The organism is Sphingobacterium humi, from assembly GCF_009768885.1.
Taxonomy (GTDB): domain Bacteria; phylum Bacteroidota; class Bacteroidia; order Sphingobacteriales; family Sphingobacteriaceae; genus Sphingobacterium; species Sphingobacterium humi.
In genome coordinates, this window is record NZ_WSQA01000002.1 from 230,687 (window position 1) to 346,029 (window position 115,343).

General features: G+C 41.7%; 92 protein-coding genes, 2 tRNA genes and 1 pseudogene (2 of these 95 running past the window's edge). 33 read left to right on the forward strand and 62 right to left on the reverse strand.

What is annotated here, in order from left to right:
* The 9 genes from GQF63_RS03355 to GQF63_RS03395 all read right to left on the reverse strand — a co-directional run.
* Positions 1-2,039, reverse strand: partial view of a SusC/RagA family TonB-linked outer membrane protein gene (locus tag GQF63_RS03355; protein ID WP_212592453.1) — the 5' portion only. The gene continues 1,297 nt to the left of window position 1, outside the view; the window shows 2,039 of its 3,336 coding nt (coding positions 1-2,039); its start codon is at positions 2,037-2,039; its stop codon lies beyond the left edge, outside the window.
* 46 nt (positions 2,040-2,085) lie between these two features.
* The gene (locus tag GQF63_RS03360) at positions 2,086-3,165 is read right to left on the reverse strand and encodes a FecR family protein (protein WP_160367700.1); all 1,080 of its coding nucleotides are present in this window, start codon (positions 3,163-3,165) and stop codon (positions 2,086-2,088) included.
* 89 nt (positions 3,166-3,254) lie between these two features.
* Positions 3,255-3,848: an RNA polymerase sigma factor gene (locus GQF63_RS03365; RefSeq protein ID WP_160367701.1), complete on the reverse strand. Its 594-nt coding sequence runs from the start codon at positions 3,846-3,848 to the stop codon at positions 3,255-3,257.
* Between the two features lie 187 nt (positions 3,849-4,035).
* The gene (locus GQF63_RS03370) at positions 4,036-5,241 is read right to left on the reverse strand and encodes a TlpA family protein disulfide reductase (protein WP_160367702.1); all 1,206 of its coding nucleotides are present in this window, start codon (positions 5,239-5,241) and stop codon (positions 4,036-4,038) included.
* On the reverse strand, positions 5,241-6,680 hold the full coding sequence (locus GQF63_RS03375) for a PKD-like family lipoprotein (RefSeq protein WP_160367703.1): 1,440 nt from the start codon (positions 6,678-6,680) through the stop codon (positions 5,241-5,243). Before GQF63_RS03375 ends, GQF63_RS03370 begins: the two co-directional genes overlap by 1 nt.
* 16 nt (positions 6,681-6,696) lie before the next feature.
* Positions 6,697-7,386 (reverse strand): DUF4843 domain-containing protein, encoded by a 690-nt coding sequence (locus tag GQF63_RS03380; protein ID WP_160367704.1) that lies wholly within the window; start codon positions 7,384-7,386, stop codon positions 6,697-6,699.
* A 7-nt stretch (positions 7,387-7,393) separates the two neighbouring features.
* A complete protein-coding gene (locus tag GQF63_RS03385) occupies positions 7,394-8,794 on the reverse strand; it encodes a RagB/SusD family nutrient uptake outer membrane protein (protein ID WP_160367705.1) in 1,401 nt (466 codons plus the stop codon).
* 8 nt (positions 8,795-8,802) lie between these two features.
* Positions 8,803-12,165 carry a SusC/RagA family TonB-linked outer membrane protein gene (locus GQF63_RS03390; RefSeq protein WP_160367706.1) on the reverse strand — a complete coding sequence of 1,121 codons (3,363 nt, stop codon included), beginning with the start codon at positions 12,163-12,165 and terminating at the stop codon, positions 8,803-8,805.
* 74 nt (positions 12,166-12,239) lie between these two features.
* A complete protein-coding gene (locus GQF63_RS03395) occupies positions 12,240-13,442 on the reverse strand; it encodes a FecR family protein (RefSeq protein ID WP_160367707.1) in 1,203 nt (400 codons plus the stop codon).
* Between the two features lie 221 nt (positions 13,443-13,663).
* On the opposite strand from GQF63_RS03395, the gene GQF63_RS03400 reads away from it, so the two are divergent.
* Positions 13,664-14,320, forward strand: coding sequence for a metal-dependent transcriptional regulator (locus tag GQF63_RS03400; RefSeq protein WP_160367708.1), 657 nt, complete (start codon positions 13,664-13,666; stop codon positions 14,318-14,320).
* Between the two features lie 21 nt (positions 14,321-14,341).
* On the opposite strand, the gene GQF63_RS03405 is transcribed toward GQF63_RS03400, so the two are convergent.
* From GQF63_RS03405 to GQF63_RS03420, 4 genes are all read right to left on the reverse strand, one after another.
* Positions 14,342-14,980, reverse strand: coding sequence for a 2,3-bisphosphoglycerate-dependent phosphoglycerate mutase (locus GQF63_RS03405; protein ID WP_160367709.1), 639 nt, complete (start codon positions 14,978-14,980; stop codon positions 14,342-14,344).
* 47 nt (positions 14,981-15,027) lie between these two features.
* Positions 15,028-15,198 (reverse strand): hypothetical protein, encoded by a 171-nt coding sequence (locus GQF63_RS03410; RefSeq protein WP_160367710.1) that lies wholly within the window; start codon positions 15,196-15,198, stop codon positions 15,028-15,030.
* A 141-nt stretch (positions 15,199-15,339) separates the two neighbouring features.
* Entirely contained in the window at positions 15,340-15,912 is a 573-nt protein-coding gene (locus GQF63_RS03415; protein WP_160367711.1) for an RNA polymerase sigma-70 factor, read from the reverse strand.
* A gap of 144 nt (positions 15,913-16,056) precedes the next feature.
* The gene (locus GQF63_RS03420; RefSeq protein WP_160367712.1) at positions 16,057-17,970 is read right to left on the reverse strand and encodes an FG-GAP-like repeat-containing protein; all 1,914 of its coding nucleotides are present in this window, start codon (positions 17,968-17,970) and stop codon (positions 16,057-16,059) included.
* Positions 17,971-18,170: 200 nt separating this feature from the next.
* Between GQF63_RS03420 and GQF63_RS03425 the strand changes: the two genes are divergently transcribed.
* On the forward strand, positions 18,171-18,617 hold the full coding sequence (locus GQF63_RS03425) for a hypothetical protein (protein WP_160367713.1): 447 nt from the start codon (positions 18,171-18,173) through the stop codon (positions 18,615-18,617).
* 241 nt (positions 18,618-18,858) lie between these two features.
* On the opposite strand, the gene GQF63_RS03430 is transcribed toward GQF63_RS03425, so the two are convergent.
* From GQF63_RS03430 to GQF63_RS03445, 4 genes are all read right to left on the reverse strand, one after another.
* Positions 18,859-19,932, reverse strand: a complete 1,074-nt coding sequence (locus GQF63_RS03430; protein WP_160367714.1) for a DUF4855 domain-containing protein — start codon at positions 19,930-19,932, stop codon at positions 18,859-18,861.
* A gap of 11 nt (positions 19,933-19,943) precedes the next feature.
* A complete protein-coding gene (locus GQF63_RS03435) occupies positions 19,944-21,917 on the reverse strand; it encodes a RagB/SusD family nutrient uptake outer membrane protein (protein ID WP_160367715.1) in 1,974 nt (657 codons plus the stop codon).
* Positions 21,918-21,927: 10 nt separating this feature from the next.
* Positions 21,928-25,071, reverse strand: a complete 3,144-nt coding sequence (locus GQF63_RS03440) for a SusC/RagA family TonB-linked outer membrane protein (RefSeq protein WP_160367716.1) — start codon at positions 25,069-25,071, stop codon at positions 21,928-21,930.
* Between the two features lie 309 nt (positions 25,072-25,380).
* Complete coding sequence (locus GQF63_RS03445; RefSeq protein WP_160367717.1) at positions 25,381-26,592, reverse strand: ROK family transcriptional regulator; 1,212 nt, start codon at positions 26,590-26,592, stop codon at positions 25,381-25,383.
* Between the two features lie 253 nt (positions 26,593-26,845).
* Between GQF63_RS03445 and GQF63_RS03450 the strand changes: the two genes are divergently transcribed.
* Together GQF63_RS03450 and GQF63_RS03455 are read left to right on the forward strand one after the other, a co-directional pair.
* Positions 26,846-28,030: a n-acyl-d-glucosamine 2-epimerase gene (locus GQF63_RS03450; RefSeq protein WP_160367718.1), complete on the forward strand. Its 1,185-nt coding sequence runs from the start codon at positions 26,846-26,848 to the stop codon at positions 28,028-28,030.
* 3 nt (positions 28,031-28,033) lie between these two features.
* Complete coding sequence (locus GQF63_RS03455; RefSeq protein WP_160367719.1) at positions 28,034-29,281, forward strand: sugar MFS transporter; 1,248 nt, start codon at positions 28,034-28,036, stop codon at positions 29,279-29,281.
* Between the two features lie 635 nt (positions 29,282-29,916).
* Here GQF63_RS03455 and GQF63_RS03460 read toward each other — a convergent pair.
* The 5 genes from GQF63_RS03460 to GQF63_RS03480 form a co-directional block, all read right to left on the reverse strand.
* Positions 29,917-31,044: a TlpA disulfide reductase family protein gene (locus tag GQF63_RS03460; RefSeq protein ID WP_160367720.1), complete on the reverse strand. Its 1,128-nt coding sequence runs from the start codon at positions 31,042-31,044 to the stop codon at positions 29,917-29,919.
* A 23-nt stretch (positions 31,045-31,067) separates the two neighbouring features.
* Positions 31,068-32,612: a RagB/SusD family nutrient uptake outer membrane protein gene (locus GQF63_RS03465; RefSeq protein WP_160367721.1), complete on the reverse strand. Its 1,545-nt coding sequence runs from the start codon at positions 32,610-32,612 to the stop codon at positions 31,068-31,070.
* A 12-nt stretch (positions 32,613-32,624) separates the two neighbouring features.
* Positions 32,625-36,272, reverse strand: coding sequence for a SusC/RagA family TonB-linked outer membrane protein (locus GQF63_RS03470; protein WP_160367722.1), 3,648 nt, complete (start codon positions 36,270-36,272; stop codon positions 32,625-32,627).
* A gap of 36 nt (positions 36,273-36,308) precedes the next feature.
* The gene (locus GQF63_RS03475; RefSeq protein WP_160367723.1) at positions 36,309-37,460 is read right to left on the reverse strand and encodes a FecR family protein; all 1,152 of its coding nucleotides are present in this window, start codon (positions 37,458-37,460) and stop codon (positions 36,309-36,311) included.
* Positions 37,461-37,552: 92 nt separating this feature from the next.
* Entirely contained in the window at positions 37,553-38,158 is a 606-nt protein-coding gene (locus GQF63_RS03480) for a sigma-70 family RNA polymerase sigma factor (protein WP_343031029.1), read from the reverse strand.
* 206 nt (positions 38,159-38,364) lie between these two features.
* Between GQF63_RS03480 and GQF63_RS03485 the strand changes: the two genes are divergently transcribed.
* Entirely contained in the window at positions 38,365-39,261 is an 897-nt protein-coding gene (locus tag GQF63_RS03485; protein WP_160367725.1) for a 3-hydroxyacyl-CoA dehydrogenase, read from the forward strand.
* Positions 39,262-39,282: 21 nt separating this feature from the next.
* Here GQF63_RS03485 and GQF63_RS03490 read toward each other — a convergent pair whose 3' ends face one another.
* The 9 genes from GQF63_RS03490 to GQF63_RS03530 form a co-directional block, all read right to left on the reverse strand.
* On the reverse strand, positions 39,283-40,449 hold the full coding sequence (locus GQF63_RS03490; RefSeq protein ID WP_160367726.1) for a sialidase family protein: 1,167 nt from the start codon (positions 40,447-40,449) through the stop codon (positions 39,283-39,285).
* 103 nt (positions 40,450-40,552) lie between these two features.
* Positions 40,553-40,975, reverse strand: a complete 423-nt coding sequence (locus GQF63_RS03495) for an SH3 domain-containing protein (protein WP_160367727.1) — start codon at positions 40,973-40,975, stop codon at positions 40,553-40,555.
* 7 nt (positions 40,976-40,982) lie between these two features.
* Entirely contained in the window at positions 40,983-41,480 is a 498-nt protein-coding gene (locus tag GQF63_RS03500; RefSeq protein ID WP_160367728.1) for a BON domain-containing protein, read from the reverse strand.
* Between the two features lie 229 nt (positions 41,481-41,709).
* Complete coding sequence (locus tag GQF63_RS03505) at positions 41,710-42,162, reverse strand: hypothetical protein (protein ID WP_160367729.1); 453 nt, start codon at positions 42,160-42,162, stop codon at positions 41,710-41,712.
* Positions 42,163-42,247: 85 nt separating this feature from the next.
* The gene (locus GQF63_RS03510) at positions 42,248-42,754 is read right to left on the reverse strand and encodes a hypothetical protein (RefSeq protein ID WP_160367730.1); all 507 of its coding nucleotides are present in this window, start codon (positions 42,752-42,754) and stop codon (positions 42,248-42,250) included.
* Positions 42,755-42,817: 63 nt separating this feature from the next.
* Positions 42,818-43,702 carry a bifunctional 5,10-methylenetetrahydrofolate dehydrogenase/5,10-methenyltetrahydrofolate cyclohydrolase gene (locus GQF63_RS03515; protein WP_160367731.1) on the reverse strand — a complete coding sequence of 295 codons (885 nt, stop codon included), beginning with the start codon at positions 43,700-43,702 and terminating at the stop codon, positions 42,818-42,820.
* A 20-nt stretch (positions 43,703-43,722) separates the two neighbouring features.
* Positions 43,723-45,513 (reverse strand): translation elongation factor 4, encoded by a 1,791-nt coding sequence (gene lepA / locus GQF63_RS03520; RefSeq protein ID WP_160367732.1) that lies wholly within the window; start codon positions 45,511-45,513, stop codon positions 43,723-43,725.
* Between the two features lie 128 nt (positions 45,514-45,641).
* A complete protein-coding gene (locus GQF63_RS03525; RefSeq protein WP_160367733.1) occupies positions 45,642-46,919 on the reverse strand; it encodes a hypothetical protein in 1,278 nt (425 codons plus the stop codon).
* The gene (locus GQF63_RS03530) at positions 46,912-47,529 is read right to left on the reverse strand and encodes a Crp/Fnr family transcriptional regulator (protein WP_160367734.1); all 618 of its coding nucleotides are present in this window, start codon (positions 47,527-47,529) and stop codon (positions 46,912-46,914) included. Before GQF63_RS03530 ends, GQF63_RS03525 begins: the two co-directional genes overlap by 8 nt.
* 260 nt (positions 47,530-47,789) lie before the next feature.
* Here GQF63_RS03530 and GQF63_RS03535 point away from each other — a divergent pair, with 260 nt between their 5' ends.
* From GQF63_RS03535 to GQF63_RS03600, 15 genes are read left to right on the forward strand one after another with little or no spacing between them, the layout of a single operon-like run.
* Positions 47,790-48,269: a c-type cytochrome gene (locus GQF63_RS03535; RefSeq protein ID WP_160367735.1), complete on the forward strand. Its 480-nt coding sequence runs from the start codon at positions 47,790-47,792 to the stop codon at positions 48,267-48,269.
* 33 nt (positions 48,270-48,302) lie between these two features.
* Entirely contained in the window at positions 48,303-50,291 is a 1,989-nt protein-coding gene (nosZ, locus tag GQF63_RS03540; RefSeq protein WP_160367736.1) for a Sec-dependent nitrous-oxide reductase, read from the forward strand.
* A 12-nt stretch (positions 50,292-50,303) separates the two neighbouring features.
* Positions 50,304-50,900, forward strand: coding sequence for a hypothetical protein (locus GQF63_RS19625; protein ID WP_212592454.1), 597 nt, complete (start codon positions 50,304-50,306; stop codon positions 50,898-50,900).
* A gap of 1 nt (position 50,901) precedes the next feature.
* Entirely contained in the window at positions 50,902-51,351 is a 450-nt protein-coding gene (locus tag GQF63_RS19630) for a nitrous oxide reductase accessory protein NosL (protein WP_212592455.1), read from the forward strand.
* A 5-nt stretch (positions 51,352-51,356) separates the two neighbouring features.
* On the forward strand, positions 51,357-52,607 hold the full coding sequence (locus GQF63_RS03550) for a nitrous oxide reductase family maturation protein NosD (RefSeq protein WP_160367737.1): 1,251 nt from the start codon (positions 51,357-51,359) through the stop codon (positions 52,605-52,607).
* Positions 52,604-53,329 carry an ABC transporter ATP-binding protein gene (locus tag GQF63_RS03555; RefSeq protein ID WP_160367738.1) on the forward strand — a complete coding sequence of 242 codons (726 nt, stop codon included), beginning with the start codon at positions 52,604-52,606 and terminating at the stop codon, positions 53,327-53,329. The genes GQF63_RS03550 and GQF63_RS03555 overlap by 4 nt, the downstream gene beginning before the upstream one ends.
* Before the next feature lie 3 nt (positions 53,330-53,332).
* A complete protein-coding gene (locus tag GQF63_RS03560) occupies positions 53,333-54,100 on the forward strand; it encodes an ABC transporter permease subunit (RefSeq protein ID WP_160367739.1) in 768 nt (255 codons plus the stop codon).
* 44 nt (positions 54,101-54,144) lie between these two features.
* Complete coding sequence (locus GQF63_RS03565; protein WP_160367740.1) at positions 54,145-54,966, forward strand: DUF2249 domain-containing protein; 822 nt, start codon at positions 54,145-54,147, stop codon at positions 54,964-54,966.
* Between the two features lie 2 nt (positions 54,967-54,968).
* Positions 54,969-56,249 carry a hypothetical protein gene (locus GQF63_RS03570; RefSeq protein WP_160367741.1) on the forward strand — a complete coding sequence of 427 codons (1,281 nt, stop codon included), beginning with the start codon at positions 54,969-54,971 and terminating at the stop codon, positions 56,247-56,249.
* A complete protein-coding gene (locus tag GQF63_RS03575; RefSeq protein ID WP_160367742.1) occupies positions 56,230-56,559 on the forward strand; it encodes a metal-sulfur cluster assembly factor in 330 nt (109 codons plus the stop codon). The genes GQF63_RS03570 and GQF63_RS03575 overlap by 20 nt, the downstream gene beginning before the upstream one ends.
* Positions 56,560-56,572: 13 nt before the next feature.
* Entirely contained in the window at positions 56,573-57,364 is a 792-nt protein-coding gene (locus tag GQF63_RS03580; RefSeq protein ID WP_160367743.1) for a FixH family protein, read from the forward strand.
* Between the two features lie 38 nt (positions 57,365-57,402).
* Complete coding sequence (locus GQF63_RS03585; protein ID WP_160367744.1) at positions 57,403-59,427, forward strand: TonB-dependent receptor domain-containing protein; 2,025 nt, start codon at positions 57,403-57,405, stop codon at positions 59,425-59,427.
* A gap of 55 nt (positions 59,428-59,482) precedes the next feature.
* Positions 59,483-61,600 (forward strand): ribonucleoside triphosphate reductase, encoded by a 2,118-nt coding sequence (locus GQF63_RS03590; protein ID WP_160367745.1) that lies wholly within the window; start codon positions 59,483-59,485, stop codon positions 61,598-61,600.
* Positions 61,581-61,766, forward strand: coding sequence for an anaerobic ribonucleoside-triphosphate reductase (gene nrdD, locus GQF63_RS19845; protein WP_160367746.1), 186 nt, complete (start codon positions 61,581-61,583; stop codon positions 61,764-61,766). The genes GQF63_RS03590 and nrdD overlap by 20 nt, the downstream gene beginning before the upstream one ends.
* Positions 61,747-62,427, forward strand: a complete 681-nt coding sequence (locus tag GQF63_RS03600) for an anaerobic ribonucleoside-triphosphate reductase activating protein (RefSeq protein ID WP_160367747.1) — start codon at positions 61,747-61,749, stop codon at positions 62,425-62,427. The genes nrdD and GQF63_RS03600 overlap by 20 nt, the downstream gene beginning before the upstream one ends.
* A gap of 20 nt (positions 62,428-62,447) precedes the next feature.
* Here the strand turns inward: GQF63_RS03600 and GQF63_RS03605 are convergent, their stop codons facing one another.
* The 5 genes from GQF63_RS03605 to GQF63_RS03625 all read right to left on the reverse strand — a co-directional run bounded on the left by GQF63_RS03605 (position 62,448) and on the right by GQF63_RS03625 (position 69,099).
* Complete coding sequence (locus GQF63_RS03605) at positions 62,448-64,649, reverse strand: ATP-binding protein (RefSeq protein WP_160367748.1); 2,202 nt, start codon at positions 64,647-64,649, stop codon at positions 62,448-62,450.
* Between the two features lie 538 nt (positions 64,650-65,187).
* Positions 65,188-66,384, reverse strand: a complete 1,197-nt coding sequence (gene fabV / locus GQF63_RS03610) for an enoyl-ACP reductase FabV (RefSeq protein ID WP_160367749.1) — start codon at positions 66,382-66,384, stop codon at positions 65,188-65,190.
* A 152-nt stretch (positions 66,385-66,536) separates the two neighbouring features.
* On the reverse strand, positions 66,537-67,679 hold the full coding sequence (locus tag GQF63_RS03615; protein WP_246163262.1) for a serine hydrolase domain-containing protein: 1,143 nt from the start codon (positions 67,677-67,679) through the stop codon (positions 66,537-66,539).
* Between the two features lie 18 nt (positions 67,680-67,697).
* Complete coding sequence (locus GQF63_RS03620) at positions 67,698-68,429, reverse strand: DUF3307 domain-containing protein (protein WP_160367750.1); 732 nt, start codon at positions 68,427-68,429, stop codon at positions 67,698-67,700.
* Positions 68,410-69,099, reverse strand: coding sequence for a hypothetical protein (locus GQF63_RS03625; protein ID WP_160367751.1), 690 nt, complete (start codon positions 69,097-69,099; stop codon positions 68,410-68,412). The genes GQF63_RS03620 and GQF63_RS03625 overlap by 20 nt, the downstream gene beginning before the upstream one ends.
* A 321-nt stretch (positions 69,100-69,420) precedes the next feature.
* Here GQF63_RS03625 and GQF63_RS03630 point away from each other — a divergent pair, with 321 nt between their 5' ends.
* A complete protein-coding gene (locus tag GQF63_RS03630; protein ID WP_160367752.1) occupies positions 69,421-70,296 on the forward strand; it encodes a PPK2 family polyphosphate kinase in 876 nt (291 codons plus the stop codon).
* A 54-nt stretch (positions 70,297-70,350) separates the two neighbouring features.
* On the opposite strand, the gene GQF63_RS03635 is transcribed toward GQF63_RS03630, so the two are convergent.
* Positions 70,351-71,139 carry an SDR family oxidoreductase gene (locus tag GQF63_RS03635; protein WP_160367753.1) on the reverse strand — a complete coding sequence of 263 codons (789 nt, stop codon included), beginning with the start codon at positions 71,137-71,139 and terminating at the stop codon, positions 70,351-70,353.
* Positions 71,140-71,207: 68 nt separating this feature from the next.
* Positions 71,208-71,597: a hypothetical protein gene (locus tag GQF63_RS03640; RefSeq protein WP_160367754.1), complete on the reverse strand. Its 390-nt coding sequence runs from the start codon at positions 71,595-71,597 to the stop codon at positions 71,208-71,210.
* Positions 71,598-71,741: 144 nt separating this feature from the next.
* Here GQF63_RS03640 and GQF63_RS03645 point away from each other — a divergent pair, with 144 nt between their 5' ends.
* From GQF63_RS03645 to kdsB, 4 genes are all read left to right on the forward strand, one after another.
* The gene (locus tag GQF63_RS03645) at positions 71,742-72,122 is read left to right on the forward strand and encodes a hypothetical protein (protein WP_160367755.1); all 381 of its coding nucleotides are present in this window, start codon (positions 71,742-71,744) and stop codon (positions 72,120-72,122) included.
* A 108-nt stretch (positions 72,123-72,230) separates the two neighbouring features.
* Complete coding sequence (gene trpS, locus GQF63_RS03650; RefSeq protein WP_160367756.1) at positions 72,231-73,229, forward strand: tryptophan--tRNA ligase; 999 nt, start codon at positions 72,231-72,233, stop codon at positions 73,227-73,229.
* Positions 73,230-73,237: 8 nt separating this feature from the next.
* Positions 73,238-73,852, forward strand: coding sequence for a deoxynucleoside kinase (locus GQF63_RS03655; protein WP_160367757.1), 615 nt, complete (start codon positions 73,238-73,240; stop codon positions 73,850-73,852).
* A 45-nt stretch (positions 73,853-73,897) separates the two neighbouring features.
* Positions 73,898-74,641, forward strand: coding sequence for a 3-deoxy-manno-octulosonate cytidylyltransferase (gene kdsB / locus GQF63_RS03660; protein ID WP_160367758.1), 744 nt, complete (start codon positions 73,898-73,900; stop codon positions 74,639-74,641).
* Between the two features lie 3 nt (positions 74,642-74,644).
* Here the strand turns inward: kdsB and GQF63_RS03665 are convergent, their stop codons facing one another.
* From GQF63_RS03665 to GQF63_RS03675, 3 genes are read right to left on the reverse strand one after another with little or no spacing between them, the layout of a single operon-like run.
* A complete protein-coding gene (locus tag GQF63_RS03665) occupies positions 74,645-75,547 on the reverse strand; it encodes an aldo/keto reductase (RefSeq protein WP_160367759.1) in 903 nt (300 codons plus the stop codon).
* Complete coding sequence (locus GQF63_RS03670; RefSeq protein WP_160367760.1) at positions 75,534-76,211, reverse strand: FKBP-type peptidyl-prolyl cis-trans isomerase; 678 nt, start codon at positions 76,209-76,211, stop codon at positions 75,534-75,536. The genes GQF63_RS03665 and GQF63_RS03670 overlap by 14 nt, the downstream gene beginning before the upstream one ends.
* A 1-nt stretch (position 76,212) precedes the next feature.
* Positions 76,213-77,199, reverse strand: coding sequence for a glycosyltransferase family protein (locus GQF63_RS03675; RefSeq protein WP_160367761.1), 987 nt, complete (start codon positions 77,197-77,199; stop codon positions 76,213-76,215).
* A 111-nt stretch (positions 77,200-77,310) separates the two neighbouring features.
* Between GQF63_RS03675 and GQF63_RS03680 the strand changes: the two genes are divergently transcribed.
* Positions 77,311-78,222: a zinc dependent phospholipase C family protein gene (locus GQF63_RS03680; protein WP_160367762.1), complete on the forward strand. Its 912-nt coding sequence runs from the start codon at positions 77,311-77,313 to the stop codon at positions 78,220-78,222.
* Positions 78,223-78,292: 70 nt separating this feature from the next.
* Entirely contained in the window at positions 78,293-80,158 is a 1,866-nt protein-coding gene (locus GQF63_RS03685; protein ID WP_160367763.1) for a TonB-dependent receptor plug domain-containing protein, read from the forward strand.
* 54 nt (positions 80,159-80,212) lie between these two features.
* Here the strand turns inward: GQF63_RS03685 and trxA are convergent, their stop codons facing one another.
* The 5 genes from trxA to GQF63_RS03710 all read right to left on the reverse strand — a co-directional run bounded on the left by trxA (position 80,213) and on the right by GQF63_RS03710 (position 88,445).
* Positions 80,213-80,530 (reverse strand): thioredoxin, encoded by a 318-nt coding sequence (trxA, locus tag GQF63_RS03690; protein WP_160367764.1) that lies wholly within the window; start codon positions 80,528-80,530, stop codon positions 80,213-80,215.
* A 100-nt stretch (positions 80,531-80,630) separates the two neighbouring features.
* Entirely contained in the window at positions 80,631-85,052 is a 4,422-nt protein-coding gene (dnaE, locus tag GQF63_RS03695; protein ID WP_160367765.1) for a DNA polymerase III subunit alpha, read from the reverse strand.
* A 66-nt stretch (positions 85,053-85,118) separates the two neighbouring features.
* Positions 85,119-85,619, reverse strand: a complete 501-nt coding sequence (locus GQF63_RS03700; RefSeq protein WP_160367766.1) for a MepB family protein — start codon at positions 85,617-85,619, stop codon at positions 85,119-85,121.
* Positions 85,620-85,702: 83 nt separating this feature from the next.
* Complete coding sequence (locus GQF63_RS03705) at positions 85,703-86,149, reverse strand: OmpA family protein (RefSeq protein ID WP_246163264.1); 447 nt, start codon at positions 86,147-86,149, stop codon at positions 85,703-85,705.
* Between the two features lie 124 nt (positions 86,150-86,273).
* Positions 86,274-88,445 (reverse strand): glucoamylase family protein, encoded by a 2,172-nt coding sequence (locus tag GQF63_RS03710; protein WP_160367768.1) that lies wholly within the window; start codon positions 88,443-88,445, stop codon positions 86,274-86,276.
* Positions 88,446-88,616: 171 nt separating this feature from the next.
* On the opposite strand from GQF63_RS03710, the gene GQF63_RS03715 reads away from it, so the two are divergent.
* A tRNA-Gly gene (locus tag GQF63_RS03715) sits at positions 88,617-88,689 on the forward strand.
* A gap of 5 nt (positions 88,690-88,694) precedes the next feature.
* Positions 88,695-88,779, forward strand: a tRNA-Leu gene (locus GQF63_RS03720).
* Positions 88,780-88,878: 99 nt separating this feature from the next.
* Here GQF63_RS03720 and GQF63_RS03725 read toward each other — a convergent pair.
* The 10 genes and pseudogenes from GQF63_RS03725 to GQF63_RS03770 form a co-directional block, all read right to left on the reverse strand.
* Positions 88,879-89,841, reverse strand: a pseudogene (locus GQF63_RS03725) (ISAon1 family transposase).
* 1 nt (position 89,842) lies between these two features.
* Positions 89,843-90,208: an ISAon1 family transposase N-terminal region protein gene (locus GQF63_RS03730; RefSeq protein ID WP_212592406.1), complete on the reverse strand. Its 366-nt coding sequence runs from the start codon at positions 90,206-90,208 to the stop codon at positions 89,843-89,845.
* A gap of 92 nt (positions 90,209-90,300) precedes the next feature.
* The gene (locus tag GQF63_RS03735; protein ID WP_160367769.1) at positions 90,301-90,870 is read right to left on the reverse strand and encodes a hypothetical protein; all 570 of its coding nucleotides are present in this window, start codon (positions 90,868-90,870) and stop codon (positions 90,301-90,303) included.
* 209 nt (positions 90,871-91,079) lie between these two features.
* Positions 91,080-92,768 (reverse strand): RagB/SusD family nutrient uptake outer membrane protein, encoded by a 1,689-nt coding sequence (locus GQF63_RS03740; protein ID WP_246163266.1) that lies wholly within the window; start codon positions 92,766-92,768, stop codon positions 91,080-91,082.
* An 88-nt stretch (positions 92,769-92,856) separates the two neighbouring features.
* Positions 92,857-96,363 (reverse strand): SusC/RagA family TonB-linked outer membrane protein, encoded by a 3,507-nt coding sequence (locus GQF63_RS03745; RefSeq protein ID WP_246163268.1) that lies wholly within the window; start codon positions 96,361-96,363, stop codon positions 92,857-92,859.
* A 165-nt stretch (positions 96,364-96,528) separates the two neighbouring features.
* A complete protein-coding gene (locus GQF63_RS19920; RefSeq protein ID WP_160367771.1) occupies positions 96,529-97,689 on the reverse strand; it encodes a FecR domain-containing protein in 1,161 nt (386 codons plus the stop codon).
* Between the two features lie 46 nt (positions 97,690-97,735).
* The gene (locus tag GQF63_RS03755; protein WP_160367772.1) at positions 97,736-98,296 is read right to left on the reverse strand and encodes an RNA polymerase sigma factor; all 561 of its coding nucleotides are present in this window, start codon (positions 98,294-98,296) and stop codon (positions 97,736-97,738) included.
* Between the two features lie 153 nt (positions 98,297-98,449).
* Positions 98,450-98,701: a sigma factor-like helix-turn-helix DNA-binding protein gene (locus GQF63_RS03760; RefSeq protein ID WP_160367773.1), complete on the reverse strand. Its 252-nt coding sequence runs from the start codon at positions 98,699-98,701 to the stop codon at positions 98,450-98,452.
* Positions 98,702-98,760: 59 nt separating this feature from the next.
* A complete protein-coding gene (locus tag GQF63_RS03765) occupies positions 98,761-100,200 on the reverse strand; it encodes a TlpA family protein disulfide reductase (protein ID WP_160367774.1) in 1,440 nt (479 codons plus the stop codon).
* A gap of 159 nt (positions 100,201-100,359) precedes the next feature.
* Positions 100,360-100,932, reverse strand: a complete 573-nt coding sequence (locus tag GQF63_RS03770; RefSeq protein ID WP_160367775.1) for an RNA polymerase sigma factor — start codon at positions 100,930-100,932, stop codon at positions 100,360-100,362.
* A 284-nt stretch (positions 100,933-101,216) separates the two neighbouring features.
* Between GQF63_RS03770 and GQF63_RS03775 the strand changes: the two genes are divergently transcribed.
* The 4 genes from GQF63_RS03775 to katG all read left to right on the forward strand — a co-directional run bounded on the left by GQF63_RS03775 (position 101,217) and on the right by katG (position 106,365).
* Positions 101,217-101,393, forward strand: a complete 177-nt coding sequence (locus tag GQF63_RS03775; RefSeq protein ID WP_160367776.1) for a hypothetical protein — start codon at positions 101,217-101,219, stop codon at positions 101,391-101,393.
* A gap of 17 nt (positions 101,394-101,410) precedes the next feature.
* The gene (locus GQF63_RS03780; RefSeq protein ID WP_160367777.1) at positions 101,411-102,997 is read left to right on the forward strand and encodes a hypothetical protein; all 1,587 of its coding nucleotides are present in this window, start codon (positions 101,411-101,413) and stop codon (positions 102,995-102,997) included.
* Between the two features lie 444 nt (positions 102,998-103,441).
* Positions 103,442-103,834, forward strand: a complete 393-nt coding sequence (locus tag GQF63_RS03785; RefSeq protein ID WP_160367778.1) for a barstar family protein — start codon at positions 103,442-103,444, stop codon at positions 103,832-103,834.
* Between the two features lie 248 nt (positions 103,835-104,082).
* Positions 104,083-106,365: a catalase/peroxidase HPI gene (gene katG, locus GQF63_RS03790; protein WP_160367779.1), complete on the forward strand. Its 2,283-nt coding sequence runs from the start codon at positions 104,083-104,085 to the stop codon at positions 106,363-106,365.
* A gap of 84 nt (positions 106,366-106,449) precedes the next feature.
* On the opposite strand, the gene GQF63_RS03795 is transcribed toward katG, so the two are convergent.
* The 6 genes from GQF63_RS03795 to GQF63_RS03820 form a co-directional block, all read right to left on the reverse strand.
* Positions 106,450-106,839, reverse strand: a complete 390-nt coding sequence (locus GQF63_RS03795; RefSeq protein WP_160367780.1) for a DUF1398 domain-containing protein — start codon at positions 106,837-106,839, stop codon at positions 106,450-106,452.
* Positions 106,840-106,859: 20 nt separating this feature from the next.
* Positions 106,860-108,701, reverse strand: coding sequence for a carbon starvation CstA family protein (locus tag GQF63_RS03800; RefSeq protein WP_212592456.1), 1,842 nt, complete (start codon positions 108,699-108,701; stop codon positions 106,860-106,862).
* Positions 108,702-108,790: 89 nt separating this feature from the next.
* The gene (locus GQF63_RS03805) at positions 108,791-110,695 is read right to left on the reverse strand and encodes an FAD-dependent oxidoreductase (protein WP_160367781.1); all 1,905 of its coding nucleotides are present in this window, start codon (positions 110,693-110,695) and stop codon (positions 108,791-108,793) included.
* Positions 110,685-111,638, reverse strand: coding sequence for a hypothetical protein (locus GQF63_RS03810; RefSeq protein WP_160367782.1), 954 nt, complete (start codon positions 111,636-111,638; stop codon positions 110,685-110,687). Before GQF63_RS03810 ends, GQF63_RS03805 begins: the two co-directional genes overlap by 11 nt.
* Positions 111,639-111,685: 47 nt before the next feature.
* Positions 111,686-113,368, reverse strand: a complete 1,683-nt coding sequence (locus GQF63_RS03815) for a RagB/SusD family nutrient uptake outer membrane protein (RefSeq protein WP_160367783.1) — start codon at positions 113,366-113,368, stop codon at positions 111,686-111,688.
* 11 nt (positions 113,369-113,379) lie between these two features.
* On the reverse strand, positions 113,380-115,343 hold the 3' portion of the coding sequence (locus GQF63_RS03820) for a SusC/RagA family TonB-linked outer membrane protein (RefSeq protein ID WP_246163271.1). Its footprint extends 1,177 nt past the window's final position; only the last 1,964 of its 3,141 coding nucleotides appear in the window; its start codon lies off the right edge, out of view; the stop codon is at positions 113,380-113,382.

Consider the following 115,343-nt stretch of genomic DNA (forward strand, 5'->3'; position numbering starts at 1 on the left):
GAGAATGTTCCGCGGCCAAAGTAAGATTCCAAGGCATATTCGCCGATAGATCCACTAGCATCAAAAATCTCGGAAGCGACAGAGACTACCTGCATCGATGGTGTCGGAAAACCACGGCCATCAATCATCGAAGACCGAGACATCTGCTTCTGAAAGGAATGCCCTAATAAGGCACTAACCGTCAAGTCTCCAAACTTGTTATTATAGTTCAATACATTATCAAACACCAAATTTTGGATCAAACGGTTATAATCGATCAAACGCCCTACCCCTGTACCATAAGGGTGCTTATTGTTGTAGTATGTATAATCGTAAGTGTAACCGATATCAGCCGAGAAGGAACTGCGGAAGGAGAAATGATCTAAGAAGTTCGCTTGTCCATAGTAAGTTCCCAAATAGCGGTAGTTATCGACATAGGCATCCTGCTCATTCAAGATCTGTAAGGGATTATGACGGGTTAACTCATCTGTTCCTCCCACGTAATAATCGCCATTTGGTTTAAATGGGCGGTCAAACGGACGCTGTTCAATCGCACGTGCGATGATGGTCGACCCCATATTGGCACCCGGAACCTGGTTATTCTTGATGAAATTACCCATATTATTAGCGCCGATTTCCAACCAGTCATTAAACTTATGGCTGATCTTGGAGTTCAGGTTGTACTTGCGGATGGAGTTATTCTTCATCACCCCTGCTTGATCTGTCAAGCCCAATCCGAAGTAGTAATTCGTACGGGTATTACCGCCGGAGAAGGAAGCATCGTAGTTCTGGAAGTATCCCTTCTGTACCACAAGGCCTAACCAATCGGTATCTGGTAAGCCCAAATAAGGATTACTGATATGAATTTTATAGTCTGATTGCCCTACAGCTAAACCATATTGCTTGTTGTAATTATCAGCACCTGCGTTATAGATATCCACATATTGCTCGGAAGTGGCTAACTTGATTTTATCACGATTAGCGAATTCGCTAAATCCTGTTGTAATATTTACCCGCACATCATTTCTTCCGGCCTTTCCTGATTTCGTGGTAATCAAAACCACCCCATTACTGGCTCTAGAACCATAAATGGCAGCCGAAGCCGCATCTTTTAAGATTTCAATGGATTCAATATCGGCATGATTGAAGGCAGCCAATGGGCTATAGGATTCCCCAAAAGAGAATAAAGACATATCGGAGGTGTTGATAGGCACCCCATCTACCACATACAGCGGGTTATTACCAGCACTAATGGAGGAGGTTCCGCGGATGGAAATACGTTCGCCAGAGGCTAAATTACCCGATCCCATCGATACATTCACCCCGGCAATACGGCCTTCCAATAGCCTGGTCGGACTTGACACTTGGCGCATATTCGAATCATCGACTTTCAAACTTCCTACAGCACTGGTTACTAAGGCCTTCTTCTGCACCCCATAACCAACCACAACGGTTTCATCCAATACATTTTCCTTCGCATTTAAAATAATGCGCGGAGCTTCCTGTTGCTTTAAAATGATGGTTTTGGTTTCATATCCGGTATATGTAATGCGCACCGTTACTTGCTCTTCGGAGGTCGCAATATTGAAATAACCTTTGCTGTCGGTCATCACAGATTTACTGCCGTCCAACAATTGCACGGTAGCACCAGCAAGGCCTTGTCCGGTTTCTGTCACTACAAATCCCGACACAAACTGCTGTACCGCATTCACCTGCGTTATCACAGGTCTTGTATTCGTTCGTTCTTTCACCACGATTACACCTTTTTCATAGGCATAATCAAAAGGTTGATCCTTAAAGATAATCGGTAAGATTTCCTTCAGATCTACATCTTTCGCTTTGAGGGTAATGGCATTTGCTTGCGGACTAAAGCGTCCATCAAACAAATAAGACACATTTGTTTGCCTTTTGATTTGCTTGAACACATCGATCAATTTCTCGTTTCGAACATCAAGGCTGATCTTCTGATACGAGAATGCCTGTGCCGGTTGATGGAGATTAATTAATCCCATGCCAGCAATAAGCAGCAAATTCAAGTTTTTAAATTTGAAAAGATTCATGAATTTAGTGGGGTTGATAATTATTAATAGATTGAACTAGATTCGTTTAGGGCTGTACTTTCAACTTCCCATCTTTTACGGTGATGGTGATTTTTGAGGTTGTTTCCAATAGGTTTAGTATGTCTTTCAATGGTACGTTTCGAGGTATTAAACCGTTTATCCGGTTATCGGGCACATGTTGGGTATCCACGTCTAGGTTATACCAGCGCCCTAACATGTGGAGTACCTGCTTAAGTGGGGTATTGTCGAAGTAGAAATCACCACTGCGCCAGGCGGCAAAGTCTGCGGCATGATCGACCTTGGCATAGGCGATTCTTTGTCCTATTTTAGCCTGATAACCCGGCTTCATCAGCACTTTTTCCTGGGTTAAGCTCGTTGCTTCCACAGATCCTTCAATTAAAGTCACCCAATCTTCTTCCACATCTGCATAAGCATTGATGTTGAATTTAGTACCCAGTACGCGCGTGGTTTGCTTTGCGGTCTTCACTGAAAATGGTGCTTCCGGATGGTGGGTAACATCGAAATAGCCTTCCCCTTCCAGATAAACCTCACGCTTGTTAGCGGCAAAGCGCGAAGGAAAGCGAATGGTACTCGCGGCATTTAGCCATACTTTACTGCTATCGGGAAGAATTAATTGATAATAACCGCCTTTGGGAGTTTGAATTTCATGCATCAGCACCGGCTGTTCAGTATCCGTTTGTCCTTGGTAGATGCCCTGTTGCTGTAATTTCTGCAAATCATCAATCGATGCTAAGCTGTATGTTTTACCTTCCGGTGTAACCAGATTGGCGGTAAAGGATCCGGGCTGTGCAAGCAATAAGCTTTCATCAGTCGGTTTGTTCTCTTTCATGAGGAAAAGCCCTGCCATAAGCAAGGGAATGGCGATAACTGCGGCCCATTTGTAGTAATTTGGTTTCGGACGTTGAATTTCCCTGCTATCCTTTGCAAGTTGGATCTTCTGCCAGATGGCCTTCTCCAATGCTGTTTTCTCCTCCTCATTAAAATCATTAAGGTCATGACCTTCCGACGGCAAGTAGTGGTAAAATTCATCTACCTGATTATCTTCTAAAGCGTTGGTTTTTCCCTTTAGATATTTCTTTATGAGCTTGCGGAGATTCATTTTCATTTGGCTAATCATCAATCAGCAGGATGCGATTCAGTGTGTTGCGATCCTCGCTGCTGTACTAATGACAAGTCAGGAATCCAAAAGCCCAGTTAGATCAGAAAAAAAAGTAAAATTATTTTGAAAACGGTTTTTAAGCTCGATAAAGCTTTGCCCAAATGGTTGCGAACTGTTTTTACAGATAGCCCTAATTCGCTGGCTATCTCATCGGTGCTTCGATGCTCAACATAGCGAAGTTGAAAAACAGAGCGTTGTTGGGAAGGTAATTGCAGGATGCTTTTTTGCAGTTTGGCTTCGGCTTCTTTGAATAATAAGGGGTATGCGGCGGTACTTTCGCCCATAATATCCATTTCATAGTCCTCCAATAAGGTTGGTTTTTTCTTGAGGATATAGTTTAGGGTTTTATGTTTAGTCAAGGTCAATAGATAACCTTGCATATTCTTGATCAGTGCCTTTTCGCGTTGTTCCCAGAGGCTGATAAATACGTCTTGTGTAATGTTTTCAGCGTCTTCCTTATTTTTCAATCGGCTATAGGAAGCGGAGAAAACCTGCGGCCAATACAGTTTGTAGATGCTTTCGAAAGCATCCTCCTGTCCGTTGTACAGTGCTTGTGCTAAGTTGTATTCAGATAGGCTACGAGTCGTATTTAATTCCCCTAGATTCACGACACAAAATTGGTTAGACATTATGTAGGTTACATTAGGTAACTATTAATTATATATTAATTTCACCTAGGACAAATATAGGGAAAATAGCAGCGAAATATCAAAATTTAGCGAATTACAGCCTATAAATCCCTGAAAACAAAAAAGTTGAAAACCTTGGCTTCCAACTTCCTAATCAAAACAACAATTGTAAACACAATTATAACCTTTATTGCAGCGACTCGATCATCAGCTTTATTTCCTGGATCAATCCATCGGAACTTCCATCGAATCCGTTTAATTTATAGCGCACCTTCCCTTTCTTATCGATCATAAATTGAGCAGGAATTCCCTTCACCCCATAGGCGGAAAGTGCCGCATAGCCATTCCCTTTCTTCTCATCCAACAGCACAGGCAACTCTACGCCTCTTTTCTTTAAGGTTTCCTGAATAAGAGCAACGCGTTTGCTTGTATCCATATCTTTTTCACCTGTATTGATGAACAGCAATACCACATCAGGATTATCCTGATAAATCTTCAGCAGTTTATGCATGGTTGGGAAGGAAGCTAGACAAGGACCACACCAGGTAGCCCAAAAATCTAGGATAACGATTTTCCCGGCTAAATCAGCTAGGGATACCGATTTCCCGTTTAAATCAACCAGTTGAAAATCAGGAGCCTTGTAATCTACGGCCTTATCCTTTAAAGCAGCATATTTAGCCTGTCTTATTTCAGCAATAAGTCCCTCGTAATAAGCTTGATATCCAGCATCATCTCCATGGATCGCTTTAAAGGTTTCCCTGGCTTTGGCCTTTACTTCATCGGATGCATTTCCCTTTTTAATCAAGTCTGAAAAAATAGGAAGAGCCTTCTCGGGCATTCCATTTTTGTTGTACAAATTGATAAATAAGGCTGGATAGGCCAGCGGATTTGCCTGCAACTCCGGATAATTCTGCAGGAAATCATAAGCCTCTTTCGGGCTTTTCGCAAACTCCAAATACTCAGCAAAGCGATATACATCCAAAGGCAAGGGCTTTGCTTCCTGTGCTAAGCGTTCTTTCAAAGCCTTGATATCCTTTTTCGCATCTTTTGTTTTCCATTGCTTTTTAGGCATGTTCTTCAAAGCGGCTCTTCGGAAATCCGAAGAAACCAACTCCTTGATGTAGAAATACCGATTGTTGTGTTGATATTGTTCCAATTTCCCGATTAAGCGCACATACACTTGATCAGTAAAAAAATGAAACTTCTCAAAATGCTCTTTCGGAAAATCCTGTTGAAAAGAGTCTGCCAAGGCCAAGGTAGACTTCAAATCCTTGGCGTTGCTAAACTTCTCTTGATAGACTGAAATTTCTTGCAAAGAGCTGGGCGCTTTCTTCTGCGCAATTCCCAGGCTGCTGATCAGGCAGCAAAATATTATGATCCCAAATCTTCGCATTATTTTCTGTTTTTATATTCTAGAGAAATCGGTTTATCAAGGCCTTCGTATTTACGTGCATAGGTAGCATCGGTAAACTCGCCAACGTTATTGATACTAAAGCTATACACCCTGCCTTGGGTACCATCGTAAGTTGCCACAGCCAAAGTTCTGTTATTATCCGGATAGCCAACAAAAGAGCTCGAGGATTGCTTCATCTTCAAAGCAGCTATAGCCTCATCTTGAGGGAATTCATAAACCACCTTCGCCTGATTATTTGCAATATCCAACATGTAAATTTTATTCTGATAGGCATAATACATATGGTAATACAAGCCAGAGAATGCCGCACTTGTCGCCTGTTGAATATGTTCTGCTTTATCCACTAAATGCTTAGATACAGAGCCGCCAGAGCCGATCCGTAATACATAAGGATTCTTTTGCGCGTCCAGCATCAGGTAAGCATACTGATTGCTAGGGACTGCCCCCCCAAAGAGCACATCCATCCCCACATTGTTCATATCAAAAGCTGCATTTCCTGTACTGCCAAACTTATTCAGCTTCTTATTGCCATAGCTGTAGAACTTTTTATGCTTGGTATCATAGACCACGGCCGATTCACCACTTTGGGCCGCTAGAAAATACGATGACAAATAATAATCCCCATCTTCCGCCACACCAAATCGGAAATCCACTTGATTGCTATACATCTTACCATTATCCAAATAGAGGGCATACCAACCAGTTTGGTCGTATTTAAACTCGCTAGGTTTTCTTACAGTAGCTTGTTCCAAAAACCAATCTTGCATGGTATTGATGCGAGTGAAGTCGGTGTATTTCAAGCGCCAAGTATCTGTAGCCCCTAATAGGAATATATTCTGCGAGCCACCAAAGAACGTCGTCAACACTTTTACGGTATGAATACCTTCCGGAATCTTGGCCGATGGACTGGCGGTGGATAAAATATGCTTAATCACGGAGCCATTTGGATGTAATAAATCGATATCGCGTTCCTGATTTGCTTTTTCACTTATCAACAACCAGCCTTCACTCAGGGTTGTACCCACCAAGAGGGTATATTTCTTGAAATAGCTCACGCCTGTATTATTATCTGTTACGGTATAAAGCAAGGTATAGTTCTCCGGACGTAGGCCAAACTGCACGTTCAAATCCTTCGTAGTTGCTAATTGTTCATTTGGCGGATTGGTAACTGGTGGCGTGGTCAAAAACACCGACCAGCGGAAGCTTAAATTATCGGTATTCTTTTCCAACGATTGTTCAATATGCGGTTGGAGCTTAATGGTATCAAACTGATTGATCTGAATGGTATCAGATCCATTTTTCACGAAGCTAACCCGATTGATCTTATGGAGCTCGTAATTACCTTTGTCTTTATAACAGGCAGCAAGCAAACCTATTAACAAGGTAAACAAGAAGAATCTATTGATATAATATGTCATTTTTTAAGGTGCTTAATTAAGGAAATCGAACAGGAACTTTATTTTCATCGAGCATTTCATGGCCATTTTCTGCCAGGTATTTACGGAGTACATTATTGCATTTCCCAACAATGAACATAAAAACTTCGGGGTGCATGGCCGTGAAGTCGGAATAGCCGGTTTCCCGAATAATCAGGGAATACTTAGTTTGGCTATATTCCCCGAAGCGTACATCCTGCCAAGATGCAGGCTTGGTTAAATAGTCATTCACTTTAATCAGGTAAGAGGCAAGCTCCTTCGGTCCCACTTCAAAATCTTTAGAGTCTTGCAATTCCAACCAGATGCGGGCATCCTTTTCTTTCATGGCCGTCGAGCGGTTAATCTTCACCTCCAAGATGCCTTCATAGCTATCCGCTGGTACCACGCTTTTCAAAATTTCATAATCACTGGCAGCTAGGGAAGACTTCTCCGGATTAACCCGCACAGACACCTCCCTTTCATGGGCTGTTTTAGGCCCTACAATGCGCAAAGGCAACTCTACCGTATCGCTCAACACCTCCTCTTTCATTACAGCAAAGGAACGCAGCAAACTATCTCTACCATCGGCAATGCCATCTTTATAGATACTGATCCTACTGCCATTATCGTAGGCGATGAGGCCAGCTTTTTTACAGGCCAAAGGCATAAGGCTCAGGGCAAAAAGCCCTATTAAATATATTCTTTTCATGCTAGGCTTAGTTTTTATTGAATTCAAGTTCATCATTAGGCTTTGGCAAGATGTATTCCCTTGCGCTCATATCCAATCCATACCCATCTATACGCAGCTTATTTTTGCGTTTATAGTAAAAGAACAGCTGCCCTTCCTGATAAAACTCCTTCCGATATTCCTTAAATATCTCCTCCTGAATCAGAGCCTCTTCTAAGTTTTGCGGCAGGTCATTCAATCCCCGGTTGCTGCGCACCACATTCAAATACTTAATTTTCTCGGTCGAGCTGGTCGCCGCTTCTGCAGCAATGTAATACACTTCCGAGAGGCGAATTAAAGGCACTCTGCGGGTATTTAAGGTATTGGTCTGTATATCATCTTCCCAATATTTAACAGGCATCAGCTTGGCCGGCACGCCATCTTCCTTCCACAGAAACACCCAACGAAAATCAGTACTGCTCCCTTCAAATAACTTGGTGATAAAAGATTCCTGATTTGTCAGCAAGCTTGGTGCAGCACTGCTTTTAAATAAACCTTCGTTAATATCCCGAAGTGTGGGCATATAAAGGCTAAAAAGCTGCTCCGAAAGAAAGGTTCGGCTTGGTGCCCCGCTGATTAAGGAGGTTCGGGTCACAAATGGAAATAATTTCGCATTCTCGATAACTGTTTGCGCACTTTGCAAAGCCGTTTGTGTATCGCCGGCATACAAGGCAATTCTAGCTTTCAAGCCATGCGCCGCCCAGAAATTAAAGTGGTTTCTGGTATGCGAGCGAAACGGATCGGCCACCCCATAATTCACTTCTTTATGCGCCGATAGCAATTCAATCGACTCATTCAAGTCTTTCATACAGGCCGCCACGAAATCTTTACCGGAAAGGTTGCTGGTTACTTTCATTTCAAAGCGCGTCACATAGGGCAGCATTTTGCTTTCCATGTCCTTGCTAGGAATGGCACCAAAAGCCCGGTATAAATCAAAGTGCAAAAAGGCACGCAGGCCCAGGGCCTCCCCTTTGATCAGGCTGTAATTATTATCGGTAAATAGCCCTTTCTTTTCATCAATGGCTTCCAACAGGTTATTCAAATTGGCAATTGCCTGATAGCCACGATTCCAAAACTGGTTAATACGGCCTTCCAATCCGGCATCTTTATAATTGTATTTTCCGGTCTCATAATAAGTATGCGTACTGGAGCTCACATCATATTGCTGGGCCAACACATCCATTGTTGCCATGGTAAATTCCCTAGCGTAGAGGCCTTGGTTGGCCATTAAGATATATACCCCGCTAAGGGCATCTTTAAAGCCTTGTTCGTTTTCAAACAAAACCCGTTCTGATATATTTGTTTTAGGCTGCACATCCAACCATTTCTTACAGGAGCTTAAGCTACCACTCAGAAGGCAGGCACATAAAAGATAATTTATCGCTTTCATAATTTCGGTTAAAATGAAGTGTTTAAACTAAAAGTAAAGTTGCGCGCAAAAGGATATGACAATCCACGTTCAATTTGAATGGTCGACAATTGCAACACATTATTTCCTTGCAAGGAAAGTCTCGTATTCTTCAGGTGTAGTTTAGCAGCAAACTGCTCTGGCAAATAATAGCCCAAAGAAATGGAGGTAAAATTCAGGAAATTACTTTTTTGCATAAACCTAGAGGTCGCATAAGTAGTTGAGGTCACAGTATTTCCATTGATGTCTGTCAAGCCTTTAAAGAAAGTCACATCGCCTGGTTTTTGCCATCTTTCTTCCAACACACGTTCATCCACATTGTATTGAATATTGGCATTTTCCACATAATCGGCCAAGGTTTGGTTATACTGCTTGGCTCCGAGTTGATAGGAAAAATAAGCACCTAGCTGAATGCCTTTGTAGGTCACATTGGTACCCAGGTTACCACTCCATTTAGGCATCTGATCGCCCACAATCACTTTATCCTTGGCATTCCAGAGGTAGGTTAAATGGCCATCCTTATCGAAGAACAATTCCTTGCCCGTACTCGGGTCGATACCGGCAGAACGAACCGCCCAAATAGCATTCACCGACTGACCTTCCTCAAAACGCATCTGCGGACGTGTTTGGTTGTCCAAGTCATTCGCATCGTTCATTTTCTTCAAGGAATTGGAAATCTCCTTAATTTCGTTTTTATTATGAATGGCATTTAGGAATACCGACCAGATAATCTTATTCTGTCCCGGCTTAAAGATAAAGGCATTGATATTTCCTTCGATTCCACGATTAGCCAATTTCCCCATGTTTTCCTTATAGGAACTAACCCCAAGAGAAGGCGGCGTACTGATATCTAACAAGAGGTTGTTTGTCAATTCGTAATAGGCATCCAAGCGCAGGATAATCCGATCTTGCCATAAGGAAACATCCGATCCTACGTTATATTTTAGGGTTTCCTGCCATTTTAGGTTATGGTTGCCATAGCCTAATACGGTGGCTCCGAACATACCCAGGTAATCTTGGTTAGTGTTGTAATTATAGGTGGTGATGGCCATGTATGGTGGAAATTGCTGCGATCCAGTGGTTCCCAAGCCTCCGCGAATTTTCAAGCGATTAATCGCGCTTGTCGCATTTTTCATGAAAGGCTCTTCATGCACATTCCAGCCTAAACCCACAGCCCAGAAAGGTGCGAAACGATTCAGCTCACCAAATTGTGTCGAGCCGTCTACGTTTAAGGCTAAGTCAAATAAAAAGCGTCTATCGTAGGTATAGTTAAAGTTGGCAAAGGAAGAAAAGCGACGGGAAATATTGTTTACCCCCGATGGGCGACTATCCTTCAAATAGGAATTTCCATAGAACAATTCATCCAAGCGATTATTGGGGAAGCCCCGAACGGCAATTCCTGTCGCTTTACTCTGCTGCTCGGCTGCTGAAGCCCCCAAGGTGGCATAGATTAAGTTTTTACCGAAGGTCTTGCTGTAATCTGCCGTTAAGCTAGATTCATAATTTCTAAATTCGGTATTCGAACGATCATAAGAGCCGCGTAAAGCATACTCCAAGGAGTTATAATCTGTAATCTTCGAAAAGACGGTATGGTCTGCCGGCAAGAACGAATTGGTCTCATCTTTCTGGCTATTGATGCCCAGTTTCGCGGTCAATTTCAATTCCGGCAGCACTTTCCATTCCAAGAACGTGTTGTTGTTAAAGCCCATGTATTTCGAGAATAAACGGGTGCCGATACTTGCATTATACATCGGATTGGAAACCAACGTTGTTCCGCCCACTCCAAAATTCACGATCGATTCTAATATTTTGCGCGGGTTGCCCTGCTCATCATAAGGATTCCAATAGGGATTCATTCGGGTATAATCGCCGAATCCACCATAGGGCGAATCATTGGAGGTATTGCTATTAATGGTTAATTGATTACGAATCATAAAGGTATTCCGACGGTACGACAGGTTCATGCCCCCTTCGAGGTTTTCACGGCCCGAGCCTTTCATAACGCCTTTGTTATTGGTATAGCCTAGGCTGGCACCATAGCGAATGTAACTATCCCCACCTTCTAAAAACACCGATTGCTTGGTTCCAACACCCGTTTGCAGTGGCTGCGACAACCAGTAGGTATCTACACCAGAGGCTACTGCTGCCCGACGTTGCGCATAACGCTGATCCAGGATGAGCTGATTCTCCGGGCGCAAAGTGGTATACAGCCCGCCGATACGCTCCAATTCCAATTTATCGTTCGCATTCAGCAGGTGGTAAGAGCTTAAATCTGGTGCTGTCACTTGCAAGGTCGTACTGTAGTTCACGGTTAATTTGCCGGCACTTGGTTGTATGGTTTCCACAATAATAACCCCATTGGCCGCCCGAGAGCCATAGGCCGAAGTGGCCACAGCATCTTTTAAAATAGTCATCTTACTGATCCGGTTAATATCCAAATCGTAGATTTTCTGCAAACTCACTTCAAAACCATCCAACATAAATAGCGGCATACTAGGGTTAGTTTGGTAAGCGGCAATAAAATCAGCTCCTGATAGCGAGCCAGCATCAGCTGCACCCTGCCCTGGAAAATTATTGGTACCCCGAAGACTGATCTTAGGTAGATTATTCGGATCCGATCCAAATTCCATGTTATCTGGAATACGTACAGCCGGATCGAATACCTTCAAGGCATCAAACACATTCATGGCATTTACTTGGCGCAAGGACTCGCCGGAAATCGCTGTTGCGGCACCTGTAAAGTTTTCTGTTGGCCGACTGAATAAACCGGTCACTACCACTTCGTTTATTTCTTCGGTCTGCTGTGCCATTTCAATGCGGTACTCGTGTTGCTCATTTACGGGAACCGCTTGTCGTTTATAACCCATCAGCTGCACTTCCAGCGCCCGGTTATAGACAGGCATTTTCCCCGAGAAACGTCCCTGTTGATCGGTTTGGGCGAGGAACTTCCCATTCTTAAGCAAGACTGTGGCGCCTGCAATAGGTTTTTTATCCCGTTGATCGAGGACCTGCCCTTGGAGGGAAACTGAATTGGCTTTATCCAAATCAATAAATACGATGGTATTATTTTTCAGAAAATAAACCACTTTACTGCTTTCATTAAAGTAGGTGGAAAGCAACTCGTCCAAACTGGCGCCTTTAAAATGAGGGCTCACCAGCTTGTTGATGTCCATCTTACTGGCCGAATACACAAAATCTAAGCCCGTTTGCTTTCTTAAATCAGCTAATAATTCTTTTAAACTGATGTTCTTGCGGTCCATATGTATCTTCTTACTTTGGGCATGCAAAGCTTGAAATACAAACAGTTGAAACACAAAAAGAGAGAGCAGTAGCTTTTTAGAAAAAGTACGCATGATTAATAATTTAGGTTATAATAAAAAGGTAAGTTTAGTTCGTAATAGGGTGTTACAGGCTAATAAACCAAGCTTTATTGGCTAACCTGTAGTTTTTGCTGTTTAAAGTTAAATTTCAGGTTATAGGTAGAGGCTAAGATTTCCAAAAGTTCGGGTAAAGGTTTATTACGCGACAATTGTCCTGATAAGGGCAGCGCCTTCAGCTGCTCGGCCATTGCGATATCAATATCATACCAGCGACTAATTTGTTTCATCACTTGCTCCAGGTTGGAATTTGAAAAATCAAACAATTGGTTTCGCCAAGCCATCGCTGCTTCTACATCGGCTTGAGCAATTTGCAGGTCGCCAACCGTATTCAGGGCTTGTTGATTAGGCAGCATAAAGGATTCCTGCCCTCCCCTTGCTCCTTTGATACTGATCTTCCCTTCCAATAAGGTTGTTGCAAACACCTGATCATCCCGGTAGGCCGAAACCACAAATTTTGTTCCGTATACCCGAATTTCCTGCTGCAATTTGCCATGCTGACTCAACACGTAAAAAGGACGAGCCTGATCTTTAGCAATTTCAAAATAGGCTTCTCCTTGCAATTCAACGCGGCGGTCTTGTTTCGCAAATTGACGTGGAAATCGTAATCTAGATGCAGCATTTAGGAAAACTTTACTCCCATCTGGCAAGGTTAAATTATACATACCACCTCGCGGTGTAGATATTTGATGCTCTTGTTGCGCTAAACCTGCTGCGGCAGCTTCCTTTTTAACGGCAATAGTCACCTCGCCTGAGCCCAATTTCGTGATAATAACGCCGTTTCTTTCCACAGCACTGCCCGTAGATAAACCATCCAGGGACATTTTATCGCCATCTGCAAATTCAAGCAACGCTATATTTTCCGCCGGTTTTTTAAGAGGAACCTTATTTTCCAGGGTAGTTAAAGGCAATTCCACTTCCTGCTCAACGCGAGGCTGTTGAACCAACTCCTCCTTTAGCTGGTCTTCTTGCTTAAGGGCATCGCTGAAATATAGCCAGCTACCTACAGCAATAAGAAGAGCTGCTGCGCTTGCTGCTGCTGGCCAATACCAATTGCGCATCGGCCTAACCTTGGTTTTCGAAGCGGCAAAGGCCTGTTCAAAACGCTGCAGGCCGGCCTGCAAATCTGCATCAGTCAAGGCTGTAGGCTCCTCCTGGTTAAGCTGATGAAACCATTGCTGCAATAAGGCCAGTTCTTCTGCTGTACAGTGCCCACGTTTGTACTTTTCAAGTAAGTCTTTCGCTTGATTCATAAAATTAGGTTTCCCCGCCTTTGGGCGGCTATATTAACATAACGAGCAAGGGTATACCCATCGGGTACAAGAAAAAAAACTATTTTTAAAAATAAACCGTAGTTACCTGATTACAAACCCAATAAAATACAATGCAACAATAAAAATCCCCCTACCTATGGAAATTATAAGAAAAGAACTAACTTAGATGTTAGAACGTACTAATTCGTTTCTTGTGTATTATGATATCGCATACCGAAGAAAACTACTTAAAGGCATTATTTGCCATTACTTGGCAAAAGGGTTCGGCAAGTGTCAATGAAATCTCTAAGCATTTAGACATTAAAATGCCCACGGTCAACAGCATGATGAAGCGTTTGGCAGAGAAGGGATTGGTGAAGTATGAAAGTTATAAACCGCTACGATTAACGGAAGCAGGAAAAAAGCAAGCCGCTTTAATTATCCGCAAGCACCGCTTAACGGAAATGTACCTGGTCGAGAAGATGGGCTTTGGCTGGGCCGATGTGCATGCCATTGCCGAGCAGATTGAACATATACAATCGGAGGCCTTCTTTCAGAAGATGGACGAGCAGTTGGGCTTTCCAACGGTAGATCCGCATGGCTCTCCTATCCCCGATTCGGAAGGGAATTTTGTACCGAACAGCTACCTGCCTTTGACCAGCTGTGAACCCGGCGATACGGTGCAATTTATGGCCGTACAATCCTCATCCGAAGACTTATTACGCTTTTTAAGCAGTAAAAAGCTCAGCCTAGGAACGAAGATGGATGTGCTCGCTATTGAGAAATTTGACCATAGTGTCAGCATTCGCTATGGCAAGCAAGAAACATTAACCCTCAGTTGTTTGGTCGCGCAAAACCTTTTGGTGAAACCTTCCTAAAAACCAGGCACAAAACTGCTTTCAAGGGCTAAAGGAATTCTTGCTTTCCCGGGGAAACACGATTGGAACCTGTAAAAAACTAGCATCCATCATAAAGCGATAACAGCTTGGAATGCCGGTTGGAATCTCGCGGTCGATGATGGCACTTACCGATAATTTCTCCAGGTGCATAATTAATGCACGCAGGCTATTGCCATGAGCCACAATCAACACGTTTCGCCCTAATTGAAGTTGGGGAAGGATAAAGTTGATGAAATAGGGCACCACGCGTTCGAAGGTATCTTGCAAGCTTTCGCCGCCGGGGGGCCTACTGTGGTACGATCTTCGCCACTGCCATACTTGTTCTTCGCCATATAATATCGCCGTTTCTTCCTTATTTAAGCCTTCCAATTTCCCATAGCCCCTTTCATTAAGGGCCGGGTCTATGATGATGGGAATTTCGGCATTCCCGGTCACATCCAGAATGATATTTAGGGTATGTTGTGCTCGATTTAAGCGGGAAGTAAAGGCAATTTGCAAGGATTCCTCCGAAAGTAGGTATCCGGCATGCTTGGCTTCGGCAATACCCAATGGCGTGAGGTCAACATCATGTAAACCTGTAAACCTGTTTTCTAAATTCCATAAGGATTGCCCATGTCGCACTAAAAATAACTTTGCCATATTTTATTTTTTATTTTTACAATTCCCGTCACAGGCCGAAATATTGATTAGCGTCGTGTTGCTTTGAGCTTCAGATACTTAATCGCCCGTTTCAATTGTGCAAGTTGCTGCAGCAGCAAGCTGGCAGTTTTACGATCTGTATACATGAGTTTATCATCATACAAGCGTCTTTCCAATTGTTGTTTCTGACTTTCTAATAAGTCAATCACATACTCCATATCCTTTCTATAGTTAGATAGGCAAATTTAGCAAGTTAGAATCAACTAACATTAAGAATAACGGCTTTATTTTTAGCGGATTACAGGAAAATGATAATGGTTTTCTAGCAGAAAAAAAGGGAGATATTTGGCCAGCAGGCCTTAGTGTATAAAATAGAGCAACCAAAAATAATAGCCCAATCTTTTCTTCAGCAGGCGCAGGGCACGTTTAATTTGGGTATCTACGGTATGGGGAGATAGGTCTAAGTAGGCGGCAATTTCCTTATTGCTGAGTTTATCTCTTCGGGAGAGTTGAAAAATCTCCCGCATGCGTACAGGTAAGGCATCAATTTCTCGTTGAATTAATTCCTTCAATTGATTTTCACGCAATAAATAATCGGTATTGGCCACCGCCGGATTAAAATCAGCCAAGGAGGCCAGGTATTTTTCGCTTACTTGCTGATGTGCAAAAATATCAAAGGCCTTATTACGAACGGCCGTATACAAATAGGCAGGCAAGCTCATGCGCTCATCCAATTGCTGTCTGTTATGCCAAAGCTTGAGCAGCACATCCTGCACCACATCTTCGGCTTCCTTTTTATCCAGCAGTTTTTTATGCGCATATATAAACAGCAAGCTATGGTATCGTTTATAGATCGCTTCATAAGCTTGTTCATTATCATTTTTTAAAATAACAAGAAGATCTGCATCACACAAATCACTGTAAATTTTCATAAGTATGCGTGTAATAAGGGGGCTTGGCTTCCTTAGTGCAGCGCAAAACTATGGATTTACACGCGATTAGGCAAAAAAGAAAAGAAAATTGCCCTGATGCTAGTGCAAAACAGGGCCATGCTCCTACGCTATTTTATGATTTCTTTAGCGCACTAAATACGATTGCACTTTACCGTTGTTTTCAGCAGCATTCCAGCGCAACTGATCGGCTTTTTTGTCGCCATTAATATCAGCAAAGAAAAAGTGGGTACCTTCTTGTTGGGATGGCCCTCTTAAGGAATAAACAGGTCCATCAAAGCCGGTTTCTCCCGCCAAGTAAATCTTTGGCTCGCCCAAGTAATTCGTCGGGTTCCAGTATACTTTATCGGCTTTGCCATCGCCGTTGATATCGCTAAAATAAAAACGGGTATTGCTCAGTCCACTGGTAGCACCGCTGTTGGAGAAACCATCGGATAAGGCAAAGGTACCATCGGCAGCGGCAAGATAAACAAGGGCTTTGCCACTATCTTTGCCGGCATCCCAGCGTACTAAATCTGCTTTTTTATCGCCATTGATATCGGCCAAGAAAAACTGACTTGAAGCACTGTTGCTGGCTGCCACGGCAATCGCTTTGGCACTGCTGGCGAAGTTCCCGTTTTCAGTAGCTAAGTACAATTGCGGTTGTCCAGCATGCTGGCTGGCCTCCCACTGGATTTTATCGGCCTTCCCATCGCCATTCACATCCGCGAATAGGTAATTTGTTCCCGCTAAAGTAGAAGCTCCCTGGGCATGGTCTACCGAAGTACTGGCAAAGCTACCATTACTCGTTGCTAAGAATACCTGGGTTTTACCGGAAGCCTGACCTTTTTGCCAACGGATTAAATCAGCCTTTTTATCGCCATTTACATCGGCAAAATAATACTGCACATCTTCCGAGCTGCTTGCTGAAGCATCGTGCTGTATAGCCGTACTTTGAAAACCTGATGCCCCATTCGATAAATATACCCCTACTTTACCGGCATTTGCGCCTGCCTGCCATTGGATTTTATCTTTCTTCCCATCGCCGTTTACATCAGCAAAGAAATAGCGGGTTTTCGCTTGCGCACTGGCAGCCGTTTCATGATTAAATCCGGCCTGAAATACAGCAGGAATATACCTTGCTAAAACCGGGAAATGATCCGATGGCCACATGGTTTTTCCATCTACCGTAAATTTATCCTTCACTGTTTCGTAACCTCGCAAGGCTAAATCGCGGGTACTCATTACGTAATCTAGTTTTTTGGTGGCTTTTCCTGTCCAGTTATGGAAGGTATATTCTGCCTGGGTATCCATCAAGGCATCAATCATATCATAGCCGGTTACATTTTTAATGATGTTGATTTCATTGGTACCTGGAATGGCATTGAAATCACCCATACAAATCACCGGTTTTCCATTGTGGTTATCGCGGATGCAGTCCAGAATAAGTTTAGCAAAATCTGCCCGGTATTGCCCGGCATCCGCCGTATGATACCAGTGAGAATTGATGACAAAATATTCTAAGCCATTTGTTTTATCCTTTAAGATAACCCATTTGGCACTAGATATCACTGTTTCTTTAACGAACTCTTTTAAGAAATGGCCGCCCTTCACCAAGCTAAAGCGCTCTCGTTTATAAAAGATAGATTTTGGCGAACCGTTGGCCGCTCCGGTTTTATACACATCATAGCCGGCCTCGTTCATCGCCCCATTTACATACTCCTCAACGCCATTGTCGGCAAGTTCTTGAACACCTAGGATATCCACCTGATGGTCTTTCATCATGCCGGTCAGTTTACTCATGCGCTCCAATTGGCTAAAAGGATCTGCAGCCGTGGGGTTGCGCAAATTAAAGGACATCACCGTGAAGGCTTGTTCTAATTTCAAAGGATCGGGATTCGGTTCTTGGGGCGTCGTTGGCACTTCGGGTTCTTTTCCGGGGCCAGGATTTCCAGGCTCAGGACTACTTTTCGAACAGCCAACCGTGCATAAGCACAGCAGCGTAGCCATCATGGCCAATACGCCTTTTGAACCATAATTTTTCATAGGTGATAATAACATAATTTAGCTTTAAATAATTTTTAAACAATCAAATGAAAGTTTATTAAAGTTTTCTATCCGAAAATATTAATATTTTTTAAGATTTGAAACGTTTTTTAAAGTTTTTTACCCTATTATTTTAAACCCCTACACTAGTGGCGGCGCAAACAATTTCCGCTTAAGGCGGTTATCCTATCAATTGTTTACTTAAGACAGAGCCTATGACATTACAGGAACGCATTGATTATTTCGACCGACAATTTGGTTTCCGGGCGCATCCGGAGGATTTCGATTTCTACCTCTCGCCCGAACGCATCGCCTATAAAAATGAAGCCCTACGCCAAAAAGACCGAAACTTATACGTAGGCTATCTGGCCGACAATTTCCCCGATGAAATGGAGCAGGAATTACAATCCTTCGACGAACTTTCTAATCGTTTAAAACAGCTTTCCAAAGAAGAAGCCGAACAGCTCTTCCGTGATAAGGGCATCAATCTCTTGCAATCCGACCTAAGCTATAAAGATCCGGATGCCATTTATAAGCTATTAAAAGTGGCCGATGAGGACTTGAATTGGCACCTAGAGGGAAGCGAAGAAGATTTGGTCAATGGCAAAGTACGTCCAAATACCGCTTTGCAATTACATCCACGTATTTGGGTGCTAACTTAGTTTGTTCACTCCCTTTTCTCTCCCCTTTCACTCCCCTTTCAAACTCCTTTCAAGCCCCTTTGCGAAGGGCTATCCATAGAGAGAGCAAAAGGTTAGAAAGGATAGGGAAAACCGACATTTCAAAAACAAGGCCTTACATGATTGGGCGGCTTGTTCTAAAAAAAAGCATCCCTGCCAAATGATGGCAGGGATGCAAGTGTAGCACCCCCTGTGCGAGGTATGCTATTGGTTGTAGGTTAGATTACTTTGTTTTTAACTTTTTGAATACTTTCTTTTCCTTACGTTTGGCAATCAGATCGGCCAACATATGATAAAGCTCGTTATCTTTTGGATCTTTAGAGCGTAGCAACTGCGCGAATGCAGAGCCGCCTTGGTAATAAGCAATGGACGATTGATCGAACACGCCATTTCTTTTAAAGGCCTCTAAATAGGCTATAAAGCGGTTTCTTTTGCTGTCTTTCACGCCTGCAAGTGCCGATTCATCAAACTCCATTTCCAAGCCCATGTGTGCCGAATTGGCCAAGTCACAGGTTTCTTGTAAACGGCTATCGGGAATGGTGGCATTGAAGAAGTGATTGGGTTGTTGCCAAGCAAAGTCGAAGCCCATTTCTTTCCATTTGGTATTGCCGGAGGCATTCCAGTAAGGAATCCAGTAAAACTTCAATCCTTTGGCGCGCACATAATCGCCAACTTCTTGCGTAATGCCTTTGCCGTCTCTATCGTCTTCATCTACCCAATAGAAGCCGGTAAGTTGAAGGTTCTTATAGTTTTCCTTTTTAAAGCGTGCTAAAAACTCATCCACATACCATTCGATGGCAGCTAGGCGATCTTCTTTTTTATGAAAGTCTAAGGCTTTGCCATTAATATCACCCCAGTCCAATTGTTTATGGATGGCAGAGGGCAAACCCATTACCACTTTATGTTTAAACGGAGGAGCTTTAATAACCTTTTTCTTTTCAGCAATTAAGCCATTCAAGGCATCGAAAGCAATTCCTTTTTCGAAATGGCGATCGATTAACCAAGTCCATTCGGGCTTACGTGCATTTAACTTATCATAGCCTGGGGCATAGTTTCTACCTTTTCCATCTTTAAATTCCAGGAATAGAAAGCCGTCGAACAACCATTTTTGTTGGTTTTGTTTGTTGGTATAACTCACATAAGGTTCGAAGAGCTCTTTCTTCCATTCATAGGACGCGCGGTGTACCCCACCATGATAAATCAAGGCGAGGTCCACAATATCCGTTCGATTGAATTTTTCCTGCGCAAAACCGGGAAGGCAGAAAAGTAGGTTTAAAATAATAACTAAATATCTCATAGGGTTTAAAATTACCAACCAGGGTTTTGAACCAGCAATGGTGCTTTATCAATTTCTGATTGAGGGATCGGGAATAAATTCATTTTATTACTGAATACACGGGTTTCAAACGGTACCACCTTATAGAAGGAAGTCGTGGTAAAACTATTCGTGGATGGGGTTCCGGCATATACATCTAAACCGTAGAACTTACCGCCATCACCAAATTTGCGACGTGGATTTCCATCATCCGGTGTATTGGATAATAGACGACGGCGCGTGGTGAAGTAACGATCGCCTTCAAAGGCAAGTTCCACCTGTCTTTCATGAATAATGTATTCCCGTTGTTTTTCCTTGTTTCCTTTAATGCCCGGATATACGCTGAAAATACCAGGAATACCTGCGCGTTCACGAATCATATCCCAATATTTCTGGATGTTCGGATCGCCCGGATTGTACTCGTTCAAGGCCTCAATATAATTTAGGAGAACAGCTGCATAACGAATGAAAGTTTGATGGCGGCCATCACTAACATACTGTCTGTCTCTTAAATTACTCAATGGATCTACGTTCTTCAAGACCAAGTAACCGGTTTGCGGAAAGAAGGTATAGGAGCCCGATTGACGGGAAGCACCGCCATAATAAAACTCAACCCGGCCATAGCCATTGGCTTGTTTTACCGTATTGTTATTGGTGGAATAATAATCGCGTTTAGCAATATCAGCTGGCAATTGTGGAATAATCCGTTTATTATACAATACTGCGGCATAGAAACGTGGTTCGCGGTTGGCAAACATATTCCAGTCGCCTGGCCAGTGTCCCCAAGCCTCACCACTACGGATCATTTCAATCATCTTCACCCGGTCAGTTGTTGGGCTCAGATTATTCGGGTTCCATTTTTCTCCCCCCTCGGTCGAGAAGCCATCCTCCACATAGCCGGAAGTAGGATCATCAATGGCTTTTCCGTTTTTCATGTAAAAAGCATCAACGGCACGCTGAGTTGGTCCCACACCACCCAAGTTGTTTGGACCCGGCGAGGTGTGCAATTCCCAAGCATTCACCGCTAAACCTGCCTTACCCCAGATAATTTCGCAGTTCCATTTTTTGATATGGATATCACGAACAGATTTATAAGGGTTAAAGACAGCGCCATCGCCGTTTTCATTGTTTTTATACAAACGAACGTTGGCTGCCGGTGTAGATTCTGCCAAGCTGATTACCTCATAAGCTGCATCAGCGGCTTTTTTCCATTTGTTCTCGTCGTACTGTAAAGCCGTTAACGGTGTACCATCTTCGTTTTTGAAGTCGGCATATAAGCTGTTACCATTCCACTGCGGGCTGGCCGCCATCAGCAATACTTCGGCTTTCACGGCTTTGGCTGCAAACTTCGTCGGCTTTCCTAACCATTGCTTATCACTTTGCCAGTGCATCGGTAAGTCCTTGTAGGCTTCATCCAACGTCGTTACAATATAATTCACACATTCGTCATACGGGGCGCGCTTATATTCTTTCCATGGCTCATCTAATGGCGCTAGTTTATCGATCAACACCACTGGGCCATATTGACGCAGTAATAACCAGTAATAATAGGCACGTAGGAATTTAACTTCCGCTTTGTACTGGATCTTCAAATCCTCGCTCAACTGCGGGTTTTTATCTACATTTTGCTCAAAAACATAAGACGCACGAATGGCTTTATACCAGTTAGGCCATTTTAAATAGAAGCCAGACATCGGCGTCCAGTTACCTAAATTGATATTATAGGTGTTATATACGTTCCAAGTTAAATCCACCTCATCCGACACCCCTAACCAAGGGTCATCCTGGTGCAGGTTATGGGAAGGAATTTGGGAATAGACATTGTACAGGAATTTTTCCGTTTCCAAACGGGTGCTCCAAATCATGGCATCGGTTTTCATATCATCGGGTTGCTTCTCCAAGAATTTGGCACAACCTGTCAATAAAAATGCAGGAGCTATAAGGGTTGCAATAAAAATCTTTTTCATAATCGGACAGTTAAAAAGTAGCTCTTAAACCAAAATTGAATTTACGCTGAAGCGGGTAGTTCATCCCTTGGTTCGATCCGGTTTCCGGATCCCAAAGTTTCCAAGGGGCGAAGGTGGCGAGGTTATGCGATAACACATAAAGTCTTAAGCGCTTCATTTTTAGGCGTTGCATCCAATCGGAACGGAAGGTATAGCCCAGTTCCACATCCGATAGGCGTAAGAAGCTTCCATCGTAAATAGTACGGGTAGAGGCCTGCCAGTTATTGGCGGAAGTACCGTTAAAAATACGTGGGTACAAGGCATTCGGGTTCGGGTTTTCCGGTGTCCAGCGATCCAAAGCCTCGGCAAAGATGTTTCCTTTACCTACCCCTTGGTTAAATGGAATATAGGAACCGCCTAGGCCGTAAGTCACTCTAGATTGGCCACGGAAGAACATCCCGAAGTCAAAGCCTTTATAGTCTACCTGGAATCCAAAACCGTAGTTTATTTCCGGTAAGTTTGAATAGCCGATGGCTACCTCATCATCGATGGTAATTTGGCCATCGCCGTTTTGATCTTGGAATTTCACATCGCCTGGACGCACCACCCCGAAGGTTTGCGTTGGGCTGTTGGCAATTTCTTCCTCATTGGCAAATAAGCCTAAGGCTACTAAACCGAATTGCTGACCATACTTATGTCCGGTACGCATCCGGTAGGCATAGTTTTTCTGGGCCTCATCTTGTTCCAAGATTTTATCCTTGGCATAGGTGAAGTTACCATAAACACGGAAGCCTGCATTTTCATAACGCTTGTTAACTTCCAAGGTACCATCGATACCGCGGTTTATCATGCGACCCATATTAGCAAATGGCGCAGAGTTAAAGCCGGCAAAGTTAGGCAAGGAAGCACGTTGCAAGAGGATGTCGGTTCTTTTTTCATAGAAGTAATCCGCTTCCAATTTCACTAAATCATTCCAGAAGCCTAATTCAATACCAATATTCTGTTTTAAGCCTTTTTCCCAAGTCAAATTCGCGACACCAATTCTATCTTCGCCCGTTCCGGCATAGCCTACGCCTGTTTCGCCGAAGGTATATCCACCTAAACCAGCACCATACACCGAAAGATAGCCGTAACGATTGCCGCCCGGTAAAGCTTCAGAACCTACTAATCCGACGGATCCGCGTAGTTTGAAAAGGTTAACGGTACTTCTTAAATTTTCCCAATAGCTTTCATTCGAGAAGATTACACCTGCGGCAACCGCCGGGAACCAACCAAAGCGGCTTTCTTTCGGGAAGTTCTCCGAGCCGTTATAGCCCACGTTGAATTCCGCAAAATAACGACCATCATAATCGTAGGTACTGCGGAAGGCAACCCCTTGACGACGATATGGTAAAGCTAAAATAGAAGACCCTGCATTGCCATCGATATAATCGCGTTGGTAATACATGGCCATCGCGCTCACATTATGGATGCCGAAGGAACGGTTATAATTTAACTGCCCTTTCATCTCCTTGGCGCGGTTAGTTACTAAGGCACGTGAATAGTTTAGGGTTTGCTGCCCTTGGGTCACTTCTTTGAACAATAAATCGCCTGTTGTTTCATCTCTTCCTTGTACGCCAAAAGTTGGGGATTCTTTACGACGTTGGATTTCTGTTTGATTATAGGCATCAAAAGAGAAGGCAAAGCGGAAGGTTAAGCCTTTTAAGATTTGCTCTAGGTTTTGGTTTAGGGAAATCTGGCTCATAAACTGATTGCGGAACTCAGTATTATAACCAGAGCCCATCAAACGTTCTACGGGGTTGTATTCGCCTACTTGTGTTGGAGCGCCCCAGCCCCAGACATCATTGCCTGCTAGATCTTTTCCGATAGGTAAACGAACCGGATTGGAAATTGGTGTGGCTAAAGAAGTCCAATAGAATAAGGTTTGGGCTGGTGTATAATAGGACGAATAAATAGTTCCACCCACACCAGGGGTATGCAAGTCGGTTAAACTACCGCTTACTTCCAAGCCTATTTCTGTTGTTTTCGTCAGGGAAATATCTACATTGGAACGGAAGTTATAACGCTCCAGTTTCATATTCGATTTATAATCATTATCCGGATTATCGTTATAATTACCGGCTTCATTCATATACCCAAAGCCTACATAGTAACGGGCTACTTCACCCCCACCACGTATATTTAAATTCGCTTGGCTATTGGCCGAATACTTTTTATAAATCTCATTATACCAATTTACATTCGGGTATAGGTATGGATCGGAACCATTACGCACATTTTCAATAAATTCAGGCGTATAATTCTCTCTACCCAAAGCCTCGTTATATAACATGGCATAATCGGCACCATCGATAAATTTCGGCAGGTTAGGCAGGTCTGATCGCCCGGATTCTGCAACGAAATCAATAGAAGGTTTTTGAACACGTCCGCGACGGGTGGTCACAATAACAACGCCATTGGCCGCCCGCACACCGTATACCGCTGTAGCCGATGCATCTTTAAGAATGGATACCGATTCAATTTCTTCCACCGAAATATCTTGCATCTCGCGCTCTACCCCATCCACTAAGATCAATGGTGAACGGTTGGCGCTAAACGTCGAGATACCACGAATCCAGATACCGCCATTATCGCGTCCTAATTCACCCGTGCGTTGTACTACGACAGCACCGGCCATTTTTCCGGCCAAGGCATTCGTGAGGGAACGTGTTGGCACCTGGAGATCCTCCATCTTTACCGTAGAAATCGCCCCAATTACACTGGCTTTTTTCTGTTTTCCCATCCCTACGACCACGAGTTCTTCCAAGGCAGAGATATCTTCTTGCAAGACCACATCGACAGTCGTTCGGGAAGAAATTTCAACTAACAACTCCTTATACCCAACGAAGGTAAAGCGAAGTTGCCCCGCAGCATTCGCTGCAATCGCATAAGAACCTTTGGCATCCGTTTTTACGGAAGCTCCGCCAGCTACTAAAGATACACTAACACCTTCCAAGGCGGCGCCCTTTTCATTTAATACGCGTCCGGTGACAATTTGTTGATTGGCAAAAACGCTGTACTCTGTTCCGGGCCCGGCATGCAGGTGTGGAATGGCGGCAAGATTAATGATACCCACCGACAAAAGGATTTTCAAGCGGTCAGCTATCCAATACCTTGAATTTAATTGGTAAGACATAATTTGGTTTTAAGTTAATATATAATACATGGAATAAGAATGTGTACGGTTTTAAGGTTTAAACAAATTTTTCAGTGGTAGCCGAATTAGTTATATAATTAATTGAGTTAATGCAATAAAGTTATAATTTTTTTTCATTATCACCTTAGCTTTTTTAATTTTATTTAGTAAATCAAGCTGATAAACCGCAAAAACAAGCTTAATGGTACTTTGAAAAGGGTATTAATACGTGTAAAAAATTGGCTATATAAAAAACAATCCCCCTCTGAGGGAGGGGGATTTCAATATTATTATAAAACTAGGGCTGATTTATTCAATTTCTAACACTTTATTGCGAACGATTAAGCAAGCGCCAAGCAATCCGGCCGCATCGCCCAAATGACTAGTCTTTAAAAGCGTATCGGAATTGACCACGCTTAATGAATATTTATTCCAGGCCATTTTTAAAGGCAGTTTCAGGTAATCGCCAGCGGAGGCGATCTGCCCGCCTAAGATGATAAGCTCGGGATTGAAAATATTGATTAACAAGGCAATACCTCGGCCTAAATGCGAACCAACCTCCCCTATTAATTCAATAGCGAGGTTATCATCGTTTTTGGCGGCCTGAATAATATCTTCCAACTTAACATCCTCCGCATTTCCTTCTAATATACTGGAAGATCCGGCTTGTATCTTTTCTTGGAATTTACGCACCAAGGCCCAACCTGCGGCTTCGGTTTCTAGACAGCCCTTTTTGCCGCAATGGCAAATGATTTCATTGTTATAGACTGGTAAGTGGCCAAACTCGCCGGCAAAACCCGACTTACCGTAGTAGATGGCACCATCAATCATCACCCCCATGCCTATCCCGTGGTCTAAGTTGATAAACAGCACGTTCTGTTCATCTTTTACCGATCCGAAGTTAAATTCACCGACCGCCATGGCCCGGGAATCATTCTCCAAGTATACCTTCATCCCTAATCGCGACTCCAGCACATTACTGAGCGGTTCTTCTTGAAAATTGAAAAAACTATAGGAATAGCCTGTTCGGTGATTGATACGCCCGGTTAAGTTTAAGCATAAACCAAGTATCTTATTCTTAGGTACTTTAGACTGCTTCACAAATTCTTCAATGAGCTGACAAAGCTGTTCTAAGGATTGCTGATCGTTTTTTAATTCGTAAGCGAGGTTGTATTGAGTTTTCTGCAAATTGCTCTGCAGGTCGGAAATCCCGAGGTTTACATAATCTTGTTTTACATCGACCCCGATAAAGAAACAGGAATTCGCTTCAAGGCCATAGATGGTGGGGCGACGCCCGCCAGCAGTATCGACCTTTCCATATTCTTTCACTATACCATCCTCCATTAATTCGGCCAAGACACTGTTCACCTTCGGCGTACTCAAACTGAATACTTTCGCTAAATCGGCGATGGTCGCATTTCCATTTTTCGCAAAATATGAAACGATAGAGCGCTTGGTATACAAGTTCTTCAATGCAACACCATTTAAACTACTATTGTTGATCTCCTCAAAAAAGTTCATAGTTTTTCATTAAATGTGATAACCTTGCTGTCCCTAAGGGAAACAAGGTTAGTTTAGGTCAAATCTGGGTTTTCATAGCCAGCAACCCAATTAAACAATCCGATGCTATATTAAATAAAATTTTCAATATTATCATATTTAATATTTTTTTTAATAATTGCGCTTCATTATCAAATTTTTTTAATAAAATTGTGTAATCAGATTTTTTGACCAACGAAAAATCAGCATTCACAAAAATTAATAACCTATTCATATGGACTTCAAAGCAAGACATAATTTTTATAGCCAATACCTCAAAAACGACATCCTGCCTTTTTGGATGAAGCATTCACTTGATGAAGAAGATGGTGGCTACTATACCTGCCTAGATCGTGAGGGAAAGGTGTTTGACAGCGACAAATTTGTGTGGCTGCAGAACCGACAGATCTGGACCTTCTCGATGTTTTATAATCAATTAGAGCAGAATCCGCAGTTTTTACAGATTGCCGAGCATGGCGCCGCCTTTATGGAGAAGCATGGTCGCAACGAAGCCGGCGATTGGTATTTCTCCTTAGATAAAAAAGGACAACCTTTGACGCAAGCTTATAATATCTTTTCGGATTGCTTTGCCTGCATGGCCTTTGCCCAATTGAGTAAAGCCAGCGGCAATCAGGCCTATGCCGAATTAGCGGTAAACACCTTTAAACGTATTTTGGAAAGAAAGGATAATCCGAAGGGCATCTATAATAAAGCGACCGGCAACCGGCCATTAAAAGGATTCTCCCTACCGATGATCCTATGTAATTTAGTTTTGGAAATCGAGCATCTCCTGAGTCCTGAAGAGGTGGAAGCTACCTTGAAATATGGGGTAAATGAGGTGATGAACGTGTTTTATAAGGCGGAATTAGGCCTTATTGTAGAGAATGTAAAAGCGGATGGTTCCATTGACGATAGCAGCGATGGTCGAGTGATTAACCCGGGCCATGGTTTAGAATCGATGTGGTTTTTAATGGACATTGCGGAGAAGTGGAACGATAGCGCCTTGATAGAGCAATGTGTACAAATCAGCTTGCAGTTGATGGATTATGGTTGGGACCAAGAGCATGGTGGCATTTTCTATTTCTTAGACCGTAAGAATTCGCCTCCTTTCCAATTGGAATGGGATCAGAAATTATGGTGGGTACATTTAGAAGCCTGTATAGCGATGTTAAAAGGATATCAGTTAACCGGAAATAAGCAATGCCTAGCCTGGTATGAGAAATTACATGACTATATTTGGGAACATTTTGTAGATAGCGAATTCGGGGAAATGTACGGTTATTTAAACCGCCAAGGGGAAGTATTAATCAATCTGAAAGGTGGCAAATGGAAGGGATGTTTCCATGTCCCTCGTGCTATTTTCCAATTGGCCAATTTAAGTAATAAGATAGCCCAAGCCGAAGAACTTAAAATAAACTAGCGTATGCCCATTATTAACCAACAAGAACCCGTACAACAAACTTCGGCCATTAGCGGCCAAAGTTTGAAACTTGCCTTGCTTGTCCTTGCCGTCCTGTATTTTATGCTGGGTTTCATCACAGTATTAAATGATACCCTGGTTCCCTTTTTCAAGCATGGCTTCAACCTAACCTACTCACAGTCGTCTTTGGTGCAGTTTTACTTTTACCTGACCTATGGATTGATTTCTATTCCCTTAGGTAAATTAGTAGACCGCATAGGTTATAAAAAAGGGATGGTTTTTGGCTTCCTGGTTGCGGCTATTGGGGCTTGTTTATTTTTTCCGGCGGCCATCTATCATAAATATTACCTTTTTTTAGCAGCCTTATTTGTTATTGCTATCGGCATTGTGGGCTTACAGGTTTCTGCAAATCCGTATATTACGGCCTTAGGTCCTGCCAAAAGTGCGGCTTCGCGCCTTACGCTTATTCAAGGCATTGGCTCCTTAGGTACGACGCTGGCACCTTTGTTCGGGGCACATTTCATCCTATCTAAAATCAGCCCGGATGAATCCAGCTCTTCCGCACTAATTCAACCTTATTTAATCATAGCTAGCGGACTGGCCTTGATCGGTATTATTATCTATTTCATGAAACTGCCCGATGTTCGGGGTTCGGTGAGTGCCCATCAGGAAACGGAAAAAACATCCTTGCTCAGCTTGATTCAGAATCACCCGAATCTTAAGTTTGGCATCCTGGCCATATTTATGTACGTGGGTGCTGAGGTGGCCATTGGTACTTATTTAACCAATTACATCGCCGACCGTTTAGCGATTGCGGAAAGCCAGGCGAATTATTACTTGAGTTTTTATTGGGGCGGTATGTTGGTGGGTCGATTTGTAGGTTCGCAGTTCTTGAAAAAGTATAAAAGCAATCTTATATTGAAGCTGGTTTCACTTTGTGCCGTACTATTCATTATCCTATCCTTAATCACATCGGGTAACTTATCGATCTGGCTGATGATCTTGGTGGGGGTTTGTAATTCCATTATGTTCGCAACGATTTTTTCCCTTTCGGTTTTTGGCTTGGGGAACCAAACCGGATCAGGTTCCGGCTTACTATCGACAGCAATCGTTGGTGGTGCAGCAATTACCTATTTACAGGGCGCCTTAAAGGATGCCTTTCACTGGGAAATCGCTTTTATCCTTCCCGTCCTTTGTTATGTGATCATTTGGGCCTATGCCTATTTCATAGGAAAAAAATACAGTATATAATCAATCAATGTTTATCTGAGGAGGGGCCGCAAGGCCCCTTTTTTATGGTCTTACAAAAAGAAAACAATAATTTAATATACCAGTTTGCTAGGAATTTACGTTATTTATAGACACAAAATAACTATTAAATATGCAACCTCAACCCTACTGTAGCAGCATCTACTTTTATTTCGAATTATCGGAAAATAATTTTTATCGAATTAACAGACCCATGAAAAAATATTAACAGTTTATTGTATTTTTACAATAATGATTAATTCTAACGAAATTAAAATTCCCCGGTTTTAATATCGCCAAGGCTTAATCAGCAGAAAAAAGAGAAAATGCAGGCCTTTCCCCTATGCTGAAAGGTTAAAGAAGTAAAATATGACAAACTTATTAATTCTAATTATTTTTAGTCTATTGGTTATCTATGTGGTTTTCCGATTGAAAATTATTTGTTTTCATCGTTGGACGAGTCGCATAGATAGCAAAGGACAACCTATTCAATACTGTTCAAAATGTGGGAAAAAGAAAAATAATAAAAACCTCATTGAATAATAAAATTGATAAGCTGTTTAAAAAAGCTCGGGGCTGAAAATAATAATCTTCAACCCCGAGGCGATGGAATGACCATCAGAAATTCAAGCCTTAGCTTAGTGCGTATTAAAATAATCTGCCAAGGTATCTAACAAGCTAATTCCACGTAGGTTTTTAGCGATGATGGTTCCTTGTTCATCGACCAAAATATTTTGCGGAATGGCTCTTATTTGGTAGGACTTCGCAGCTTCACTGTTAAAGCCTTTCAGATCGGATACTTGTGGCCAAGGCAAATCATCCTCTGCGATGGCCTTTAGCCAAGCCTCTTTCTTATCGTCTAGAGAAACGGCATAGATTTCAAAACCCTTAGGATGGTACTGCTCGTAGGCCCGTTTAAGGGTGGGTGCTTCGGCGCGACAAGGGGCACACCAGGAAGCCCAGAACTCTATTAATACAACTTTCCCTTTTAGCGCTGATAATGGCATCTGCTGCCCATGTTGATTGGGAAGGTGTAGATCAATAAGGGGTTTTCCAACCGCGGTTTGCTGGGCTACGGCTAATTTTTCTGCGAAAGAACGGCCTTCCTCTGTATTTTTTAAACCAGGGCCTAAAAGGCTGAACAAGGCTTCAAAATTGTGCGCATCGATAATAACGGTTTGCTCTTTTAGCAAGTCAAGATTCAAACGCGCTTCAGGATAATCTTTAAAAAAGGCTTTTTGAACCTCGAGAAGTATGCCTTGGTTGGTTTTAATGCCCTGGAAATAAGCGCGCATGGCCTCATCTGTTCCAGCTTGTTTAGCAGCTGAATAGGTTTGATAGACCTCATCTAAGGCCTTTTTAACAGCAGCAGTCCGCTGGTTATAGGCTTCAAAATACGCCTGCTCAGGACCTGCCTTCACCAAGCTTTGACTAAGTGGCGATTGCAGCGATAGTTCGGTTTTTCCAGCTTCGAGGTAGAAGGACAAGCGTTGGTCATTTCGGCGAGAATTACTCGGTTCTTCCGTTGTGGCCAATGCACTTATCGTCACTTTTTGAGGGGCTGCCAGCTTGCCTTCAAATTGAAACTTGGATGCCGATAATACGAGGGTATCATTCTTTTTGTTTTTATCGGCATCCTGATAGTTGAGCACGATTTTATTGCCGGCAAGTGATGCTGGGTAAGTTCCATTAATCTGGAAAGAACCTTGCTGCCCATAGGCAGCAAGATGCAAGGTAAAAATACTTAATATAAGGAGTTTTTTCATGTTGTTTTTCAGTAGGTTAAGCCTTAATTACGAACCGGTAAATAGGCTTGATCGTTGGTTTGTAAGCCCCAAGCCGGATTGAGTAAAATAATAGCATTGCTGATTTCCAAGGTATAGAATTTACTATCCAAGTTTGCTGAATAAGTTTTCCCGGCTACCGTTCTTTCAATTTTTGTTTTAGACCAAGGCTTACCCGTATCGTATACAAATCGTTTTAAATCCAGCGTGCGTTGGAACGTCCCTACAGGTAATTCCCGACGGCGTTCTTTTAAGATTTCATGCAGCAATTGATCTTGGTTTAGGGTTGTACCATTTGCCAAATCGGTATTTGTTCCTTTGTAGCGGTATTTGCGTAGAGTATTTAAATCGATTAATGCTTTTCCCAATTGGTTTAATCGAGCATTCGCCTCAGCCTTCATCAATAACACTTCCGGATAAGTTAAGCCTTGGCTGCGAATCATTTTATTATCGCGGTAATAGAAAGACTGTATCCCATCATCGTGTTTTACACCTGCTACCGTGGTTGAATATCCTAAAGCCTTCAGCATAAATAATTTATGGCGCATATCGGTTTCCGGGTCAAATAAATTGATGAACTCCGTGGAAGGATATACGTTATAGCCATAAGCGCCGGTACGGTAGAAAAGCTGCTCTCTATTGGTGCTTTGAAGCAGTAGATTATCAGGACCCATTAACTCTAAAGACACTTCCACATCGGTTCCCGGAGTTGGCGATGCATTCGGGTCTTCGCGGTAGTACAATTGATTGTAGTTATAAATCAACTGATCGGCCGAGGCACGCTGGGCTAAGGATAAAGACCAGGCTGTTTCCGCATGTTCTGACATTTTCGGCCAATCTCGCTTAAACATATAAAGTTGAGCAAGGAGGCCATGTACAGCGGCTAAATTTGCTCGAACCGGAGTGGCTACCTGCGCTGGCGCTGTTAAGGCATCCTTCAGGTCTTTTTCTACCAGGTCCATAATTTGTGCAGTGGTTGCTAATTCCGGGTTAGGGGTATTTGGCGAGCCCGTTACGCGATATGGAATCACCCGTTGATCGTTGCTTCCGTTTGGATTGTACATAGGGCCGTAACTTAATCCAGCAACCATATAAGACCAAGCACGCCCTGCTTTTGCTTGGGCGGTAATAATTTTCCCAAGTTCGGTAGCCCCTGCTCCCATTTTCTCTACTTCATCTACAACCGTATTGAATAAGGCCGTTGCGCGGTATACCCCGTTATTCCAAACCCATTGCGGTTTATTCGGATCTGTATAGGGATGGTAAAAGGTATAGGCCGCATAACGATCTACATTGGGATGGGTATTGGTATACAAATACTTAATTTGGTTGTCAGAGATCCTTAAATTATCGCCTAAAAAAGCATAGAATGAGCCTTGATTATTATCGACAAAATGGTTCTCTAAGGTATTCGTATTGTTCAATAAGTTCTCTAATTCCTCCACTTTACTGGGGATTAGCTGCCCTACGGGCTTAACATCTAAATATTTTGTACAGGAACCAACCATTAGTGATCCTGTTAATAGAAATGGTAATATTATTTTTTTCATTATTTCTCGCGATTAAAGACCCACTTTTAGTCCAATAAAAAACTCCTTCGGTATAGGTAAGGAAGAATACCCTTGTTCGGTAAATGCTCCTGTTCCTGAACCCAAGTTTACTTCAGCCGTTTCCGGGTCTATATCTACCCCTTTAGCCGTAATTCTGAATAGGTTTCTACCCTGAACAAAGACCTGCGCATTGCGGATTCCCCAAGGTTGTGTCCATTTATTCAAGCTATAAGTCAAGGTGACATCTCTTAATTTTGCATAGCTAGCATTACCAATTAAGGCATCTATGTAAGGGAAGTCAAACAAATCCATGTTCCAGGCCTGCAATACCGGATAGATGGTGTGCTGCTCATCGCCTGGTTTGCGCCAGCGTTGGCCCACATGTCTATTTTGGTAGTTGGAACCTGAAAAGGCATCTTTTCTATACTTATGCCCTAATTTGGCGATAACCATAAAGGATAGCGACAAGTCTTGGTATTGGAAACGGTTAGTAAGGGCTAAATCCCATCGTGGTCTGAATGTTCCTTGGTGAATTAAATCTGGAATCTGCGCATTGGCGATCAATTTAACGTCGTTATCTTTTCCATAAATCTGCGTCTGTCCCTTGTCGTTCAAGCCGGCGAAGCGGTAACCGAATAAGCTGGCTGCCGGGTAGCCTTTTTCAAGGATTCCTTGGGCTGTAGCGTATTGTGACGGGTAAGAACGGGTTACATTATAATGCTTCACCTTATTGTAATTGTAGGAAACAATAGGATTGATATGCCATTTAAACTGCTCCCCTTCAACGGCTTTTACTAAAGCACTGAGTTCGAAACCATGGTTGCTCATAGCTCCTACGTTTTTCACTAAGGAATTAAACCCGAAGGTAGGGTCAATGGCATCGGCGGCTAAGAGGTCGCTACTGTTTTTATTGTAATAGTCAAAGGAACCTTCCAAACGGTTATTCCACAGGGCGAAATCGAGACCTAAGTTTGTAATCGCTGTTTTCTCCCAACGTAATTGATCGTTTGGAGGCGAAGCAATACCGTAAGAAATACCACCTGTAGTTTGGTTATAGTTGCCTACACTTAAGATCAGGAAAGGACCATTGCGTAGGGAAATATTCCCGTTGATACCATAAGAACCGCGTACATATAATTTTTGAATCAAGTCTTTATTCCAAAAGCTCTCTTCGCTGAGTTTATAGGTTCCACCAAGGGACCATAGCGGCTTGTAGCGGTATTTTTTATCCGTTCCAAAGAAGTTCGTTAAGTCCATACGAACCGATCCACTTAGGATAAAACGGTTATCGAATTCGTAAGCACCGTTTGCATACCAGGATACGAAGCGGTTATCTCCGTAGGAAAATGCTCCATTGGTCGCATTATAATACAAGTTTGGAAATAACATATCCGAATTGTAGAGTCCGCCTAAATAATCCTTGATGTTTACCGGAATAAAGGAGCCAGCCACCGTATTATAACCAAAGCGTGTGGCCAATTGGTTATTGTCGAACGTAACTTTCCGAATTTCATTCCCTAGGATGGCAGAAATACGATGCTTGCCATGTTGGAAGCTATTCTGGTAGTTCAACTGGCTACGTAATGTCCAAGAGGAATTCACATCCCGGTATTCATTGATTACGGAACCTTGTGGGAAATAATGATTGGCCGTATTCTTTTTGGACGTATTATCATTATAGAAAATCCGCACGGTATGAGAATCTTCGCTCATAATTCCTTTGGTGAGGGTATTTCCCTTCATCCAGTTACCGCCAATTTCTGCAGTTAACCCTGGAATAAGTTGTGCTCTTAAAAATCCGGATAAACGAGCCTGTAAGGAATTCACTGTATAATCACTAGCCGCGATATCCTCTATCGGGTTGTAATGATGAGGCTTCATGCCCGGCGTATTTTGATAGGTATTGATTTTGTATTGACTTAATCCCCAAATATTAGCCAGTGAACCGTCTTCATTGTATAAGGAAGAATAGGGTTTTAGCAGGGAGGTTCCGGCATAAGCCGTAATGGTGCTGAAATCATTACCTAATACGGAAGGGCCAAAATTGGTATTGACGGTCATGGAGCTCGCCTGGCGATTATTGATTACAATATTTGCGGAAGCACCTGCGGTTAAGAATGAAAATGGTTTCCATTCATTCTTTAAGTCCAACATCAACTTATCTGCTTTATTATGGATCAGGTTTTCGCGGGTATTGTTATAATTGACGGCAACATTATAGTTATACTCTTCACTACCGCCGTTAATTCCGATATTATGCTGATTGGTGACTTCGGATCTGAAAAAGGCATCTTCAATCTGTTGCAAGCCATTCACTTGGCGCAATTGATTGATTTCGCTCATGGCATCTGCTTCCGAAACCTTTCCTTCGCGCACTTGCATTAACAAGTAAGTTACCCGACTCATGTTGCCTGTACTTATGGTAGATGGCCCATTCGGATTTAACTTAAATAAATCTATTTCTGCATCGATGTAATCAGATGAGGAAGCGCGGTTTAAATATTTTAATTCTGGCTTGGCAACCATATTCACAAATCCCGAGTAGGAAACATTGGGCTTGCCCGATTTCCCCATTTTTGTGCTGATGACAATGACGCCATTGGCAGCCCGAGAGCCGTAGATAGAGGCTGCTACCCCATCTTTCAGTACTGTTACACTGGCGATATTCTGTGGGTTGATATCATCTAAGGTGCCTTCAATCGGGAAGCCATCGACAACGATAAGTGGTGTTTTCTGTGCGTTAAATGTGGAGATCCCCCGAACTTCCACATTACCCGTTCTGTCTAAAACAACCCCTGCAGCTTGACCTTCTAAAGCACTTTTTAAATCAACGGCTAGTTTTTGTTCTAATTTCTCGCCCGTAATGTGGCTAAAGGATCCTGTTACGCGTTCTTTATTTAAAGATTGGTAACCAGTGTTGATCGTCACTACCGTTTCTTCCAATTGGGATTCCAATGCCAGCATGCGGATAGATCCCATCGTTGCTTTAGCAGTTAGGTACAAGGTCTGATAACCTACATAGGAGATTTTGAGTTTCGTGCCATCAGGGACATCGTTCAACACAAATTCCCCCTGTTGATCGGATAGCGCTCCTCCTCTGCCATCCTCCACGGAGATGGATACACCTGATAAAGGATTACCTTGTTCATCAAGAATCTTACCACGGATAACGGATTGTAAAACCACGCTTGCCTGCTCTGGAGCTCTTTCTGTCGCCAAGCGGCTTGCAGCAAGCTGTAGCTTTTGCTGGGGTTTTATTTTGATGACCTTTTGATCAATCTGAAAGTCCAGACCACTGGTGCTTTCTAAATATTCAAGAACCTCCAGCAAGGAGCTTTCTTTAAAATCGACAGCAATCTTTGTCTTAGGACTTACCTTGCCCCCATTCCACAAAAAATGATAGCCGGTTTGCTTGTTTATTTCATGCAATACCTGGCGATAAGAGATGTTACTGGCCTTCAAACTAATTTTCTGCCCATAAGAAGAGGCATAACTACCCACCATGCCTAAAAACATCGTGGCGGCAATTAGTACCATTTTCTTTCCTGACCATTTGTTCTTTCCTTCTGTAGGCCATACAGAAGGCTTTGGATAATCGCTAGCATTATCCTTGGGCTTTGCTAGTGGATTAGCCCAGCTTTTAAAATAAAAGACTTTCATAGATTAAGGTTACTAATGAATATAATTTTGGATGATTTATTTTTTACGGATATGTATATTATTACCCTTCACTTGGAATTTGGCTTGGCCATTTTCTTCTAACAACTGCAACAACTCTTCAATGGAAGAAAAACGAGGGAGTATGCCCTCAATTTCCAGCTTTTCTAAGGCCGGATCTTCAAACGTATAGCTCATATTATACCATCGGCCTAGCTTCCGAAATACCGACGCTAGAGGCTCAGCAGCAAACACAAATTGATTTTGGGTCCAGGCAACCTGACTATATACATCAACTTCCCGCACTTCAAGCTGCTGATTTTCAACCCGCGATTGATAACCCGGGTTTAGGACTTGCTTGCGATCGGGATGACCCGGAATAGCCACTTCTACTTTTCCCTCAATGAGGGTAGTGGTTTCTATACCTTCATTCTGATATGCAGAAACATTAAAGGTGGTTCCTAAGACTTTAATTTGTTGCTTTTTGGTTTCTATGATAAACGGAACAAGCTTCCCTTCCGGTTTTTGCTTGGTAATGTCAAAATAGGCTTCTCCTTCCAATTGAACCCGGCGCTCCAGCGCTGAAAAGCGTGCCGGAAAGCGTAACTTCGACGTTGCGTTCAACTTTACACGAGAGCCATCGGCCAAGCGAACGGTATAATCAGAACCTACAGGTACCGCAATTTCTAATTGCTGCCCTTCCAGTTCAGGATATTGTGTATGGAGGGACTCACCGTCCTGATAGAATAAAGAGTCCGCGATTATTAGCTCCTGTTGATCTTTTCTTAATAAGAGCTCTTGACCATTGGCTAAGCGTAAAACCGCCTGATCCGTTCCCTGAACGATGCTAGGTTGGTTGAATCTATTGATCAGTAAAATAGCTGAAATGAATAGTAGTAAACTTGCTGCAATAGCGATGCCTCTACGCCAGTTCCAAAAGGGCTGCACCTTGTTTTCTTGCTGATGTGCTTGCTCAATGCGGCTCCATAGCTTTTCCTGCGCTGCCTCCATTCGGATTTGTTGTATGGCCTGGTAATCTGCTTTCCAACCTGGGGCATCAAGGATTTGAGTTAATAGCTGCGCATGTGCAGAATCAGAAGCTAGCCATTCATCGAGGTGTTGCTGATCATCAGTACTCAACTGGTCTAATTTCTTTAGGGCAATAAGCTTTTGTATCGCAGGTGGAATCATAATCTATTTCGCAGGTTTATAGATAGAACAATATTTGTTAGGGAAATCTTAACAGAAATTTTAAAAAACTTTAACAAAATGAAATCGGAGGGTTAATGCTTAAAGCAACCCGCAAGGAAAAGACTGATGTAGAAGAGGTTTTCTTTGGAGGCCACAGTTTTCAGGTAATCCAATCCTTTCTTCTTTTGGACATAGATGCTATTCGAGCTTACCTGTAGGAGTTCGGAAATTTCCTGCACGGAATACCCTTCGATATAGGTTAGCTCCATAATGCGCTTGCACTGCGCTGGTAATTGCTGCAGAATTTGATGCACGCGGTTTAGGGTTTCTACATACAGCAGTTTCTCCAGTTGCTCGGGGCTGAGTCGCTGGTTGTGATGTTGCAGATTGCTATGATAATCTTTTTGATTTTGATTTAATCGCTTGTTTTTTTCTAACAGATTAAAGGTGGCATTTCGGGTGGCCACATATAAAAATGAAGAGAGCTTACTAAAATTGTCAAAGGAGAGTTCTTTCTTCCAAAGTTGAACAAATACATCCTGCACCAGTTCTTCGGCTTCTTCCAACTCGACCTTGAACTGCATGGCGAACATGCACAATGGCGCATAGAGTTCTTTAAACAGCCTATCAAAGGTTATGCTATTGCCATCCTGAAATAAAATTGAATCTATTAATTTTCCCCTTTTGTCCAAAAGCACCTTCCTTCTCTATGAAATTTACACGATCAGCTGCAGCTACAAATTTAGGGTAGAAAATCAACATTGCAAAACGGGAATATCCTGCCGTACAAAGTACGCTGTATTACGCAGTCAACATTGTTTCAATGGGTATATTTTTGTAAATTAGTTTAGCAGTAACCATAGCAAGTAATATGGCTATAACATACCTTAACCCTTAGAATCTGATGGAACTTAAACATATCTGTGTTGCCGGTAGTGGTGTCCTAGGCTACCAAATCGCCTTCCAAACCGCCTATTATGGTTTTCAAGTCATGGTTTATGATGTTAATGAGGACGCGATTGAAAAAGCCAAGCTAAAGTTTGACCAATTAGCGCAAGCTTATAAGCGTGATTTAACGGCTCTTGATGAAAGCCTCGCTCATACAAAAAGCAACCTTCAGTATACAACAGATTTGGCGGAAGCACTTCGCTATGCCGATTTACTCATTGAGGCTATTCCGGAAAATCCGGCTTTAAAAAAGGAGTTTTATACGAAGGCAGGTGAATTGGCTCCTGCGCACTGCATATTTGCGAGCAACTCCTCAACGATGTTGCCTTCTCAGTTTGCTGCAGATTCCGGCAGGCCAGATCGTTTCTTAGCCTTGCACTTTGCCAACGAAATATGGAAACATAATACTGCTGAAATTATGGGACATGCTGGCACCGACCCTAAGGTGTTTCAGACTGTTGAAGAATTCGCGAAAGCCATCGGGATGATTCCACTCCCCTTACACAAGGAACAACCTGGATATATTCTAAACTCTTTGCTTGTGCCTTTGTTGGATGCTGCTTGTCATTTACTGGTAAACGATGTAGCTGATGTACAAACCATCGATAAGACCTGGATGCTGGCCACAGGCGCACCATTAGGTCCCTTTGCTATCCTCGATGTCGTAGGCTTGAACACGGCGTATAACATCAATAAAATGCGTGCTGACCTCACTGAGGATCTCTCAAAGGCTAAAATAGCGCAGTACTTAAAAACCAACTTTATCGATCAGGATAAATTAGGTGTCAGCACTGGCGAGGGATTTTACACCTATCCTAATCCGGCCTATCAAAATAACGACTTCCTAAAGTAAGTATTAAGGTAGCTTACTCGTTTAGGGCTGTAAGTCTCTAAAATTAGTGATACGATGGAAGGTTAAGTAGTTTGCATCGTGATTATTTTGTGCTTTTCGTTTTCCATCAAAAAAGGCCGTACGAGAGAGCACCAAAAGATCCTGACCTTCGAAGAGCCAATCGACGTATTGAAAGCCGACATGTTCGACATCTTCATGTTCTAAAATAATTTTCACGTCTTCCCAATGGCTTAGGTCTTTGGATTTCCTTAAGGCTAAAACATTTCGAAAACCACTGGCATACCTCTTTGGGAATTGCTGCGCATATTTATCGAGAATAATATTTGCTAAGGTGTAATAGTATCCTGATTTTTCATCATATTTAATAACAAACTTCTTGCTGCCACCGGGGAAATCTTTAAATCCTGTATTAGGATCAAAGGTCAAGGTTGAACCATCTGTTGATACCTTCACAAATGCTGCTTTTTCATTTTTTGCGGATTGATCTACCCGTAAAATATTCCATAGTTGGTTATTTTTACCGACAACAAAATTACCTTCTAGCCAGCCACCAAACTTACCATCGAGGTAGGTGGAATCATAATGCAATACATTGGAGATTTTCCAAGACTTCGCATTTAGCAAATCAGCTTCTTCATCGGCATACATTATCATAGCACCATAGCGCTTTCCCCAGGTTAAGATGGGGCCATGCGCCGTTTCCATCGGCCGCCATAGCTTTCCCTGATAGTTAACCACCGGCATGGGTGCACAATGGAATTCGCCTGTTTTAATCACACCATTTTCCTTCGTGCTGGGCTGTGTCCATGTTTTCCCTCCATCGCTAGAGCGACGGATCATCACGGTACCATGATGCCTATCCGGTCCTAATAGGTAAAGATCACCTTTATGCACAAATAAGGAACTCCAAAATGCACCATGGAGCCGACTTACTTTCCGCCATTTCTTTCCTTGATCTTTGGAAAGGTATATATCCGTGACCGCCTGCTGCCATTCCGAACTTTGAGGGCCAAAGAAATCATGCGAGGCTACATAGTCGCCATTGGGTAAAATGGCTAGACTAGGAGAACCGATATATTGTTTTTCATCCGCTGATACATGGGCTACTACGATTCCAGGGACTTGTTGCGCCTTTAACACAGGCGAGAAGGGGAAGAAGGCTATGAATAGCCAGAATACTTTATGCATATTATTTTGCTTTCGGTTAGGTGATTAGCAATTAAATATATGCATTTTTCCATAAAAAAGAGGCTGTTTTCAACAAACAGCCTCTTATATGCTTACTTAATTTTTAAGCTATAGGTTCTAGGTATTGCGCATAGCAATAGCCTTCTTCACCATCTTTCGTTCTAACCAACCACCATTGATCATTCGCCCGGCTGATTAAGGTGATCACCTCATCCTTTGCTGCCTTTCCAACAATGGGTTGATCCGTACCTGGACCTTTTCGGATATTCAGATTACTACTTTCGGTAATCACACGAACTTGTGATCCTGATACTGCCGTAGATACATCGACATTCATTACCACATCACCAGAAAGGAAATTAGGGTCAATCTGATTGTAGATATCCCATAGTTTGTTTTTCACATCAGCATTAGGTGCAGTACCGCGAATTTGCAATACCCCATCCATTTCAGCCACTTGCAATCCTTCAATTCCTGAAGCATTAGCGGTATCTATAAGTACTTTGTATTTGCTTTGTAGACTCATAATAGGATTATTTTACAATTAAACCAGACATGTCAACTTTCTTAGGATTTAAGGCGTCCAATCCCATTTTCAAGGCTTGCACACGCGCTTGCTCCAACTCGCCTGTTACGGTGATTACACCATCGACAACGGCTGTTTTTACCGAAGGGAAATCCTTGGTAAATTCCAATACTTTGGCAGATAAATCAGCATCATTTGTGTTTACCTGAATAGGCTCGGTTGAGATGGAGTTAACCACTAAGTTATTCACCACCGATTTAACACCTTTCGTGTCTGCTGCTTTTGCAGAGGACTCTACTTGTGCCTTTTCATCGTCAGAGCCTACCGTACCATTCAGTGTTACCACTCCGTCTTTCACTTCCACTTGCACATTGGGATTTGATTGAATAGCGGTTTCCACTTTTGCCTTCAAATCAGCATCGGAAATCTTCGATTTACATGCTATAGTTCCTGATAACAAGGCTATCGAAACTACTAAAACAGAAAAGATTCTTTTAAGATTCATAAATCATTTGTTTTTGTTAGTTAATACTACCTAAAACTAAACAAAAATGCTGCCTGAAATGTTTTAAAAATTATTTCTGTGATAAGCATAAAAAAAAGGGCATCAGCCCTAAGTCATTGTAACAAAATATATTGAGTTTCGATAAACAATTAAATAAAGAAATTTTCACTATATATTTTTAACAATAACAATGAAAATAGCGGTAAAAAGGAAAACTATATTTTTCCTTTTATTGAATAGCTAGGATTTTAATCGACTTCCCTTGGAAGGTAATTTCATCTGAAATCCCCTTTCCAAACAATAAAGCGCCAATCGGCGATTGCTTGGACACCACCATCACGGTGTGCTCCCCAAGTTTCACTGGTCCGATGGAACTTGCTAAGAGGTAATTGAATTGATTCGTAATCACCAAACTTCCTAATCCTACTACTGAAGATGCTTGATCGGGTAAGTTGGTTAAAATCTCCTGATCTTGTAAGGCTTGATTTAACTGCTGCTGCAAGCGTGACAATTCCTGTTGGGCCATTTCACGGGAGGTTTCATACTTATCGCCCATGCTACTTTTCGTATCATTGACAATCGCGTCGTTTGCCCCATCAATGGCGGCCTGTATCTCTTGAATACGGTTTGCAGTTTTTAGTAGACAGCTTTCAATTATTGCTGTTTTATCAATATCTATCATAACTATTAAAAAATAAAGCGCCAAAATAGCTTTGGCGCTTCAATTAAAAACCTAATAACCAATTAATTATTGTAATTAATTTAGTTTAGTTTTTTAAAGCTTCTTTTACATTTTCAGCTTTTCTTTCTGCTGCTTCTGCAGCTTCTTTAGCTTTATCAGCTGTTTTTTGTGCTGCATTATCGATAGCTTCACCAGTTTTATTGGCTGCATCTTTCGTTGCGTCGATAGCGTTATTTACACCATCTTCCACATGCTGTCCTGCTGCTTTTGCTGCAGCTTTAGCTTTTTCCCAAGCAGTGTTCGCTTCGTCAGCTGCCTTTTGAGCGGCTTCTTGAGCTTTTTTATCACCACTTTTAATGGCCGCATCAAGATCAGCTTGTGCTTGTTTTGCTTTTGCTTCTGCATCAGCTAACGCTTGATCAGCTTCTGCATGCATATGACCAGCATGGTCTTCTGCAGTTTCTAAGGTATGGTCTAAGTGTTCACCTACCGTCGTATCGCCATCATTGTTTTTATCTGCTGATGAGTTATTGTTACATGCTGAAAATGAGATCGCACATGCAACGGCTGCTAATAAGGCAATTTTTTTCATGTTATTATTTCGTTTATGGTTAACATTCAAAGATGCTAAATAACAATAGTTGTACCAAAAAAATTACTTCGGATAAACTGTTCCTTTTGCCGCTTCTAACGTATTCTTTAATAGACCAATAATCGTCATTAATCCTACGCCACCCGGTACAGGTGTTATCCAAGATGCTTTAGGGGCAACTGCCTCAAAATCTACATCGCCATACAATTTAAATCCTGACTTAGTTTCAGTTGAGCTCTCCCTGTTAATACCCACGTCGATTACAATGGCTCCTTCTTTCACCATTTCTGCGGTAACAAAATTCTTCTTACCAATAGCTGCTACCACGATATCACCTTGAAGAACTTCTTCCTTTAAATTATGTGTACGGCTATGGGTTAGCGTTACGGTGCAATTTCCCGGTTGGCTATTGCGCGCCAATAGAATACTCATTGGCGAACCAACGATATTACTACGACCAACTACCACAGCTTTCTTACCGGAAGTTTCAATACCATAATGATCTAACATCAACATAATACCGTAAGGCGTTGCAGGGATGAAACAAGGTAAGTTTCGTTGCATACGGCCTAAATTGATCGGATGAAAACCATCGACGTCTTTACGGTAGTTAATAGCTTCAGTTACTTTCTCCGGATCGATATGCTTAGGCAAAGGCAATTGAACAATGAGTCCATCGATAGCATCATCCGCATTGATTTCTTCAATTTTCTGTAATAGCGCTTCCTCGGTAATATCCGCCTCATAATGTAAATTGGTAGAGTCGAAACCGACTAATTCACAATTTCTCATTTTGCTGGCTACATAGGTTTCCGAACCGCCATCATTGCCGACTAATATCGCTACAAGATGAGGTTTACGGCCTAGCTTTTCAGTTAGCTCGGCTGCTTCTCTTTTAATGTCTTCTCTTAGTTTTGCAGAAACTTCTTTTCCGTCAAGTAACTTCATGTTATTGGGTTGATTTATTTTTAGTCAAGTTTTAAAACGGCCATAAATGCAGATTGTGGGATTTCCACGTTTCCAACCTGGCGCATACGTTTTTTACCTTTTTTCTGTTTTTCTAATAGCTTACGCTTACGGGAGATGTCACCACCATAACACTTGGCTGTTACATCCTTACGCAATGCTGAGATGGTTTCTCTAGCAATGATTTTAGCACCAATAGAAGCTTGAATACGGATCTCGAATTGCTGACGTGGTAAAAGTTCTTTCAACTTCTCACAGATTTTCTTTCCGAAATCGTAAGCATTACTACGGTGAATTAAGGATGACAAAGCATCTACAGGCTCATCATTTAAGCGGATATCCAATTTCACCAAATCCGACGTACGGTAGCCGATCTGATGATAATCAAAGGATGCATAGCCTTTGGAAATGGTTTTCAACTTATCGTAGAAGTCGAATACAATCTCACCCATCGGCATTTCGAAAACAAGCTCTACCCGGTCAGAAGTCAAATAAGATTGATTAATGATGGTTCCTCGCTTTTGGATACATAAGGACATTACTGGCCCAACGAATTCCGCTTTGGTGATGATATTTGCCTTAATATAAGGCTCTTCGATAGAATTTAACTTACTAGGATCTGGTAAATCCGAAGGGTTGTGCACCACTACTTCCTCATTATCCTTGGTTAAGTAAGCGCGGTAAGATACGTTGGGAACCGTTGTGATAACGGTCATATCGAATTCACGCTCCAAACGTTCTTGGATAATTTCCATGTGAAGCATGCCCAGGAATCCACAACGGAAACCAAAGCCCAATGCTGCTGAAGACTCCGGTTCGAAAACTAAGGAGGCATCATTTAATTGCAAACGATGCATTGACTCTCTTAATTCTTCAAAATCTTCCGTATCCACCGGATAAATACCGGCGAATACCATTGGTTTTACCTCTTCGAAACCTTGAATAGCCTGCGTACAAGGACGCTCTTTATGTGTAATGGTATCTCCTACCTTTACTTCACGCGCTTCTTTGATCCCTGAAATGATATACCCTACATCACCGGTTTTAATCACCTCTTTCGGAACCTGGTTCAGTTTCAAAGTACCCACCTCATCGGCAAAATACTCTTTACCCGTAGCCACAAACTTTACACGATCCCCTTTTCTGATTTCACCATTTTCCACTTTGAAGTAGGCCATGATACCCCGGAAGGAGTTAAAAACCGAGTCAAAGATTAACGCTTGTAAGGGCGCAGTAGGATCACCAACGGGAGCTGCGATGCGCTCGATGATGGCATCTAAAATATCTTGAATCCCCAGACCTGTTTTACCAGATGCCGGGATAATATCTTCGCGTTTTCCACCAATTAACTCAACGATTTGATCTTTCACCTCCTCCGGCATTGCGCCCGGAAGATCCATTTTATTTAAAATAGGAATGATTTCCAAGTCGTGCTCTAAAGCGAGGTAAAGGTTGGAAATGGTTTGCGCCTGAATACCTTGAGAAGCATCAACAATTAACAATGCGCCTTCGCATGCAGCGATGGAACGAGAAACCTCATAAGAGAAATCCACGTGTCCGGGCGTATCGATTAAGTTTAACACATAGGTTTGTCCATCTTTCACATATTCCATTTGGATGGCGTGACTCTTAATGGTGATACCTCTTTCTCTTTCCAAATCCATATTATCCAACAATTGGGCTTGCGCTTCACGTTGGGTGATGGTCTTGGTATACTCTAATAATCTGTCTGCCAGGGTACTCTTTCCATGGTCAATGTGCGCGATAATACAAAAATTGCGTATATGCTTCATATAGGTTATTATGCCTTCAAATTAATTCGCAAATATAATTTTTTTAAACGAGCTTTTCTCCTTATTGAAGGCGATTCTTGTAAAATACTTTTGCGGATTAGGTATTCAGCATATACCCATCAAGCCGGTTAAATTGGTGCCGGAATGCTTCCTCGGATTTCCCGGGATTTAAGGATAGGTAATTGGCTGATTAACAACAGCAGGATGCCCAAACTCATGATTATAGCGGCCAATAACAAGCCTTGATGCGTGCCATCAATATACACCCGAATTAAACCTCCTATTCCTTGTACGGCCAGTAGCGACTCATTTAAAAACACCCCGATGCAAATAACCAGCATACTCCAGGAGGCCATCCGGTTAACAGATAATGCCCCTTGCTGAAAGGCAAATGCCAAGATAAACATGGAAATAATAACCAATAGCACCAGGTGCAGGTAAGCAATTACGATGGGTCTAAATCCATACACCAACTCACTCAATGCAGGGACCACCGAGACAGCTTGTAACAAGAGCTTTAAGGTCAGGGCAATCAATATAACCAGGAACATCCAATTTGCAGGTTTCCGAAAAACCGAAGCGGTTTGCCTTTTAATATGCGTCAGATTGGTTTTCGCATAGAACAACCACAGGCCTAATTGTAGCAAAACCGTCATCACCAACAGCACATACAACCAGGTTGGCATTCCTTTCCACCACAGGACTGAAAGAAAATAGGCAGGCAATAAGGTTGCTGCGTAGGCATAATGAAATTTTGAAGAAAACAGATTCACCTTAAACTGTTGGAAAAGCCAATGATTAAAAACAGCCATGCAGCCAAAAATAAACCAACCATTGTATTGAAAGTGCAGGTAGAAGTAAATGGATGCTAATTGCTTAAGCGGATCGGCTTGCTGCGTTACTTTAAGATAAACCAGGAAATATGTACCTAGTGATGAAAGTATAGAAGCCAATAGTGCAACCTTGTACCAAAGCTTCAAATTCGCAGGTAACTCGATTAAGTTAAGATCTTTCCAACAGTAATAACAAAAGAAATAACCAATAAATAAGGATAAGGTAGAAAAAAGAATGGAGAAAAAAGCATAGCCCTGAAGACTAAACGCAACCATCATACATAAAGAGCAAACTAAATTGAGTAGCAATAGAATCTGATAGCGTAGTGGAAGCTTTTCTTTAACCTTTAAACTCAATATAAGCATGGGCATAAAGACCATGAGCGCCATAGAAACCCAAGCGGTAAATGCAAAATGGGAATGCGCATGCATGATGTTTTTTTGATCGATCCATGGAATAGAATATAAGAATTTCAGACGCATAAGCAGTCCCATAAGCGCCACTAATAAGAAGTTAAAGACCGCGATACATAGCCAGCTTCTGCAGGATAGCTTTGGAATAAATCTATTCATGAGCCAGTTTTAATTGTTTTACAAATACCTTCCCATTCATAATACTAATCTTCTGCTCCCTTTCCATCTGTTTCATGGTTCTGATAATGGTCTCCACCCTTAAGCCCGTCATGTTGGCCAGCTGTTGCCTGGTGAGTAAAAGTTTGTTGCATTCCGGACAAATTAAGCGTCCCTCATCGTGCAATAATTGAATTAGTTTGGTAACCGCAGCTTCCGGACTCCTTAAGCTAATGATGTTCATCAAAAGCACCTTGAAGCGGATTTCTTTGGCCAGCACCTTGGAGATCCCTAAGCCTACATACGGATACTCTGTCAGGATTTCATAAAACGCCTGAACGGAGATTTTATAGACCGTTGATTTCGCATCCGCAATAGCCGTAGCTATATAGGTTTCCCGATCTAAAATTGAGGCCAAGCCCAGCCCCTCATGTGGCCCTAAAACTTGGTGCAATACTTCGCGTCCATCATCCAGGAAATTGCAGGTCCGCACGCGCCCTTTGATAATTTGGTAATAAAAGTTAGCCGTAGCACCTTCTTTGAAAATACTATCCCCTACGCCAATCTCGCGCACTAATGCCCCTTTGCTTATTAATATTTCTACAGGAATCATAAGCCCATGGATTATCTATTATTAGTTAATAATCAAAATTATTCAAGGATAAGGAAAAGCGATTTGATTTTCATCACCGAAATAAGTGACGAGAATCAAAACAGCCGTAAATCACTGTATCATAGGTTTTTAAAAAAGTTTTATTACTTATTTCAGACAATTTAGTCCGTTTATGATTACAATCATAAAATCAACGTAACAGCTGCGAGTAAATTTGTAATAAAATTAATACACTAATAATAACAAGAAAAATCGAAACTATGAAAAAGTTATTCACCCTTGGAACCTTATGTATACTCATCTATGCATGTAATTCCAATACCTCAGAGAACAAAGCTACTGACAGTGGTACTGCCACAGAGCAAGCGGCCAGCAGCCCAAACACAGCAGACTATGACCCTAACCGCGGTCAAGGAAAATTCGACAAGGTAGATGTAGGTAGTCAATTGGACGCTGCGATGGCTACGGAAGGGGAAACAATTGCCAATTTAAAATGTGCAAGCTGTCATAAGTATAGTGATGAAAAGTTGGTTGGCCCAGGATGGAAAGGCGTTTCAGAACGCAGACAACCCGAATGGATTATGAATTTCATCACCAACCCTGATGCCATGCTCGATCAGGACCCTGCCCTACAAGCGCAATTAGAACTTTGTTTAGTACGCATGCCCAATCAGAACTTAACCGATGATGATGCCCGGAAAATCCTGGAGTTTATGCGTAAGAATGATGGGGTAAAATAGATTGAAATTTTTATATCAATAACTACTTATATCATGAATTTTAAAAAATATGTTTTATTCGGCTTAGCGACGGCAGGCATGCTGTTGAGCTTTGAGTCCTGTAAGCCTAAGGGGGCCGGGAATGCCGTCAGTGGCAACGCTGCGGAGAAAACTTACGTTGCCCCAGGCCAGTACGATGAATTCTACAACTTCGCTTCGGGAGGATTCAGCGGCCAACTATCGGTTTACGGTTTACCATCGGGTCGTTTATTGCGGGTTATTCCTGTATTCTCTTTAGATCCAGAGAAAGGTTGGGGATTTAGCGAAGAAACCAAACCCATGTTGGAAACTTCGCACGGTTCTGTGCCTTGGGATGATTTACACCACGTACAGCTATCAAAAACAGACGGTGATTACGATGGCCGTTGGGTATTTGCCAACGCCAATAACACCCCTCGGATTGCGCGTATTGACTTAACCACTTTTAGAACGGCCGAGATTTTAGAATTACCCAACTCCGGCGGTAACCACTCCTCTCCTTTTATTACGGAAAATACCGAATATGTGGTGGCAGGAACACGTTTCTCGGTGCCTATGGATGGTGAGGGTGGCGATGTGCCAATCAACACTTATAAACAAAACTTCCGCGGAACCTTGAGCTTTGTAAGCGTTAATAAGGATAACGGAAACATGGAATTAGCCTTCCAAATTGAAACTCCAGGCGTAAATTACGACTTAAGTCGCGCCGGCAAAGGGGTATCACACGGTTGGTTCTTCTTCTCTACTTACAATACCGAACAAGCAAATACCCTATTAGAAGTAAATGCTTCCAAAAACGATAAGGACTTTGTATTGGCGGTAAACTGGAAAAAAGCAGAAGAATACTTAAAAGCAGGAAAAGGTAAAAAAGTAAGCAACCTAAAGTATGTGCATAATAAATACGACGACCATACCCATACAGCCACTTCTACCTTAAAAACGGAAACCATTGTTCTAAATGCTGAAGAGTTAGAAGGCTTATGCTACTATATCCCATGTCCTAAATCACCGCACGGTGTAGATGTGGATCCTTCCGGCGAATACATCGTTGGTTCAGGTAAATTAGCCGCTTTAATTCCTGTATTTTCATTCAGCAAAATTCAAAAAGCAATTGCTGGCAAACAGTTCGAAGGAGAATTTGGTGGTATTCCTGTAATCAAATACGAAGCAGCGCTTCATGGTGAAGTGGAAAAACCAGGATTAGGCCCATTACACACCGAGTTTGATGGCCGCGGTAATGCCATTACTTCCTTCTTTGTATCATCAGAATTGGTAAAATGGAACATCAAGGATCTTAAAATCTTAGACCGCGTACCTACATTCTATTCTGTTGGGCACTTAATGATCCCTGGTGGTGATACCAAAAGCCCAGAAGGTAAATATGTAGTTGCTTATAACAAAATTACCAAAGACCGCTTCCTACCTACGGGTCCTGAGTTAGCACACAGTGCGCAAATCTATGATATCTCTGGCGACAAGATGCAATTGCTGCTTGACTTCCCTACCATCGGCGAGCCTCACTATGCGCAAGCTGTGAAAGCCGAGAAAGTAAAAGATCGCTCCTTAAAAATTTTTAAAATCGAGGAAAATAAACACCCATTCTTTACCAAAGGCGAGAATGAAGCTCGAGTGGAACGTAAAGGGAATGATGTGCATGTTTATTTAACGACCATTCGTTCTCACTTTGCTCCTGATAATATCGAAGGTATACAACAAGGCGACAATGTGTATTTCCACGTCACAAATATTGAACAAGACTGGGATATGCCGCATGGTTTTGCTATTAAAGGCGCACGCAATGGCGAACTCTTAGTATTACCTGGAGAAACACAAACCTTAAAATGGGTACCAGATCGCATTGGTATATTTCCTTTCTACTGTACCGACTTCTGCTCGGCTTTACACCAGGAAATGCAAGGCTATATTCGCGTGTCGAAAAAAGGCAGCAACGTGCCTATTACCTATAGCTTAGGAACCAATCAACCTGTAGAAAAAACAAACTAACACTATAATAAAATGAAAACATCTAACCAAATATCCCTTGTTCATCGAATCCTATTGATTCTTTGCAGCGTGGCTTTGGTGGTGGTCATTTTCCTTCCAATATGGCGTATTGAGCTGGATGCAGCTCAATACCCGGAAGGTTTAGAACTACAGATCTTTAGCTATAAGCTTGCAGGACAGGTCGATATTATTAATGGGTTAAACCATTATATAGGTATGAAAACATTACATGCCGATGATTTTATAGAATTTACCGTATTACCCTATATCATTGGCTTTTTTGCCCTAGCCTTCTTCGCGGTGGCAATCGCTAACAAACGCAAATATGTGTATCTGTTATTTATTGCATTTCTACTGTTTGGGGTGGTAGCAATGGTTGACTTCTATGTTTGGGAATATAATTACGGCCATAATCTAGATCCAAATGCGCCTATTAAAGTCCCAGGTATGGCCTATCAACCGCCGCTTATTGGCTTTAAGCAATTATTAAATTTCGGTGCTTACTCTATTCCTGATATTGGTGGCTGGCTGTTTATCGCTTCCGGCCTCATCATCGCTTACTGCGCCATCCAGGAATGGCGGAAACCAAAACTTATTAAAGAATCATAACATGAAATATAGATTAACCATACGTTTTACTTTGTTTTTTTTGTTGGTATCCGCATTCTTTTTGCAGAGCTGCCAATCACAAACCGGTCCGAAACCAATAAAGTACGGCGCTGACCAATGTGCTTTTTGTAAAATGACCGTCAGCGACCCACGCTTCGGCACCCAAATCCTTACGAAGAAAGGCAGAGCCTACAACTTTGATGATGTGCAATGTATGATTGCCTATGTTAAAGGAAATAAAATTACCGCGGAGGAAGTAGGGAAGTACTACCTTCCCGACTACATCAGCAATAAACTACTGGATGCTGAAGGCCTCTTTTACTTGAAAAGTGAAGAGTTGAAAAGCCCGATGCGTGGAAATATCGCCGCCTTTGCTACGCGCGCCGACCTGGAGAAGGTGCAAGCAGAAATGGGCGGTGAAGTGCTGACCTGGAAAGACCTTTGGAAATAAAAATTATGAGAAGATATTTTTTTCATTTATTTAGTTCAATCATGTGTTTATTGGTTAGTAGCGGCATGACTTATGCCGCTACTATTACCGTAGGTAAAGATAGACCTATACAATCCATCAATAAAGCCATACAAATGGCTCAAGATGGCGATAGCATTTTGGTTGAAGCTGGCTATTACGATGAAGGAAATATTCGTGTTGACAAAAAACTTGCAATCATCGGTATCAACAAACCTGTTATCGATGGTAAAAAGAAAACCGAACCATTTTCCATCCGATCGCCCTATGTACTGATCCAAGGCTTTGTTATTAAAAGTTCAGGCCATTCCGCCATGAACGATATAGCAGGCGTAAAAATCTACAATACCCACCATGTTACGGTAAAGGATAATGTATTGGAAGACAATTTCTTTGGCATATATGCCCAAAACTCCAAACACTGCCAATTTATAAACAATAAACTGCAAGCTTACGGAAAAGCAGAGCAATTGATTGGCAATGGCATTCATGGCTGGAAAAGTGATAGCCTGACGATTCAAGGCAACATTATAAAAGGCCATAGAGACGGTATCTACTTAGAATTTGTTACCCATACACAGGTAGAAAACAACCTGTCAGATAGTAATCTTCGCTATGGGCTACACTTTATGTTTTCCCACGACAACAGTTATATCCACAATACCTTTCGCGCTAATGGTGCCGGTGTGGCCGTGATGTATACCAACCGCGTAACGATGAAACACAACGTGTTTGAAGAAAATTGGGGAGACGCAGCCTATGGCTTACTGTTAAAAGATATTTCGGATAGTGAAATTACCAATAATCGCTTTGACCGGAATACCACCGCTATTTTTATGGAAGGTAGCAACCGGTGCCACCTGGAACACAATGAATTTATGGGCAACGGTTGGGCATTAAAAGTGCAGGCCTCTTGCATGGATAACACTTTCTTTCACAATAACTTCTTTCAAAACACCTTTGATGTCGCTACAAATGGATCATTAAGTTTAAATACGTTCAAAAAGAACTATTGGGATAAGTACGAAGGATACGACATAGACCGAGATGGCGTGGGAGATATCCCCTATCGTCCTGTCAGTTTATTCTCCATGTTGGTCGAACGATACCCAACAGCAATGATTCTCTTTCGGAGTTTTATGGTCACCCTATTCGACCGCACCGAGCGGCTGATACCTAGCCTAACTCCAGAGAGCCTTAAAGATGATCAGCCATTAATGAAATCAGTGAAAGTATGATTAACATTCAACATATATCGAAGAAGTTTGGCAAGTTTCAGGTGCTAAAGGACATCAACCTTAACCTGAATGGTGGTGAATGCATAGCATTGATTGGTCCAAACGGGAGTGGCAAAACCACATTGATAAAAGCCATTTTAGGTATGGTTGTGCCAAGTAAAGGGCAAATACTCTTTAACGGACATGACATCCATAACCAATGGGCTTATCGCAATGAAATAGGTTATATGCCCCAAATCGGTCAATACCCAGAGAATATGACCATCGGTCAGGTATTCGACCTGATGAAAGATATTCGCAAGATGCCGGAGGATAAACTCGATTACGAGTTATACCATTCCTTTGGCATTCCAGAATTATTAAATAAACGCATGGGCACTCTATCAGGAGGTACAAGGCAAAAAGTAAGCGCTTGTTTAGCGTTTTTATTTAGCCCCAAAGCCCTGGTTTTAGATGAGCCTACCGCAGGCCTAGACCCCTTATCAACCGAAATACTCAAAGAAAAAATTAAAAAAGAAATCGGCAAGAATAAACTGATTATCATCAGTTCACACGTATTAAGTGATTTAGATGATATGGTTTCCCAAATCATCTATATCCAAGAGGGCAATCTCTTGTTTCATAAATCACTAAATCAATTAAAAGAAGATACTGGAGCAGATAAGCTTTCTAAAGCTATAGCACAAATTATGTCTGCTTCTCAACATAAAAAAGAAATATAGCTCATGAATAAAATCATTCGATATGTATTTGCCGATCTATTAAAAAATAGAACCATTGTCATCTATACATTATTGTTGTTTACTCTTTCCATCAGCATTTTCAATATGGAAAGCAGTAGTGAAAAAGGACTTGTGAGCTTAATGAATATCATTCTATTTGTAGTTCCATTAGTAAGCATCATCTTTTCGAGCATCTACTTGTATAACAGTGCCGAATTTATCAATCTATTGGTCAGTCAACCCTTACAAAGGCAGAAAATTTGGTGTAGCCTATTTATTGGTTTGGCCTCGGCCATGTGTATCTCGTTCCTGCTAGGCGTGGGTATTCCAACCTTGTTATTTGAAGCCAGCCTCTCCGGATTAACGCTCATTGGATCTGGTCTGTTCTTATCCATCATCTTTGTCTCGGTAGCCATGCTGATATCCGTATGGATCCGGGATAAGTCAAAAGGAATTGGATTAGCCATTTTATTATGGTTGTATTTCGCGCTGTTGTTTGATGCCTTAGTCCTGTTTTTCTTATTCCAATTCTCCGATTATCCGATTGAAAATGCGATGGTAGCCATTTCTATGTTAAACCCCATAGACATCTGCCGGATTTTTATGCTCCTCCAAGTTGACCTCTCCGCGATGATGGGCTATACTGGGGCTATCTTTCGGGATTTCTTTGGTACAGGAACAGGCATGGCTATTACCGCAATTATTATGGCATTATGGGCTATTATCCCCGTTGCCTTATCCATCCGGTATTTTAAAAAGAAAGACCTCTGATGAAATAGCAACAACCCTTAAATTTTCAAGAAAATATGAACATCATGAAAATAAATCAACATACCAAAATAGCAAAGCTCATTCAGCATAATGTTCAAAGCATAGATGCCATCGCATCTATCGCCAAGCCTTTTCAAAACTTGAAGAACCCCATCCTTCGAAAGCTTTTAGCAACAAGGGTCAGTATTATGGAAGCCTCCAAAATTGGCCATTGTCAATTATCCAGGTTTAAGGAGGTATTAGAACCCTTAGGGTTTATATGGGAAGATGCGGAAGCTGATGTAAAAGAGGAAAGCCCCCTTCCAGAACCCGATTGGCTAGCTGGGCATACAATCCAGGATATGGATGTTCGCCCCATGATTAAGGCCGGAAATGACCCCTTGAAAGATATTATTACTGCCTATAAAAACCTGGCCGAAGGGGAGATTCTTTGTATTATCAACGATTTTAATCCGTTCCCCCTCATCAGCAGGCTGGAAAAGATGGGCGCTAAAAGTTATATCAAAAAAGTAGAAGACGAATTGTTCTACTGTTATTTCCTAAAAGCCCAACAATTAAATGAACCTGAGATCCAAAAATCAGCAGAAAATCCAGCCTTTATCAGCGATGTCGATTTTATTGAAAGGCTGGAAAAATTAGATCCTGAAAAGCTCTTCAGTATCGATGTGCGGGAATTACCCATGCCACAACCCATGGAAACCATCCTTGCGCATACGGCCAATTTAAAACCCGATGAAGTCCTTTTTGTGCAACATAAAAAAGTGCCTTTATACTTCCTGGAAGACTTAGCCAGCTATAAGCTTCAGGTCTATATCAGTGAATTTAAGGCGAATGATGTAAAATTATTGGTTTCGAGACTTAAATAGCCATGTCAAGTGTATTTATAGATAAGGCCCCCTCTCCTCTTGCCATAATCCCATATTATGCAACGGCCAGCCTTTTCTTTTTAGTATTCAGCATTTTGTTCCTCATCACAGGATCAGATATACTAGCGCATTATTTTCATCCGCAGGTATTGGCCATGGTTCATACCTTGGCATTAGGTTGGATCACGATGATTATTCTAGGTGCTGTACATCAATTACTGCCCGTAATAACCGAGAACCACTTATATAGCAATAAGCTGGCTGTCCTTTGTTATGTGCTATTAACCAGTGGAACCCTGCTCTTAATCAGCAGTTTTTGGCTATTTGCAACCAATTGGTTGATGATTTTGGCGGGCTCCCTAATCTGTCTTTCCTCCTTTTTATTTTTCTTTAATGTATGGATGACAACCAAAGACCAGGAACATTCAGCCATCTTTAATACCTTCTTCTTATTTTCCTCCTTTTGGTTTTGTTTCACGACCACCGTAGGCTTACTATTGGCCATTAACCTCGCCTATAATTTCATCCCGAGAAATCATTTGGAAATACTCAAGCTGCATGCGCATGCCGGCCTGGCCGGTTGGTTCTTACAATTGGTTACAGGCGCATCGGCGAAATTGATCCCTATGTTTATCCTAGGAAAAAGCAATAAAAATTGGATGTTATACGCGGCATTAACTTTTCAGAATGTTGGCTTAGCCCTATTCTTAGCCAGAGGCTATAACCATCAAATCGGGATGGACTCCTTGGCTTATGCGGTTATTGTTGGCATAGGCATAGCCTTTTGGTTAGTCTACCTATGGGATGCGAAAAAGCAAAGCTTGCGCAAGAAAATAGACTTCCCCATGCAACATAGCTTCAGCTCTTTCCTATTCCTTATTCTGGGGCTCTTCAGCTTACCTATGGTGCTAAACCAACCTTCAGGACATTGGATAAGTACCTATGGGGTATGGATCTTTCTGGGCTGGTTATCTGGAATTATATTGGGCATGACCTTTAAAACCCTACCCTTCATCATCTGGAACTTAAAATACAAGGATATTAATGGGATGGAAAAAATTCCTATGCCTAAAGACTTATACAATCAAAAATTATTAAAAGTGCAATACTACCTCTTTTTGAGCAGTATGCTGGTACTAAGTTTAGGCACCATTGGTAAAATTAAGCTGCTGATTGTTATCGCCTCCATATTATGGGTTGCTTTAGCAAGCCTTTATCTCATCAATGTCGCCAAAATAATTTTTCATAAAAGAACGGTCGCTTATGGAACTGCAACTCACTGACCCCTATTATGCCTTAAAGTTGAAGGCCTGGGAGTCTTTACGTTTGGTCATGGATCCGGAACTGGATTTAAACATCGTGGACCTCGGTCTTATTTACGAGCTCAAATTTTTATCCGATGAGCAAATTAAAGTCAACATGACCCTCACTAGCAGAGAATGCCCCTTAGGCGATAGTATTATTCAGGGGGTGCAGAATAATCTGCAGCAGCTATTTCCCTGCAAAACCATTCAGATCACCTTGGTTTGGGACCCCATGTGGTCTGCAGATTCCATCAGTGAAGCTGGAAAACAACAACTAAGAATCAAATAAAAACAAATTCATCATGAAAAATATCTTCGTGTTATTCAGTATCCTCCTAACGGTATTTACCTTAAGCTCTTGCAGTAAGGATGATGTTCAACCTGAAAATCCATTTCTAAATAAGGTCAAAATAGCGGAATTAAAAACCAGTAGCCAAGAAACCATTCGCCTCTGGGCCGACAATGAATTAAGCATAGGTTATCAACCCTTATATATCCAAGTATTAAAGAATGAAGAAACCTTAAGCAATAAACAGGTAAGCCTATCCCCTGTGATGCAAATGGCAACGATGAGTCATGGATGTCCGCATTCGTCTACCCTAAGTTATGATCCAGCCAGTAGAAGCTATGTAGGCTTTGCTGTATTCACCATGGCAAGTGGTACCGCCGGCACCTGGAAATTAGACGTCGAGGTTAATGGCGAAAAATTGAGCTTCCCGGTAACCATTGCAATGGCGAAAGAAGGGAATAATCCGGTAAAAACGTTTACAGCGACCGACGGAACACGCTACGTAATTGCTTTACAATCGCTTCGCAACCCTAAAGTGGGTATGAATGATTTAGACGTCTTATTATTTAAAAGAGAATCGATGTTTTCCTTTCCTGCAGCCGATGGATTTACCATGACCTTTCATCCGGAGATGACCTCCATGAACCATGGTTCGCCAAATAATGTAAACCCAGTGGGCAAAGGCAACGGAAAATATAGCGGAAAAGTAAACTTTACCATGACTGGAGACTGGCGATTATTCTTTGACATCAAAAAAGACAATACCCTTATTTCCAGTAATCTATACTTAGACATCTTGTTTTAATAAACATAAACCAATCGTTAGATTTTAACCCCATTACCATGAAACGCCATACCTTACTCCTGCTTTCTAGCCTGACCATGGGTATTCCATTTGCTGTTGCCCAGGAACATAAGCATACTGCAGACAGCCTGAAAACTGTAGCTATTGAGGAAGTTTTAGTGAGCCGTAATCAATCGGTAGGAAAGAAATCTGAAGCTGCTTATCGTGCTAGCAAACAGGCGAATATCGATAAACTCTTAGATCGGGCAGCAGGCGTACAAATGGTCAGACGCGGGAATTATGCTTGGGAACCCAGCATCCGGAGTCTCAATGCGGGTCAAGTCAATCTAACCATTGATGGAATGGCTATTTTTGGTGCTTGTACTGATCGAATGGATCCGGTGAGCTCCTATATCGAGCCAACGAATTTACAGCAATTAAGCATTAACCTAGGGCCATCCTTTAGTAATTATGGTGGCGCCCTGGCGGGAGGTATTGATTTTAAATTAGCGCAAGCCGACCTTGCTGCCCAAGAACAGTTTAAAGGGTTAATCGGAACGGGTTATGAAAGTAACTCCTCCAGTATACAAACCCTCGCCAGTCTGCATTATAAGCGCAATAGATTTGCCTTGCTTGCGAATGGCATTTTCCGCAAATCCGACAATTACCAGGCCGCCAAACAGGTGGTTGTTCCAAATTCCCAATATCAAAAATGGAACAGCAATTTTGCCCTAAGCTATCAGTTGAATAGCAGAAATGAAATTTCTGCACAATACTTAATGGATCTAGGCAATGATATCGGATATCCGGCATTAACCATGGATGTCGCATTTGCCAATGCCCATATTGCTTCCATTACGCATATTTACAAACCAACAGCTGAGCATTTACTACCTATCCGCTCTAAATTCTACTATAACAAAATCGACCATGCCATGGACGACACCAAACGCCCGGCAGAAGAAGTGGCCATGCATATGGATATGCCTGGTAATACTTGGACTGCTGGCCTCTATACTGAAGGCGGTTGGGCATCGGCGAAACATATGCTACAATCTCGGCTAAGCGCATACATCAACCGCGCTACAGCAAATATGACCATGTATCCGAAAGAAGGAAGCCCCATGTTCATGTATACCCTGCCAGATGCACAACGTAGTTTTGTAAGTATAGATCTAGCTCATAGCCTATTGGCAATAGGAAACTGGGGCTTGGAAACCGCTGGAACATTTAGCCTTTCCAATTCATCCATTTACAGTGAAGCAGGCAAGGATCAATTATCAGGCATGCTAGCTGATCGATTCGACCGTAACAACCTCTTATTAAACCTACATTCCAGCCTTCATTGGACGCCAAGTGCAAACTGGCACTTCCATACTAAACTAGGCTATGGCAACCGTAGTGCCAGTTTACAAGAGTATTATGGCTTTTATTTGTTTAACCGGCTAGACTCCTACGATTACTTAGGGAATGCCGCATTAAAGTCTGAAAAACTAATGCAGGGAAGTCTTTCTGCCAGCTATAAACAAGCCTGGGTACAGGTGGAACTAACAGGATTCCATTATTATTTTAAAGATTATATGGCCGGTATGGTGCAAGCCGCCTATGGCGTGATGACACCCGGCGCAAAAGGCGTAAAACAATATCAGAACCTACCTTCAGCCCAGTTATCGGGAGGCGAGCTTTCCCTGCAATTGAAACCTTTGAAATTTCTGGAACTTATGAGTACAGTCACCTACACCCGAGGGAAAGATAATGAGAACTATGCGTTACCTTTAATAGCCCCATTAACGAATCTAAATACGCTTTCCACGCAATACAAAGGCTATTCATTCCAACTAGAAATGGAGAACCATGCCGCCCAAAAACATATCAGCACCGAACGCTATGGCGATCTTGCTACGCCTGAAGCCTGTTTATTCAACGCTGCTTTTAGAAAAACATTCAACCTGCCGAAACAACGCTTGATTGCGGCCATGCGGGTGGAAAACATCTTTGATAAATATTATTACCGGCACTTAGACATTATGAAGATTGCACGCCCGGGGCGCAACTTTATAGCGCAGGTGACCTTTGCCTTCTAAACGCTGTCCAACAAGGTACAGCGGAGTTTTTAATAATTAATTATTTCCTACGCTTATGAATACAGTAATTAAAAGAAATGGGAATTATGAAGCATTCCAGGGATTTAAGATTGAGGAAGCTATAAAAAAAGCTTTCCATAGCGTCGGAGTACCCTACTCGGATATCATCTTTCAGGTGGTGATGGCTGAATTAACAAGCAAACCCTTATGGGAAGTGGAAGAAATTCAGGACGCCATTGAACGGATACTCTATGAGATGGGTTATTTCGAAGTCATGCGATCCTTTATGGTCTATCGCCATACCCGAAAATTACAACGTGAAAACCTCCAAGGTTTTGATGATAACTCGACTTATGTAGATAGCACCCGAACGGTGGAAGAGTATATATTTCAGCAAGACTGGCGCATTCAGGCCAATGCAAATAATTCCTTCTCCAATGCGGGTTTAGTAAATAATACGGCCGGCAAAATTATCGCCAATTATTGGTTAGACAAAGTCTACAGTAAAGTGGAAGGCTATGCGCACCGCAATGCGGAAATCCACATCCACGATTTAGATTGTTTAACCGGCTACTGTGCGGGCTGGAGCCTTCGCGTATTGCTAGACGAGGGCTTTAATGGCGTTCGAGGACGTGTAGATAGCCGACCGCCCTCCCATTTCCGAGAAGCCTTAGGGCAAATGGCCAATTTCTTAGGTATCCTGCAAAGTGAATGGGCCGGTGCACAAGCCTTTAGCTCCTTTGATACCTATTTAGCACCATACGTGTTCAAAGACAATTTATGCCAAGAGGATATTACCAAAGCTATTCGCAGCTTTGTATATAATTTAAATGTGCCTGCCCGTTGGGGGCAATCTCCATTCACCAACATTACCCTGGACTGGATGGTGCCTGCTGATTTACAAGACCAGATGCCTACCAAAAATAACCAGCACCTCTTCAAAGGCTTGTCAAATTCCGATTTACTGGAAAAAGCCAAGGCTCGCGGGGTGAACCAATTGGAAGACCTTTGCTATAAGCATTTCCAAAAGGAAATGAATATGATTAATAAGGGTTATTATACGGTGATGACAGAGGGTGATGCAAATGGACAACCATTTACCTTCCCTATTCCTACGGTAAATATTACTGAAGATTTCGATTGGGAAGGCGAAAATGTGGCTTTGTTATTTGAAAACACCGCGAAAATTGGATCCTCCTATTTTCAGAATTTCATCGGAAGCCAATACACTTTGGATAGCGACGGAAACAAAATTGAAAACCCCGAAGCCTATAAACCCAACGCAGTACGCAGTATGTGCTGCCGATTGCAGCTGGATTTACGAGAATTACTGAAACGAGGAAATGGCCTTTTCGGAAGTGCCGAAATGACCGGAAGTATTGGCGTGGTAACCATCAATATGGCCCGCCTAGGGTACTTATATAAATTGAATAAGGAAGCATTGATGACCCGTTTGGATGAATTATTACTTCTTGCAAAGTCTACCCTAGAGAAAAAAAGAGTATTCATCCAGCAGATGTATGATAATGGTCTTTACCCATATACCAAGCGCTATTTAACCCATTTTAGAAATCATTTTTCTACGATAGGTGTCAATGGCATGAACGAGATGATCCGTAATTTCACGGAAGATCATGAAACCATGGTTACCCCTTGGGGTATAGCCTTTGCTACGGAGCTTTTGGAGCATATCCGGATGCGCATGAAAGAATTCCAGGAAGAAACCGGAAACCTTTATAACTTAGAAGCTACCCCTGCCGAGGGCACCACCTATCGGTTTGCCAAAGAAGATATTAAGCGCTATCCAGATATCATCCAAGCAGGCAGCAAAGAACAAAATTACTACACCAACAGTTCCCAAATTCCTGTAGACCATACGGAAGATCCCTTTGAGGCGCTCATGCTGCAAGACCAGCTACAGTGTAAATATACCGGTGGAACGGTATTACACCTCTACATGCGGGAAAAGATAAGTACCTCGGCCTCCTGTAAAGAGTTTGTCAAAACGGTACTGACGAATTTCCGCCTGCCTTATATTACGGTTACCCCAGTCTTTTCGGTTTGCCCTGTTCATGGCTACCTCAATGGGGAACATGGCTATTGCCCGAAATGCGATAACGAAATAATTGATAAACATTTTAAACAGCAACTTTATGAAAACGACATCAATTGAAATGGAGAAAATCCTTCAAGAACATGAAGGAGAACGGAACAAATGTTTAGTATACACGCGAGTGATGGGATACCATCGCCCGGTGGAAAGCTTCAACATTGGTAAGCAAGGCGAGCATAATCAGCGGAAGCATTTTAAGGAAGCCCATGGCAAATCCAATCTTTAGCATTACGCCTTTTAGCTTATTAGATTATCCAGAAAAAACAGCCTGCATCCTGTGGTTTGCAGGCTGTAATATGCGATGTAGCTATTGCTATAATCCGGATATTGTATTGGGCAAAGGTCGCTTCTCTATGGAGGAAACACTGACCTTTTTGAAATCGAGAAAACAGCTCTTACAAGCCGTAGTATTAAGTGGCGGCGAATGCAGCAGTCATCCCGCCTGCCATACCATTGCCCAGGAGGCAAAAGCCATGGGCTTTTTGGTTAAAATAGATACCAACGGCTCGCGTCCAGATCGCATACATGCTATGCTCGAGGCCGGAATCATTGATTATGTAGCTTTAGATTTTAAAGCACCTGAGGCAAAGTACAAAGCAATTACCAAATTGGATGGGTATTCGAAATTTTTGAAAACCTTAAAAACCTTACAAGCGGCTGCTATTCCTTTTGAAGTGAGAACAACGTTGCATAGTTCCTTGTTGACGGCAGCCGATATTAAAGCAATGGCTCAAGTGCTGGCAGATGAAGCTTACCCGCACTCCTATTACCTCCAACAATTCTTTCCTGATACCAGCACCTTAGGTGAACTGGAAAATGATTACAGACCTATACAACTGGAAGATTTACTGCCCAGTCCTATTCCTATTCGCATCCGCGAGCACTAATATGGAAAAATAAGCCCTCCTTATTGCTCGATGGGAAATAGCAATTGAATCTCTGTCCCTATTCCCAATTGACTATCGACCTTAATCTGTAAATCCAGTTTATCTACAATATTTTTTACGATGGTCAATCCAAGTCCTGTTCCTTCAAAATCGTAGGCATTGTCCAAGCGCTTAAAGGAATCGAACATCACCTTAAGATCTTCCTGCGCAATACCGATCCCATTATCGCGAATAACGTAGCGGACAAACTCCTGCTCCTTCAGCGAATATACTTCCACCTTAGGGTTTTCATTTCTTGCCGAATATTTAATTGCATTGCCAATGAGGTTCTGAAATAATTGATAGACTAATGTTTTATGCCCATAGATTGGCCATAAATCACCTACCTCTATATGGCTTGGGGAAAAATCATAACGCAATAAACAGAAATCAATCACCTGTAAAATAGAAGGCTTGATATCTAATAACTCGGTTTGATAACTAAATGATTTTATCTTACTGAAATCATGAATGGCGACTAAAAGATCGCTGATTAAATCTACGGCCTGCTTCATGTTCAGCAGCATTCTATCTTTTACCTCCTTGGGCATATCCGGCTTTTGCAACATCATTTGTACGGAAAGGTTGATGGCAGAAAGGGGATTTTTTACATCATGGCTAACCGTGTAGGCGTAGGCGTCTAAGGCCTTATTTAAATTATGAACCTCTTCATTTAAATTGCTGATCTCAATCGACTTCTGATTTATACTTTCTTTAATCAATCGCCTTAATCGACCGAAGAAAAACAGTTCTGCTTCTGTCCAGGCCAAACTACTGCTATGAATGGTATGGTGCCATAAGTCAAAATGCCTATGCGGTTCAGTCTCAAAGGTCTCGTTCGCTTTCACATCTTCCAAATATTTTACGGGCTTATCCATATAAGTCCTACGTACCACATGCTCTTTCCGGAAAAATAACAACGTAAATTTTCGACTGGAATCAATATCGATTTTAGCGATGCCCGCAAATCGGTCCATTTCTATGCCTAGCTCATGTCCATATTTAAAGGTGAACTGCGGTTCGGTATAAACAAACTGATCGGAGTTTGCTAAGATGAAAGTTTGCAGCTTTTTAAGCTTTTGCCGGCCAATATTCATGTTGTCTGCGTAGATACGGTCTCCGTCAACAATAACCATAGCGTCTGCGTTTGCAAAATCGCAAATCATCTTGCTAAAGGAAGAAAGTACACTGAGGATATCACTCTTCAGCATCAACTTTTCTTTCAAGGTCAATTCAAACTGTCTTATGCGCTCATTAAAATCTCTTTCCTTGGCCTCCAATTCGTCGGCAAAGCGAGCGGATGTCCATTGAATCATATAAACCATGGCCTCCCTTTTTAACAGATTGATACGCGTAGGCTTTATATTCTGACAGAAAATAAGACCCCATATTTTATCATTTATTAAAATGGAATAACTCAAGTTACAGCCTATTTCCACCTTTTTTAAATGCGCACGATGCACAGCATCTAGCGTTCTAATATTCGTGGCTAGCAGATCAATAGGTTGATTGTTCAAGCTGATAATAGGTACAGGATCTTCATTGATATCTTGAGTTACCCGACAGAGGTTCATTAAATGAATCTTACGGGCATGGCTCAATACCGCAAAATCGGAATGATACATTCCATAAATGCTCTCCAAATTATCGTTGCGTCTCGTTTCTGCAATGATCTGTCCGTTATTTTCCTCCGCAAATTGATACACCGTCACCCGGTCATAAGCTAATATCTTGGAGATATAGTCACATAAAACCTCCCATACCCCCCTGCTTTCTACATCTAGGATACGCGCAAAAGCTTCAAATTTTGGAAAAAAGACAACGCCGTCTACCACCTTTCTCTCGAATTCAAAATAAACATGGCCATGCAATTGGTAAATACTTAAATAGCAGCCCTTATTATCCAAGACAATCTCTAACAGATTGCGGTCATGCTCATTAATTAAAATTTGCCGAACGGCCTCTTCGATATCGATGGTATAATTAGGCAGGAAATTGCTGACGATATAGGAAAAGGGCTTTTCAAAAATTGACGTAACGCTTTCGTTCAAGAATTCTTTGAAATTTTCACTGGCAGCAATGATGTTTAAATCCTTATCTGTCACAATGAGATAGCCAAAACCCTGTACACCAACAGTTAACATTTCTGTATTCTTTGCAGAAGAAGCATCAGTGAGCATCATAATAATTGATTAGTGTGCTGGGAATTCCCATTGCTCCAAAAGTAGTTAATTTTTGTAGTATAAATGAGTAAGTGATGATAAATTGTATGGCCTGTATTATTCCTGTATTGATACGAAGTAACAACTTTGGTGTAGAACCATTTTACTCCCCTTTCTCACCCCTTTCACACCCGTATATAACCCCTTAGCAAAAGGGGAAGCATGGGGAGAAATAGGGTTAAGCTTCGGGGGTGAAAATGGAAAAGTTGGAAGGGGGGTGTTGTTGCTTTTTCAGCGTATTGTTTTCGTGTTGTCATCGTGAGCGGAGTCGAACGACTGGTACGTCAATACAATTAATCATACATAATCAGTTTATTAACAATGTGTTATGAAGTTATTGATAGGTGGATGATTGCACTGACGTACCAGTAGTTCGTGGTTCGTGGTTCGACTCCGCTCACCATGACAGAAAGATGACAAAGTGATAAAAAAACGAGGACACTTCAAAAAAAAGCGCTGATTAATAATAACCAGCGCTTTATGCTATAAAATTAGTGTTTTACCCAATACTAGGTACAGGTACTAATTCATTGGTATCTTTTTCGTAATCAATTTCATCGAAGTTGAATCCGAACAATTGGAAAAAGTCGTTGCGGTATCCTTCGATATCGGATATTTCAGATAAGTTTTCGGTAGATGTTTCTTTCCAAAGTTTAGCTACTTCTTCTTGAACATCGGCACGCATTTCTAAATCGTCTACACGGATTCTTCCTTTCTCATCCAAAGGAACTTCTTGTCCGGTATACAGGCGTTCTGCAAATAAACGTTGCATTTGCTCGATGGTACCTTCATGGATGCCTTTTTCTTTCATTACTTTATATAGTAAGGAAATGTATAAAGGAACAACAGGGATAGCGGAACTAGACTGGGTTACTAAGGCTTTATTGACAGACACATAAGAAACGCCATGAATATCTTTTAATAAATCATTTAAAGCAGGCACGGTACCTTCTAAGTTATCCTTAGCACGTCCAATTGTACCGTTGCGGTAAATTGGGTAGGTAAGCTCAGGGCCGATATACGAATAAGCTACAGTTTTTACGCCTTCTGCTAATACACCAGCAGCTTTTAAGTCCTCGATCCAGAATTTCCAGTCTTCACCGCCCATTACAGCTACGGTATTATCAATATCCGCAGGATTATCTACAGGAAGAATGGTGATATCAGAAACAACACCGGTATGGAAATCTACCGTTTTATCGGTAAAAGGTTGTTCAATAGGTTTTAATACGGAGGCGAATTGTTCGCCAGTTTTCGGATGGGTACGACGTGGAGAGGCTAATGAATAGACAACCAAATCAACTTGTCCTAAATCTTGTTTAATCAGGTCGATGGTTTGTTTTTTAATATCGTCTGAGAAAGCATCACCATTGATACTTTTAGCATATAAACCGGCAGCATGAGCTTCCTTTTCGAAGGCTGCAGAGTTATACCAGCCTGCGGTACCTAATTTTCCTTCTGTAGCAGGTTTTTCGAAAAATACACCAATGGTTGCCGCATCGGAACCAAAGGCTGCAGTGATACGCGAGGCAATACCAAATCCAGTGGATGCACCGATTACTAACACTTTCTTCGGTCCATTGGCAATTTTACCTTTGGATTTAACATACTCGATTTGGTTTTTAATGTGCTGCGCAGCTCCTTCCGGATGTGCCGTCAGACAAATAAACCCTCTTGTTCTTGGTTGAATAATCATCTTTTTTAATCTTTCAAAGTTGAATAATTAATTGCAAAAGTAGTTAAAATTTCAAGTAATATGCTTGCAGTTTCTTTATTAAAAACTATTCTTAACTACAACTGTATCCATAAATGGTTTAGGCTGTGTCCCGCAGAAAACCAATCTGTTTATTATTTTTTAATGAATTCACTGTATAACAGCTGAATAACTTCTTTGGATAATAAGATATCATCGTGGCTATCGGTTTTAGGGATACAACCATTGGTAATGACAATAAATCCAAATTTCTGCTTCGGCTCAAAAAACATATTGCTATACAGGCCATAGGCTGAGCCGGTATGCCCGATCATGTGTTCACCGGGAATTAAGCGATCGTTCTCTAATAAGGCCAGGCCATAATGTTCTTTTTCAGATAGCCCCTTTTGCATGCGCTTCGCACTTTTCTTGCGCAACAATTGCAGCTTGCCTACTTTACCATAGTTCATATGCATTAACATATATTTAGCTAAATCGTTGGCTGAAATCTTCATCCCTCCTGTTGGGGAAAAAACTGGCGTAGACTCGCCGAGGGTATAGTTTTTAATTTCCTCGGAACGTGGATTATAGGCTGAGGGCTGTTCCTCAAACTTTCCATTTTCTTTTACATAAAGCTTTGCAAAGCGCGATTTGTCTAAAGAATCGATGTTATAGCCTGCAGCTAGCTGCAAGGGGTCTAGAATTTGCTGTTTGATATAATTATCAAATCGCACCTGCGTGAGCCGTTCAAGAACAGCACCTACCATATTAAAGTTAAGGTTGCAATATTCATAGCCTTGGCCAGGTGCATAACTGTTATACGATTGTTTCCAATCTTTATTCTTGGCCGGATTAATGACATCTAAGGAGAAATATCCGTTTTTATCGTTGATGCTAGACCGATGGGATAGCACCATCTCCAAGGTAATTTTATTATCCGGGAAATTGGGATTACGAACGGGGAAACCTACTAAATCGCCAAAATCATCGTCTAAGGAAATTATTCCCTTTTCCACCAATTGCATTATCGCGGTACTGCTAAAGGACTTTGAAATGGAGGCGATGCGGAAAAGGTTGTCGGTGGTTAATGGCTTCTTTGCTTCCACATCCTGATAGCCGATGGCATTGGAATAGACTGGTTTTCCATTTTTTACGACGACAATGGCCAGACCTACGGCTTCATAACGATCGGCGACCTGTTTCAGTTTGTTGTTAAAATCGGCAGATTGTGCCTGAACCTGTCCTATCAAGAAGAGGCTAAGCAAAAATACTGCTATTGTTTTTGTATGTATCATCATGTTTTTCATATCCAATAATTAAAGCAGGGCCAGCACTTGTTTTAAGCTGAAGGCGACCAGCATGCCCAGGCCAAAGCTTAACAAGGTTCCAATCATCACATATTCTGTAAATTTGGTATCCCTTGCATTTGTCAAATCGCCAAAGCGAAAGATGGACTTGGCGGCTAATAGAAAGCCAATGCCTTCATTCATATCCAACAGCACAAAACCCAGGATCATTAAGCGTTCCATGATGCCTATAATCGTTCCGGCATTAAACAGGGTGGTTTTACGTTTGTTGTTGAAATCAGTTTCTTTATGCCATTTACTAAAGAATAAACGAATGCCGATGGGTATGGCAAAAACAAGAAGCAATAGGGCAATGATGCCGACCAATAACTTGTCTACCTGTAGCTGTTGCATCATCTGCTGCCATGCGCCATTGCTGCGAAAGAAAAATACAGCGGCAATACTGGCGAAGTGCAGGGCTTGATCGAGGGTAAAAAGGTAAATCGGTTTGATTCGCCAATTCCGTTCCAGTCCGATTTTTAAACTATCAATGGCTAAATGAGCCGACAGTAGAAATACGATGTTTTGCCAATTCCCGGCTAAGTCATTAATAAAGAAAAGAATTAATAAGCCAGCGTGCACTGCGATATGCAGAAACAAATACTGAATTTGCGTATTTCTTTTTTCTACCCAGCTTTTGGGTTGCAAAACAAAATCGCCTATTAAATGGGCGATGAGCATTTTAAGCAGGCTTGTTAACATAACGGGCAAGTTCTTTCGTACAATATTGGATAACCTCGTTGAGCTTCGGGTAGTTTGCTCGATTGAGCTCTCTGCTGACCTGGCTTTGGTTGCTTCGGTTGAGGAGCTGTGTAATTTCCAATTGGTTCTTCTCCGGATACTCCATCATTTTCTGCACGGTTTCAGCCATATTAATGGTCCATTGATCCAGCAGGCGGGTACTGAGGGTTAGCAATAAATTGAGGTTCTCATTTAAATCGGCCCAAGGTGATATAAATTCGATACTTTCTTTGTATAGGGAATCCAAGGCCTTACCGGAAAGGAAAAAGGCTTCTCCACTGGATTGCTTAATGGTATGATTACGGAAGGAAACCTGCCCCACCCCGATACCGATGCGCACATCCATTTCTTCAATTTGGCGCATGACCGCCTTTAGGTAGAAAACACAGTGAAATACCCGGTCTAAGGGTACTTCCGCTTGAAAACTATCGCCGCGGAAAATATCATAATCGGTCGTTTGCTGTTTCAATGCTGCTTCTAACTGTGGAAGCCATGCACTACTCTCGTGTTTTCGAGAATGAATAATGTCCCCTGTTATAATGATGTAATATTGCATGCCTGATGTAATTATCCCCTTGTTTTTCTGATAGCTGTGCTCGCTTTGGATTAAGCGCGCTAATGTTTGTTCCAATACGTTATAATCTTAAATATAACCATAATGTGTAATAATTTAAAATATTACAGTTTTCAGTAATATTTCCAAATATAACAGTTTTCTGTAATAATTTAAAATATTACCGTTTTTAGTAATAATTGCAAATATTACAGTTTTCAGTAATAATTGAGATTATTACAGTTTTCGGTAATATTTTGAATTATTACCGATATCAGTAATAATTAGGAATATGACCGATCTTGACCATCAAAGGGAGGGAAATATTCGGTTGTACACACGCTGAGCAAAACAGAAAGCCATAAAAAATTATTAAATTGCTATACCAAGAGATAAACTATGACGAACTACGCAAAAACATTCGCCGCGAAGGGTAATTTTAAAATCAAAGAGCATCCTACGGATATCCGGGATGTGATAGATCCGGAATTTGCAAAAACAGAGCTTAAGAAGCTCCGCAAGAAAATTGCCGCCATCCAAGACATGATGTATGCACATGATAAATACAGTGTATTAATTTGCCTGCAAGGGATGGATACCGCAGGAAAAGACTCCTTAATACGCGAAGTGTTTAAAGCAATCAATGTACGTGGTGTGCTGGTAGAGAGTTTTAAAACTCCTTCGGAAGAGGAATTACAGCATGATTATTTATGGCGTCATGAAATTAAGCTTCCTGAGAAAGGAAAATTCACGGTATTCAATAGAACCCATTATGAAAATGTATTGGTTACTCGTGTCCATCCGGAATACCTTTTAAATGAACGTATACCGCATATTAACGATCCGAAGAATTTACCGAAGGATTTTTGGAAAATGCGGTTTGAGCAAATTAATAATTTTGAAAAACGAATTACAGAGAACGGTACAATCGTGATGAAGTTCTTTCTAAACTTAAGCAAGAAAGAACAAAAAGAACGCTTATTGAGCCGCTTGGAAGAGGAAGAGAAAAACTGGAAATTCTCCCCGGGCGACTTAGCCGAGCGGAAACTATGGGACAAATACATGCAATGTTATGAAGAAGCCATTCAAAATTGCAGTAAAAAGAATGCACCCTGGTATATTATTCCATCGGATAGCAAACCCGTAGCCCGATACTTGGTAGCCCAAATTATATACGAACTTTTAGTGGCCTATAAGGACATCAAATACCCTGAAATGCCACCTGAAATAGAAGAGCATAAGCGGAAATATAAAGAACAATTGGAGGCGGAATAGCCTCCAATTGTTCTTTAAGCGTTATACAGCATCAAATATTTTGGATAAGGGTTATTAATACAAGGTTTTGGAAAGCCCGCCATCTAGGGGAATAGCGGCTCCTGTTAAGAACGCTGCATAGGGCGAGGCGAGGAAGCTAACCAAATAACCATATTCCTCGGGTTTCCCTAATCGCTTTACGGGAATGCTATCTGCCCGCTGCTGTTTTACTTCAGCCACAGAAAGGCCTTCCTGTTCAGCTTGCCGCTCCATCAAACTTTTCAACCTATCGGTTTCAAAGTAGCCCGTTAAAATCGAATTCACCGTAATCTGATCTTTACCTACAGCATTGGCTAAGGATTTACTCCAGCTTACCAAGGCCGTGCGCATAGTGTTGGAAAGCACCAAGCCATCTTGCGGCTCTTTAACAGTCATGGACGACACATTGATAATACGCCCATAGCCTGCCCTGCGCATATGCGGAATAGCTAAATTACTGGCGAAAACAGCATTTTGAAACAGCAACTCAAAGGCTTGCTGGTAATCATCCTCTCCTTTTCCGGTCAAATCTCCTGCCGTAGGGCCATTGGTATTATTGACAAGGATATCGATGTGATGCGTTTCAAAAAAAGAAGAGAGCACCGCTTTATGCTTTTCATAATCATTAAAATCACTCAAGACGTATCCATGTTCCTGTCCCGCATCCCTTGATAAATCTTGTAGTGCCCGTTTTAATTTATCTTCGTTTCTAGCCATTAAGAAAACACGAGCACCGCATTTTGCTAACTCCACAGCAATGGCTTTCCCAATCCCGCCAGAGGCTCCACCAACTAAGGCTGTTTTCCCTTTTAAATTAATTTGCATATTCAGCTTGATTTTTCTCTAAATATAGCCATCCCCACCTAAAATGGAAAACGAAAATGGAGGCAAGCTTAAGCTTCATCATTTTTAGGATAGCCTTCTTCATCCAAATCATCCCGCTCATCTTCGGCATTTCGGGCTAACTTTTCATCCAATTTAGAAGGCTTGAGGTCTTTAGCCTCCTCAATATGCATGTTATTATCGGTCAGATCTTCCTCTTGCAGCTCATCCCGTGAAGCATACTCTTCACCAACGAAAGGATTGGCAGGGTCATAGGTGGAATCGTCAGTCTCGGCGCCCTCACTTATGGTGTCATAATCTGCCGGATGATCCCAGTCCGGATCATTATCATCAACATCTAATTCATAACTATCCTCTTCTTCATTATAGGCTAAGTCTTGGGGTTCCATATCTCTGTTTTCATCTTCCTGATTGCTTTTATTCTTTTTTGGATCTATCATAATACATTCATTTTAGTCTTAATAAAAGAACAGTTAATCCCCTGCTATTGTTTGCTTTGCCCCTACACAAAAAGCCCCTCCTAGCATTGGATGTTAAGATAATTATCATTATATTTACTGTTAACAAATTATAAACTTTAAGTCATGCAAACGAAAACGGAATACCTGATTTGGGACAAAATTGTCTCAAGTGCAAAAAGTCGTTTCGACTCCGATCTTTATGCCACTAAGTTTAGAAACATGGAAACGGAGCTCTTCGATAAGTTGATCCTTCATATCATCGTAGGCTTTGCATCAGGTGAAGATCATGAAAGTATTTCCACCAACTTACACAATGAATTAGAGCATTTGGGCATCGATGTGCGCGAAGGTATTATTGATACCATCGTATCGGATAAACATGTGCTCTTTAGTTCGGAAATCTATGCTGCCTACCTTACCTTTTCGATGTTAGAAGATGGTGCTTCCGAGCCTGAAGTATTAGGCTATGTATGTGATTTACTGGAAAACCCGCAAATCTGCTAATCCAGCAAGTTAAACTGCGGAGAACCTTCGTAAACACCGCTATTCCCGACAGTTTTTATCGTAAGCATACCGAAAAAATCAGCATTTTTTCGCTACCTTTGCCTGCATATGGAAACAGTTGTTAGCGGTATTAGAAGTACCGGAAAATTACACTTAGGAAATTACTACGGAGCGTTAAGCAATTTTGTAAAGATGCAGGATGAATACAACTGCTTCTTTTTTATTGCTGATTTACACTCTTTAACGACTCACCCTACACCGCATGACCTAAACAGCACGGTTCGAAATGTGGTAGTCGAATACTTAGCAGCAGGCATCGACCCAGAGAAATCCACCATATACGTACAATCGGATGTTCCTGAGGTGGCCGAGCTCTATTTATACATGAATATGAACGCCTATTTAGGCGAACTGGAACGCGCAACATCTTTTAAAGATAAGGTTCGAGCTAATCCAGATAATGTAAATGCAGGGTTATTAACCTATCCTGTATTGATGGCTTGTGATATTTTGATTCACCATGGCACCAAGGTTCCGGTGGGCAAAGATCAGGAGCAGCATTTAGAAATGACCAGAACGTTTGGAAACCGTTTTAACCGTTTGTATAATGTTGACTACTTCAAAGAAGCTTTTGCCTTCTCGTATTCAGATAAGCTGGTTAAAATCCCTGGCCTCTCTGGTGAAGGGAAAATGGGAAAATCAAATGGTGAAGCCGATTGTATTTACCTAGCCGATACTGAAGATGCGATCCGTAAGAAAATTATGCGGGCCGTAACAGATGGTGGACCTACGGAAATGAATCAAGAAAAGCCCGTTGCTGTTCAAAACTTATTTGAGTTAATGAATGTTGTTTCTTCAGCAGATACCCTGGCGCATTTCGATGAGCTTTACAACAAGTGCGAAATCCGTTATGGAGATTTTAAAAAGCAGCTTGCTGAGGATATGATCTTGGCTACGGCCGATGTTCGCTCGCGCATAGAAAGCATCCGCAATGACGATGAATACATCAAGAAAGCGATTAAAATAGGTGCAGAAAAAGCCGCTGCCTCTGCGCAGAAAACCATTAAAGAAGTGCGTGAAATTATTGGCCTTAAAAAACTGTATTAAAAGATATTATGCATATAGCCATTGTTGGAAATATTGGTGCTGGCAAGACAACACTTACCGAGAAACTAGCCAAGCATTTAAATTTTGAACCCCAGTATGAAGCCGTTGAAAACAATCCTTATTTAGAGGATTTCTATAGCGATATGAAACGCTGGGCCTTTAACTTGCAGATATTCTTTTTAAATAGTCGCTTCCGTCATATTGTCGATCTACAAAACCGTGAAATCAATATGATTCAAGATCGTACAATCTATGAAGACGCCTATATATTTGCAGAAAACTTATATGATATGGGCCTGATGAGCGCCCGCGACTTTGAAAACTACAGCGATATTTTTCAAAGTATCATCCATTACATCAAGCCACCTGACCTGTTGGTTTACCTGCGTGCCTCGGTACCGACCTTGGTAAACAATATTCAGAAGCGTGGGCGTGACTACGAGTCCGGAATCCGCTTAGACTACCTCTCTAAACTAAATGAGAAGTATGAAAAATGGATCGGAAACTACAAAGAAGGTAAATTATTGGTCTTGGATAAAGACAACCTCGACTTCGCCAACAATCAAGAGGATCTGGGTACCATTATTCAAAAAATAGAAACCGAACTCTTCGGTTTATTTTAAGATAGAAAGCCAGTTGATTACTGGCTTTTTTATTATTTTTAACGTATGAAAGCAATAGGAGTAATTCCAGCACGCTATGATTCTACCCGTTTCCCGGGGAAACCTCTGGTAGACGTTGGTGGAAAAACAATGATTCAACGGGTATACAATCAAGTAAGGCATGCCAGCTCTTTACAGGAAGTTATTGTAGCGACAGATGATCAACGCATATTCGATCATGTAAAAAGCTTTGCCGGCAATGTGGTCATGACCAATAAAGACCATCAATCTGGAACGGACCGCTGCGCTGAGGTTATCAATGGAATTTCCGGATTCGATATTGTGATCAACATTCAAGGGGATGAACCTTTTATCGATCCCCAACAAATCGATCTATTGGTCGCTTGCTTCGATCAACCCAGTGTGGAAATCGCCACATTAGTGCGTCCCATTACGGCATTCGAAGATTTAGCCAACGTGAATAAACCCAAGGTTGTCATCAACAGTAAAGAGGAAGCAATTTACTTTTCTAGGCAGCCTATACCCTATTTCCGTGGTAAAGACATGAAAGATTGGTTAGCGGCTGCTACCTACTTCAATCATATTGGCATCTATGGCTACCGCGCCGATGTGCTGAAAGAATTAACAAAGCTACCGGTTTCAAACCTGGAGAAAATAGAATCCTTGGAGCAGTTAAGATGGATTGATAATGGCTATCGCATTAAAACAGCGGTATCTAATCATGTTAATGATGCGATCGATACGCCAGATGATCTGGAGGCTATTAAGAAGAAATATTTTCAAGCATAAAAATTACCTATGATCTGTATAACAGATTGTAGGTAGCTTTTCATATAGATCTGACAAGACCTCTTTTGGAACTTCTTCCAATTGTTGGATAGCCTTCGCTAAGTCATCCATTTGTGCTTTCGTACGAATACCAGCAACTACAGTTTTCACGGCTTTTTGTGCTAAAGGATAGGCTAAAGCAAGGGTTAATGGGGCTAGATTATATAAATGTGCCGATGCCTTAATCATTGATTGTGCCTTAGCCACCGAGGCTTCATCTAAGCTTAAGTAGGCTTTTGCAGGTTTATCGATTAATAGGCCTTGTGCCAGAGCACCGCGAACAAAGACTGCTACATCAGCTTCTTCTAGCTTTTGCAAATATTCCTCAGGCCGTCTATCTAACAAACTATACTGCATTAAATTAGTCGAAATACGGCCATCTTGGGCATACTTAAGGAATACATTGGGTCGAATGGAAGAAATGCCGTAAGCTCTTATTTTACCTTGTTCCTTCAACAACGCAAAGGCTTCTAAGATATCATCAAACGGATCATCAAGGGTGCCACCATGCAGTTGATACAGATCAATATAATCGGTTTGCAAGCGTTGTAAACTTGCTTCAACAGCCTGTAAGATGTATTGCTTTGAGGGTTTCCATTCCCAACCTGAACCATCTGCTTTCCAGCTATTCCCTACTTTGGTACCCAATAGCCAATTCGAGCGATTATCTTTAATCAGGGATCCGATAAGCGACTCATTCTGCCCTTGATTGTATAAATCGGCTGTATCCACGAAATTAACTCCGCATTCCTGCGCCTTATCGAGGATGTAACGGGAGGTCGAAGGATCTTGATAATCCAAAGACATAGCGCCAATAGAAATTGCGGATACAGCTGTATCCAAACCTTTTATACTAGATTTCCTCATGTGCTTCTTTACTTACAATTTTGAGTAATTCTACTTCAAAAATCAAAGGACTAAATGCAGGAATAGGACCACTTTGGCGTTCGCCATACCCTAAGTCCGAAGGAACAACAAAACGATATTTACCGCCAACCTTCATTAAGGGAATCCCAATTTTCCAACCTGCAATCACTTCATCCAGGGAAATGCTAATCGGTTCATTCCGATCATAGGAATTATCAAACACAGTACCGTCTGGCAAGGTGCCTTTATAATGAACAACTACCTCATCCGTTGGTTTGGGTTGAAGACCTGTCCCCTCCTGCATGACTTGATATTGCAATCCTTCAGGCGTTACTTTTACACCTGCCTTTTGTTTATTCTGGTCTAAGAAGACCTTCGCTTTCGCCTTTAAGGCTTCATTGCGTTCATCTTGAACACGCGCCATGCCTCTACGAATGATTGTATTATTAGCCTCTTCATCAAATAAAGGGGCTTTACCATCCAGCATATCTTGAATAGCCTTGGTTAATACAGCCTTGTTTAAAGGCAGCTCCATACTTTTTAGGTATTTGCCTAAATCTTGGCCTAAGGCTTGGGACAAAGAATCATTCGAGTTTTTTAAAGATTGGGCCGATAGGCTAGAAAACATTAAAAAGGCGAGGAAGAGGCTGAAAATATACTTCATGTTAGGTGTGCTTATTAATAATTTTTTCGATAATTGAGGCGGTACAATCTGGATAATCTACCGTTACTCTTGATTTAGCGTTTAACCAAGCCTCCATATCGTATTCGTATTTCTTTTTCAATGATTTTATGACTGGCACCCCAATCTCCTCTAGGGAGGCTGCATTCAGGTGTTGTTCGTATTGGTTCTTCATCGGAATAACCAATAGTTTTTTGCCCAAATATAAGGCTTCTGCAGGCGTTTCAAAGCCTGCCCCACATAATACGCCCGATGAACTGGCCATACTTTGAACAAAGGCATCGCTATCAATCGGATTGATGGCTACATTCTTATGTTTAAACGGTCGTTTATTATGTTTAGAGTAAACAATCCATTCAATATCAGAAAAGCGGGTTAACTGTTTAATTAAATGGGCATCATCGTAAGAAGGAAGATATACGGTATAATGGCCCTTATCTACCGGGTCTAATTGTCGCACGGCCTGTCGGATTACAGGCGTAAAGATGTGATTTGCATAAGACTTAAAGTGAAAGCCATAGGAACTGGTCGAGGGCGCGTAGTTTTTCATAATAAACCGTCCCATCATATCATTTTCCTCGGGTTTGGGACTTGCCGGGTCGAAGGCACCAATTTGATGGCTTAATCCAATACAACTCTTCTCCTTAAAATAACAACCCCAAGCCGAGATAGGCTCAAAATCATTGATGACCAAATCATAGTCTTCCACGGGAACAGAATTAACCTCCTTCACAAACTTGCGAACGGTAGAAGCCATAAAGGTTTTCCATAAATCTACTCCACCCGATTTACCAAAAATAAAACTTAAACCATGATACCTGTATTTCACTTCAAAGGGTAATTCAATATCAGCTTGAATACCACTTACCAGTACATCTACCTGACCATAAGCCTGAAGACAAGGAATAATGTCGATCGCCCTGGTTAAATGTCCATTTCCTGTACCCTGTACAGCATATAAAATTTTCATTCAGCAATTTGATTGAGCCCGAAAATAACGAAAATCGATTAAATCTTCTTAATTAATTCATTTATCTTTTCATTTAAATGGCTATATTTCTATAGCTTAACCGCTATCGTCATGAAACGCATTTTGACGCTCCTGATTTTTATCCTATTGGCACTCAGCCTACAATCCTGGGGCTTTTTTGCTCATCGTAAAATTAATGAATATGCGATATATACCCTTCCTATCGAAATGGCGGTATTCTTTAAGAAAAACAGCTACACTTTAACCGAAAGAGCAATCAATGCGGATAAACGAGTGTATGTAGATAGCAATGAAGCTGTCCGCCATTATATTGACTTAGACCGCCATAAAGACCCCATCGACTCTCTAATGATTCCATGGTTTAAGATTAAGCAAAGGCAAAATCAGCAGGATATTTTGCGTAAAGGAATCGTGCCATGGCAAGTACAACTTACTTATCAAAAGTTAACCCAAGCTTTCATAGATAAAAACAGCAAACGTATTATACACTATGCCGCTGATCTGGGGCATTATGTAGCAGATACGCATGTTCCCTTGCATACCAGTAGTAATTACAATGGCCAATTCAGCGATCAAATTGGGATTCACGGCTTATGGGAAAGCAGACTTCCTGAATTATACTTCCATAGCTATAACCTTTGGGTTGGAAAACCCCAATACGTTGACAAGGTTAGTGATATGGCTTGGCAGGCCGTATTAACAAGCCATGCTTTAGTAGATTCAGTATTAAGCTTGGAACAAGAACTAACGGCAGCTAATTCGTTGCTGTTTAAGAAGGCGTATGTTCTTCGAAATCATATGATCCATTACAGCTATAGCGAAACCTTTTGTGAACAATACCATAACGCTTTAAATGGTATGGTGGAGCGACAGATACGAGCATCTATAAAAGCCGTCAGCTCCTTATGGTACAGTGCTTGGATCGATGCTGGTCAACCAGACCTGAAAGACCTCCCCTTGCGTGACGTGGAAAACCAGGATTCTCCTATCCTGCCCGAATAAAAGGCCATCAGAACTAGCATTGAAGCTATTTTACTAGGATATTTTATTTACCTTTGGAAAATTTTTAACCATGTCATCGACAAAGTTTTTATTCTTATTCGCGCTAGCGCCAAGCTATTTATTTGCCCAAGAAACAGACACAACACGCATTCATGAGGTTATCATTCAAGAAAACAGACTTCAAATTCCATTTGACCAACGCAACAGAAATATCCAAATTATTAGCCAGGAAGAAATTCAACAATTGCCTAGCCATAGTTTAAATGAGGTATTGCGCTACGCTGCTGGTGTAGATATTCGACAGCGTGGGCCCTTCGGTACCCAAGCAGACATCGGAATTGATGGCGGAAGCTTTGACCAGACCTTAATTCTTATTAATGGGGTAAAACTTTCCGACCCGCAAACGGGTCACCATATGCTTAACCTTCCAATCGCTTTATCTGAAATACAACGCATTGAAATTCTACGTGGTCCTGTATCGCGGATTTACGGTATCAATGGGCTTACAGGAGCTGTCAACATCGTGACCAAGCAACCGGAGTCGCACCAAGTGTTTGTTCAGTTAAACGGTGGAAGTTCCTTTAAAAAAGTTGAAGAAGAAGCTGGTAAAGATGGAATGTATTATAGCAACTCGCTGCAATTAGGCGGATCCTTTGTCAAAGAAAAGCACCAGCATCAGCTATTCTTTGGTAAAGAATACAGCAACGGACAACGTTATAATAGCAGTAGTGATAATGAGAAACTTTACTACCAGAATGGTATCCAATTTGCACCCGATCATAACCTGCAGATGATGGCAGGCTATATCCATAATAGTTTTGGTGCCAATGGCTATTATGCAGCACCTGGCGATAAAGAATCACATGAGGTGGTAGAAACCGTGTTCTCGAGCATCTCCTCCCATCATCAATTCAAGCGTTGGTACCTAAGTCCGCGCATTAGCCATCGATACAATGAAGACGACTATCGTTATTATCGTAATGACCTTAGCAAAGGCCGTAGCAAGCATTATACGCACAGTTTAACGGGAGAACTGCATGCTCGGTATCAAACTAACCTAGGAGACTTAGGCTTGGGCGCAGAAGCACGCTATGAAGACATCAGCAGTTCAAACATCGGAAAACATACGCGTGAGAACTTCGGGTTCTTTACGGAGTTCCGAACCACTAAATTTAAACGCTTTGATATTAATGTAGGTGCGTATTTAAATTACAACAGCGATTATGATTGGGAAATCTTTCCAGGGATCGATGTAGGCTATCAGGCGACAGATCATATTCGTATTGCTGTCAATTCAGGAACCAGTCAGCGTATTCCAACCTTTACCGATCTATACCTGAACCAAAGGCCGGGAAATATCGGCAATCCTGCCTTAAAGAGTGAGTCTGCTTGGCAAAATGAAGCCTCCATACAATATCAAAACAATAACCTCAGCTTGCAGGCTGGTTATTTCTATCGCGATATTAGCCGCTTTATTGATTGGCTTCGGGAGAGTACAGATGTACCCTATCAGGCTCAAAACCTTGGAAACAACAAAACCCATGGGGTATTTACTAACCTAAGCTATAAAAGAAGATTGGCTGAACAACAACAGCTGCACTTTAACTTAGCCTATACCTACTTAAACCCTTCTATCATTAATGATTATAAAAACAGCATCATTAAATATGGTATAGAGAGTCTTAATCATCAAGTGCAGGGTTCAGTGAGTTATACCCTGCATAATTGGACATTCACTTCCGCCAACCGTTGGTTAGAACGCAGTTCCGCAAATCATTACTTCATTGCCGATTTCCGATTGGCTTATCACAAAAATAAGTATAGCGTATTTGCTGATATTCAGAATATTTTTGATGCAAGTTATATGGAAGCTGGTGCCGTGCCGATGCCATCCCGATGGGTAAACCTCGGTCTTCGCTATCAGTGGACTAAATAATAAGAAAGGGCGTACTTTTGCAAGTACGCCCTTTTATCTTTTGAAATCCGAAGATTATAATTGTTTTTCTAATTTCTCTGTTAATACAGATTTAGGCACTGCGCCAATTTGTTTATCGACAATCTCGCCATTCTTAAAGAATAACAAAGCTGGAATATTGCGAATACCATAACGCACAGAAATATCTGGGTTATTATCTACATTCACTTTTCCTACTACTGCTTTTCCCTCGTATTCAGTAGCAATTTCATCAACTAATGGACCTACCATACGACATGGGCCACACCATTCTGCCCAAAAATCAATAAGCACTGGTTTATCTGATTTTAAAACAACCTCTTCAAAGTTGCTATCTGTAATTTCTAATGCCATATTAAATTAATTTATGTTTTACTCCGTTAAATATAAACAAAGATAATGAATACCGCTGTAAATGCGATTTAAACTGATAAAAGATTTTAGCGATAACTTATTAATTCAGGGTATAACGCACGCCTTCAACCTGCTCCAATCCGTCTAAAAGCTCGTTTGTGATATAAATCTTACGTTTCTTAACCGGCATCTCAATCGATAAACGGTCTTGTTCATCCATAATCTTGAATTTCAATTGACAATTCGCCTCCTGCCCTTCCACATGAGCCGTATCAATCAATTGGTATAAATGCGTCATAAACTCCTGATCCAGGATATGCAATGGAAACTGAATAGTAAAGCTTTTAGCCATTTTCTCCCGCAAATCAGAAAGCAATTGAATGCTCTTTAATTCGAAGCCCCAGTTTCCGATCTGCTTAAAGCGCTCTTGTACCAAGCCCCTGATCTGAACAAAATAGCCCTCTTGCAAATAGCCTTTAAACTTTACGTAGTCTTCGCCAAACACCATAATCTCAAAGGAGTCTGAATAATCTTCAATGATAAAGGATCCGAAAGGCTTTCCTGATTTCGCAACCCGATGGTTTGCCAAAGCAATAATACCGCCCAATACCACTTCCTTGTTTTTAATCCGATTGAAGTCCAATAATATCTCCTGATCTACTTCAGCGGCCTTCACTTTATTGATTAATTGCAAATCCGTTACGTTGTTTACACAGAAATGCCTCAACTCAAACTTATAATTATCTAAGGGGTGGCTGGTCAAATAAATACCAATCACATCCTTTTCATATTTCAATTTCTCAATTAATCCCCATTGCGGGCAAGGCGTTAAGCTAGGCTCTGGTAATTCTACTGCGCCACCTGATCCAAATAAACTTACTTGAGCAGAATTCTCATTCTCCTTATGCTTATGTGCAAACTTCAAAGCCTTCTCGATACCGCTAGGGTTATCTTGATCGGAATAAAAATATTGAGCACGATGCGTATCGGTAAAAGAATCGAACCCTCCACCGTAAGCTAAGCTTTCAAAGGCCTTTTTATTAATCATCCGTAAATCTACCCGTTTCGCTAAATCGAAAATAGATTTATAAGGCTCGCCTTCCCGACTCTGCACGATGGTCTCTACAGCGCCTGCCCCAACTCCTTTCACTGCACCCATACCAAAACGGATAGCCCCCTCCTCGTTTACTGTAAACTTATAATGAGATTCATTAACATCTGGTCCTAATACAGTTAAGCCCATCCGTCTACACTCTTCCATAAAGAAGGTCACCTGCTTAATATCATTCATATTATTGGATAATACGGCAGCCATATATTCCGCTGGATAGTGCGCCTTTAAAAAGGCCGTCTGATAAGCTACCCAAGCATAACAGGTGGAGTGAGATTTGTTGAAGGCGTAGGATGCAAAGGCCTCCCAGTCAGTCCATATTTTCTCAAGGACTTTCGGATTATGCCCTTTCTCTGCAGCCTGATCGATAAACTTAGGCTTCATCTTATCCAGAACCGCCTTTTGCTTCTTACCCATGGCCTTCCGCAAAACGTCGGCATCACCTTTGGAGAAGCCTGCTAATTTCTGCGACAAAAGCATTACCTGCTCCTGATAAACAGTAATACCATAGGTTTCTGCTAAATATTCCTCACAAGCATCCACATCATAGGTAATCGGCTCGATACCGTGCTTCCGCTTAATAAAGGAAGGAATATATTCCATCGGCCCTGGACGGTATAAGGCGTTCATGGCAATTAAATCCGCAAATACCGTAGGCTTGAGTTCCTTCATGTATTTCTGCATGCCAGGCGACTCATATTGGAAGATACCGATCGTTTCCCCCCGTTGGAATAACTCATAGGTCTTTACGTCGGCAATATCAAAAGCTTCCGGATCTAACTCAATATTATGACGAAGCTTCACGTTTTGAACCGTGTCTTTAATCAGGGTCAAAGTCTTCAAGCCCAAGAAGTCCATCTTCAATAGACCAGCGCTTTCCACCACGGAGTTATCATACTGGGTAACATACAGATCTGAGTCTTTAGCTAAAGAAACAGGTACGAAGTTCGTAATGTCATCCGGTGTAATAATTACTCCACAAGCGTGTATACCTGTATTACGCATAGAACCTTCCAGCACGCGTGCTTGTTTAATGGTCTCCGCTTCCAATCCTGCACCATCAGCCAAGCCTTTCAATCTGTTCACGGCTTCCAGCTCTTCGCTACGCAGCACTTCCTTCAAGGCCTTGTCTTCCATATTAAAGATTTTGCTAAGCTTTAAGTTTGGAATCAACTTCGCAATTTCATTGGCATCGGCTAAAGGCAAGTCTAATACCCTGGCCGTATCTTTAATGGATGACTTCGCTGCCATGGTACCATAGGTAATGATCTGCGCAACTTGCGAAGCGCCATATTTATCAATTACATATTGCATTACACGACCACGTCCCTCATCATCAAAGTCAATATCAATATCGGGCATGGAAACCCGGTCTGGATTTAAGAAACGCTCAAAAAGCAAATCGTATTTAATGGGGTCGATATTGGTAATTCCCAAGCAGTAAGCGACAGCCGATCCGGCGGCAGAACCACGTCCTGGCCCTACAGAAACCCCCATCTTACGCGCTTCAGCAATAAAATCCTGAACAATCAAGAAATAACCTGGGTACCCGGTCTTTTCGATCGTCGCCAGTTCAAAATCCAAACGCTCGCGGATATCATCTGTGATTTCCGGATAACGCTTGGCTGCACCAGTATAGGTTAAATCCCGTAAAAAAGCATTCTCACCACGCTTACCGCCATCAACTAGATCTTCAGCATGCTGGAATTGCTCAGGGATTTCAAACTTCGGTAATAAGACGTCTCTGCTAAGGGAATAGGTTTCCACCTTTGCTAAAACTTCTTCAATATTCAGTATAGCTTCAGGCAAGTCAGCAAAGACCTTTTTCATTTCGTCTGCCGATTTAAAATAATACTCTTGATTGGGTAGGCCAAATCGAAAGCCACGGCCTCTACCTTTCGGTGTTGCTAGCTTTTCTCCATCCTTCACACATAATAAGATATCATGCGCGTGCGCATCTGCTTTATTGATATAATAGGTGTTGTTCGTTGCAATAAGCTTCACATCATGCTTCTTAGCCAAAGGAATCAAGGCTTCATTCACCCGATTTTCATCTTCCTGCCCATGACGCATTATCTCAATATAGAAATCATCTTTAAAGCGTTCCTTCCACCACAATAAGGCTTCTTCCGCTTGATTCTCTCCAATATTTAATAATTTACTAGGCACTTCACCCTGAAGGTTTCCAGAAAGCACAATAAGGTCTTCAGCATATTGCTCCACCACCGCGCGGTCAATTCGCGGAACATAGTAGAAGCCTTCTGTATAAGCTATAGAGGCCATCTTCGCTAAATTATGATAGCCCTTTTTATTCTTTGCTAGAAAAACAATCTGATAACCGTTGTCTTTCCGTGACTTATCTTTTCTGTTTTCACACACGAAAAACTCACAACCTACAATGGGTTTAATGGTTGTGCCTGAAAACTCTTCGCCTTTTTCTTCCGCCTCTTTTTTCTTCGCTTCGACATCCTTATTATGCCCCAACACTTTATTTACAAAGTGGAATGCCCCCATCATATTCCCATGGTCGGTCATCGCTACAGCAGGCATTTGTTGTTTAGCAGCAGCCTGCACGAGACTATCTATAGAAATGGTGGATTGAAGAACTGAAAACTGCGTATGGTTATGCAAATGCGCGAATTCAGCATCTTTTAAGGCTTCTAAGGTCTCCGCATCAATGGTAACCTTCGGTGCATCCGGTTCCGTTTTCGCCCGAATAGCATCCGATGCCGCTTTTAAGTTGACGTGTTTAAGTCCAACCGGGGAAATAACATCCGGGTTATGGTCCTTAAACTCGACAAAATATCCCGTATCAACCTGAAGTTCTTCAGGTTTAAAAACCTGCCTCCGGACAAGCTCAAAGAAACAACGTGTTGTTGCTTCCACGTCAGCCGTCGCATTATGCGCTTCAGCGAAAGGAACAGCGAATAAATAAGAATGGAGCTCCGTTAGGTTCGGCAACTTAAATCGCCCCCCACGTCCCCCGGGTAGTTTTAACAAATCAGCTGTTACTTCCGTACAGGTATCCAAAATAGGCATGCTGCCCATTGGACTCTCCACCCCGTAGCGATATAGCTCAGAGCCCATCACATTGATATCGAAGCCAATGTTTTGTCCTACTACGAACTTTGCTTTGCCTAGTGCTTCATTAAATTTAACGAGCACCTCGGTCAAAGGAATCCCTTGTTCTTCAGCGAGCGCTGTAGAAATACCGTGTATTTTCTCTGAATCATATGGAATGTTAAATCCATCAGGTTTAATCAAATAATCCTGATGTTCAATCATTCGCCCCATCTCATCATGGACTTGCCAAGCAATTTGGATACATCGCGGCCAATTATCCGTATCTGTTATTGGCGCATCCCACCGCTTCGGCAACCCTGTAGTTTCCGTATCAAAAATAATATACATAGCATCTTCCCTCTAGAACAAACAAAATTACTCATTAAATACGTAAAAAAAGGAGCTTTTAGAAAGCTATCCTTCCGAAAGAATCGATTTAACAGCTTCTAAGTTCTTAGCCCGGTCATTATCAAAATCTATAAAATAAGGTGCCTGCCAGGCTTTCGTCCTTTCTGCTAGTTTATTAGGTGGAATAACCCAATCCGGATACAGTCTAAAACCTCGCTTACCCTCATTTTCTTTTACAGATAATACCTGTTGGCTGGCAAGCTTATTTTTGGGAAAAAGAAAAAAGCCCGATCGTTCCTTCCCTTCAGACCATATGATAACAAAATCAAAATGATCACGGATGTCAAAAGGAACAGATACCCGAGCCTCATTACGTTTCCACAGGACTACAAATTGACCTGCCTTCTTTGGCGTTTGTTTAGATTTTCTAAATTTAAAGGCTTGCCCGCCCAGTTTAAAATTAAAACCCGCATAAGCTTTACTGTCCGCATCCTCCAACAGTTCTACAATGGCTCGCCCATACAGCTCAGAAAGCAAATCATTTAGTTTAGTTAATTCCTTTATCATTCATTAAAGCCTAAAAATAAAAACGGTTGCCATATTCCATTGACAACCGTTTTCAACTATTTTAATTAAAGAGATGTTGTTGCTTATTTCAAGATCACAACTTCTACTCTTCTATTTTTTTGACGTCCTTCCGGCGTTTTATTATCAGCTACTGGCTTTGATTGGCCTAATCCTTTAATACCAATACGGGCATCCGCAATACCGGCATCCACTAAAAATTTCTTAACGGAAGCAGCACGCTTATCCGATAACCATTGGTTATACTCAGCGGTTCCGGTAGCATCGGTGTGGCCATCCACGCGGATTTTCGATTTCTTGCTATCATCTTTTAACACTTTCACCAATTTGCTTAATTCTTTTTTCGCATTCTCCGTTAGGTAGGAGGAATTGGTATTGAACAATAAATCTGAAGAAATAGAAACTAAAATACCTTCATCCGTTTGCTTCACATCATTAAACTCGCGTTTAACGTTTTTCAAACCGTCATCTGTACCATCCTGACTCACCACAGCGCCTGGATTCACCACCATGGATTGTTGTTTACATGAAAAAAAAGTTAAGCTTGCGACTACGGCAAAAGTTATAAAAGGGATCCGCTTCATTGTTGATTATCTTTATTGCTGTTGTAAATATAATGTTTTAAACCTAATTATTTCACTTCTTGAAAAGCCTTTGTTCAACGCCTTGAATTTCAGGAATCTGCTGATACAACTTCCAGATCAATCCTGTTTTCGCATTTTCCATCAGTACAACCACATTCGATTGATTGCTTGCTTGGTACTCATCCGACACATCATTACTGCGCAAATCTATCCAAGAACGAAAGCCATATTCTGTAAATAAGGATTCTCCAAATTCATGATATAAGGAATAGATGGATTTCTTAGCTTTGCCAGCATCTAAGAATATGCTCGCAATGGAAATCGCTGGGTTAATCCGATAGCTACCAATACTATCATGGCGTTGGTGGAATCCCCAAATATCCGAATTCGTCGTCCCTACCCCTATCTCATTATCCCGACGCTTAACAATTCGCGAATAATCTGCTACAATTTGGCGCAAATCCATATTGGCAACCTTGGCCAATCTAGGGTCAATAGTTGTGAATGGGCGATACATCGTTAATAGATTTCCTTCAGCCGGCCCAAACGGCACTCGCACGCCATAAAGAATCGTGTCCTGCAAGGCCGAGACCAATTGCATAGAATCTCGCGTAGGCTGACTACTTAAGTCCGGGAACAAGGACATTTGACGCATAAAGTCGGTAATAACGGTATCCGTAACAATGGGCTCAGTCTTTCCTATTGCTTTATACTTATGGGTTATGGCATCTGCAAAAGCATTGGTAGGAATATTAAATCGTGTAGATGCCATGGCTAACATATAGGCATTCAAACCCACATTCACCCCTACAATGGGATCCGTATTGAAATAGTCGTCTAGTAAATCGACTTTAGACCTTAACACCATGGGGTTATTTGGCAAGGTTACTGCCTTCCAATTCATGCGTTCCCAGATATCTGAAATACCACGTCGAATATCTTTCTCCGCCTGCTCATCACCTTTCAAATATTGTCGAACCACTAATAAGGACTCCATCAAGGCTGCGGAGGCTTCCACATCATATTGCGGACGACGGCCAAAATATTCAGGCAATCCTTTTCTTCCATCAAAATAGGCAGGGAAAAAGCCATGTTTATGCTGCGCCTTGGCCAAAAAGTTTACCACCCGCTGCACCCTGTTGATAAATAAGGATTTACTAATAAAGCCTTTTTCAACACCCACCAATAGACTTAAGATGGCACCGCCTGACTCACGTACTGATACCGCTGCTTTATCCTTCATCCGGAAAGGCATATATAGCCCCGAGTTGATATCGAAATTCTCAACGAAGTAATTAACGTGCGCCAATTGAATCAGGTTGAAGAAAGCTTCTTCCGTAAGTCCCTTGGGTGTCACTTCCAATACTTCCGAAAAGGGTGATTCCCGATAGTTGAAGTCTACCCAAGCAATTTTATAGTAGTATTTCTTATCCAGAATAGGTACATAGTCTAAGCAGCGAAGCATGTATGTAGGTCGAATCGCAATCGGTGCAAAATCTTTATTATCTGTAGAGCGATAGATCTTTACATAACGAATACTCGGTGTTAAAGGCACCTGCCATTGCAAATCAACATGGTTGCCATAGGCTGTTGCTTTGCCTAATACGGCGGCTGAAGTTAATGGAACCTTGGAATAATTAGCGGGTAAAAACTCCATTTGATCCAAAAAGAGATGATGCATGCTTGGGCTTTCGTTTAATTGCCTTAACAACACGCCTGAAATATTATCCTCCAGATTCAGACCGGCAAAATCTTTTACCGGAATCCGAACACTTAGCCAGCTGTTATTATTGTAATCTTCAATATAGTTTTGAATGGCTAAACTCACCGACTGGTTCTCACCCTGTTTGATAGAAATGGAAGGCAAATGTTCTGCCTTCGTTTGGTCGGAACCCACATATAGTTTAAAGCTTAAGAAATCATCCGCCCCTAAACGATAATGAAACTTCTGGCGGCTGTAGCGAATTAACACACGCCAATCGCCATTCGTTTGCGACAAATACCGCAAGGATAAGGCATTACCAGGTGTGAAAAATAAAGTGTCGGATACCAATAGCTGTTTGTTCACATTTTCAACCCAGCTTGCCCCACTATAATCGACCACGCTTCGCGCATACGAACCTTTAACCAAGCTATTGTCAAAGACAACTTCCGGATAGGTCTCCGCCTTTGCCGACCAGCTAAACATTAATAAAAGAAAAATAGGTAGAAGTTTAAGCCGCATATCATTCTAATAAACGCCCAAAAATAATGAAAATTCCATCCAGAAACGATAAATAGCCCCATTATTCTGTTTCGCAATAAAATTATTACGCACATTTTAAGCCTGTTGCAAGAAATGTGTACGAATTATTTTTGCAGTTAAGCAAATCTCTCTATATTTGCAGCACGTCAAGCGAAAGTAGCTCAGTTGGTAGAGCACAACCTTGCCAAGGTTGGGGTCGCGAGTTCGAATCTCGTCTTTCGCTCAGTTGCCTAGGTGGTGGAACTGGTAGACACGCAGGACTTAAAATCCTGTTCCCGTTAAGGGAGTGCGGGTTCGATTCCCGCCCTAGGTACTTGGATAAATAGCTCATCTTGCGATGAGCTATTTTAGTATAAAGTACTTTGTATTTAGTACTTAGACCTTGTTTGGGATCAGTTTCAAAACCTGTGGACTAAGCAAATAATTTGGTCAATCTAAATAAGAAAAAGTTGACATCTCCTACACCTCTGAACTGACTTCTGAACGCCTTTATCTTAGCATTAAACGATTCTGCTGAGGCATTAGTACTTCTGTTATCAAAGTAGTTCAGGATGTTTCTATAATGGTTCTTTATCGTCCTGGATACCGTATTGAATGATTTGAATCCCGAGGCCTCAACATGCTGATGCCATAGCCCCAATTTGGCATAGGCTACTCCCTTGTCCTTGATACTGTTATAGATCCACGATAATCTCTGGCTTAATTCATAGGCCTTTTCTAGATCTGGGTAGAGCTCAAAGAGTATCCCGGCTCTTTCCTTCTGGTCAGGAGTCCATTTGTTCTAGGACTTATAGAGCAGGTACCTAGATCTTGCCAACAGCTGCTTAAGGGTATCGCCATTGGGTAATATCTTTGCGGAATAGGGCTTCTGGAGCTTACGGCCCTTCTCAATGGCCTGGTTTTCATCATCTATAGCCTTCCATCGATGCTTTATCCTGATTTCCTGAAGTGCCTCTGTAGCCAATTGCTGAACATGGAAGCGATCTGTTACCTGAACTGCCAGTGGAAAGCATTTCTTGGCGATAAGCCCCATGTTTCCTGCAAGATCCAGCGTTATCTCCGATACCTTTTTACGTAATCTTTCCGGGATGCTTTGAAGGATGGGAATGATATTCTCCGATTTGGTGCCGTTCAGGATGGCGATAATGGTTCCCCTTTTGCCGCGAGCACCCTTGTTGGTGACCACGGTATAGAGCTCTCCCTGCGACAGACAAGTCTCATCAATGGAAATATGGCTGCCAATGTTCTCTGGAAAAACAAGGCCTTCACGAGCGTTCTCCCGGTGTTCCCAATCCTGAAAGCCACTCAGCTTATTTCGGTAGTAACGCCTTAACTTACTGGCTGATATACCATAGAAGGAACTGATCGTTTGGATGCTATGAGCCTGATTGTCCGCTGATACCTTTTAAAAAAGCCGCGAAATCCTGTGTGATACGCGTCCCTTTGGCTACTAACTCCCAATTCCTACTAACTACTTTATTGCTGTCTTGATTGAGCCATCTGCGACGCTTGACATGTAAGTAAACTTGTTGTCCACGAATAGGGAAATCCTGTAGGGTAACAGGTTCAAAGAAGCCTTTCGATGTCAGTTTATTCTTTTGAAATTCTTCAGGAATGACATTCATCTCTTCCAAGAAAATATCCAACCGACCCGCTTCTTGCGTATAATGGGTCATCTCAAAATAATCAGAAACTCCCTGTGGAATAATAAGGGGCATGAGGGCTTTAAATGAATCGTGCATCTGGTAAAATTTCAAACACGAATATCCGATTATTTTTTGTCCTCTCCACAACTTTTGTACATGATCCCTTGTTTGGATCATCCTGTTAATGCTCATTTAATAAAAATATTCGTACTATCAGGCTTTCTTGAAAGTTTACTGAAATTAAACGTATCTTGAAGCAATTGTTTTTCATTATCATAATGATTCAACTTTTCTGTTATTACAAAAGTAGTATCATTTAGAACTTTTCCCATCCGAATGACTGTCTTCATTCCTCCACCAGATGAAGGCTCCCAATTTTCAATTTTGATACTATCTCCAACCATTGTGAATATACCCCATAAATTTGCGTCTCTTTTACTTTTTCCACTATTCTTGTATCTTTCATATAAATATGCTGCTCTATTATTGACACTATCGGCTCTTAATGTTTCTCCACCTATAAAAACACCGTTAGAATAAAATATATAAACATTATAAGAATCTAATTCTTTAGCTACGCCATAAGCAGTACTATTTTTTACACTATCATAAAACATAGCCTTTCCCCTCAATTTATAATAACCATCAAAACACAACTTGTTATCTGTAATATTTTTAGGTGCTAACATCATTTTCTGGTTCATACAATTTGTTAACAATATAAAAAACAATGTAATTGATAAAAATATTCTTGCCATGTTGTATTGTGATTATTTAACATTAATCCATTTTTGTCCTATATATTGGTCTGGATTACTTCCATCCGTTGTTAAGTACATCCCCATTTACATACAATATATTAAAACCATAAGAAAATAAAAAGGCCCACCATCACGATGAGCCTTCCAGGTAGTATCAAGTTACATACCCCCCATTTTTTGATTCCACTACCGGAATTGGGCGCAAACTATTCCCATCCCGGATTTTGAACCAGATTTTTATTTAACACAAGATCTTCCAAAGGAATCGGTGAGAAATAATCCCTACCTTCTTCAAAAATTCCATTCTGAGGAAAGGGATCTAAATTCCCGGCATTTGCCTTTTGTTGACCAGTAATCGGATCCCGTAAAGTTCTTTGTTTGATGTTGATCATGGACGTAACAGACGATGGTGCACCTGCTGTACTACCGCTATGTAGAAACACATCGGCTTGCCCATCTCCTGTCCAATCATGCGCCCCTAAGCCAGAGAAATAAACGCCAACCATCGGTTTTGTAAGCTTCGTTCCCTCCTTCCAGCGCATTAAATCATCCCAACGTTGGCCCTCATTAAATAATTCTATCCGTCGTTCTCGCCGAATTTCTAAGATAACGCCCCTATTGGCTGATCCAACATGCGGATACATATCCACTAAGAACGGATCAGGATTGCTGTTTGCATTGGCCAAATTTAAAGGAGGCATCCCTGCTCGCGTACGCAACTTGTTAATCGATTGATCCAGATCACTCTGGGTCAGGGTGCCCAATTCAGCCTTCGCTTCCGCAAATACCAATAAGGCTTCGGCATAACGGAATAAGATAATATCAAATACAGAGGCACCACTAGCCCATTGAGCACGATTTGGCAAGGCTTTGATAAGTCGGTAACCTGTGGTTGTTAAATTTAAGATGACAGGCTCGTTCTTGGTTTCTCCGTTCACCCGGAAATCAGGACCAGCCGTAGTTTGTGTCAGACGAGGATCCCGCTGTTGCATTTCATCATAGAAAGAAAACGTTTTGTAATTTGCACGATCGGTGAAACGAGAACCATCCGCCATTAAATAGCTATTCACCATATCCTTCATCATCCCATAGGCGCCAAGAGTAGGCGAAGTAAAGGTATTGGCGGTACTATGCACCTTTAATCCCAATTCATAATCAACGGCTAATATCGTTTCCACGGCATCTTGCTTGTCCCTGGCAAATAAATTCCGATAAGATGCTTGAGGTCCCCCGTCGGTAAACAAGGTATATCCGCCAAGGCTCATCAGTTCATTACTGGCCTTCACCGCCTCATTCAAAAACTTCTCATGTCCTGGAATTTGATGGTATTTTCGAAAAGTCCCTTCAAAAAGAGCTACCCTGGCTTTCAAGAGCAAGGCCGTATATTTCGTTATTAAATTCAATTTCTTCTCCTTCGGAATATACTGAATGGCATAATCTAAATCCGCTAATACCGAGTCCATCACCAAAACTCGGGAGTCCCGAGGTTTATACAAGTCCGGATCCTTGGCATCCAATACCTTGCCATACCAAGGCACATCTCCAAAAGTCTTCACTTTATCGTAGTAGAAATAAGCTCGAAAAAAACGCGCAATTCCACTGTATTTTTCCCGAGCCGCTTGATCGGATACTTTATGGTAATTCGCTAGGAAGTAATTTATTTTCCGCAAGTTGCCCCAGGCCCATCCGCCGGAACCACTCGTCACAGGAATAATCCGATTTCCTTTTACCCGGTTCGCCGGATTTAAGGGCATGATATTATCCGAACTGGCATCATCAGCATACACTTCCGTGGTTAATAACATGGTATAGAAGTCGTTACTGGCCACTTCTAAATCTTTTGCTGTATTAAAAAAGTAGGGCGCTTCCACCTGATCTTCCGCAGGGCGTTCCAAAAAATCTTTATTACATGACGCAAGCATAATGAAGCTTGCACACAAAAGCATATATGGGGTACATTTTATCAATTTCATTTTTCTGCAATTAAAGAGTTAACATAACGCCAAAGGAGATCGTTTTACCCATCGGATAAGACCGCAGATCACCACGATCATCCACTGTTTCCGGTGATGAATAATCGACCGCAGAACCCGCTTGCTCCGGATCTAAATACTTGGTTAGATTTCCAAAACTCCAGGTCAGGATGTTTTCACCGCTAAAAAACAGACGAAGTTTATCTACTTTAACGCGCTGGGTTAGCGATTGCGGCAACGTGTAGCCAAAAGTGAAGTTCCGAAGCCTCAAATAGCCTACATTCGTTAAATAATAATCGTTCAGCTCATTTAAAGAACGTCCTCCTTGTAAGGAAGAATAGCCTCTATAAATCTGCGGATAAGGATTATTCGGCTTATCCGCTGTCCAAGCTTGATCCACTAAGTCTTTGCGCAAAAAGGAAAGATAAGGACGCTGGTAAGAACCCCAATACAAATCGCCTGTCGGATACCAATCTTGGTGAGCAACGCCTGCAACAGCTAGGGCCATATCAAAAGCCTTCCAGCGCATGTTTAAATTTAGCCCAAATGGAAATTGAGGCATGGAATTACCAATTCGCGAAAGATCCCCATGTTTTTCTAAGGTATTATCGCCTTTATCGATTCTTCCGTCTTTATTCACATCGATATATTTAACATCGCCTGCACGTAAATGGTTCCATTCACTATTTTGCATCACATTTAAAATATCGTTGTAAACCAAGGAAAGGTTATTGCGCGGATTAGTAAAGGAGTTTTGGTAAGCCAAGGCCTCTTCATCGGTCTTGAATTGTCCATCGATATGATAACCCCAAATCTCCCCTAACTCCTGCCCTTCATAATACGAGCTTAGTAAACCATTGGGATTATTATATCGGGTAATCGTTCCTTTGAAATTAGACAGACTTGCCGTGGCACTAAAATGTAATGGAGCGCCTGCAACCTCAAATTTATCTTGATAACTCAGGCCAATTTCAAAGCCCTCATTCCGCAAGCCGGCATAATTTTCCTTCGGCTCATTCGCACCAAAAACCGCTGGCAAGGGTTCCCCTGGTAAATACATACCTTGAACGTTTTTCCGAAACCAATCGGCATTCACAAACAACTTGTTGCCAAGAAAACCCAGGTCAGCACCCACGTTTACCGTTTCGGTAGATTCCCAAGTAACAACCGTTGGCAATGGCCCCGGCATGGAAGCAAAGTTCAACTTTGTGCCTCCATCCAACCAATTAGATACCCCCACATTCATAAGTTCTTTAAAGGTATTGACGCCCACGGTTTGGTTACCTAATTTTCCAAAGGAACCCCTCACCTTGAAGGAGCTTACATAAGGTTTTAGTGGCTGCCAAAAAGATTCTCGATCAATTTGCCATCCGGCAGATATAGAAGGAAATAAGCCCCAACGGCTTTCTTTCGGAAAGCGGGAAGAACCATCGTAGCGCGCATTCAATTCCAACAGGTATTTGTTGTCGTAATCATAATTCAAACGCCCGAAATAGCCTTGTACCGCCCAATTGGTTGCCGAACCGTTAATGTTGTTCATCACCGTACCTAATGACAGATTCGCTAAGTCTTCAATCAATAACCCATCTACAGTGGCAGCAACACGATCACGATCGAAAAACTCTTGGTTAAACCCGGCCAAAACCTTAATATTTCCATACTGATTGAGACTTTTTGTATAGGTTGCAAATAAGTTTAACGCATCGTATTTATCCTTCCATCTGAATTCCGACAAGCGATTTAAGCCTTTCGTCGTAAGCTTTAGTCGGTTCCCCGAATAATGCTCAAAAGGATTTAAGCGAAAATTCTGCGCAGTATATTCTAAGCGGTGGCTGTAATCAAAATTTACTTGCAAGCCTTCAATGGGTTTGACAACCGCACGAAAGGTATTGGTCAGTTCGTCGGTATCATATAAGCGCCAAGTTTTCCCGGAATATAAGCCTGCACTTCCTCCCTGCCCTCCGGTTCCGGTTCCTATGTCCGTTGGAATACCGTCAACCATAATTGGGTAAAATGCCATTAAGTGGTACCAGGTGGTGGTACTCCACAGACCTCCGAAACCATTCGCATAGCCCCCATAATCCTTATCTTTTTCATTGATAAATTGCACATTATTGGAAAGCTCTAACCATTTATACGGCGTAAAAACAACATTGGCTTTTAAATTCTGACGGTCCATATTGGCGTCATCATTTATGTTATTAATGCTTTCTCGTTTAAAGAGGCGACCCGACAAATAGCCTTTCAACTTATCAGAACCCCCTGAAATGGCGATATTATGGAAGTTTGAACCTTGATTCTTCTTAAACAGATGATCCCACCAATTCGATTTATAGAAGAATTTATTGGTGCCATCTGCTTGCAGCTCATGAAATGGAGCCAGTTCCCCGCTAGCCACTTTCTTGATCTTTTCCCAATCTTCATCGTTATAATTGGTGTATGAGGTGCCATTATAGCCATATAAGGCCGCATCTACCGTTTTCCCATACACATAAGGATCCGAAATATAATCGGTACGGGCAGTCGGGCTTGTCCAACCAAAATTATTGGTATAGCTGATTGAGGTAGTACCCGCTTTTCCGGTTTTGGTGGTTATTAAAATTACACCGAATGCTCCGCGTGCACCATAAATAGAGGCTGAAGAAGCATCTTTCAATACCGTTACACTTTCAATATCATTCGGATTCACCCGGGTGATATTCCCTTCAATACCATCGATTAAAATTAATGGGCTACCTCCATTGATGGAATTAAAGCCACGTACATTGATATCCGGTGTAGCTGCAGGATCGCCATCATTCATCTGAATATTCAATCCCGGCATCAAACCTTGTAGCGTACTGGCAATGTTAGCATCCGGACGGAGGGCAATATCGGAGGCATTTACCTGCGAAACGGCACCTGTTAAATTCGCGCGTTTCTGTTGCCCATAGCCCACCACAATAACCTCATCCAAATCAGAAATGGCCTCTTTCAATACAATCTGCAGGCTCTTAGTGGAACTTATAGGTATCGTCTGGCTCTCATAGCCCAAGGCTGAAACGATAATACGTGGCGCAGCATCCGGACTAACCAACTTAAAATATCCTTGACTATCGGTTGCTGTTGCTAGGTTGCTATTTTGTAAACTGATGGAGGCTCCGGAAATAGGGTGCCCTTGTTCATCTTTTACATAGCCTTCAATCACTTGTTGGTTTTGCGCCATTTGAGCGAGCAATTCATCGCGCGATTTAATCAGCACCATTTGGTTATCCAAAAAATAAACCAAGCCTTGTGGGGTTAAAATCTTTTGGAGGACAAGTTGAAGATCCTTATTGGTAAAGGAAGCATCAACTTTTCCAAAGGAACGGAATTCCGACTCACTATATAAAAAATCATAATTGGTTTGTACCTGAATGTCTTGAAGAATCTCCTGCAATGTTGCTTGCTTAACACGCAGCGAAATCTTTTGCCCCAAGGTAGACGCACTAACATGCAACATGGTTCCCAGAAGAAACATCGAAACCAGTTTCATCATGACTAATAGTTTGCATACCCCTCTTTTTGAAAAATAGGGATATCTAGTAAAAAAATAATACATTTGATACGTATAGGGTAAATAATTTGTTGTTATGAAGGACTTTATCCATACTTTTTTATGCGGAAGCGTGGCCGCGCTTCCGTATAGTTTTTTTAATTAGAATTACTCGCTAACGAAAATCCTCCTTTCTTTAATTTCAAATTTTAGGTCTGCCATTTTTTCCATGGCTTTTAATACATCCGTTAAGCTCCTACTCCGGAGAATAGAACCTGAAAATCGCTTATTGATATGGGTTTGATAGACAACAGCATCGATGTCATACCAGCTTATAATATCTTGAAGAATATCATCGAGATGCGCATTTGTAAATCGGAAATAACCGTCGCGCCAAGCTAATACTTCCCGAAAATTAGCCTTCCCTTTCTGCATATCCCCAGCTTTATCTACTTGAATTTGCTCGCCAGGTGCAATAAACTGTTGTTGCTTTGCTGTGTGCACTTCCACCTTACCACGAACTAAACTAGTTTGGGTAAGCCCTGAAGATGGATACGCTTTCACGTTGAATTCGGTACCCAAAACTTTCACCGCACAACGATGGGTCTGGACATAAAACGGCTTTTCCTTTTCCGAGACTACGGCAAAATAAGCCTCTCCGCTTAACTCACAGCGACGATCATGTAAATTGAAATCTGTCTTCACTTTTAAGGTAGAACCTGAATTCAGCTGAACTTTCGTGCCATCAGGCAGTAACAGACTGTAGCTCCTGCCCTTAGGTGCTTTAAATTCATGAAACTTTAAGCCTGAGGGTAGATCATGCGGTTCCATAACCAGCTTAATTAAATTTTGGCCTATTTTTGATAAGGTAATACCATTATAATGAAGCTCCTCTTGTGCAATATCTGTAAAGTCTAACCCTGTTCCATCAGCAAGCGTAATGGCACTGCTCGCCGCAGGTATAGGTTGTAAGCTATTTTGCTTATCTTTTTGCTGTACGAGTTCAACAACAGGCGGATTCTCTTTAAAAATCAATATTGAAGTTCCTACTCCCACGAATAATACACATGCCGCGGCGAGCCAGCGCGCATACCTTCGGAAAAAACCTACTTGAGGAACATTTGCAATCCGCTTTTCCTGCATGAGTTTTTCATACAAGGCCTGCTTTTGAAAGGAAGGTTCAGCAGGAAATAACTCATAACCATCTAATGATTCATAGAATAATTCCTCATGCGCTTCAAGCATAAGAAGGTATTCCTGCAGTTCCTCTTTAGAAATGCTGTTATTTAAAAATTTAGCGTTTAAATAAATGAATCGTTCCTGTTGCACAATTTTAGGGTTATTACTCTATGTACACACGAAACAAAGGAAGGGACTATAGGAAAAATAAAAAAAAGATAAAATAAATTAAATCAGCCTCTCTAAACGCGGTTCGCAGTATTTTCAAGGTTTGAACAATGCTATTTTTCACGGTATTTTGGGAAATACCTAGCTCATCAGCAATTTCACGATGCGACTTCCCCTCCTCCCGGCTCATAATCCAGACCTGCCGCTGCCGCACAGGTAGTTGATCCACCGATTCCTTCAGGACTTGCTGTATATCGATCATATTCGAATGTATACTTTCAGATAAGGATGACATTTGATGTAACAACTCGTTTTGTGCCTCTTCATTGTATTTAATACTCCGCAATTGATTGTAACATAATCGCTTTGCCATCACATAAATAAAAGGCCAAATATCCTTATCCTCACATAAACTCGCACGATAAGTCCACACTTTTAAGAAGGTTTCCTGCACAATTTCTTCGGCACTCTCCTTATTTTTTAAAATGCGGAAAGCCAAATTATATACCCCTGCACTATATGCATTAAAAACAAATTGAAAAGCGTCTAAATCACCTTCCTTTAGCTTTAAATACATATGCTTGTTCATAGACATGCTGCTGTTGAAAAATTATACAGGTAAAGAATTTCCAGTAAATAAATCTGCGTTTAAACAAATTGGTTATCTTCTCTATAGGCAGATCGAAGCTACTATAAAATTACAAAATTTCCTATATTTAATAATTAATTAATAGCAACATAATTAATACTTCCTCCTTCGAAATCCCCTCTTCAGCAAGCCTTCCTTCAGAAACTTCAGTATCATGGCTTTCTTATTCCGCACTGTCTTTTCTGCAATCCCTAACCGAAATGCAATCTCCTCATTCTTATAGCCTTTTAAGTATAATTTAAACAGCACGTAGGCATCCTTCCCAAAACCATCCAGAACCTCTTTAACGGTTTGGTTTAAAAAATAAAGACGTGCCTTATAGTCGGTTGTATTCTTGGTATACAAATCAAATAAGTCGTCTAAATGATCAATATAGAAAATAAAACCCTACATTTTTAAATGTCTTAAAGACAAGACCCTATCCAGCTATCAAGGGTTTTATAGAGTTCTTTCGGAAAGGTTTCTGAATATTTAATTGTACCGTTTCTATCGACCAACATATAATGCGGAATTGCATTCATCTTATTTCTTTCGAAAATTAATTTAAGCTGCGCTTCTGTGATATAATAATGCTCTCCAGACAATTTTTCTGTATAACTTTTCCATAAATCATAATTCGAAGTTTCATCAGTTAGATATAGGAAAATGACATCTTTGTTGTCTTTATATTTTTCCTTAAGGGGTTTTATTGTTTCAAATGAGGTAATACAAGGTCCACACCAAGTCGCCCAATAATCTATTAATATTACCTTATTTTTGTATTTAGAAACAATACTATTGAATACATCGTCGTTTTTAGCATCAAACGGCAGATAATTAATATTTTTAGAAATTGGCACAGACGAATTGAGATCACTTTTGCGAATAAGAAATGTCTTATACATATTGCTATCGAAATAACTTAAAATGTCAAATTGTTGAATAGGCGAAAAGGTTCGACCACCAACCAATTGTTCTAAATATGCAACTGCGATTAAGTGTTCAAAAAAATCTTTCCTGTATTTACCCAAACTATTTCCAAATATTTTATCCAAATAGTCCTGGTACTTATATGGACCGACCTCTACTATATTTGGTAGATTAAGAATAGAATCATTTAACAATTTCCTAAAAACAATTTCCGACATTGGTCTATTCATGTTAAATAAACCCGCTCTATTTTGGAAAATTGTTCGATAAAATGCAAATCTATTTTCTTGCATAGCGTCTTTAGTTAACACCTCAGTCATACCCATCGCATATGTCATCTCTGAAATATCAATCACTTCCTTTCCTACCGAACGAACCATCGGATCATCTGCAATTGAATATAAATAATTATTCTTTTTAGCCGTTCTTTCCCTGATGTACTCCACTAATTCGTTTACATTTTTTAAATTAAAATTCTTCCTAGACCATGTATCCACTTCCTTATTGATAAAAAAGATATTCTTCATAATTTTTGCATACTGATCTGAATTGAGAAACAGCGTTTTATAGTCGCCATAATATTCCACTTTAACTTTATTGTTCATATCGAAAACAACTTTTATTGTATCGGTTTTATTGGGTTCTATATAGGAAGAAAAATACTCTTTATTTAAAGTCAGAAAATAATTTGATATAACTGGATTAAGGAAGGCCGAGTAATAAGTAGAATCGTTTAATTTTTCTAGTTTCAATAAACTTTGCCCTTCGAGCGCATTTCCCCTTCCAAATGCCTCTGGGCTAAAATTCTTCGGATAACTTCCCCGTAATTGAAATAAAATAGTACTGTAGCTAATTTCTTCCTTTTTTTGCCCTATCGCTTGTTGGGAACCTAAGAAGTAAAAACATAAAGTTAAAGTAAGGAAAAAGAATTTCATAATTATTAAGTTACAGGTAGACTAGACTATACGAATACAATATAGCATTTTTTGAAAACGATAAAATGAAAAACAACACTTCGCTTTTACTTCTTTTAATTTTAGAAAGATTTAAAGAATTACATAAAATCCTATATTTAATAATTAATAGCAACATAATTAAATCTTCCTCCTCCGAAATCCCCTTTTCAGCAAGCCTTCCTTCAGAAACTTTAGTATCATGGCTTTCTTATTCCGCACGGTCTTTTCCGCAATCCCTAACCGAAATGCAATCTCCTCATTCTTATAGCCTTTTAAGTATAATTTAAAAAGCAGGTAGGCATCCTTCCCAAAACCATCCAGCACTTCTTTAACGGATTGGTTTAAAAAATAAAGACGTGCCTTATAGTCGGTTGTATTCTTGGTATACAAATCAAATAAGTCGTCTAAATGATCAATATAGAAAATAGCGTTATTGCTTTTCATTAATTGGTCGTAAATTCTATTTTTTAGGGCACCGTAGATATAATTTGAAAAGCGGAGCTGTATGCGAATGGAATCTCTCTTCAACCACAGGTTACTGAACACATCGTGCACACAATCGGCAGCAAGCTCTACGGTCAACTTTTTACTGGCATAGCTGGTTAAGGGCATAACATAGGCTTTATACAAGCAGGCAAAGGCCTGATGATCACCTTTTTTCACAAGCTGGAAAAGATCTTCCTCCGAAAGATCTTCATAACAATGAGACATGACAAATGTATTAACAACCGTAATTCTTCCAGCTTAGAACTACGACTCTCCTTAAATTATTTATTAATACGATAGTGTAATCAGTGATTAATTTTCAATCGAATGTATAAGTAATAATTCATCAAAATAACATAAGGTTTATTTTATGTAGTACAAAACCTACATAAAAACAAGCGTTAACTTGTTTTTAATTAATTGTCATTTTCCACCGGGACAAAGCACTTACCAAAGGAGTCTATCCTAGTAGAATCATAACAATAAAACACTACCTAACATAAAAATTAATGATGTCTAAAAACAAAAAACGAAGTTATCACAGCCCCAAAATTTACAAAGTAGAAATTGAGATGGAACAGGGCATTGCTGCAGGCTCCAATGTTTCCTTAGGTGGCGACAGCACAGGTGAACCCGGAATTAAAGAACAGCCTTTGGAAGAAAATATTTTTGAAATTGAATTTTAGATCCTCTTACACTCATCATGAAAATCATAACAACAGCTTTAAATCTTTCTTTCAAACCTATTATGCTAACCTTGTTGCTTAGCATCATCGTATTCAGTGCCTGTAAACAGGAAGATAATTCCCCAACAAGTAAGGACCCATCCAAGGTCAGCTTGCAAGTCATCGGCATTAAAGAACAAAATTTAGGAAGCAAACTACGAACTGCACAATCTGCCAAAGGCATGACCGCAAGATCAGCAAAGGCTATAGATTTAACAAGCAGCATTGACCTAGGCGGTTTTTCCATAGCGGTCATGGCTGGGACGGGGGCCGTTGCGCCCGCAAATCCATCTGCAAAGCTGGCAAAAGCAGCTCCAGTAGCTTTCTTAAATGGAAACAGCAGCATGGAGCACGGAAAAAAATATAGGATCCTTTTCTATCAACTCAGTGGCGGCCAAGAAATATACCGAGAGACGGCCGAGATAACCAGCTCTAGCAGTCGTTTTGAAGTTACCCTCGTCAAAAACACGCCTTATAATTGGTATGCCTATTCTTACGACGATGTGCAAAGCATTCCTTTGCCTGCGGATTTGCAACAGCCTGAAATTCCAACAAAAACAGATGCCCCCTTGTTATTTGCCCGTGGGACGATTACACCCACTGAATTTGGTAACAATAACATAAACATCGAATTTGAACATCAAATCGCAAAAATTGAAGCGAAGTTGGATGCTTCCGAGGTGTTTGCCAATTACATCCTCAACCTATCGGCATCTTTTGTTCAAGTACCTGTGACAAGCCATTATTTTTCATTGAAAAATGCCAGCATAACCGGAAATCCAATAAGCGCCAGCAACATCGATGTACCTATTGATTTCGTCAATGACTGGTCTACCGTTGTGAAATTATCAACAAATAACATTTACACCACCTCTGCTTTTGCCTCTATGCAAATAGAAATACAACAGCTTGTAATAGATAAAACCGGCCAATCCATCAGCTTAATTGAGCCTACATCGCCTGTGATGGCAGAAATACCAGGCTTTACCAACGATATCACAACCAAGAAACGCGGGAAAATCATGGTTAAATACAAAGGTGGAATTATCGGTACGCTGGAATGGGCCGAAGGGGAACTGTACTATGATGGCACCGACCCCAATGGCCATCTATATAAAATATCTGAAGTATTCACTGCAAAAACCGAACACGCTTGCAATTTCTATTGGAACTGGAATTCCTTACTGCCACGGCCTCAAACCGGGACGATCACCAGCAGACCTGGCGACCCTTGCGGAGAAGTATTACCGAAAAATACCTGGAGAACACCAACGCAGGCTGAATTCAGCACCTTAAATGTGGCAACAGCATCAAATGGCGCCATTTCTTTTGATACCAATGATGGCGAGAAACTTTACTTCCACCAAGGCGGCCGTGATAAACACAGCACCTGCAATGTTTATATGCATGGCGATGGCTCGTATTGGACATCAGCAGCTACGAAAACCTTATCCGCTCCAACCTTTGAAGTGAAATCCACCGGAGGCGCAAACTATGGAAGTACTAACATCAGTAAGGAATGGCGGAAGTATGGCTTGCTAGTAAAATGCGTTAGAAACCGATAAGGGGGGGATTGTTTTGAGCGGTTTGTTATTGTGCTGTCTTCGCGCTGTCATCGTGCTGTCATCGTGCTGTCATCGTGAGCGGAGTCGAACGACTGGTACGTCAGTGCGATCAATTATGCTTAACACCTTTATTAACAATATTTTACAAAAACATGTCACTGTAGTTTAACTGAACGACTGTATTGACGTACCAGTCGTTCGACTCCGCTCACGATGACAATACTTGCTACATCGTAGTACAAATCGATGAGAAAGCGATGACAAAGCGCTTACAGCAAGACATCAAATAGACGTCCCCCCTTTCTCTCCCCTTGCTCTCCCCTTTCTCACCCGTATCAATCCCCTTTGCAAAGGGGGCAACAAGGGGAAAGATAAGCCATTGCAAAAGGCTAAATAAAGTCGAAATCAATACACTTTGGTTTGTTTTTTGCACCGACTTCTATCATGAAGAAGGAAATTGTAATTGACGGCAGCCGCATCAGCGATAAAAAGACCCTATTCGAGGAGTTGAATCGCAAATTTATGCAAGGTGAAGACTGGGAAATTGGCGAAAGTTTGGACGCCTTTAATGATATTCTTTATGGCGGCGTGGGTGTGATTAAAGGGAATGAGCCTATTCTGCTTACCTGGAAGAATTTTGAAGAAAGCGCAGCGCAGCTGGGCCGGGAGTTCACCATCGACTTCTATCAACAAAAACTACAGCATCCCGAATTATTTGACGCAACTATCATCCAGGAACGGCTAGATGAGCTCCGTAATAATAAAGGGCAAACCTATATAGAAATCATTTTGGAAATGATTGCCGAACATCGGCAAATTGAATTTGTAAAAGCCTAATCCTTCGCCTCCCCCAGGCGATATGCCTTGATTTGCAATAAATCAAGCTTATAGACATTCTCTATTTTACATCTAAAATATCAATAGACATTTTCTATACTTTAAGCGGTATTTATAACCATTCTTTACATTCTTTTTGGTACTTTTAGAATAAGATAAATAACAGCGCGCTTTTCACCTATATATCTTACTTATAATCAGCAAAATAAAGGAATCTGATATATAGAACACTATTCAAACTTACACAAATGGAAAACGGATCTAACGACATCAGCAAATGCCCATTTCACAATGGGAAAATGAACAAAATCAAGGTTGCCGGCGATGGCACTTCCAATCAGGAATGGTGGCCAAACCGACTGAAGATTGAATTGCTACGGCAGCAATCTAACCTCTCAAATCCGATGGATGATGGCTTTGATTATGCCAAGGAATTTAAGAGCCTTGACTATGCTGCCCTAAAGCAAGATTTGGCAGATTTAATGACCGACTCGCAAGATTGGTGGCCGGCCGACTTTGGTCACTATGGCCCCCTATTTATCCGCATGGCTTGGCACAGCGCCGGAACCTACCGCGTAGGTGACGGACGTGGTGGTGCCGGCGCCGGACAGCAACGCTTTGCCCCACTAAACAGCTGGCCCGACAACGTAAGCTTAGATAAGGCACGTCGCTTATTATGGCCTATAAAACAGAAATACGGCAAGAAGATTTCTTGGGCCGATTTACTCATCCTGACGGGCAACGTGGCCCTGGAAACCATGGGCTTTAAAACCTTTGGATTTGCAGGCGGACGCGAAGATGTATTCGAGCCGGAATTGGATGTATATTGGGGCTCGGAAAAAACCTGGTTAGGTGGTGATCTGCGCTATGGAAAAGGATCTGAGGGTGTTGTTGAAGCACACGGCGTCGTATCATCAGACGATGATGCCGACGGACAAATGCACTCCCGCGACCTGGAGAATCCACTAGCTGCCGTACAAATGGGCTTAATCTATGTAAACCCTGAAGGTCCAGATGGTAACCCCGATCCCTTAGCTGCCGCCCAAGATATACGTGATACCTTCGGCAGAATGGCTATGAACGACGAAGAAACCGTAGCCTTAATTGCTGGTGGACATGCCTTCGGAAAAACACACGGTGCTGCACCTGCAGACCATGTGGGCAAAGAACCAGAAGCAGCCGATATGGAAATGCAAGGCTTAGGCTGGCGCAATAGCTATGGTTCTGGTGCCGGTGCTGATGCCATTACCAGTGGACTGGAAGTAACCTGGACAACAACGCCAACAAAATGGAGCAATAACTTCTTTGAAAATCTATTTGGCTATGAGTGGGAATTAACAAAAAGCCCGGCTGGTGCTCATCAATGGGTAGCTAAAGATGCCGGTGATATTATTCCTCATGCTTTCGATAGCACTAAAAAACAACGTCCTACGATGTTAACAACCGATCTTACCCTACGCATGGATCCGGAATTCGGAAAAATATCACGTCATTTCTATGAAAACCCGGATATCTTTGCGGACGCCTTCGCTCGCGCTTGGTTTAAATTAACCCACCGGGATATGGGGCCAAGCTCTCGCTATTTAGGACCAGAAGTGCCTAGCGAGGAATTAATCTGGCAAGATCCTATTCCGGAAGTAAATCATCCTTTAATTGATGCGGATGATGTTGCTGCATTAAAAACCAAGCTTTTATCATCTGGATTAAGTATCGCTGAACTGGTAACAACAGCATGGGCTTCGGCCTCTACCTTCCGTGCTTCTGACAAACGTGGTGGTGCCAATGGTGCGCGTATTCAACTTGCTCCGCAAAAAGACTGGGCAGTGAATAATCCGGCGCAATTGCAAAAAGTTCTAGCGACTCTGAAAGGTATTCAGGCAGAGTTTAATCAGGCGCAAAGCAATGGAAAGCAAGTATCTCTTGCCGATTTAATTGTTTTAGGTGGATGTGCTGCCGTTGTAGAAGCAGCGAAAAAAGCCGGTACTACGATTACTGTGCCTTTTACCCCGGGACGCATGGATGCTACCCAGGAACAAACCGATATTGAATCGGTAAATTACCTAGAGCCTATAGCTGATGGATTTAGAAATTATAAGAAAAGACAGTACACCGTCTCTACCGAGGAATTATTAATTGATAAAGCGCAATTATTAGCCCTCACGCCTCCTGAATTGGTTGTTTTATTGGCAGGTATGCGTGTATTAGAAACCAACTATGACGGTTCTAAACATGGCGTATTCACCGATAGACCGGGTCAATTGACCAACGATTTCCTCGTGAATTTATTGGATATGAACACCAGCTGGGAAGCGATATCTCCAGATAAGGAACTTTACCAAGGTAAAGACCGTAAAACGGGTGCTAATAAATGGACCGGAACGAGAAACGACTTATTGTTCGGATCGAACTCTGAACTTCGTGCCGTGGCTGAAATTTACGCCTCTGCCGATGCGCAAGAGAAATTTGTCAAAGATTTCGTAGCAGCTTGGCATAAAGTAATGAACGCCGATCGCTTCGATCTTAAAAAATAGTAGCTTAGCAAAGCAGCTACATAAACAAAGGAGATGCATTGTGCATCTCCTTTTTATTTATTATATCTTATTGATGGACTGCCCTTAAGCCGGAATTAACTCGATAAAGACTTCGCCTCCTTGCAGATCGTAATAACAGCAGGTGCGAGCTAACAAATCAACCTTCCAAGAAGCGATGCCTTGTGCTGCACACATTTGAATGAAGTAAGGAAAATCGCTCTTCCCTTCCTGGTGTTCCTTAAGCTCCCGCTGAAACTGTATAGCATTCACCGCAGGAGCAATATTGATTTCCTCGTATTTTGCCACTGAACTAACTTGAAAGCCTTCATTTCCGATATACGTTTCTCGACTAGAGCTAACCTCAAAGGTGAAGGCAATGACGCCTAGCTGCTTGATATCGTGCAGGTAGGCCGGAAAATCTGCTCCTGTTTGCACCTTAGCTTGGGCCGCTTCTATTTGACTTATTGTAAACATAAATAATTATATATTAATAGCTAACGTTCTACCAACTCCTTTACCTCTTCACCTAAAGCATCGACCTTAAGCTCCTTGATTTTCAGCAATTCAGCCCAGCGAATAAAGGTGCCTATAAACACTATACCCATTAAGAGCATGGCAATAATAGCTAAACTGGCCAATAGGTATTGCTCATTAGGCAGGTAAATGGTTTTCACTTGTAAGTAGCCCGCCCAAAAGGTGATGATGGCCATAAATACCCCCGGAATAGCAGCACATAAGGCATAGCCCTTGCGGTTCATGCGCATCAGCATGGTGGTACATACAATTAAACCACAGGCCGCTAATAATTGGTTACTGATACCAAATAATGGCCATATACTGCTAACATTACCTGTATACACTAAATAGCCCCAGGAGAAGGTAAATAAGGCCGAACATAGAATAACGCCAGGCCACCAGTTCTTATCTTTAAATGCTGGAATAACCGAGCCTAACATCTCCTGCAAAAAGAAACGACCAACGCGTGTTCCGGCATCAATAGCCGTTAAAATAAAGACCGCCTCAAACATAATGGCAAAGTTATACCAATAGGCCATCACATCGTCCATAAACGGCACCTTATCAAAAATATGGGCCATCCCGACGGCTAAGGAAACGGCTCCCCCGGTTCTACCGTGCAAATCAATACCAATGCGGTCGATGAAATGCTGGAGATCTACGGCATGTAGCTCAGGGTGCATCGCCAGGAATTGATCATAAGCAGCAGCAGGGGTATTGATTGCGAAATAATCACCCGGCATTAAGGTACATGCCGCAATTAAAGCCATCAATGCCACAAAGCCCTCAACCAACATAGCACCGTAGCCAACGAAAAGTATTTCACGCTCATTACCAATCATTTTAGGTGTGGTACCTGTAGCGATGATAGCGTGAAAACCAGAGATTGCTCCACAGGCAATAACAATAAAAATAAAGGGCAATACAGGACCTCCGATTACGGGGCCTCCACCATTCACAAAGTTGGTTAAGGCAGGCATTTGGATCGTAGGTGCGACGAAGATAATCCCGATGGTCAGCATTAAGATGGTTCCGATTTTCAAATAGGTTGAAAGATAATCTCTCGGCACCAACAGCAACCAAATAGGCAATACGGAAGCAAAGAAACCATAAACAGCGATAGCAATGGAAATGGTGCCTATACTCCAATTGAATAGATTGGCAATAGCCGGCATCTCCATGAGGTTATGTCCGGAGATAATTCCTACAATCAAAAGCACCCCTCCTAGAATACTGGCAAAAGTCACGGATCCCTCGCGATAGCGCATAATCAAGCCCATTAAAATGGCAATAGGCATGGTCAGGATAATCGTAAATAAAGACCAAGGCGCTTCATGCATCGCCGATATACAGGCTAGAGATAGCCCGGCTAGGGTTAAAATCAAGATAAACAAAACGGCAATTCCTGCAATGGTGCCGATAGGTTTAGAAATCTCTTTGGAAGCAATGGTTGCTAAACTTTCCCCTTTATGGCGAACAGATGCAAACAGCACCACCATGTCATGCACACCACCACCTAATACACAGCCAATAAGAATCCAAAGGGCACCTGGCAGGTATCCGAATTGAGCGGCCAACACCGGCCCTACTAATGGCCCTGCTGCAGCAATAGCAGCAAAGTGATGGCCAAAAAGCACTTTCTTATCGGTTTTTACATAATCTTGTCCGTCGGCAAATTCAACCGCCGGGGTCACGTTCTTGGCATTCAGGCGCAACACCTTGTTGGCAAGAAAGATTCCATAGAAGCGATAGGCAATAGCAAAAATAAGTAAGGATGCGAAAATCAATGTTAATGCATTGATTCCATTTAAATCAATCATATTGTATGTGTTTAGGTATAATTACAAAAATGGAGAGTAATCAGGATTGACACTCTCCATTCTAGTACAAATTAACTAAATCATTTTGGTTATGCGTAACATCTTATTTCAAAAACTCGTGCATTTTCATCATCATGCGCTTTTTTCGCGATAAGTTTAACCTTATCCACGCTTACGGATTGGAAACTATGCACCACTTTACGCAAGAAATTATCCGTAACCTCTTCCTTCTTCACCAAGGTATTTCCCTTGTATAGCTCTACAACATAGTCCTTCAGCATTTCAGGTTGAGGCCCACGCTTTTGATTTTTCATGACAGATGCTTCTCCAGACAGGCGTAGATGTCGGTTCAATCCGCTATCGAAAGTAAACTCTACCGTACTGATGTTTTGTGGTTTAGACCAACTTAACTCAATGGATTGTTCGCCATTTACCAAGCTTGCCCGCCATTGGTGACTATCGCCATCCTGCACATCCCGGTTATAACCATCAATAACCTTATTCGCTTCGAATCCAGCTAAGGCGGAAGATGCTGCAACTTTAGCCTGTAAGGCTAAATCGAGTTTATCTTCATTCTTCATTTTTAAGATGGCCTGATCCTGACGTAATAACAATTGCTGATACTGTTGCAGCTTCGCTTTGTTCTGTGCCAGTTTACGTGGCGTAAGCCCTTCTTTTACGCAGAAGGCCACAGCTGTACCAATGGCCTGCCCTAGCGTCGCACAGGTCGCCATTACGCGCGTAGTAGATAAAGCCACGTGGGTTACTGAAATATTCCGACCCGCCATCACTAAGTTTTCAAAAGTTTTGCTGTATAAACTACGCAAAGGAATGGAGTACGGCCCTTTTAAGCTTATCGAACGGAACGGGCTTAATGAGGTATCGTCCATACCCGCCGGCAAGTGATCGTCTAATGGCCAGCCACCATAGGCACAACGGTCTTCGAAGTTCTCCAATTTCAATATATCGTTTTGTGTCAACACGTAATCCCCAGTAATTCTTCTACTTTCGCGCTTGCCCGGAATGGCACCAAACCATGATAAGGCCCAGTTTGCAGACTCCGGATGGTTTCCTGAGTTCTTTATATAATCCCAAACGCCAAATACGACGCCCATCAGGTCGTGACGAATCTTTTGCCCATCATTCACGATGTTTTCCAAGCCTCCTAATTCAATCCACCAGTAGCCATACTCCCAGGAATGGATGCGACGATGTTTGAAATCGGAGAATTCGTACTTGCGAGCCCAACTTGGCGCCTTGAACGGCATCGGCTTATCGTGTTTTTGCGATTGGAACAATAAACTATTACCCATGGTAATATCATCACGGGTTTCTAAGCCTAGAGGCTCATTGTATTCGGATTTTGCTTCCCGACCACGCATAAATTCTGCACCTGCTAATGCAGCTAGGGTACCATCGCCGGTACAGTCAGCGAAGTACTTCGCTTTAACCTTATAGATTTCCTCTGTCTGCGAACAGTAGGCTTGTATTTCCGTAATTTTATTGCCGCTAGTTTTGACATCATAAAGCATGGCATCAAACAATAGGGTGATGTTAGGATTTGAAAGTACTTTATCGTACATCACATAATCGAACATTTCCCAGGATGCCTGCGGATTGGTATAGGATTCGGTCAACATCGTTTCTTCGATAATCCCGGTTTCTCGCCACACTTGTCCTAATGCGGTAGAACCACAAATATGCATGCGGATTTCGGAACTTGCATTACCGCCTAAGCGAGAGCGATTCTGGATCAAAATCACTTTCAAGCCGTTTCTAGCAGCGGCCAAGGCATTACAGTAACCTGCCATACCACCACCGGCTACCATATAATCGGTTTCCATATTGCGAATGGCAAAAATAGATTCAGGTCCTTTCACAATTTCTTCTTTATGATCTTTGTCGGTAATCGTTTTCGCGAATACCGGATCCACCAGTAACGCGCCTGAGCCAATTCCTATGGCCTTTAAAAAATCTCTTCTGTTATTTTTCATGGTTTATAATTTTTAAGATTAGTTCTTTCTGCTTTGGAGAAGCCTTGCTGGATTGCTGAAACTGCATCAAAAGGTCTTTACTCTCCTTATTAGGATTGGCAATAGATTTAATTACTTCTGTAGTTACATGGGGCTTAAGCGCTGATAACCTATGCAATACAGCATTGTATTGTTTAGGGTCTTTGAGATATCCCTTTTCTAGTACATCGATGGCATAATGCGGTACGAAATCATCTTCTGCAAATAATAAAGCAACCACCTCTTGCTGGTATTTTTTCAAATCAGACTCACTGAGCTGCTTGAGAAAATACTCCTGATAGACCGGCACTTTCGACTGTGCAAAGTAACTTGCCCAAGCTCTTTCCTGATAATGTGTTTGGGCATATTGATACAAAGCTTGCTTAATCGATCCATTGACGATATGCCAAAGCGTATACACCGTATACAGGGCACCCGGCACAGTGACATTAGAAAACAAAGGCGAAGTAGGCTTAGTAACCGCATCCACTTCCAAGGAATACTTCTTTGCCTCCTTATCCAACAGATCTTCCACCTGATAATCACGAAGCACAGATAAACTGTCTAACATAATCTCTTGTAGACGCTTATAATCGGTATCCTCAAAATATTGATGATCAAACTTCGTGAAATGGAAGTCATTGTCGCGACTAAAATGGTGATAGTTGCCGAGTAGGTCCCAGAACAGATTTACCTCGATTGGGAGACATACTTGGTCGTTACACACATTGGTTTGAAGCTGGGTGGCAAAGTAAAAAGCCTTGCTATCAGGATCTTCAACCACATAAACCGGAAAACTCAAGGTATCATTGACAGTATAGGTCATGATGGGTTGCTGCTCTTTCTTTAAGGCAGTCCAGGACTGGGCTGCTGCTGTAAAACAGCATAGCCATATGAAACCTATACAAATCAAAGTTTTAATCATAGTATATCCGTTTTCTCTTTGTTAATTTTTCTAGCTAAGTAAAAACCTTAGTAATTAGGATTCTGTTTAAGACCACTTGTTAAAACTTCGGTTGATGGGATTGGCCATAGATACTGTTTTTTAGCATCAAACTTCCGGATGGCAATCTGTTTTACTAAGCCTTCTGTATAAAAAGGCGTGATATCTGCCACACCATCTGCATCTACAGCTGGTGCACTTGGTAAAAACCATTTCCCAGGATTCACAACCTTTGCCACTAGATCTCCCGGATCTAAAAGCCCATAATTAGGTTTATTTAATACTTTTTCTGCTAATTTCCAGCGGATTATATCCATATAGCGGAGGCCTTCAAAGGCAAACTCCATTCTACGTTCAGCGCGTACTATTTTGCGAAGGTCTACTTGACTGCCTAGTACTACCTTCGGATAACCAGCAGCAGCCGAATTTACCTTATATGCCCTCGCCCGTACTTGATTGATTGCATCAACAACAGATTGATCCAGTTCATTGGCTTCAATTTTCGCTTCCGCATAAATTAATAATACATCGGCATACCTGATGATAATGTTATCAGGCTCCACGCGCCATGAATTCAATAACCAATCAGAATCAACGCCTTTTCGCCAAACCAGCCCATTAAAGGATGCATAGGTAGCAACGGCACGATTATCATTATTATTGACATCAGCATTGGTAGATACTTTCTTCGTTTTTAAGGCTAAAGGATGCGGATTATAAATAAAATCTAAATGTGCTTCACCAAAAGGTACAATCGTAGCATTACAACGTGGGTCGCGATTAGCAAACGGATTCTTAGGATCAAATAACGGCGACTTATCAATAGTTAAACCATCGCTACAGTAGAACGAGAACAAGAGATCCCAAGATGGATCAAACTGCGCCCAACCACCTGCATTTCTAGACACATAGGATTGGCGGCCGCCCACAGCAACACCTAAAGCAATAGAACGCGGCAATAAAAAGATAGATTCCGGAGATTGCTTGGTTCGCGAAAGAAATAAGTTACCAAAATCTGTATGTAACTGATATTTCCCTAAATCCATACAGGCCTTTGCAGCAGTTTTAGCCGTTTGAAAATCGCCTCTATAAAGCGCAATTCTAGCTTTCATGGCTAAGGCAGCTCCTTTAGTCACCCGCTTGAGCTCATTGGAGCTATAGGACTCCTTCAAGTTTGTAATAGCGAAGTCGAAATCTTCATAGATTTTCTTAAGGACTTCCGCCGGGTCAGACTGACCGATGGCCATAGCGTCCTCAATACTTAAGGTTTTATCGGTATATACTACATTTCCATAATGACTCAACAAATAGGAATACATACAAGCACGCACGAAACGCGCTTCTCCTTTGTAGGCGTTTAATTGAGCCTCTGGCAAGGTGCCTGCAGCTCTATCCATACTTTCTAATACAACATTGGCACGCGATATCGCTTTGTAGGTATCACGCCAATTAGTAACCACATAGGCAGTTTGCCCGTTGATAGTCGCATTGGTAATATCGGTCAATCCATCGCGATTGATCCAATCGTCAGTCCATTCATCGGCATCCTTCTTCCATAGGGCTTCGCGGTAAAGGTCGTTTAGCGACATCACCAATTCATCCGCATTGGAGTTCCAGGTTTCACTAGACCCTTGGGAAAGCGGATTCAAGTCGAGTTTTTGACAAGATAACATCGACAAGGAAAGACATATATATAAAAGTTTATTTTTCATGATGTTGGCGATTAAAATTTCACATTTACTCCAAATAAAAAGGAGGCTGTAATTGGGTAATTAAACTTCTGCATTTCCGGATCCCAACCTTTTGGAAACTTATTAACCGTTAAGATATCATTGGCGGTAAAAGAGAAGCCTAAGCCTTGCACATGATATTTAGTCAAGAATGCTTCCGGAATCTGGTAGGAAAGGCTTACCGACTTCAAGCGGAAGTACTTCCCGTTAATCATCCAAAAATCAGACATCGCATAGTTATTACTGGCAGAGGTATTTGAATAGCGCGGATATTGCGCATTTCTATTCTGCTCTTCGGAATTGTATTTACTCCAAGTATTGCCATCTAATATCGATAGGAAATTACCCCAGTTCTGCTGATAAGGTTGAATCATATCGGCCGTTTGACGGGTGTTTTGTTTACCAACGCCTTGCACCACCACATTTAAGTTCAATCCACTGTAGCCAACATTTATTTGGCCACCATACAAGTATTGAGGCAGTGACCCGCCAAGTAATACGCGGTCATACTCAGGAGAAATCTTACCGTCAGGTGTACCATCAGGACCAGAAATATCACGATACTTCACGTCACCAGGTTTAACATTGGCATTCAATACCGGTGAATTAGCCACTTCATCTGCCGTTTGGAAAAGACCATCTGAGATATAACCATACCATTCGTTAAATTCTGAGCCTTGCTTTTTCACTTGATCGCCTAAGAACTCTGTACCTCCAAGATCGCCCATCTTAGATTTGAAATTGGAAATATTAAAAGAGATGCCATAATTAAACTTATTAATTCTGTCCTTCCATCCTAATGTTAGCTCCCAGCCTTTGGTATCCATAATCCCGGTATTCTGATTTGGGTTTTCAAAGCCTATATAGCCAGGAATCTGCAAGGCCAATAACATATCTGATGTTATTTTCTTATAGACATCAAACGTAGCACTCAAGCGATTGTTTAACCCGATAAAATCCAATCCCATATCGTAGGATTCTGTTTTCTCCCAAGTAATATCGCGAATAGCATACTGCCATTGCGCTGCTGATTGCGCAGATACAACCTCGTTACCATTGTAGAATAAGGCCCCATTTGAGAATTGAATCAACGATTGATAAGGATAATTACCTATACGCTCATTACCTAAAGTACCGTAAGAAGCCCGAATTTTAAAGAAATTCAACCAGGAGATTTCTTTCATGAAGCTCTCTTCAGAAACTGTCCATGCTGCCGACACGGATGGGAATACACCCCAACGGAAGTCCTTAGCGAAGCGTGAGGACCCGTCGTACCTGATATTCGCCTGAATAAAGTATTTATTGGCGTAGTTATACATGGCGCGCCCAAAATAAGACCTGTAAGCATTTTCATAAGCCGACCCGTTGTTATCACGGAAGTCCAGTGGACCAATATCAAGATAGGGATAGCCGCTTAGTAGGTATTGATCTCTTGAGGCACCAAGGCTTTCATTATTTAAGTAGAAAAACTCGTAACCTGCCAATAGGTTCAGGTTATGTTTTCCAAAGCCTTTCGTATAGTTTCCAAGGAATTGGGTGGTATATTGGTATTCTTCTACCCTACCTTCGTTAAGTTTGGTCGCATCGAATCCATTGATATAGCCTAGGCGTTGATCTGGATTGTTCCAAGCCGTATAAGGCACTTTGGTTTTAAATAATTTCGAACGGTTGAAGTTAAATATTGGCGCAATGACCCCAGTCAATGTCAAGCCATCTAAAGGCTTCACATCCAAGCCTACCTTACCCCCAAATTGAGAATACTGGTATTTATTGTGTCCACCGAAGTTTAACATGCCATAGATGTTATCTCCATCCTTTCCGGAAGCTAAGCGTCCATCATCCCACATAGCAGCATAAATAGGTGCTGTAATTCCCATACGATACATTGGATCGATTAAGCCTCCGAAGCCCGGATTATCCTGATCAACAGTATTGATATAAGGCCGATTATCCGTCG

Excerpts from the sequence above, each read along its gene's own strand:
- GQF63_RS03360 (WP_160367700.1), bottom strand. The coding sequence starts at position 3,165 with ATGAAAATGAATCTCCGCAAGCTCATAAAGAAATATCTAAAGGGAAAA.
- GQF63_RS03365 (WP_160367701.1), bottom strand. The coding sequence starts at position 3,848 with ATGTCTAACCAATTTTGTGTCGTGAATCTAGGGGAATTAAATACGACT.
- GQF63_RS03370 (WP_160367702.1), bottom strand. The coding sequence starts at position 5,241 with ATGCGAAGATTTGGGATCATAATATTTTGCTGCCTGATCAGCAGCCTG.
- GQF63_RS03375 (WP_160367703.1), bottom strand. The coding sequence starts at position 6,680 with ATGACATATTATATCAATAGATTCTTCTTGTTTACCTTGTTAATAGGT.
- GQF63_RS03380 (WP_160367704.1), bottom strand. The coding sequence starts at position 7,386 with ATGAAAAGAATATATTTAATAGGGCTTTTTGCCCTGAGCCTTATGCCT.
- GQF63_RS03385 (WP_160367705.1), bottom strand. The coding sequence starts at position 8,794 with ATGAAAGCGATAAATTATCTTTTATGTGCCTGCCTTCTGAGTGGTAGC.
- GQF63_RS03390 (WP_160367706.1), bottom strand. The coding sequence starts at position 12,165 with ATGCGTACTTTTTCTAAAAAGCTACTGCTCTCTCTTTTTGTGTTTCAA.
- GQF63_RS03395 (WP_160367707.1), bottom strand. The coding sequence starts at position 13,442 with ATGAATCAAGCGAAAGACTTACTTGAAAAGTACAAACGTGGGCACTGT.
- GQF63_RS03400 (WP_160367708.1), top strand. The coding sequence starts at position 13,664 with ATGATATCGCATACCGAAGAAAACTACTTAAAGGCATTATTTGCCATT.
- GQF63_RS03405 (WP_160367709.1), bottom strand. The coding sequence starts at position 14,980 with ATGGCAAAGTTATTTTTAGTGCGACATGGGCAATCCTTATGGAATTTA.
- GQF63_RS03410 (WP_160367710.1), bottom strand. The coding sequence starts at position 15,198 with ATGGAGTATGTGATTGACTTATTAGAAAGTCAGAAACAACAATTGGAA.
- GQF63_RS03415 (WP_160367711.1), bottom strand. The coding sequence starts at position 15,912 with ATGAAAATTTACAGTGATTTGTGTGATGCAGATCTTCTTGTTATTTTA.
- GQF63_RS03420 (WP_160367712.1), bottom strand. The coding sequence starts at position 17,970 with ATGTTATTATCACCTATGAAAAATTATGGTTCAAAAGGCGTATTGGCC.
- GQF63_RS03425 (WP_160367713.1), top strand. The coding sequence starts at position 18,171 with ATGACATTACAGGAACGCATTGATTATTTCGACCGACAATTTGGTTTC.
- GQF63_RS03430 (WP_160367714.1), bottom strand. The coding sequence starts at position 19,932 with ATGAGATATTTAGTTATTATTTTAAACCTACTTTTCTGCCTTCCCGGT.
- GQF63_RS03435 (WP_160367715.1), bottom strand. The coding sequence starts at position 21,917 with ATGAAAAAGATTTTTATTGCAACCCTTATAGCTCCTGCATTTTTATTG.
- GQF63_RS03440 (WP_160367716.1), bottom strand. The coding sequence starts at position 25,071 with ATGTCTTACCAATTAAATTCAAGGTATTGGATAGCTGACCGCTTGAAA.
- GQF63_RS03445 (WP_160367717.1), bottom strand. The coding sequence starts at position 26,592 with ATGAACTTTTTTGAGGAGATCAACAATAGTAGTTTAAATGGTGTTGCA.
- GQF63_RS03450 (WP_160367718.1), top strand. The coding sequence starts at position 26,846 with ATGGACTTCAAAGCAAGACATAATTTTTATAGCCAATACCTCAAAAAC.
- GQF63_RS03455 (WP_160367719.1), top strand. The coding sequence starts at position 28,034 with ATGCCCATTATTAACCAACAAGAACCCGTACAACAAACTTCGGCCATT.
- GQF63_RS03460 (WP_160367720.1), bottom strand. The coding sequence starts at position 31,044 with ATGAAAAAACTCCTTATATTAAGTATTTTTACCTTGCATCTTGCTGCC.
- GQF63_RS03465 (WP_160367721.1), bottom strand. The coding sequence starts at position 32,612 with ATGAAAAAAATAATATTACCATTTCTATTAACAGGATCACTAATGGTT.
- GQF63_RS03470 (WP_160367722.1), bottom strand. The coding sequence starts at position 36,272 with ATGAAAGTCTTTTATTTTAAAAGCTGGGCTAATCCACTAGCAAAGCCC.
- GQF63_RS03475 (WP_160367723.1), bottom strand. The coding sequence starts at position 37,460 with ATGATTCCACCTGCGATACAAAAGCTTATTGCCCTAAAGAAATTAGAC.
- GQF63_RS03485 (WP_160367725.1), top strand. The coding sequence starts at position 38,365 with ATGGAACTTAAACATATCTGTGTTGCCGGTAGTGGTGTCCTAGGCTAC.
- GQF63_RS03490 (WP_160367726.1), bottom strand. The coding sequence starts at position 40,449 with ATGCATAAAGTATTCTGGCTATTCATAGCCTTCTTCCCCTTCTCGCCT.
- GQF63_RS03495 (WP_160367727.1), bottom strand. The coding sequence starts at position 40,975 with ATGAGTCTACAAAGCAAATACAAAGTACTTATAGATACCGCTAATGCT.
- GQF63_RS03500 (WP_160367728.1), bottom strand. The coding sequence starts at position 41,480 with ATGAATCTTAAAAGAATCTTTTCTGTTTTAGTAGTTTCGATAGCCTTG.
- GQF63_RS03505 (WP_160367729.1), bottom strand. The coding sequence starts at position 42,162 with ATGATAGATATTGATAAAACAGCAATAATTGAAAGCTGTCTACTAAAA.
- GQF63_RS03510 (WP_160367730.1), bottom strand. The coding sequence starts at position 42,754 with ATGAAAAAAATTGCCTTATTAGCAGCCGTTGCATGTGCGATCTCATTT.
- GQF63_RS03515 (WP_160367731.1), bottom strand. The coding sequence starts at position 43,702 with ATGAAGTTACTTGACGGAAAAGAAGTTTCTGCAAAACTAAGAGAAGAC.
- lepA (WP_160367732.1), bottom strand. The coding sequence starts at position 45,513 with ATGAAGCATATACGCAATTTTTGTATTATCGCGCACATTGACCATGGA.
- GQF63_RS03525 (WP_160367733.1), bottom strand. The coding sequence starts at position 46,919 with ATGAATAGATTTATTCCAAAGCTATCCTGCAGAAGCTGGCTATGTATC.
- GQF63_RS03530 (WP_160367734.1), bottom strand. The coding sequence starts at position 47,529 with ATGATTCCTGTAGAAATATTAATAAGCAAAGGGGCATTAGTGCGCGAG.
- GQF63_RS03535 (WP_160367735.1), top strand. The coding sequence starts at position 47,790 with ATGAAAAAGTTATTCACCCTTGGAACCTTATGTATACTCATCTATGCA.
- nosZ (WP_160367736.1), top strand. The coding sequence starts at position 48,303 with ATGAATTTTAAAAAATATGTTTTATTCGGCTTAGCGACGGCAGGCATG.
- GQF63_RS19625 (WP_212592454.1), top strand. The coding sequence starts at position 50,304 with ATGAAAACATCTAACCAAATATCCCTTGTTCATCGAATCCTATTGATT.
- GQF63_RS19630 (WP_212592455.1), top strand. The coding sequence starts at position 50,902 with ATGAAATATAGATTAACCATACGTTTTACTTTGTTTTTTTTGTTGGTA.
- GQF63_RS03550 (WP_160367737.1), top strand. The coding sequence starts at position 51,357 with ATGAGAAGATATTTTTTTCATTTATTTAGTTCAATCATGTGTTTATTG.
- GQF63_RS03555 (WP_160367738.1), top strand. The coding sequence starts at position 52,604 with ATGATTAACATTCAACATATATCGAAGAAGTTTGGCAAGTTTCAGGTG.
- GQF63_RS03560 (WP_160367739.1), top strand. The coding sequence starts at position 53,333 with ATGAATAAAATCATTCGATATGTATTTGCCGATCTATTAAAAAATAGA.
- GQF63_RS03565 (WP_160367740.1), top strand. The coding sequence starts at position 54,145 with ATGAAAATAAATCAACATACCAAAATAGCAAAGCTCATTCAGCATAAT.
- GQF63_RS03570 (WP_160367741.1), top strand. The coding sequence starts at position 54,969 with ATGTCAAGTGTATTTATAGATAAGGCCCCCTCTCCTCTTGCCATAATC.
- GQF63_RS03575 (WP_160367742.1), top strand. The coding sequence starts at position 56,230 with ATGGAACTGCAACTCACTGACCCCTATTATGCCTTAAAGTTGAAGGCC.
- GQF63_RS03580 (WP_160367743.1), top strand. The coding sequence starts at position 56,573 with ATGAAAAATATCTTCGTGTTATTCAGTATCCTCCTAACGGTATTTACC.
- GQF63_RS03585 (WP_160367744.1), top strand. The coding sequence starts at position 57,403 with ATGAAACGCCATACCTTACTCCTGCTTTCTAGCCTGACCATGGGTATT.
- GQF63_RS03590 (WP_160367745.1), top strand. The coding sequence starts at position 59,483 with ATGAATACAGTAATTAAAAGAAATGGGAATTATGAAGCATTCCAGGGA.
- nrdD (WP_160367746.1), top strand. The coding sequence starts at position 61,581 with ATGAAAACGACATCAATTGAAATGGAGAAAATCCTTCAAGAACATGAA.
- GQF63_RS03600 (WP_160367747.1), top strand. The coding sequence starts at position 61,747 with ATGGCAAATCCAATCTTTAGCATTACGCCTTTTAGCTTATTAGATTAT.
- GQF63_RS03605 (WP_160367748.1), bottom strand. The coding sequence starts at position 64,649 with ATGATGCTCACTGATGCTTCTTCTGCAAAGAATACAGAAATGTTAACT.
- fabV (WP_160367749.1), bottom strand. The coding sequence starts at position 66,384 with ATGATTATTCAACCAAGAACAAGAGGGTTTATTTGTCTGACGGCACAT.
- GQF63_RS03615 (WP_246163262.1), bottom strand. The coding sequence starts at position 67,679 with ATGATGATACATACAAAAACAATAGCAGTATTTTTGCTTAGCCTCTTC.
- GQF63_RS03620 (WP_160367750.1), bottom strand. The coding sequence starts at position 68,429 with ATGTTAACAAGCCTGCTTAAAATGCTCATCGCCCATTTAATAGGCGAT.
- GQF63_RS03630 (WP_160367752.1), top strand. The coding sequence starts at position 69,421 with ATGACGAACTACGCAAAAACATTCGCCGCGAAGGGTAATTTTAAAATC.
- GQF63_RS03635 (WP_160367753.1), bottom strand. The coding sequence starts at position 71,139 with ATGCAAATTAATTTAAAAGGGAAAACAGCCTTAGTTGGTGGAGCCTCT.
- GQF63_RS03640 (WP_160367754.1), bottom strand. The coding sequence starts at position 71,597 with ATGATAGATCCAAAAAAGAATAAAAGCAATCAGGAAGATGAAAACAGA.
- GQF63_RS03645 (WP_160367755.1), top strand. The coding sequence starts at position 71,742 with ATGCAAACGAAAACGGAATACCTGATTTGGGACAAAATTGTCTCAAGT.
- trpS (WP_160367756.1), top strand. The coding sequence starts at position 72,231 with ATGGAAACAGTTGTTAGCGGTATTAGAAGTACCGGAAAATTACACTTA.
- GQF63_RS03655 (WP_160367757.1), top strand. The coding sequence starts at position 73,238 with ATGCATATAGCCATTGTTGGAAATATTGGTGCTGGCAAGACAACACTT.
- kdsB (WP_160367758.1), top strand. The coding sequence starts at position 73,898 with ATGAAAGCAATAGGAGTAATTCCAGCACGCTATGATTCTACCCGTTTC.
- GQF63_RS03665 (WP_160367759.1), bottom strand. The coding sequence starts at position 75,547 with ATGAGGAAATCTAGTATAAAAGGTTTGGATACAGCTGTATCCGCAATT.
- GQF63_RS03670 (WP_160367760.1), bottom strand. The coding sequence starts at position 76,211 with ATGAAGTATATTTTCAGCCTCTTCCTCGCCTTTTTAATGTTTTCTAGC.
- GQF63_RS03675 (WP_160367761.1), bottom strand. The coding sequence starts at position 77,199 with ATGAAAATTTTATATGCTGTACAGGGTACAGGAAATGGACATTTAACC.
- GQF63_RS03680 (WP_160367762.1), top strand. The coding sequence starts at position 77,311 with ATGAAACGCATTTTGACGCTCCTGATTTTTATCCTATTGGCACTCAGC.
- GQF63_RS03685 (WP_160367763.1), top strand. The coding sequence starts at position 78,293 with ATGTCATCGACAAAGTTTTTATTCTTATTCGCGCTAGCGCCAAGCTAT.
- trxA (WP_160367764.1), bottom strand. The coding sequence starts at position 80,530 with ATGGCATTAGAAATTACAGATAGCAACTTTGAAGAGGTTGTTTTAAAA.
- dnaE (WP_160367765.1), bottom strand. The coding sequence starts at position 85,052 with ATGTATATTATTTTTGATACGGAAACTACAGGGTTGCCGAAGCGGTGG.
- GQF63_RS03700 (WP_160367766.1), bottom strand. The coding sequence starts at position 85,619 with ATGATAAAGGAATTAACTAAACTAAATGATTTGCTTTCTGAGCTGTAT.
- GQF63_RS03705 (WP_246163264.1), bottom strand. The coding sequence starts at position 86,149 with ATGGTGGTGAATCCAGGCGCTGTGGTGAGTCAGGATGGTACAGATGAC.
- GQF63_RS03710 (WP_160367768.1), bottom strand. The coding sequence starts at position 88,445 with ATGCGGCTTAAACTTCTACCTATTTTTCTTTTATTAATGTTTAGCTGG.
- GQF63_RS03730 (WP_212592406.1), bottom strand. The coding sequence starts at position 90,208 with ATGCACGATTCATTTAAAGCCCTCATGCCCCTTATTATTCCACAGGGA.
- GQF63_RS03735 (WP_160367769.1), bottom strand. The coding sequence starts at position 90,870 with ATGGCAAGAATATTTTTATCAATTACATTGTTTTTTATATTGTTAACA.
- GQF63_RS03745 (WP_246163268.1), bottom strand. The coding sequence starts at position 96,363 with ATGATGAAACTGGTTTCGATGTTTCTTCTGGGAACCATGTTGCATGTT.
- GQF63_RS03755 (WP_160367772.1), bottom strand. The coding sequence starts at position 98,296 with ATGAACAAGCATATGTATTTAAAGCTAAAGGAAGGTGATTTAGACGCT.
- GQF63_RS03765 (WP_160367774.1), bottom strand. The coding sequence starts at position 100,200 with ATGAAATTCTTTTTCCTTACTTTAACTTTATGTTTTTACTTCTTAGGT.
- GQF63_RS03770 (WP_160367775.1), bottom strand. The coding sequence starts at position 100,932 with ATGTCTCATTGTTATGAAGATCTTTCGGAGGAAGATCTTTTCCAGCTT.
- GQF63_RS03775 (WP_160367776.1), top strand. The coding sequence starts at position 101,217 with ATGATGTCTAAAAACAAAAAACGAAGTTATCACAGCCCCAAAATTTAC.
- GQF63_RS03780 (WP_160367777.1), top strand. The coding sequence starts at position 101,411 with ATGAAAATCATAACAACAGCTTTAAATCTTTCTTTCAAACCTATTATG.
- GQF63_RS03785 (WP_160367778.1), top strand. The coding sequence starts at position 103,442 with ATGAAGAAGGAAATTGTAATTGACGGCAGCCGCATCAGCGATAAAAAG.
- katG (WP_160367779.1), top strand. The coding sequence starts at position 104,083 with ATGGAAAACGGATCTAACGACATCAGCAAATGCCCATTTCACAATGGG.
- GQF63_RS03795 (WP_160367780.1), bottom strand. The coding sequence starts at position 106,839 with ATGTTTACAATAAGTCAAATAGAAGCGGCCCAAGCTAAGGTGCAAACA.
- GQF63_RS03800 (WP_212592456.1), bottom strand. The coding sequence starts at position 108,701 with ATGATTGATTTAAATGGAATCAATGCATTAACATTGATTTTCGCATCC.
- GQF63_RS03805 (WP_160367781.1), bottom strand. The coding sequence starts at position 110,695 with ATGAAAAATAACAGAAGAGATTTTTTAAAGGCCATAGGAATTGGCTCA.
- GQF63_RS03810 (WP_160367782.1), bottom strand. The coding sequence starts at position 111,638 with ATGATTAAAACTTTGATTTGTATAGGTTTCATATGGCTATGCTGTTTT.
- GQF63_RS03815 (WP_160367783.1), bottom strand. The coding sequence starts at position 113,368 with ATGAAAAATAAACTTTTATATATATGTCTTTCCTTGTCGATGTTATCT.